Source organism: Hyunsoonleella sp. 2307UL5-6, assembly GCF_047345485.1.
In the GTDB taxonomy this organism is placed as follows: Bacteria; Bacteroidota; Bacteroidia; order Flavobacteriales; family Flavobacteriaceae; genus Jejuia.
The window spans coordinates 328,241-413,085 of sequence record NZ_JBLFEN010000001.1; the positions used below are offsets into that span (position 1 = coordinate 328,241).

General features: G+C 32.0%; 67 protein-coding genes, 3 tRNA genes, 1 other RNA gene and 2 pseudogenes. 47 read left to right on the forward strand and 26 right to left on the reverse strand.

The genetic code is table 11. The annotated features are described in order from the left end of the window. Together ACKGJY_RS01445 and ACKGJY_RS01450 are read left to right on the forward strand one after the other, a co-directional pair. Positions 1-188 (forward strand): annotated as a pseudogene (locus ACKGJY_RS01445) (hypothetical protein); the annotation flags it as partial. An 86-nt stretch (positions 189-274) separates the two neighbouring features. Continuing rightward, positions 275-338: transfer RNA gene (locus ACKGJY_RS01450), tRNA-Leu, on the forward strand. Positions 339-466: 128 nt separating this feature from the next. Here ACKGJY_RS01450 and ACKGJY_RS01455 read toward each other — a convergent pair. The 5 genes from ACKGJY_RS01455 to ACKGJY_RS01475 all read right to left on the reverse strand — a co-directional run bounded on the left by ACKGJY_RS01455 (position 467) and on the right by ACKGJY_RS01475 (position 4,397). Beyond that, on the reverse strand, positions 467-823 hold the full coding sequence (locus ACKGJY_RS01455; protein WP_413972065.1) for a hypothetical protein: 357 nt from the start codon (positions 821-823) through the stop codon (positions 467-469). Continuing rightward, positions 820-1,998: a THUMP-like domain-containing protein gene (locus ACKGJY_RS01460; protein WP_413972066.1), complete on the reverse strand. Its 1,179-nt coding sequence runs from the start codon at positions 1,996-1,998 to the stop codon at positions 820-822. Before ACKGJY_RS01460 ends, ACKGJY_RS01455 begins: the two co-directional genes overlap by 4 nt. A 7-nt stretch (positions 1,999-2,005) precedes the next feature. Next, entirely contained in the window at positions 2,006-3,094 is a 1,089-nt protein-coding gene (locus tag ACKGJY_RS01465) for an AI-2E family transporter (protein WP_413972067.1), read from the reverse strand. A gap of 19 nt (positions 3,095-3,113) precedes the next feature. Continuing rightward, positions 3,114-3,614, reverse strand: a complete 501-nt coding sequence (locus ACKGJY_RS01470) for a TrmH family RNA methyltransferase (protein ID WP_413972068.1) — start codon at positions 3,612-3,614, stop codon at positions 3,114-3,116. Between the two features lie 186 nt (positions 3,615-3,800). After that, the gene (locus ACKGJY_RS01475; protein WP_413972069.1) at positions 3,801-4,397 is read right to left on the reverse strand and encodes a DUF4159 domain-containing protein; all 597 of its coding nucleotides are present in this window, start codon (positions 4,395-4,397) and stop codon (positions 3,801-3,803) included. Positions 4,398-4,494: 97 nt separating this feature from the next. Between ACKGJY_RS01475 and ACKGJY_RS01480 the strand changes: the two genes are divergently transcribed. Continuing rightward, on the forward strand, positions 4,495-5,223 hold the full coding sequence (locus ACKGJY_RS01480; RefSeq protein WP_413972070.1) for a DUF1223 domain-containing protein: 729 nt from the start codon (positions 4,495-4,497) through the stop codon (positions 5,221-5,223). Here ACKGJY_RS01480 and ACKGJY_RS01485 read toward each other — a convergent pair. From ACKGJY_RS01485 to tsaD, 3 genes are all read right to left on the reverse strand, one after another. Beyond that, positions 5,218-5,925: a 16S rRNA (uracil(1498)-N(3))-methyltransferase gene (locus tag ACKGJY_RS01485; RefSeq protein ID WP_413972071.1), complete on the reverse strand. Its 708-nt coding sequence runs from the start codon at positions 5,923-5,925 to the stop codon at positions 5,218-5,220. The two genes, ACKGJY_RS01480 and ACKGJY_RS01485, sit on opposite strands and share 6 nt — an antisense overlap. Positions 5,926-5,927: 2 nt before the next feature. After that, positions 5,928-6,620 carry a peptidylprolyl isomerase gene (locus tag ACKGJY_RS01490; RefSeq protein WP_413972072.1) on the reverse strand — a complete coding sequence of 231 codons (693 nt, stop codon included), beginning with the start codon at positions 6,618-6,620 and terminating at the stop codon, positions 5,928-5,930. Between the two features lie 143 nt (positions 6,621-6,763). Beyond that, entirely contained in the window at positions 6,764-7,786 is a 1,023-nt protein-coding gene (gene tsaD, locus ACKGJY_RS01495) for a tRNA (adenosine(37)-N6)-threonylcarbamoyltransferase complex transferase subunit TsaD (RefSeq protein WP_413972073.1), read from the reverse strand. A 200-nt stretch (positions 7,787-7,986) separates the two neighbouring features. On the opposite strand from tsaD, the gene ACKGJY_RS01500 reads away from it, so the two are divergent. From ACKGJY_RS01500 to ACKGJY_RS01520, 5 genes are all read left to right on the forward strand, one after another. Beyond that, entirely contained in the window at positions 7,987-12,390 is a 4,404-nt protein-coding gene (locus ACKGJY_RS01500) for a translocation/assembly module TamB domain-containing protein (protein ID WP_413972074.1), read from the forward strand. Positions 12,391-12,535: 145 nt separating this feature from the next. Then, positions 12,536-13,522 carry a 6-phosphofructokinase gene (gene pfkA, locus ACKGJY_RS01505; RefSeq protein WP_413972075.1) on the forward strand — a complete coding sequence of 329 codons (987 nt, stop codon included), beginning with the start codon at positions 12,536-12,538 and terminating at the stop codon, positions 13,520-13,522. A gap of 19 nt (positions 13,523-13,541) precedes the next feature. Beyond that, positions 13,542-14,543: a type I glyceraldehyde-3-phosphate dehydrogenase gene (gap, locus tag ACKGJY_RS01510; RefSeq protein WP_413972076.1), complete on the forward strand. Its 1,002-nt coding sequence runs from the start codon at positions 13,542-13,544 to the stop codon at positions 14,541-14,543. Positions 14,544-14,604: 61 nt separating this feature from the next. Then, positions 14,605-15,465: an N-acetylglucosamine kinase gene (locus ACKGJY_RS01515; protein WP_413972077.1), complete on the forward strand. Its 861-nt coding sequence runs from the start codon at positions 14,605-14,607 to the stop codon at positions 15,463-15,465. A gap of 27 nt (positions 15,466-15,492) precedes the next feature. Next, positions 15,493-16,713, forward strand: a complete 1,221-nt coding sequence (locus tag ACKGJY_RS01520; protein ID WP_413972078.1) for an ATP-binding cassette domain-containing protein — start codon at positions 15,493-15,495, stop codon at positions 16,711-16,713. Between the two features lie 9 nt (positions 16,714-16,722). Here the strand turns inward: ACKGJY_RS01520 and ACKGJY_RS01525 are convergent, their stop codons facing one another. Next, positions 16,723-17,763: a GMP reductase gene (locus ACKGJY_RS01525; protein ID WP_413972079.1), complete on the reverse strand. Its 1,041-nt coding sequence runs from the start codon at positions 17,761-17,763 to the stop codon at positions 16,723-16,725. A gap of 120 nt (positions 17,764-17,883) precedes the next feature. On the opposite strand from ACKGJY_RS01525, the gene ACKGJY_RS01530 reads away from it, so the two are divergent. Beyond that, on the forward strand, positions 17,884-19,317 hold the full coding sequence (locus ACKGJY_RS01530) for a response regulator (RefSeq protein WP_413972080.1): 1,434 nt from the start codon (positions 17,884-17,886) through the stop codon (positions 19,315-19,317). A 3-nt stretch (positions 19,318-19,320) separates the two neighbouring features. Here ACKGJY_RS01530 and ACKGJY_RS01535 read toward each other — a convergent pair whose 3' ends face one another. Continuing rightward, complete coding sequence (locus tag ACKGJY_RS01535; RefSeq protein ID WP_413972081.1) at positions 19,321-19,701, reverse strand: Rid family detoxifying hydrolase; 381 nt, start codon at positions 19,699-19,701, stop codon at positions 19,321-19,323. A gap of 36 nt (positions 19,702-19,737) precedes the next feature. Beyond that, on the reverse strand, positions 19,738-22,536 hold the full coding sequence (locus ACKGJY_RS01540) for a putative LPS assembly protein LptD (RefSeq protein WP_413972082.1): 2,799 nt from the start codon (positions 22,534-22,536) through the stop codon (positions 19,738-19,740). A gap of 160 nt (positions 22,537-22,696) precedes the next feature. Here ACKGJY_RS01540 and ACKGJY_RS01545 point away from each other — a divergent pair, with 160 nt between their 5' ends. From ACKGJY_RS01545 to ACKGJY_RS01565, 5 genes are all read left to right on the forward strand, one after another. Then, positions 22,697-23,785 carry an N-acetylmuramoyl-L-alanine amidase family protein gene (locus tag ACKGJY_RS01545; RefSeq protein ID WP_413972083.1) on the forward strand — a complete coding sequence of 363 codons (1,089 nt, stop codon included), beginning with the start codon at positions 22,697-22,699 and terminating at the stop codon, positions 23,783-23,785. 49 nt (positions 23,786-23,834) lie between these two features. Next, positions 23,835-24,791: an MlaD family protein gene (locus ACKGJY_RS01550; protein ID WP_413972084.1), complete on the forward strand. Its 957-nt coding sequence runs from the start codon at positions 23,835-23,837 to the stop codon at positions 24,789-24,791. A 14-nt stretch (positions 24,792-24,805) separates the two neighbouring features. Next, the gene (locus ACKGJY_RS01555) at positions 24,806-26,119 is read left to right on the forward strand and encodes a 4Fe-4S dicluster domain-containing protein (RefSeq protein WP_413972085.1); all 1,314 of its coding nucleotides are present in this window, start codon (positions 24,806-24,808) and stop codon (positions 26,117-26,119) included. Positions 26,120-26,294: 175 nt separating this feature from the next. Then, positions 26,295-27,086: a (Fe-S)-binding protein gene (locus tag ACKGJY_RS01560; protein WP_413972086.1), complete on the forward strand. Its 792-nt coding sequence runs from the start codon at positions 26,295-26,297 to the stop codon at positions 27,084-27,086. Positions 27,087-27,159: 73 nt separating this feature from the next. Beyond that, positions 27,160-27,642, forward strand: a complete 483-nt coding sequence (locus ACKGJY_RS01565; protein ID WP_413972087.1) for an ABC transporter ATPase — start codon at positions 27,160-27,162, stop codon at positions 27,640-27,642. Positions 27,643-27,644: 2 nt separating this feature from the next. Here the strand turns inward: ACKGJY_RS01565 and ACKGJY_RS01570 are convergent, their stop codons facing one another. Next, positions 27,645-28,394, reverse strand: a complete 750-nt coding sequence (locus tag ACKGJY_RS01570) for an NlpC/P60 family protein (protein ID WP_413972088.1) — start codon at positions 28,392-28,394, stop codon at positions 27,645-27,647. An 82-nt stretch (positions 28,395-28,476) separates the two neighbouring features. Beyond that, positions 28,477-29,652 (reverse strand): acetyl-CoA C-acyltransferase, encoded by a 1,176-nt coding sequence (locus ACKGJY_RS01575; protein WP_413972089.1) that lies wholly within the window; start codon positions 29,650-29,652, stop codon positions 28,477-28,479. Between the two features lie 130 nt (positions 29,653-29,782). Between ACKGJY_RS01575 and ACKGJY_RS01580 the strand changes: the two genes are divergently transcribed. The 6 genes from ACKGJY_RS01580 (at position 29,783) to ACKGJY_RS01605 (ending at position 35,836) form a co-directional block, all read left to right on the forward strand. After that, positions 29,783-31,831: an HD family phosphohydrolase gene (locus ACKGJY_RS01580; RefSeq protein ID WP_413972091.1), complete on the forward strand. Its 2,049-nt coding sequence runs from the start codon at positions 29,783-29,785 to the stop codon at positions 31,829-31,831. Between the two features lie 93 nt (positions 31,832-31,924). Next, positions 31,925-32,011, forward strand: a tRNA-Ser gene (locus tag ACKGJY_RS01585). A gap of 14 nt (positions 32,012-32,025) precedes the next feature. Then, positions 32,026-32,100: transfer RNA gene (locus ACKGJY_RS01590), tRNA-Pro, on the forward strand. 468 nt (positions 32,101-32,568) lie between these two features. Beyond that, positions 32,569-33,561, forward strand: coding sequence for a GntR family transcriptional regulator (locus ACKGJY_RS01595; protein WP_413972092.1), 993 nt, complete (start codon positions 32,569-32,571; stop codon positions 33,559-33,561). A 74-nt stretch (positions 33,562-33,635) separates the two neighbouring features. Continuing rightward, positions 33,636-34,784: a galactokinase gene (gene galK, locus ACKGJY_RS01600; protein WP_413972093.1), complete on the forward strand. Its 1,149-nt coding sequence runs from the start codon at positions 33,636-33,638 to the stop codon at positions 34,782-34,784. A 23-nt stretch (positions 34,785-34,807) separates the two neighbouring features. Then, positions 34,808-35,836, forward strand: a complete 1,029-nt coding sequence (locus ACKGJY_RS01605; protein WP_413972094.1) for a UDP-glucose--hexose-1-phosphate uridylyltransferase — start codon at positions 34,808-34,810, stop codon at positions 35,834-35,836. Between the two features lie 101 nt (positions 35,837-35,937). Here ACKGJY_RS01605 and ACKGJY_RS01610 read toward each other — a convergent pair whose 3' ends face one another. From ACKGJY_RS01610 to ACKGJY_RS01620, 3 genes are all read right to left on the reverse strand, one after another. Next, positions 35,938-36,273, reverse strand: coding sequence for a CCC motif membrane protein (locus tag ACKGJY_RS01610; RefSeq protein ID WP_413972095.1), 336 nt, complete (start codon positions 36,271-36,273; stop codon positions 35,938-35,940). Positions 36,274-36,284: 11 nt separating this feature from the next. Beyond that, a complete protein-coding gene (locus ACKGJY_RS01615; RefSeq protein ID WP_413972457.1) occupies positions 36,285-36,548 on the reverse strand; it encodes a DUF2752 domain-containing protein in 264 nt (87 codons plus the stop codon). Positions 36,549-36,645: 97 nt separating this feature from the next. Continuing rightward, positions 36,646-38,559, reverse strand: a complete 1,914-nt coding sequence (locus ACKGJY_RS01620; protein WP_413972096.1) for a T9SS type A sorting domain-containing protein — start codon at positions 38,557-38,559, stop codon at positions 36,646-36,648. Between the two features lie 211 nt (positions 38,560-38,770). Here ACKGJY_RS01620 and ACKGJY_RS01625 point away from each other — a divergent pair, with 211 nt between their 5' ends. Together ACKGJY_RS01625 and ACKGJY_RS01630 are read left to right on the forward strand one after the other, a co-directional pair. Continuing rightward, positions 38,771-38,953 carry a hypothetical protein gene (locus ACKGJY_RS01625; protein WP_413972097.1) on the forward strand — a complete coding sequence of 61 codons (183 nt, stop codon included), beginning with the start codon at positions 38,771-38,773 and terminating at the stop codon, positions 38,951-38,953. Beyond that, positions 38,946-39,500, forward strand: coding sequence for a Smr/MutS family protein (locus ACKGJY_RS01630; RefSeq protein ID WP_413972098.1), 555 nt, complete (start codon positions 38,946-38,948; stop codon positions 39,498-39,500). Before ACKGJY_RS01625 ends, ACKGJY_RS01630 begins: the two co-directional genes overlap by 8 nt. On the opposite strand, the gene ACKGJY_RS01635 is transcribed toward ACKGJY_RS01630, so the two are convergent. Further along, positions 39,497-40,438 (reverse strand): hypothetical protein, encoded by a 942-nt coding sequence (locus ACKGJY_RS01635; RefSeq protein ID WP_413972099.1) that lies wholly within the window; start codon positions 40,436-40,438, stop codon positions 39,497-39,499. The two genes, ACKGJY_RS01630 and ACKGJY_RS01635, sit on opposite strands and share 4 nt — an antisense overlap. A gap of 98 nt (positions 40,439-40,536) precedes the next feature. On the opposite strand from ACKGJY_RS01635, the gene ACKGJY_RS01640 reads away from it, so the two are divergent. After that, complete coding sequence (locus ACKGJY_RS01640) at positions 40,537-41,676, forward strand: cysteine desulfurase family protein (protein WP_413972100.1); 1,140 nt, start codon at positions 40,537-40,539, stop codon at positions 41,674-41,676. A gap of 9 nt (positions 41,677-41,685) precedes the next feature. Here ACKGJY_RS01640 and ACKGJY_RS01645 read toward each other — a convergent pair whose 3' ends face one another. Continuing rightward, positions 41,686-44,148: a carboxypeptidase-like regulatory domain-containing protein gene (locus tag ACKGJY_RS01645; RefSeq protein ID WP_413972101.1), complete on the reverse strand. Its 2,463-nt coding sequence runs from the start codon at positions 44,146-44,148 to the stop codon at positions 41,686-41,688. A 12-nt stretch (positions 44,149-44,160) separates the two neighbouring features. Next, entirely contained in the window at positions 44,161-45,846 is a 1,686-nt protein-coding gene (locus tag ACKGJY_RS01650; RefSeq protein WP_413972102.1) for a M23 family metallopeptidase, read from the reverse strand. Positions 45,847-46,155: 309 nt separating this feature from the next. On the opposite strand from ACKGJY_RS01650, the gene ACKGJY_RS01655 reads away from it, so the two are divergent. The 4 genes from ACKGJY_RS01655 to rny all read left to right on the forward strand — a co-directional run bounded on the left by ACKGJY_RS01655 (position 46,156) and on the right by rny (position 48,565). Further along, positions 46,156-46,446: a hypothetical protein gene (locus tag ACKGJY_RS01655; RefSeq protein ID WP_413972103.1), complete on the forward strand. Its 291-nt coding sequence runs from the start codon at positions 46,156-46,158 to the stop codon at positions 46,444-46,446. A 15-nt stretch (positions 46,447-46,461) separates the two neighbouring features. Beyond that, positions 46,462-46,755, forward strand: coding sequence for a cell division protein ZapA (locus ACKGJY_RS01660; protein ID WP_413972104.1), 294 nt, complete (start codon positions 46,462-46,464; stop codon positions 46,753-46,755). Positions 46,756-46,810: 55 nt separating this feature from the next. After that, positions 46,811-46,931: non-coding RNA, 6S RNA (gene ssrS / locus ACKGJY_RS01665), on the forward strand. A gap of 59 nt (positions 46,932-46,990) precedes the next feature. Then, positions 46,991-48,565 (forward strand): ribonuclease Y, encoded by a 1,575-nt coding sequence (gene rny, locus ACKGJY_RS01670; RefSeq protein ID WP_413972105.1) that lies wholly within the window; start codon positions 46,991-46,993, stop codon positions 48,563-48,565. 84 nt (positions 48,566-48,649) lie between these two features. Here rny and xerD read toward each other — a convergent pair whose 3' ends face one another. Beyond that, positions 48,650-49,546 (reverse strand): site-specific tyrosine recombinase XerD, encoded by an 897-nt coding sequence (gene xerD, locus ACKGJY_RS01675; protein ID WP_413972106.1) that lies wholly within the window; start codon positions 49,544-49,546, stop codon positions 48,650-48,652. A gap of 165 nt (positions 49,547-49,711) precedes the next feature. Between xerD and ACKGJY_RS01680 the strand changes: the two are divergent. The 5 genes and pseudogenes from ACKGJY_RS01680 (at position 49,712) to ACKGJY_RS01700 (ending at position 52,292) form a co-directional block, all read left to right on the forward strand. Next, a pseudogene (locus ACKGJY_RS01680) lies at positions 49,712-50,212 on the forward strand (porin family protein). Between the two features lie 238 nt (positions 50,213-50,450). After that, positions 50,451-50,678 (forward strand): hypothetical protein, encoded by a 228-nt coding sequence (locus tag ACKGJY_RS01685; RefSeq protein ID WP_413972107.1) that lies wholly within the window; start codon positions 50,451-50,453, stop codon positions 50,676-50,678. 78 nt (positions 50,679-50,756) lie between these two features. Beyond that, positions 50,757-51,176: a type II 3-dehydroquinate dehydratase gene (gene aroQ / locus ACKGJY_RS01690; RefSeq protein ID WP_413972108.1), complete on the forward strand. Its 420-nt coding sequence runs from the start codon at positions 50,757-50,759 to the stop codon at positions 51,174-51,176. A 12-nt stretch (positions 51,177-51,188) separates the two neighbouring features. Then, a complete protein-coding gene (locus ACKGJY_RS01695) occupies positions 51,189-51,674 on the forward strand; it encodes a hypothetical protein (RefSeq protein ID WP_413972109.1) in 486 nt (161 codons plus the stop codon). Between the two features lie 135 nt (positions 51,675-51,809). Then, complete coding sequence (locus tag ACKGJY_RS01700) at positions 51,810-52,292, forward strand: hypothetical protein (protein WP_413972110.1); 483 nt, start codon at positions 51,810-51,812, stop codon at positions 52,290-52,292. Positions 52,293-52,427: 135 nt separating this feature from the next. On the opposite strand, the gene lpdA is transcribed toward ACKGJY_RS01700, so the two are convergent. Beyond that, positions 52,428-53,804, reverse strand: coding sequence for a dihydrolipoyl dehydrogenase (gene lpdA / locus ACKGJY_RS01705; protein WP_413972111.1), 1,377 nt, complete (start codon positions 53,802-53,804; stop codon positions 52,428-52,430). A 104-nt stretch (positions 53,805-53,908) separates the two neighbouring features. On the opposite strand from lpdA, the gene ACKGJY_RS01710 reads away from it, so the two are divergent. Then, positions 53,909-55,192, forward strand: a complete 1,284-nt coding sequence (locus ACKGJY_RS01710; RefSeq protein ID WP_413972112.1) for an NAD(P)/FAD-dependent oxidoreductase — start codon at positions 53,909-53,911, stop codon at positions 55,190-55,192. A 224-nt stretch (positions 55,193-55,416) separates the two neighbouring features. On the opposite strand, the gene ACKGJY_RS01715 is transcribed toward ACKGJY_RS01710, so the two are convergent. Together ACKGJY_RS01715 and msrB are read right to left on the reverse strand one after the other, a co-directional pair. Continuing rightward, positions 55,417-55,968 carry a DinB family protein gene (locus ACKGJY_RS01715; RefSeq protein WP_413972113.1) on the reverse strand — a complete coding sequence of 184 codons (552 nt, stop codon included), beginning with the start codon at positions 55,966-55,968 and terminating at the stop codon, positions 55,417-55,419. A 16-nt stretch (positions 55,969-55,984) separates the two neighbouring features. Next, positions 55,985-56,470, reverse strand: coding sequence for a peptide-methionine (R)-S-oxide reductase MsrB (gene msrB, locus ACKGJY_RS01720; RefSeq protein WP_413972114.1), 486 nt, complete (start codon positions 56,468-56,470; stop codon positions 55,985-55,987). A gap of 265 nt (positions 56,471-56,735) precedes the next feature. Here msrB and ACKGJY_RS01725 point away from each other — a divergent pair, with 265 nt between their 5' ends. Both ACKGJY_RS01725 and ACKGJY_RS01730 read left to right on the forward strand, forming a co-directional pair. Then, positions 56,736-57,557 (forward strand): M48 family metallopeptidase, encoded by an 822-nt coding sequence (locus tag ACKGJY_RS01725; protein WP_413972115.1) that lies wholly within the window; start codon positions 56,736-56,738, stop codon positions 57,555-57,557. A gap of 60 nt (positions 57,558-57,617) precedes the next feature. Further along, entirely contained in the window at positions 57,618-58,997 is a 1,380-nt protein-coding gene (locus tag ACKGJY_RS01730; RefSeq protein WP_413972116.1) for an MFS transporter, read from the forward strand. A 61-nt stretch (positions 58,998-59,058) separates the two neighbouring features. Here the strand turns inward: ACKGJY_RS01730 and ACKGJY_RS01735 are convergent, their stop codons facing one another. After that, positions 59,059-61,611, reverse strand: a complete 2,553-nt coding sequence (locus tag ACKGJY_RS01735) for an ATP-dependent Clp protease ATP-binding subunit (protein ID WP_413972117.1) — start codon at positions 61,609-61,611, stop codon at positions 59,059-59,061. 261 nt (positions 61,612-61,872) lie between these two features. Between ACKGJY_RS01735 and gyrA the strand changes: the two genes are divergently transcribed. Continuing rightward, positions 61,873-64,413 carry a DNA gyrase subunit A gene (gene gyrA / locus ACKGJY_RS01740; protein WP_413972118.1) on the forward strand — a complete coding sequence of 847 codons (2,541 nt, stop codon included), beginning with the start codon at positions 61,873-61,875 and terminating at the stop codon, positions 64,411-64,413. 17 nt (positions 64,414-64,430) lie between these two features. After that, the gene (locus ACKGJY_RS01745; protein ID WP_413972119.1) at positions 64,431-65,678 is read left to right on the forward strand and encodes a tetratricopeptide repeat protein; all 1,248 of its coding nucleotides are present in this window, start codon (positions 64,431-64,433) and stop codon (positions 65,676-65,678) included. Positions 65,679-65,745: 67 nt separating this feature from the next. Here ACKGJY_RS01745 and rocD read toward each other — a convergent pair whose 3' ends face one another. Then, the gene (rocD, locus tag ACKGJY_RS01750; protein ID WP_413972120.1) at positions 65,746-67,026 is read right to left on the reverse strand and encodes an ornithine--oxo-acid transaminase; all 1,281 of its coding nucleotides are present in this window, start codon (positions 67,024-67,026) and stop codon (positions 65,746-65,748) included. A gap of 269 nt (positions 67,027-67,295) precedes the next feature. Between rocD and ACKGJY_RS01755 the strand changes: the two genes are divergently transcribed. The 4 genes from ACKGJY_RS01755 to ACKGJY_RS01770 all read left to right on the forward strand — a co-directional run bounded on the left by ACKGJY_RS01755 (position 67,296) and on the right by ACKGJY_RS01770 (position 71,322). After that, a complete protein-coding gene (locus ACKGJY_RS01755) occupies positions 67,296-68,465 on the forward strand; it encodes a mechanosensitive ion channel (RefSeq protein WP_413972121.1) in 1,170 nt (389 codons plus the stop codon). A gap of 156 nt (positions 68,466-68,621) precedes the next feature. Further along, on the forward strand, positions 68,622-70,037 hold the full coding sequence (gene rlmD / locus ACKGJY_RS01760; RefSeq protein WP_413972122.1) for a 23S rRNA (uracil(1939)-C(5))-methyltransferase RlmD: 1,416 nt from the start codon (positions 68,622-68,624) through the stop codon (positions 70,035-70,037). A 12-nt stretch (positions 70,038-70,049) separates the two neighbouring features. After that, the gene (locus ACKGJY_RS01765; RefSeq protein ID WP_413972123.1) at positions 70,050-70,607 is read left to right on the forward strand and encodes a DUF6452 family protein; all 558 of its coding nucleotides are present in this window, start codon (positions 70,050-70,052) and stop codon (positions 70,605-70,607) included. Further along, the gene (locus ACKGJY_RS01770) at positions 70,573-71,322 is read left to right on the forward strand and encodes a DUF6048 family protein (RefSeq protein ID WP_413972124.1); all 750 of its coding nucleotides are present in this window, start codon (positions 70,573-70,575) and stop codon (positions 71,320-71,322) included. Before ACKGJY_RS01765 ends, ACKGJY_RS01770 begins: the two co-directional genes overlap by 35 nt. Before the next feature lie 81 nt (positions 71,323-71,403). Here ACKGJY_RS01770 and ACKGJY_RS01775 read toward each other — a convergent pair whose 3' ends face one another. Continuing rightward, positions 71,404-72,561, reverse strand: coding sequence for a THUMP domain-containing class I SAM-dependent RNA methyltransferase (locus ACKGJY_RS01775; RefSeq protein WP_413972125.1), 1,158 nt, complete (start codon positions 72,559-72,561; stop codon positions 71,404-71,406). A gap of 247 nt (positions 72,562-72,808) precedes the next feature. Between ACKGJY_RS01775 and ACKGJY_RS01780 the strand changes: the two genes are divergently transcribed. From ACKGJY_RS01780 to ACKGJY_RS01805, 6 genes are all read left to right on the forward strand, one after another. Further along, positions 72,809-73,540, forward strand: coding sequence for an SAM-dependent methyltransferase (locus ACKGJY_RS01780; protein WP_413972126.1), 732 nt, complete (start codon positions 72,809-72,811; stop codon positions 73,538-73,540). 15 nt (positions 73,541-73,555) lie between these two features. Next, a complete protein-coding gene (locus tag ACKGJY_RS01785; RefSeq protein ID WP_413972127.1) occupies positions 73,556-74,230 on the forward strand; it encodes a ZIP family metal transporter in 675 nt (224 codons plus the stop codon). Between the two features lie 179 nt (positions 74,231-74,409). Continuing rightward, entirely contained in the window at positions 74,410-74,838 is a 429-nt protein-coding gene (locus ACKGJY_RS01790) for a DUF4268 domain-containing protein (protein ID WP_413972128.1), read from the forward strand. 135 nt (positions 74,839-74,973) lie between these two features. Beyond that, the gene (gene ccsA / locus ACKGJY_RS01795) at positions 74,974-78,261 is read left to right on the forward strand and encodes a cytochrome c biogenesis protein CcsA (RefSeq protein WP_413972129.1); all 3,288 of its coding nucleotides are present in this window, start codon (positions 74,974-74,976) and stop codon (positions 78,259-78,261) included. A 69-nt stretch (positions 78,262-78,330) separates the two neighbouring features. Then, positions 78,331-78,774: a large conductance mechanosensitive channel protein MscL gene (mscL, locus tag ACKGJY_RS01800; protein ID WP_413972130.1), complete on the forward strand. Its 444-nt coding sequence runs from the start codon at positions 78,331-78,333 to the stop codon at positions 78,772-78,774. Between the two features lie 161 nt (positions 78,775-78,935). Further along, positions 78,936-84,845, forward strand: a 5,910-nt coding sequence (locus ACKGJY_RS01805; protein ID WP_413972131.1) for a BspA family leucine-rich repeat surface protein, incomplete at its 3' end; no start/stop codon positions are given.

Genomic DNA, 84,845 nt, shown 5'->3' on the forward strand with positions numbered 1-84,845 from the left:
AGCTTCACTGTAAAGTGGAGCTTTTTTGTTTTAAGATGAATCATTACACATACATATTATATTCAAACGCTTTAAATCGCTATTATGTTGGTTTTACAAGCGGTACGTTGCAGGAAAGATTACATAAGCAAATACAAACCACAAAGGCTATACAGGGAAAACAAATGATTGGGTTGTGGTGTATTTAGAATCTTATGAAACAAGAACTGCTGCTTATGCTAGAGAACGTGAAATAAAGAAAAAAAAGTCAAGGATTTACATTGAAAAACTAATCCGTTCAGCTGGTTAGGACATTCCGCTTAAAAGCGGAACGGTCGAAGGTTCGAATCCTTCAGGGCTCACAAAAAGCTTCACTAGAAATAGTGAGGCTTTTTTGTTTTATTTGTTATCTATTAGAAGCTTAATTTGTGAATATATGATTATACGTTTTATCAATTAGGATAGTGTACGCATACACGTGTAATTTTTAGTTAATATCCGAACTATTAATGTCCACTCTAAAACATTGCTCTTTACCGAGATAATTAGGGTCTCCATGTTTTTCAGACCAAAACCCATCCAGTACATCTTTAGAAATACATTTGTAAACTACAACGCCTTTAAATGTTTTATTATCGTTCTTGTAGTTAAAGTTTATTACAAGAATGTTATCTTTAAAAAAACCATAGCCAAATTGCTCTTGAGTGTTATTAATTACCCATTTAGCTCTAATCCTATTGTTTTCGTCAAGTTCTAAATGCAACGTACCTTTATAGGTGTTTAATTCAGCATTTTGATTATGTCCTGTTACCGTATATGTTCCTACTAATTCTTCAATAATCATACTTTCTCAGTGATTATAATAATTTTGGTTTCATTTGCATCTGTAGTGAAAAACAAATAGAGATCTCCACCGTCTTTAATTTTGGTTTTCTTTCTAAGTTTTGCTACAGTTTCAGGAAAATTTCTAGTAGTAATGTTGGCTTTAGTAATATGCAGTTTCTTTAAAGCCTGCTTACTGTAAATTATAACATTTTGAATTTTAAGTACTCTCCCAGGAAAAGTAAGTAAGGTTTCACTTGTATATAAATGCGAATGTTTATGAAGTTTAAAAACAGATAGTTGATGAGCAACCTGATTAAAGCCACCCGCCTTTAAAATAGCTGCATTGGGTTCGTATAAATACTGTAATGGTTTATTATAACGTGCATTTTGCAGTTTTTCATCATTAAAATTAAACTCAAAATAATGATTAGTTTTTGGTTTAATATTTATTGTTTTTATAGAAATTTCATCATTGTACCCTTTTTTTAAAACCCACAACAACTCTTTTACCTCATTATTTACTGCTATAACATGAATAGATTTTACATGTTTTAACTCATTAATACCCACGGAAATATCTAATAATGGTGATATTTTTATTAAAATATTATTGGAACGTTTAAATAATAACTCCAAATGTGCTGGCACATTGGGCATACAATCATTGAGAAAGAATACTTTGCCTTTACTATCATGCCGTCTTGATGGATCAATATAAATCCAATCAAAATACTCAGAATTATCTTTTAAATAAGCAATACCGTTGGTAGATATAGTTTCAATATTTGAAACATTAAACTGCTTAAAATTATGATTTACAATATGGGATAGTTTTTGATTAATTTCACAATGCTTTACAATGTTAAATTGTTTAGAAAAGTAAAAGCAATCTATACCAAAACCACCTGTAAGATCAATGATATTATGTCCTTTAATTAAACCAGACTTATATTTTGCAGTAACCTCAGAGGACGTTTGTTCAATATTAAGCTTATTAGGGTAATAGATGTTTTTAGTATTAAACCATAAAGGTAGTTTACTTTTAGCACGTTTTTTAGCCTCAATTTGCGCTATTATTTCAGAAGTTTTAACATCATAAAAATTGGTGCCTTTAAGAAGTAAACTAGAAATATCTGAATTTAAATTTAAATCTATAAAATCTTGAATTTCAATATTTAAAATACGTTTATTCAAATAAAGACTATAAGTTTTTTGTTAGCTTTTTTACAATTTTATTTTCTGATAAAAAAGCTTTTAAAATAACTTTAATTGCAGTGTAAGCTGGTACAGCAATAATTAAACCGATGACACCAAATAATATACCAGTGATAAGAATAACTAAGAAAATTTCTAAAGGATGAGATTTCACACTTTTTGAAAAAATGACGGGTTGACTTCCAAAGTTATCTACCAATTGCCCAATTATAAATACAAGTAAAACCCAAAACGTTTTTGGTAAAATTACGTCGCTAAAACTTTCACCTAAATTACTAGTCATAGTTAAGGTTAACATTAATACAACTCCAATTACTGGACCTACATAAGGAATTAAATTTAGCAACGCACATAAAAATGCTATTACAACTGCGTTTTCTACACCAATTATCAATAAACCTATCATGTAAATAATAAATAGAATAAGTATTTGGAAAATAAGACCAACAAAATAGCGAGATAGTAAATCTTTAATTTTGGTAGAAGAGGTTTTCCAGCGCGATTCTTTTCCAACAGGAATAAAGGTAAGTATACCATTTTCAAACAATCTACTATCTTTTAAAAAGAAAAATGAAATAAATAACACTGAAAATAAGCCAATACTAAAACTGCCTAAACCACTTAAAATTGAATTTAGAAAATCTGGAATTAACGCAAAATCTATTTTAGAAAGTAAGTTAGAGTCTTTTAGAGATTCTTCTACATCAATTTTATGTAAATCAAAATAGGTTAAAATTTCTATATACAAATTTTCAATACTACCTTGTAATTCGTCTATATTTAACAACGATAAATTCTGACCTTGTTCAATTATTAAAGGAATAAAAAGACCAACCAAACCAAAAAATATACCTAGCAGTACTACCATTGTTACCACAACTGCTATGGTATTTTTAAATTTTAATTTTCGTTCTAAAAATAAAACTATTGGCCTACCAATTAAAGATATTACAGCAGCTATAGAAATATAACCAATTACTGATCTAATTTCATATAGAAAATAGAGTAGTAGTGCAACACCACATACAATGGCTATTGCTCTTAAAATTCCGTTAGCTATGGTGTTTGATTTCATGTTGTAAATATATAAAGTTTTACAACAATTGTTTAGTAATTTCGTAAAGTGCAATGTTTGTGGCTTGTACTACATTCATACTGCTATTTTGTCCAAACATTTCAATATGAATTATAGCATCTGCTATTTGAAGTATGGATTGTGTTACTCCAAAATTTTCATCACCAATAATAAGTGCTATTGGTTTATTATTTAAAAATTTATGGTGACTGATTGATTTACTTTTTGATGTGATTTCTAACGCAATAATTTCAAAATTGTCTTTTTTTAATTGTGTTACAGCCGCTAAAGCAGAGGACTCTGTTTTGTAATGCACTATTTTTTCAGTAGCTCTAGATGTTTTTTTCATCTTTCTACCTAATGGAATATTTTCTCCACATAGGATAAGTTGTTCTACACCAAAAGCATCACATATTCTAAACAAACTACCAATATTTGGTGCATTGGTAACATTATCACAAACTAACACAATAGGAAATGTTTGTTTTTTAAAAGAGGTATTGTAATGAGTGAGTTGCATTAACGAGAAATAGTAACAGATTTATGTATATCAAGTAAAAAATATATAAATATCATAAGACCTAAAATATAAATAATAACTTTTACAATTACTTTAAGTAATTTTTTGGGAGAATAATCATAGTGTGTATCAACTTCAAAAAAGAATTCAATAAATATGATTAAGACATCTTTCACCTAAATATTATTAATTCTCAAATGCATACTTAACAATATTTGCACCCATTTTAAGTGCTTTTTGGCGTACATCTTCAGGATCATTATGTACTTCGGGATCTTCCCATCCATCACCTAAATCACTTTCAAAGGTAAATAATAACACCAATCGGTCTTTATCAAAAATACCTAAAGCTTGTGGGCGCTTTCCATCATGCTCATGTATTTTAGGTAATCCATTGGGAAATTTATATGCAATATTAAATATTGGGTGTTTAGATGGTATCTCTACCAATTCTGTATTTGGAAATACTTTTTTTAATTCTTTTTTTAAAAAAGGTGCCATTCCATAATTATCATCAATATGTAGAAAACCTCCAGAAATCAAATAATTACGAAGATTTTCTGCATCATCTTCACTAAAAAATACGTTACCATGACCCGTCATATGTAGCAAAGGATATTGAAAAATATCAGAACTACCAGTTTCAACAGTTTGTGGTTCAGTAGAAATTTTAGTTTTTATGTTTTGGTTACAGAATGTAATTAAATTAGATAATGCTGTAGGATTGCTATACCAATCGCCACCGCCTTTGTATTTTAAAACAGCAATATCTTGTGATAACATATTAGTTGTTAAAAACATGCTAAAAAACACGGATATTGTAAGATTTTGAATGAATTGACTACTAAAAATCATAGTTTCAAAAATATAAAGAATTATTATGCAAAAGTTATTTTTAGGATTATTTATACTATTAACTTCATTATATATTTCAAAACCTGCTATAGATAATCCACCTTTAGTGGTATTAGAATTATTTACCTCGCAAGGTTGCTCCAGTTGCCCGCCAGCAGATGTTTTATTAGAGCGTGTAGAAGCAGAGTATGCAGATAAAGTGATAACATTATCATATCATGTTGATTACTGGAACTATATAGGCTGGAAAGATCCTTTTAGCAGTTCGGTATTTAGTGATAAGCAGCGTACTTATGGTAATAAATTTTTGAGCAACTCCATTTATACACCCCAAGTTGTTGTTAATGGTAAAACTCATTTTGTAGGCTCTGATACTAATGATATGCGCAGTAATCTTAACACCTACATAAAGGAGTTGCCTACAAATACAGTTAATTTATCTAATATAAAAAAAGAAATAAATACGTTAACACTAAATTATGCTGTAAATGGTGAAACAACTAACAAAAAATTAAGATTAATAATAGCCATTAAAGAGCGCACCACAAAAGTAAATCGAGGAGAAAATAGAAGTAGGACTTTAAAAAACACAAATATTGTAGTTAAAGAAAAGTTGATAGCATTAGATTCTAAAACCGGTACAGCAAATTTAGATATCCCAAATATTATTGAAAGTAATGACGAACTATTGGTTGTGGCCTTGGTAGTATCTAAAAACTTAGATATTACTGGTGGTACTCAAATAGCTTTATAACTCATTAACAAAAGCTACAGAATGACACGCCACAATTGCAGCAGTTTCAGTTCGCAATCTGGTATCACCTAAAGCTACTGGCTGGTATTCTTTTTTTAAAGCTAACTCAATTTCGTTTTTACTAAAATCACCTTCTGGTCCTATAAGTATAGTCGTATTCAATTTTGGTGCTAATTTGCTTTTTAAGGATGCTTTTTTTGAGTTTTCACAGTGTGCTATAAAAAGTTGTCCCTCAATGTTTTGTGCCATAAAATCTTTAAAGGTAATGGCATCATTTAATTTTGGTAAGTAACAATTTAAGGATTGTTTCATGGCAGATTGTAAAATACGCTCAAACCGTTCAAGTTTCACAACTTTACGCTCGCTGTGTTCGCAAATAATAGGCGTTATGGTATCTACACCTATTTCGGTAGCTTTTTCTAAAAACCATTCGTAGCGGTCGTTCATTTTAGTAGGCGCAACAGCTAAATGTAAGTTATAAAAACGCTTTGATTGTTTTTCTTTTGAAACAACTTTAGCGGTACATTTATTATTCGAAATAAATTCTATTTTGGCAGTAAATAACCAGCCCTTGCCATTTGTTATATAAAGTATATCGCCGATAGATTTTCGCAATACCTTAATAATATGCCTACTTTCTTCTTTAGAAAAAGTAAATACATCAGCGTTTTCTGTAATGTCAATACTGTAAAATAGTTGCATTATTATATGGGTTCTACAATTTTTAGAACTTTAATCTCAGTAATATCTTTTGGTGCAAAGGTTTTTAATACTAAATAATACGAGTTTGTAGAGTTAATATCAACATTATAGATGGTATCTAAAGTATGATTGTCTTTAATTAAGGTACTTTCAAATTCTGAGTTTACATCATCTGTAGTAAACCAACCTGTATCGCCACCTTTATTTGCATTATTATCCATGGAATATTGGTTAGCAAGTGCATTAAACGGAATACCATTATTATACTTCTTAATTAGCGTTTCTCGTAATGTATTGATACTTTCTAAACTATATTCATTACCGTCTAAAAAGATATAAGAAACCCTATGGTACGTATTTTTTGTTTTTTCTAAAATTTTATATAGTATTTTTTCTGATGCAGCCTTTTCAGATTTTACCTGTCCTTTTTCTAATTTAAAAAGGGTTTTTGCAAGTTGTGTTTTGTGTTTTGCTTCATTAAAGGTGAATATTTTACTATTAAACGCATATTTGTCTTTTACAAATTGTTTTGCTTGCTCATGTGTTTCAATACTCGAAAGTGTTGCTTCTGTGCTAGTTTGAGCATTCATCACTAATAGAGATGCAGAAAAAATGAAAGTAAGTAGGTATTGTTTCATGGTATTATATTTAAAGTTTTTCAAATTTAAATTTTTAACCACGTTGTAAGTTTTCATACTTAAGAAGTTTTTAAGAATTTATTGTTTACAACTTTAAAATCCCCAATAATTTGGAGATAATAATTTAACTTAATTTTTATATTAGATTAGGGATTTCTTTAATAAAAAAAAGAGGTGCTAATCGTGTTATGCAACAAATTCTAAATCTTCAATCTTGCTGAAGCCATAATATCTTGTGCTGCAAAATCTCCCTCTAAAAACTTTAAATATCCAACAACAGCAATCATAGCAGCATTATCTGTAGTGTATTCAAATTTAGGCACATAGGTTGTCCAGCCAAATTTTTGCTCTCCAGCTTTTAATGCGTTTCTAATACCAGAATTTGCAGAAACACCACCGCCAATAGCAATATGTGTAATGCCTGTTGTTGCTGTAGCTTTTTTTAGTTTATCAATTAAAATACCAATAATTGTGTATTGAATAGAAGCACAAATATCGTTAAGGTTTTCTTCAATAAAATTAGGGTTTGCTTTAGTTTGTTTTTGTATAAAGTAAAGTATAGCGGTTTTTAAACCAGAAAAGCTAAAGTTTAATCCATCAACTTTTGGCTTAGTAAAAGCGAATGCCTTTGGATTACCTAACTGTGCACGTTTATCAATTTCTGGTCCTGCTGGATAGCCTAAGCCTAAAATCTTTCCGCTTTTGTCATAAGCCTCACCAACAGCATCATCTATGGTTTCACCAATTACAGTTATGTCAAAATAATTTTTAACATGTACTATTTGGGTGTGGCCACCAGAAATAGTCATGGCTAAAAATGGAAATGGCGGTGATGCAAAATCGGCTTCTTCTATAAAATGTGCTAATATGTGTGCTTGCATATGGTTAACATCAATTAGAGGGATGTTTAAACCATAGGCTAACGATTTTGCAAAAGATGTGCCTACTAGTAAACTTCCCATTAACCCAGGGCCTCTTGTAAATGCAATAGCGCTAAGTTGGTTTTTTGTAATTCCAGCTTTTTGTAGCGCTTGGTCAACAACAGGAACAATATTTTGTTGGTGCGCTCTAGAGGCTAATTCTGGTACTACACCACCATAATCCTCATGTATTTTTTGACTAGCAACAACATTGCTTAAAACCTTACCATTATGCATAACAGCAGCAGATGTATCATCACAAGACGACTCAATACCAAGAATATAAATATTTTGTTTAGCCATTACTAAATATTAGGCACAATAATTGTTAATTTTGGAAACAAGATAAATAACCAATTTTTGTTATAATTTTACAACTACAAAATTAGGTATTATTTCAGTATTATTATCCTAAGTGTTGTGTTAAGTTATTAATTGTTTAATTAATTTGAAGTATTAAAAAAGCACTCAAAATATTATATAAAGTTTTAGCAATAATACTATTGTTATTTATCATTTTGGTACTTGTGCTTTCTATTCCTGCAGTACAAACACGTTTGGGTAAATATGCCACCAATCGCCTAAATAAAGCGTTTAAAACTAATATTAATATAGAGAAAGTAGGGTTACAGTTTAATGGTGATGTTGAACTAAAAAATATATATGTTGAAGATTATAAACAAGATACACTAATAAATATACGAGAACTCAATACCTCAATTTTAAGTTTTTCAAATATTATAAACAGTCAACTTATCTTTGGAGATATCGATGTTAAAGATTTGGTTTTTAATATCAAAACCTACAAAAATCAATCAAACACTAATCTTGATGTCTTTGTTAAAAAGTTTGAAAGTGATAATCCTAGAAAAAGCGGCACTAATTTTTTGTTATCATCTAGTGATGTTTCTATTTATAACAGCACGTTTAGATTATTAGATGAAAATAGAGAAACCACTAAAATTTTAGAGTTTGAAGACTTAAATATAAACGCTACAAAATTTTTAATTGATGGAAGCGATGTTAGTGCGCGCATAAATACATTATCGTTTAGAGATACCAGAGGCGTAGTCGTTAAAAATTTAATGACCAATTTTAAGTATACCCTGTCGCAAATGACGTTTGATAATTTGGAGGTAAAAACTGATAATTCGACACTAAATGGCGACTTAAAATTTTTGTATAAGAGAGAAGACTTTAAGTATTTTACTAACAAAGTAATAGTAGAAGCTTCATTTAACGAATCTACTATTTTAATGGATGAATTAAATACATTTTACAATGAATTTGGGCAAAATCAGCAAACTAATTTTAGTGTAGATATCTCAGGTACGCTTAATAATTTACAAACTAAAAATTTAAAATTAAGCACAAGTAGCAACACCAAAGTATATGGGGATATTATATTTAAAAATCTATTTAGTAAAGCGTCAAACGATTTTTTAATGGATGGTAAATTCACCAATCTTACATCTACTTATAAAGATTTAAAAGCTTTGTTACCAAACGTTTTAGGGGCTGCAATACCTTCATCTTTTGATAATTTGGGTGAATTTACAATTACTGGAATATCAAAAGTTACAGCATCTGAAGTTGATGCCAATTTACAAATGAATACAGAATTGGGGTTTGTAAATTCTGATTTACACATTACTAAAATTAATGACATTGATAATGCTACATATAATGGTAGAATAGTTTTAGATACTTTTAATTTAGGAAGCTTTATTAATGATGCTAAAGTTGGCAAGGTATCATTGGATATGAAAGTAAATGGCAAGGGCTTTTTAGCAGAAACTATTGATACTGAAGTAAAAGGTGATGTTTATCAATTAAATTACAATAATTATAATTATACTAAAACTCAGGTTTCAGGAAAAATTAAAAACAAAATTTTTGATGGTATTTTATTAGTAAACGACACTAATTTAAAACTAAAATTTAACGGATTAATTGATTATTCTGAAACTGTAAATAAATACGATTTTGAAGCCGAAGTAGACTATGCCGATTTAAACAAACTCAATTTTGTAAAAAAAGATAGTATTTCTATTTTTAAGAGTACTGTTAATATGAATATGAATAGCAGTAGTCTTGATGATGCATACGGTAAAATTACATTTAGAAACACATCCTACAAAAACCAAAATGATACTTATAAGTTTGATAGTTTTAAAATTGAATCTCGTTTTCAAGAAAAAACACGCTATATAAACATTGATTCGCCAGATATTATAAAAGGCGGTATAAGTGGAGAGTTTTCAGTTAAAGATATCGTTAAGCTACTAGAAAACTCAGTTGGTAATATTTATACAAATTACAAACCTCATGAAGTTGCTAATAACCAGCGTATAAATTTTAATTTTAGTATTTACAATAAAATAATTGAGGTTGTTTACCCAGAAGTTGAGCTAGGAAAAAACACGTTTATTCGTGGCAGTATTCAAAGTGATGCTGATAAATTTAGGCTAACATTTAAATCACCACAAATAAAATTATTAAATAATTTTGCAAAAGACATAGAGCTTCAGGTTGATAATAGCAATCCGCTTTTTAATACATACATAGAGGTTGATAGTATCAATACAAATTTTTATAATGCTTCAAAATTCAGCCTTATTAATGCTACAGTTAATGATACGCTTTTTATGCGCTCTGAATTTACTGGAGGAAAGCGTAATAATGATAAATTTAATTTAAGTTTTTATCACACGATAAACGAAAAAAATAATTCTGTTATAGGCTTTAAAACCTCTGATGTAGTTATTAAAAATTACAAGTGGCTTATTAATTCTGCAAACGACAGATTTAATAAAATTTCATTTAATAAAGATTTCTCCTCCGTAGATATAAATCAATTTAATATTAATCATGGTACAGAAAGAGTAACATTATCTGGTTTTATAAAAGATTCTACAGAAAAAGATTTAAAATTAAAGTTTAAAGATATTCGACTATCAAAAATAACCCCAGATATAGATAGCCTTAAACTTAACGGAATAGTAAATGGTAAGTTGGATATACTCCAAAAAAATGGCGCTTATCTACCAAATTCTACAGTAATTGTAGAAAATCTTAAAGTAAATAATTTTCCGTTAGGAGATTTTAATGCCCAAATTATTGGCAATAGAGATTTATCTAAATACAATGTAGATGTAAGTATTATAGATGAAGTAAAGAGTACGTTTTCGGCAATGGGCGATATAGATGTTCGCAGAAATAGATCAAAAATAGATGTTGATTTAGAATTTGATAGATTTAATTTAAGCCCTTTAAATCCATTACTATCTGGTGTTTTATCAAATATTAGAGGGCTAGCTACAGGGAATGCTAAAATAATTGGAGATTTAAAAAAACCAGATATAATTGGCGAATTGGACGTAGATAAAGGAGGCTTTACAATACCGTATTTAAATGTAGATTATCAATTAAACGAAAACGCCAAAGTTGGTTTAAACAATCAAAGCTTTTTATTTAACGAGATACAACTTAAAGACACGAAATATAATTCTAGAGCGCAATTAAATGGTAAGCTAAGTCATATTAATCTGTCTAACTGGAGGCTAGATTTGGGTTTATCTACAAATAGGTTTTTAGTTTTAGATACAAAAGAAACCGAAGAATCTCTATATTATGGTACAGGTTTTATTGGTGGTAATGCTAATATTTATGGGCCAACAGAGGCTTTGGTGATACGTGTGGTAGGCGAAACAAAAAAAGGAACCGTATTTAAAATACCGCTAAGTGATACAGAATCGTTTGGTGATAATTCATTTATACACTTTATTACACCGCAACAAAAAGAAGCGAGAGAAAAAGGAGAAGCATTCGTTTTAAATGATGTTCAAGGATTAGAATTGGATTTTGATTTAGATGTTACCCAAGACGCAGAATTAGAAATTATAATAAATAAAGAAACTGGGCATGCCTTAAAAGGTAGGGGTGTTGGTGGCTTACTAGTAGAAATAAACACAAACGGTAAATTTGATATGTGGGGCGATTTCTCCGTATTTGAAGGGGTTTATAATTTTGCTTACGGTGGCTTGGTACAAAAACAGTTTATTGTGCAACCAGGTGGAACTGTAGCTTGGGAAGGCGATCCGCTTAAAGCACAAATTAACATGTTAGCTACTTATAAAACACAAACTAACCCATCTCCGCTTTTAGATAATCCCATAAACAGAAGTATTCCTGTGGAGTTAAATATTGCTTTAAATGGCGATTTAGAACGACCAGATCCTAGTTTTGATTTTGAATTTCCAAATGCAAATTCAACTATTAAATCTGAGCTACAATATAGGCTCGATTCTGATTCTGAAAAACAAAATCAAGCCCTTTATTTCTTAGCCACAGGAGGTTCATTTCAAAATAGAGGCTCTGGAGAGCTTAACGTGTCAGGTACTATTGCAGAACGTTTAAATGGTATTGTAAATGGTATTTTTACTAGTGAAGATGGTAAAATTAATTTTGGATTTAATTATGAAGCCGGCCAAAACCGACCAGATTATCAAACAGATGATAGGGTAGTGGCTACATTTCAAACTCAAATTAATGATAAAGTATTTTTTAATGGTAGCGTTGGTGTTCCCGTAGGTGGCGCTGGAGAAACACAAACTGTTATTGCGGGAGATTTAGAAATTAACTTTTTATTAAATGATGATGGTACACTATCAGCCAAAGTATTTAACAGAGAAAATAACATACAAAGTTTTGGACAAAATATTGGGTATACTCAAGGTGTAGGTTTATCATATAATGTAGATTTTGATACCTTTAAAGAGTTAATACGTAACTTATTTAAAAAGAAACCGCAATCAGATAAAACTTCGGCAACTGATGCACAAAATAACGAAGCTAGTGCGCTTCCTAATTTTATTACGGTAAAATCCTCTAAAAAAGGAGATTAATAGAATATATCTTCATAAATTTTGATAATAATTCAAGCTTTTTTGCTTACTAAAACGTTATAGTTTTATTAAAGCATTAAAATATGATATATGTTACATAAATATGGTTTTTGTTTAGTAATTTTACCATATAATAAAGGATTTAATGTCAAAAGAAATAAAGAAAATAGGTGTTTTTACTTCTGGAGGAGATTCTCCAGGGATGAATGCCGCAGTTCGCTCAGTAGTGAGGGTTTGTGCATATCATAATATAGAATGTATTGGTATATACAGAGGTTATGAAGGTATGATGACTGGAGATTTTGAAGTTATGGGCCCTAGAAGTGTAAAAGGTATCATTAACAAAGGTGGTACTATATTAAAATCTGCACGCTCTAAAGAATTTAGAACTAAAGAAGGTAGACAAAAGGCTTATGACCAATTAATAAAAGCTGAGATTGATGCTTTAGTTGCTATTGGTGGTGATGGTACTTTTACAGGAGCCATGATTTTTAATGAAGAATTTGATTTTCCAGTAATGGGTATTCCTGGAACTATAGATAACGATATTTTTGGAACCTCTCATACCTTAGGCTTTGATACAGCACAAAATACAGTAGTTGAAGCTATTGATAAAATTAGAGATACCGCAAGTTCTCATAACAGATTGTTTTTTATCGAAGTTATGGGTAGAGACGTTGGGCATATTGCACTAAATGTTGGTATTGCTGGTGGGGCCGAAGAGATTTTAATTCCTGAGGAAGATTTAGGATTAGATCGTTTGGTGGAATCTTTAAATAAAAGTAGGAAATCAGGAAAATCATCAAGTATAGTAATAGTTGCTGAAGGTGATAAAATAGGGAAAAATATTTTTCAGCTTAAAGAATATGTAGACGAAAACATGGAAGGCTACGATGTTAGAGTTTCTGTTTTAGGCCATATGCAACGAGGCGGTTCGCCATCATGTTTTGATAGAGTACTTGCCAGTAGAATGGGTGTAAAAGCTGTGGAATCTTTAATGGAAGGTAAAACCAACTATATGGTAGGTTTAATGAATAATGTTATGGAATTAACACCTTTAGACAACGCTATTAAAGGAAAATCAAAAATAAATTTAGAATTACTTCGTGTATCAGATATCATGAGCACATAAACATTAATACATAATTAACATGTCAAAATTAAAAATTGGAATTAACGGATTTGGTAGAATAGGTAGAATTGCTTTTAGAGTAGCAGCTTCTAGACCAGATATTGAAATAGTTGGAATAAATGATTTATTAGATGTTGAGCATTTAGCTTACTTATTAAAATACGATTCTGTTCATGGAAGATTCGACGGTACAGTTGATACCAAAAATGGTAATTTAGTAGTAAATGGTAATGAAATTAGAATTACTGCTGAGCGTAATCCAGAAGATTTAAAATGGGATGCCGTTGGTGCTGAGGTTGTATTAGAATGTACTGGAATTTTCATTACATTAGATAAAGCACAAGCACACATTAAAGCAGGTGCTAAAAAGGTTGCAATTTCTGCACCTTCTGCAGATGCACCAATGTTTGTAATGGGTGTAAACCACACTAAAATTACAGCAAACGATACTATCGTTTCTAATGCTTCTTGTACTACTAACTGTTTAGCGCCACTAGCTAAAGTTATAAATGATAAATTCGGTATTGCAGAAGGTTTAATGACAACTGTACACGCAGCTACTTCTACGCAATTAACTGTAGATGGACCATCTAGAAAGAATTATAGATTAGGGCGTTCTGCGGTTTCTAATATTATCCCTTCATCAACTGGAGCTGCAAAAGCAGTAGGTAAAGTAATTCCTGAATTAAACGGTAAGCTTACAGGTATGGCATTTAGAGTACCTACTCCAGATGTTTCTGTCGTAGATTTAACATGTCGTTTAGAAAACCCAGCGTCTTTTGATGATGTTAAAGCAGCTCTTAAAGAAGCTTCTGAAAACGAATTGAAAGGTGTTTTAGGATATACTGAAGAAGGTGTTGTTTCTCAAGATTTTGTATCTGAGCCAAGAACAAGTGTTTTTGATGCTGGAGCAAGTATTGGTTTAAATGACGGATTTATTAAACTAATTTCTTGGTATGATAATGAGTTTGGTTATTCTACTAAACTTATTGATTTAGCACAACATATTGGTTCAATCTAATAAAAATAATAACTATAAAACTCCGCAAGTATACTTGCGGAGTTTTTTTATCTTTTAACTTATGATTTTAATTGTTGATAGTGGCTCTACAAAGTCCGATTGGTTAGCTGTAGATAATAATGGCAATAAATTAATGCCTAAGGTGCGAACAAAAGGACTTAATCCTGCTATATTAAGTGAGAAAAAGCTATATAAGACAATTAAAAAGAGTGATGAGCTTATCTCTAATAGTGAAAAAGTAACACATGTGTTTTTTTACGGTGCTGGGTGTGGTACAGAAAATCCAAGAGCATTGTTAACTGGAGTTTTAAAAGATATATTCCCCAATGCTGAAGTATCAGTAAACGAAGATACCTTGGCGGCAGTTTATGCTACAATTAGTCACCCAAAAGAAGCTGCTGTGGTATGTATTATGGGTACAGGCTCTAATTGTAGCTACTATGATGGGGAAATATTACACCAACGTGTAGATTCTTTGGGTTATATCCTTATGGATGACGCATCTGGTAATTATTATGGTAAAGAATTGATTAAAGATTTTTATTACGGTCATATGCCCGAAAATATTAAAATTGCATTTGGTGCGAAATATAATATGGAATCTGATTTTATAAAATATAATCTTTACAAGCAACCAAGTCCTAATGCTTATCTAGCTAATTTTGCGGAATTTATGTTTCTTCAAAAAGATTCAGATTATATCGTAGAACTTATTAAAAATGGGATAAGACAGTTTGCGAAAAATATGATTTTTCAATACGGTGAAGAGTTAAAAACTGTACCTGTGCATTTTGCAGGTTCTATTGCATATTTTTCTAGAAAAGAAATTGAAGAAGTAGGCGAAGAAATGGGCTTTAAAGTTGGTAATTTTGAACGTAGACCTATTGATGGTTTAGTACCGTTTCACACAAAAAACTTATAAATAATTGTTTAGGTAATAGCGTAGAATATGAATACACATCTTGTAATTTATATTTCTAATACAGAACCTAAAAAACAGCTTATTACTACAATTACAACCGGAAAGTTATTTCCAGAATTAGCATCTCTAAAAGGTGCTATTTTTTCTGATATTACTATTAATACATTTATTGAAAAAGAAATACAACATCAACAGTATGATGTTAAAACTTCAACTAAAAACAGTTTACAAAATTCTTCTGAAGGCGAAAGAAAGCGAGCCTTATTAAACCATATATTAACAGGGAAAATTCCCGATTATTTAATTTTAGACAATCCTTTTGACTGCTTAGATATAGATACACAATCTAAAATAAATCAGTTGATAACTGATATATCCTTTAAAACACGAATCATTCAAATCGCAACACGAAAACGTGATTTCTTGCCATTCATTAATACTATTTATACTATTGAAAACGATAGTTTAACTCCATATACTAAAAATGAACAAGAGAGCTCTAATTATTTCGTTAAAGCACTGCCAAAACCGTATAAAATAGAGTATGATGGGTTTAAAACTTTAATCTCATTGCGTAATCTTAATCTTAGTTATAATGAAACTCCTATTCTAAATAATGTATCTTGGGATATTAAGCCAAATGAGTTTTGGCAACTTATAGGGCCAAACGGATCGGGAAAAAGCACCATACTGTCTTTGATATCAGGAGATAACCCAAAAGGATTTATGCAAAACATGACGTTATTTGATATGAAAAAGGGTAGTGGTGAAAGTGTTTGGGATATAAAAAAGCATATTGGGTTTTACTCATCAGAAATGTTACGCGGTTTTAAAAGAAAAGATTCTATAGAAAGTATGATAGTTTCTGGTTTTTTAGATTCTATAGGACTGTATAAGTATCCAACCGAGGTACAACTAAAAATTGCCAGAGAATGGATAGCTCTTTTAAATATGACAGCCTTAAAAGACAAAAGTTTTCATTACTTGTCTAATGGTCATAAACGACTAGTATTGATCGCAAGAGCTATGGTTAAACATCCACCGCTTCTTATCTTAGATGAGCCAACAAATGGACTAGACGACCAAGATGCCAAAATATTTTCAGAATTAATTAATAAAATTGCTAAAGAAAGTAGCACATCAATAATTTACGTGTCTCATAGAAAGGAAGATTATATCACACCAGATTTTATTTACCAACTTATTCCCAGTTCGACAGGTTCTAAAGGTGAAATTTTAAAAAATTAAATAAAATATTTACGTACTATAAACTGTATTTTCTTGTTCAGCAACTCTAATAAATGTTGTACGCTTTGTTAATTCTTTTAATCTAGATGCGCCTACATAAGTACACGTACTGCGTAAACCACCCAAAATATCTTTTATAGTATCTTCTACAGACCCACGATAAGGTACTTTAACTGTTTTACCCTCACTAGCTCTATAATCTGCAACACCGCCAGAGTGTTTATCCATAGCAGTAGAAGAGCTCATACCATAAAATTTTTTATATGTTTTTCCATTTTTTTCAATAGTTTCTCCACCACTTTCATCATGGCCAGCAAACATACCACCAAGCATTACAAAATCTGCACCCGCACCAAATGCTTTAGCAACATCTCCTGGAGTGGTACAACCGCCATCACTTATAATTTGCCCACCTAAACCATGCGCAGCATCTGCGCACTCAATTATTGCCGAAAGTTGTGGATAACCCACCCCAGTTTTTACGCGTGTAGTACAAACCGAACCCGGACCGATACCAACTTTAACGATATCTGCGCCAGAGAGTAATAATTCTTCAACCATTTCTCCAGTAACGACATTACCTGCTATAATTACTTTTTCGGGATACCTTTCTCTAGTTTGCTTTACAAAATCAGCAAAATATTCAGAATACCCATTAGCAACATCAATACATATAAATTGTAGTTTAGGATTTGTCTCAATAGTGTTTGCCAATCGTATAGCATCTTGCGCTCCAATACCAGTACTTATTGCGATATGATTTTCAATGTTATGTTGAGAACTACTCAAGAATTCAGACCACTCTGTAATTGTATAATGTTTATGAATCGTTGTAAAAAGATTTTCTTTTGCAAGTGTATTAGCCATCTCAAAAGTACCAACAGTGTCCATATTAGCGGCAATAATTGGAACGCCAGACCATGTATAAGGACTATGCAAAAACTTAAAAGTACGTTGCAAACTCACTTCTTTTCTACTTTTTAAGGTTGATCGCTTAGGACGTATCATCACATCTTTAAACCCTAACTTAATATCATATTCAATACGCATTCGTTATTATTTTAGTTTCATTCAAAATTAAAGTTTTAATTCCTGTAATCGAAATTATTTTTAATATGAACCAATAGTTGATATTCTTTCGTATATTTATTTTTAATCTAATTTCTAGTTATGACTTTCCCCCCTAAATCTAAAACTGGCTTTAAACTATGGGTTTTTGGTGCCTTTTTTGGGATATTCCTTCTAGGAGTTTTATTTATCATTGGTAAATATATACCAAATAATCCCGATTTTTTCTCTATTTATTCTCTGCTCATATTTATCCTATTAGTTGTTGTTACTATAGCATTGTTTTATGTTATTAAATTTCAGATTAACAATCATATCATAGAATCTTATCTTAATGACAAGATTAAAACGCTAGAATACGAATTAGAAAAATCTAAAGAATCTTCAGATTACAAATCTATATATCTAGAAAATATTAGTCACGAAATACGTATTCCTTTAAGTACAATTTTAGGAATGATTAGAATGTTGAAGAGTACTGAACTTGACATAGATCAAACAGCACAAATAGAAATTGCAGAATACTCCTCAGAGCATCTTCTTCAACTTATAAATATGATTTTAGACAATTCTAAAGGAGTTGAAACAGATTTAGAATTAGAGCATATACCGATAAATTTAGGTGTAGACTTTAATAAGTTATTTAAAATATTTGAATATCAAGCTTGGGAAAAAGGTTTAGAGTTTGAGTATGAGTTCTCAACTAACAAGAAAAACGATTTTTTAGTATTAGGTGATTTGGCAAAAATCCAACAAGTCCTCATTAATTTAATAAACAATGCTATTAAGTTTACTAATAATGGTAAAATAAAAGTTACTATAGATCATACTGTTACGTATGATAATCTTCAAGTTATTTCGTTTTACATCAAAGATTCTGGAATAGGCATGAGTAAATATGATCTTGAACATGCCTTTAGTACGCTAAATGAAAGACATGAAAACGATTTGAAACATTATGGCGGTTTCGGGATAGGACTTTCAGTCACAAAAAGACTAATAGAACTTATGGGCGGTAAACTAAAGTTTGAGAGTAAACAAAACGAAGGCTCAACATTTTATTTTAGTTTACAATTACAAAAAACATTAAATGTAATTGACGAACCACCAAAAGAAAAACCAATTTTACTAAATAAATTTGATTACAGATTTAATATACTTGTGGCCGAAGATAATATCATGAATCAAAAAGTTATCAAATTTTTATTAGAACAACACGGTGCTCAGTGTACATTTGTTACTAATGGTTTAGATGCTGTAAACCTGTATAAAGTTATAAATTATGATATGATTTTTATGGATATATACATGCCTAAAATTAATGGATACGAGGCTACTAAAATCATAAAAAATTCTGATAAATTTGCAAATAACAATATTCCTATAATAGCTATTTCTGCTAGTGCATTTGAAGAAGACATCACTAAAGCTATGGATGCTGGTGTAGATGAATTTTTAGCAAAACCTATAGACAATAAAAAGTTAACAGCAATATTAAAAAAGTTTGCTCCAAAAAGCGAGGGACAAGTTTTGTAAAGATTATTTAGCGGCTATCATACTAATTTCAACATTTACATTTTTTGGTAATTTTGACACTTGTACAGTTTCTCTTGCTGGCGCAGTTTCGTCACCAAAATAACTGCCATAAACTTTATTGATCGCAACGAAATTATCCATATCAATAATAAATATTGAAGATTTCACAACATCTGTAAACGAATAATTTGCTGCATCTAAAACAGCTTTTAAATTTTCCATTACTTGCTTAGTTTCTGATATAATGTCATCTAAAACTAATGTATTAGTTTCTGGATTAATTGCAATTTGTCCAGACAAGTATAAAGTACCCTTACATAAAACAGCTTGATTATATGGTCCTAACGGATTAGGTGCGCTATTGGTATTAATTATAGTTTTCATTATACAATAGTTAAAACATTACACAAAAATGCTAAGTTATAGAGTTTGATCTGGCTGCCTTCGTTGCTCATATTTTAAATCTTTAAGTATACTTGATTTTATACCTATAAAGAAATTCCATGAACTCCTAGAGCTAAATGGCACCCAGCTAAAATTCATTCTCCAACTTAATAAATCGCGTTCAAAACGTAATTGAGTAAAGGTAAATCCGTTATTTCTAAAATCATATCCAGAAGAGCCACCAACAGACCATTTAGGCGACAACTCAATATCTCCAGAAAACATTAAAGAATGAGACGATATTTCACTATTACGCCTTTGATTAGAATAATTTACGGCGTACGCTAATCTTAAGCTCCAAGGCACCTTAAAATTATAAAACTTATTGTCTTTATCCTCATTATCTTCATCTTTATCAGCATCAAACCGTTTACTAGTATAGTCTTCAGAACGTCCAAATAAATCATCTGCACGACCTCCGTTTCTTAAATTCTCTTCTGTACTCGCATCTCTTTCATTATCTTTTTTCTTGTTGTCTCCAGATCCTCCAGAAAGGGAATAACTCATATTAACATTAGCACTTGTTAACCTAAAAAGGCTCCCGTTATTATCTATATTAAACCTGTCTATTCTTCTATTATTATTATCAAGTGCATAAGGGTCTAATGTTGCGCTAAAATTCACACTCAATTTATTATCAAAAAACTGCGTTCCACCGTTCATCCTAACGGGACTCCATTGTAAAGAGTCTCCTGCAAAATTATAAGCCGTTGAGAAATTTAAATTATTAAGCAATTTTATTTTTTTCGGATCAGTTTTAGTGCTGTCCTTATCTCTTACCTTTGCTTCAAAATTATTTGAAAGCGATATTCCCATGGAACTAGAAAAATTATTGCTAGGTACTCCGAATAAACTCTGCTCAAATCGGGTAAACTCTTCAATTTCCCTTTCGTTAGTAGTTGTACCGTTAGCATCAATTATAAAATCACCATCATAAGTGTCGTAAAATTTATCAAAAGCAGGATTTATGTTATAGCTTATAGAAGGACGCATAACGTGCCTAATTGCCTTTATTCTTTTATCTTCACCTTTTTTCTCAAAATTAAACATACCGTAAATTGTGGTACCAATACTAGTACTAAAATTATAGGTTCTATAAGAATCAAAGCCCTTTATAGTATCTGTTATAATTTCTCTATTTTCAATATCAAAACGCCTATCAATAGTATTAAACGTCCACACTTCGTTAAAATTACTACTCGCACTAACACTAAAATGTTTAAATAATTTAAAGTTAGTGCTTAACGGTATAGAATGTTGAAAACCTGCTTTAGCATCATCAAACATTTCTTTAGTAAAGAATAAAGAATCGGTTGTTTGAATTCTATTCTCGCCTCGAACATTATATTGAAAGTTAATATTTTGAATAATACCCTTTTTTGTACCTGCTTTTGGAGCAAAAGGAAAAATACGCCCCATATTTCCTTGAAAGGTAGGAAGCGTCATATTAATTTGTTGTGTTTGGGTGTTTTGAGAATGTGTTGCAGTAACACTAAAATCTACTTGCGGTTCACCTTGAAATGTTTTAGAATAAGACACAGATGATGCTAATGTATTATTTAAAAAAGCTCCTGTTGTAGCTTGATTTAACGATGCTCTAAAAAAGGTACTACTTCCTAAATTTACCGAAGCTGAAAAACGTGAGTTTGGATTAGCCTTAGCATCTTGACTATGAGACCATCTAATATTATATACTGTGGTTTGCGCAAAATCTGGAAAACCACGCTCACTAGTTAACAGGTTTTCATATCTAAAGCCAAAATTACCTCTAAATTTGTATTTTAAAGCATAAGTGCTTTCTGCTCTCACACCATAGCTACCGTTGGTGTAATAATCTCCCATAAGCGCCAAATCAACATGCGGACTAATAGCAAAATAATAACCGCCATTTTGTAAAAAATAACCCCGCTCATTTTGTTCGCCAAAAGTAGGTATTAGTACTCCAGATGCAGCATTGTTTTCTGGTCGCTGTGGAAAAAAACTAAAAGGCATCCATATAGGAGTTGGCACATCATAAAAATACATTTGTGCAGGCCCTGTAACAATCTTCTTTTTAGGAACAATTTTGGCGCGTTTAAGTAAAATGTAATATTCTGGATCTTCTAAATTCTCAGCTGTAGTATATTTAGCATTTTTAATAAAGTAAACAGAATCATTTTCTTTTTTTGTGATTTTAGCAATAACAGTACCTTCACCTTGTTCTGTTACGCTGTTATAAATTAAAGCTTTTTGAGATTGTGTATTAAATAAAATAGAATCTGGCTTTACAATATTCCCACCTTGATCAAAAACAGGAGCTTGTGTATAAGTTCCTGAAGAGTCTATTATACCTCTTGCATAAACCTCATTTTTTTTATAATCTATAGTAATATCTCCAGCCTTTATATTTAAATCACCATAAGTAATTTCGGCTTCATTATAAAGGTATAGCTTTTGTTTTCGTTGGTTTAATGATGTATAGTCTCTAGCCTTATAATCCACAATATTTTCTAAAAAAGCCTTCTTTTTAGGTTTTATAGAATCTACTACAACAGTATCCTTGGCTATTTCAGGAAGTTCTAGTTTTAAATTGCCATCATTACTTTTAACAACTGTATCCTCCTTTTTTTCGGGTTTAGCCTCAATTTGCGCTCCCTTTTTTGGAATATCCTGTGCAAAGCTAAAAGTGTTAATAAACACTGTAAAACTCAATGCTAAAAGTATTTTAAATTGGTTTGTACGCAATGCTTTTAAATGTATTTTTGTAAAAGTATGGCTCGGTTTTTGAAATGTCAAAACTACATATATTTTTTTGGCTTTAATTTATATTTCTTTAGAAAAATTTTCATTAGAAATAAACCGATTTAATTAACCGTTTTAACCATGTGCAAGGTATCAAAAACCAAGCCTTTTTAGGTGAAATTAAATTATAGATTTAAAATTTAACAATTACCTCATGAAAACGAACAAAATTTTAGGTTTCGTATATTTTATTATAGTATTAACATATGTACCATATAGTAATGCTCAAGTAAAGGATAAATTTGTGGTGGTTTTAGATGCTGGTCATGGCGGCAAAGACCCAGGTAACCTAGGGAATGGTTACAAAGAAAAAGATATTGCATTAAAAGTAGTTTTAGAAGTTGGTAATCAACTAAAAAAAAATCCAGATATAAAAGTAGTATACACTAGAAAAAAGGACGAGTTTATTGATTTATTTGTAAGAGGAAAAATAGCTAATAGAGCAAAAGCAGACCTATTTGTATCTGTGCATTGCGATTCTCACACAACCCAAGCCTATGGCGCAGGCACATTTGTACTAGGTTTACATAGAAACAAAACAAACTTTGAAGTTGCTAAAAAGGAAAACTCTGTAATTTTTATGGAGGATGACTACAAAAAAAATTACGCTGGCTTTAATCCTAACGCACCAGAAGACGCCATTTCAATTATATTAGGTTTAGAAGAGTATTTAGACCAAAGTATCTATTTGGCTAGTTTAATTCAAGATAATTTTGTGAACCTTAAACGTAAAAACAGAAAAGTAAAACAAGCTGGTTTTATAGTGTTACACCAAACAGTTATGCCCAGTGTTTTGGTAGAACTAGGGTTTCTCACAAATAACAAAGAAGGGAAATACTTAAACTCTAAAAAAGGACAGTTACAAATGTCTCATTCTATTACTGATGCTATTCTAAAATATAAAAAATCAATCGATTTAAATATAGTAAACGATGTTAAATCTCCTATCATAATAGATGATAAAGCACTTGAATTTGAAGGAGTTCTTTTTAAAGTCCAAATTGCTGCTAGCTCTAGAAAGTTAGAACCAAAGCCATATAATTTTAAAGGTTTATCAAATATATCTAGAACCCATCAAGGTAATATTTATAAATATTATCATGGCAATACATCAGATTATAATAAAGCAAAAGCTTTAGTAAAAAATGCTAAAGCCAAAGGCTATACAACTAGTTTTTTAGTAGCTTTTAAAAATGGTGATAAAATTCCGTTAGCAGATGTGTTAAAAACAAATTCGAATTAGTAAGTTCCTATCTAAATTTATTTTAACTTTGTTGTAAAAGATAGACAATTTGAAGATTTCAAGAGAAGTAAAAGTTGGTGCGTTAGTCATTTCAGGTATCGTACTTTTTATCTACGGCTTTAATTATTTAAAAGGTAAAGACCTTTTAAATTCATCCGACACATTTTATACTGAGTATCAAAACGTTGAAGGCTTAGTACCATCAACACCAGTTACTATTAACGGACTAAGTGTCGGTAAAGTAACCGAAATTGATTTTAAAGGTGATGGTTCTGGAAAATTAGCCATAACGTTGATGGTGAATAGTGATTTTGAGTTTTCTAAAAATAGTAGAGCAGAATTATACGAAACGGGATTAATAGGTGGTAAGGCTATAGCTATCATTCCTGCATTTGATAACGCAGAAAACGCAAAAGATGGTGATAAATTATCAGGAACAGTAAAAGCTGGATTAACAGATTTGGTAAACCAACGTTTAACACCATTACAAGAAAAAATTGAAGTAATGATGGTAGATGCAGATTCTCTTCTATCAAACGTTAATGAAGTTCTCGATGTAGAAACCAAAGTAAGCTTAAGGTCTAGTATTTCTGGGTTAAATGACATTATTCAAAATTTTAAAAAAACATCTAATTCGCTCAATGGTTTGGTAGCCAGTAATGAAGAAAAATTAAGTAATACTTTAGAAAACGTAGATAAAATATCTGCAAATTTATCTAAAACTACCGACCAACTAGCAGAAGCAGATTTATCGCAAACCATTAAAAGTTTAGAAACCACAATTCAAAATTTTAATACCATAAGCGCCAAAATAGAAAACGGTGAAGGTTCTATTGGAAAATTACTTAAAGACGAAGGGTTGTATAATAATTTAGAAGGTGCAAGTTTACAATTAGAGCAGTTGTTGGAAGATATGAAACTAAACCCCAAACGTTACGTACACTTTTCATTATTCGGAAAAAAGGCAAAGCGTTACGATGCAGAGGGTAACGAAATTAAAGACTAAAACTAAACTTAACTATGAATTATTTGCCAAATATTGCGTTTGCCATAGCTTTAATTTTAGGTGTAGGCTATTTTACAAAAAACATAAAAAAGCTAGTTCGCAACATCAAATTAGGAAACGATGTTGATGCCAGTGATAATAAATCAGAGCGTTGGAAAAACGTTGTAAACATTGCCCTAGGCCAAAGTAAAATGGTACGCAGACCCATTTCGGGGCTTTTACATGTTGTAGTTTACGTTGGCTTTATCATTATAAATATTGAAGTTTTAGAGATAATTATAGACGGTATTTTTGGCACACATCGTATAGGTTTAAGTGTATTATCAACTTCAGTTTACGGGTTTTTAATTGGCACATTCGAGATTTTAGCTTGTTTAGTATTATTAACAGTAATTATTTTTTGGATAAGACGAAACGTTTTAAAGCTAGCGCGCTTCATGAAAAGCGAAATGGAAGGATGGCCTAAAACAGATGGTAATTTAATTCTATATTTCGAGGTCGTATTAATGACGCTCTTTTTAGTCATGAACGCTACAGATGTGACTTTTCAAGACTTAAACTCAGGAAATGTAGTAAGTCAATACATAGCGCCATGGTTTTCTGGCTTATCAGAATCTACGTTACATAGTGTAGAGAGAACCGCATGGTGGTTACATATTTTAGGCATATTAGTGTTTCTTAATTACCTATATTTCTCAAAACATTTACACATACTATTGGCGTTTCCAAACGTATTTTATGGTAGCGTTACACCTAAAGGACAGGTTAATAATTTAGAAGCTGTAACCAAAGAGGTAAAACTTATGATGGATCCAGATGCAGATCCTTTCGCTGCTCCAGCAGAAGAAGCCGATGATGAAGTTCCAGCAAAATTTGGTGCCAGCGATGTGCAAGATTTAAATAGAATTCAACTTCTAAATGCCTATACCTGTACAGAGTGTGGACGTTGTACATCGGCATGTCCTGCTAATTTAACAGGTAAAAAATTATCGCCTAGAAAAATTATGATGGACACTAGAGATAGACTAGAAGAAGTTGGTAAAAATATAGACGCTAATAACGGCGAATTTAAAGACGATGGCAAACAATTATTAGGCGATTACATTACCACCGAAGAACTTTGGGCCTGCACCACATGTAATGCCTGTGTAGAAGAATGTCCCGTTAGTATCAACCCATTATCTATAATTCTAGACATGCGGCGCTATCTCGTTATGGAGCAAAGCGCAGCACCAACAGAATTAAATAATATGATGTCTAATATAGAAAATAACGGTGCACCTTGGCCATACAATCAAATGGACAGGTTAAACTGGAAAGATGATTAATAATTAGGGCGTTACCCACAAGGGGTCGGGCTTTCGGCAGTCGCTTTTTTGTGTTGCATAGGTGCAACAACACAAAAAGAGCTTCAACAAATGCCTCAATCCCTAACGCAGCTATCGTCTAAAAACATAAAAAATCAACTATAGTATTATACTGTAATCATTAAAAGCATACACTATGAGCCAAACACTCAAAGTAAAAACAATGGCCGAATTTATGGCAGAAGGCAAACAACCAGAAATACTTTTCTGGGTAGGTTCCGCTGGTAGTTATGACGATCGCGCAAAAAAAATAACCAAAGCTTTTGTAAAAATTCTAAATGCTGCAGATGTAGATTTTGCGGTGCTAGGACAAGAAGAAAGTAGTACAGGCGATATTGCAAAACGCGCTGGAAACGAATTTCTATTTCAAATGCAAGCAGTAATGAATATAGAGTTGCTTAATGGTTACAACATAAAAAAAATAGTAACCTGCGATCCACATTCATATAACTGTATAAAAAACGAATACCCAAGTTTGGGTGGTACTTACGAGGTGCATCACCACACGCAATATATTAAAACGTTAATCGCATCTGGCCGGTTAAAAGTTACAGGTGATACCTATAAAGGGAAACGTATTACTTTTCACGATCCCTGTTATTTAGGAAGAGCCAATAATGAGTACAACGCACCTAGAGACGTATTGCAACATACCAAAGCAGATTTGGTAGAGATGAAACGCTATAAAAGTACAGCTTTATGTTGTGGTGCAGGAGGCGCTCAAATGTTTAAAGAACCAGAAAAAGGTGATAAAGATATTAACATATTAAGAACAGAAGATGCGCTAGAAACAAAACCCAATATTATTGCAACTGGTTGCCCATATTGTAATACCATGATGACAGATGGTATTAAGGCTAAAGAAAAGGAAGCAGAAATTCAGGTCTTGGATATAGCAGAATTAATTGCCAATACCGAAAACTTATAATCTTTTGCAACGCTAAAGTATAGCATTACGTTTATAAATATTTAATTTTAATACAAATTAGTAAAACCATATAATGTTAGTAGATTTTAATACACTACCAGAATCATCACGGGTTTGGATATACCAAGCTAATCGCTCTTTTACACCAGAAGAAATTAATGAAATAGAAAACAAATTAAATGTTTTTATTCAAAACTGGACAGCTCATGGTAGTGATTTACAGGCAGGACATCTAATTAAATATAAGCGATTTATCATTATAGGCTTAAATCAAAACTTAAATACTGCAACTGGATGCTCTATTGATGCATCAGTACATTTTGTACAACAATTAGAAAAAGAATATAATGTAGATTTAATGGATAAAATGAATGTGTCTTACAAGCAAGGTGAATTTATTGCCTACAAGCCATTAGTAGATTTTAAGAAGATGGCTAAACAACATGCCGTATCAAAAAACACTATTGTCTTTAATAATTTGGTAACAAATATTGCAGAATTTAATGAGAATTGGGAAGTACCTGCTAGCGAGAGTTGGCATGCTAGATTTTTATAACTCTAAATAACCTTTTTAATCACACGCAGTTTATGTGTGTGTATTTTTCTATCTACATTATAAATACCAGAATGGTCTAATCTATCAATTCTTACTTTACCATGAGCATGGATAATATAGTTATCCTTCATAATAATACCAACATGGATAATAGCGCCATCTGCGTTATCAAAAAATGCTAAATCACCAGGTTCACTTTCTTCTATAAAACTTAAAGCCTCACCTTGAGTAGCTTGCTGAGACGCATCACGTAGTAATTTATAGCCATTTAGTTTATAAACCATTTGTGTAAACCCAGAACAATCAATCCCAAAAGGTGTTTTACCACCCCATAAATACGGACTATTTAGATATAAAAAAGCAGTTTCAACTATGTTTTGTTTGTTAAGCTTATCTTGAGTAAAATTACCATCAAACTTGTGTTTTAAAAGCGATAATCCGTTTAACGTAGCACCTAATTGGATAGGGTAGAGCTGGTCATGTTCGTCCTGTATAAACTCAACCAAATCTGTAGTTAATTTAGGGTTTTCGGTATTAAGTGTAATGTAAGTGTCGGCATCAATTTCAAGATACTGTTTGTTATCTATCCAGCCCTCATATGTGTCAAATGCTAGCCTTATTTTACTCCAATGTTTACGCTTTTCAATCACCTTAAACCATTCACCATACAATACTTGCGATACCAACTCGCTTTTATCAGAGGCTTCAAATCGTAAAGGCACGATGCTTAAGTTACAAATACCGTATTGCATTAAAAACTAGGGTCTTAAATATTGGGGTTATTATTTAAAGTATAAATTATTGGATATTGAGAATACATAAAGAAATTATAAATCAACGCTCTATAACCATTGCAGAAGCACCACCACCGCCATTACAAATAGCTGCGGCACCAATTTTAGCATTATTTTGCTCTAAAACGTTTAGTAAAGTAATTAAAATTCTAACTCCAGAACACCCTAAAGGATGCCCTAAAGATACCGCACCACCATTTACATTTACGTTTTTATCATTAAGTTTTAAAATTTTCATATTTGCTAAGGCTACTACCGAAAAGGCTTCATTAAATTCAAAAAAATCGACATCGTCTTGAGAAATTCCAGCCTTAGCTAGTGCTTTTGGTAATGCTTTAGCCGGTGCTGTGGTAAACCATTCTGGTTCATGTGCAGCATCGGCGTAACCTTTTATAGTTGCTAAACTATTTAAACCAAGCGCTTCAGCTTTTGCTTTACTCATTAAAACAACAGCACCGGCACCATCATTAATAGTAGATGCGTTTGCTGCAGTTACAGTACCATCTTTAGTAAATGCAGGTCGTAAACTAGGTATTTTATCGAGTTTAACTTTAGTAAACTCTTCATCTGTATCAACAATTATTGGTTCACCACGGCGTTGAGGCACTTCAACAGGTATAACCTCATTTTTAAATTTACCAGCATCCCAAGCTGCAGCAGATCTTTTGTAAGATTGAATTGCATATGCATCCTGTGCTTCTCGAGAAAACTCATATTCTAACGCACAAGCATCCGCACAAACGCCCATAGCATTTTTATCATAAGCGTCAACTAATCCATCGCTTTGCAAACCATCAATTAAAGTGCCAGTACCAAATTTAGTACCAGTTCTCGCATATAAATAATGCGGAATTAAACTCATGTTTTCCATACCACCAGCAACTATAATTTCTGCATCACCTAAACGAATGGCTTGTACCGCATTCATTATAGCTTTCATACCAGAAGCACAAACTTTATTTACAGTTGTGCAAGGTACTGTATTGGGAATTCCAGCACCAAGAGCAGCTTGTCTAGCTGGTGCTTGACCATTACCTGCTTGCACTACGTTCCCCATAAAAACCTCGTCAACTAACTCTGGCTTTAAATTAATCTTATCTAATGCACCTTTTATGGCAACCGAACCTAATTTAGTAGCTGGTACAGTTGATAATGCACCTAAAAAACTACCTATAGGCGTTCTTACAGCAGACACAATAACAACTTCTGAATTCATATTTAAAATTTAAAATTAACTAAAGCTAAAATAATGATTTTTTAATAGATAGTATAAGGTTTAATTGGATTATAAGATTCCATAAAACCCCTAATAATTTATTACATTTGGATAATATTACCCACTTTACATGAAAGATTTTATAAATAAGCTATACAGAAATCATGCTTTGATTTACAAAGCTTTATTATTTGTATGCACCACATTTTTAATTGTGTATTTGTTTCCTAAGAGTGGGAAATTTAAATATAGTTTTGAAAGAGGTAAACCGTGGCAGTCTGAAAATTTATATGCGCCCTTTAATTTTGCTATTAAAAAGGCAGAAGATGAGCTTAATAAAGAAAAATCTAAAATACAAAATGAGGCACATTTATACTTTGATGCAGACGAAACTACAGCTTTAAACACGCTTAATGCCTACGAAAACAAATTTTATGAAACATTTCCAGATTCACTTTCGCAAACTACTTTAAACGCGCTAAAAAACTCAGGTAAAATAACTCTTGAAGAGTTATATAGTAATGGAATACTCTCTGATAACTATACGTTTGGAAATGATAGAATTGTTGAAATACTGAGTGGAAATATTAAAAAAAGCAATACGGTATATGGTAACTTGATTACCCAAAACCAAGTTAAAAGATTTATAGAAAAACGACTAAACAAACAAGGGTTAAGCAAGTATATACCAAAATTTACGTCGCTTTTTTTTGATATCATCGAGCCAAATCTCACTTTTAACAAATCTTTTACTGAAAAGGCATTACAAGACGAACTCAACAAAATATCTTACACCAGAGGAAGTGTAGAGCGTGGTACGTTATTAATTTCTAAAGGAGAGGTCGTTGAGGGCGATAAATTTCAAAAATTAAAATCGTTACAATCCGAATATGAGTCTCAAGTTTGGAATGAAGCTAATTATAATTGGATACTATTTGCATACACATTGTTAGTAGCTTTAGCGCTATTGATGCTTTTATTATTTCTTAGAAAATACAGAGTAGAAGTTTTTGAAAACAATACTAAAGTTACGTTTATTTTCTTCAATATATTATTAATGGTATTTATTACAACATTAATAGTAAACTATAACTCTGAGTATATATATGTGGTTCCGCTTTGTGTGCTTCCGCTAGTATTAAAAGCATTTTTCGATGCAAGATTAGGCATGTTTACACATGTAATAACTGTGTTGCTATTGGGCTCTATTGTACCTAATAGTTACGAGTATATGTTTTTACAAATTTTAGCTGGAATTGTAACAATTTTAACCGTTTCTGAGCTATATAAGCGTGCTAATTTGTTTATTTCTGTAGGCCAAATTACACTAATATATATAATAGCGTATTTTGCATTTTTTGTGATTCATGAAGGCAGTATAGACACCATAGATTGGAATACATTTTTACTTTTTATACTATGTGGGCTTGCTACACTTTTTGTGCAACCACTTATTTATGCTTACGAGAAGTTATTTGGATTGGTTTCAGATGTGTCGCTATTAGAACTTTCAGACACTAACACTAAGCTTTTAAAAGAACTATCAGATGTATCTCCCGGAACGTTTCATCACTCTTTAAATGTAGCAAACCTTGCAGAAGCTTCAGCTAATGAAATTGGAGCTAATGCAATGCTAGTTAGGGTAGGAGCCTTATATCATGATATTGGAAAAATGGTAATGCCAAACTACTTTACAGAAAATCAATCTACAGGTATCAATCCGCATGATGAATTATCATCACTAGAAAGTGCAAGAATTATAACAGACCATGTTATAAATGGTATAGAAATAGCTAAGAAAAACAACCTTCCAGATAGAGTTATAGATTTTATTAGAACCCACCACGGTACTAGCATGGTGTATTATTTTTATATGAAAGAAAAAAAGGTAAACGAAACTGTTAATCCTGATTTATTTAGATATCCAGGACCTAAGCCCTTTAGTAAAGAAACAGCTATTTTAATGATGTGCGATAGTGTTGAAGCAGCTTCTAAAAGCTTAAAAGACCCTACGTCTACAAAAATTGACGCCTTTGTAGAAAACATCATTAATAAGCAAATAGATGAAGAGCAATTTTTAAACGCTAACATTACATTTAAAGAAATACAAGCCATTAAAAAAGTGCTAAAACGCAAGCTTGCAAATATTTACCATTTACGCATAGAGTATCCTGAATAATTTTTCTAAAAATTTAATTAAATAGTTGCGTTCTTACAATGTTTAATATACATTTGCATCCGCAATTTACGTTGCATAAGTTCATAATAAACAGGAGAGGTGCCAGAGCGGTCGATTGGGGCTCCCTGCTAAGGAGTTGTACCTTTACGGGTACCGGGGGTTCGAATCCCTTCCTCTCCGCTTTTATGAATCTTCGGGGTGTAGCGTAGCCCGGTTATCGCGCCACGTTTGGGACGTGGAGGCCGCAGGTTCGAATCCTGCCACCCCGACAACTTACGACACAATAAGTTATCCAAAAACACTGTTAATCATGAGATTATCAGTGTTTTTTTTATCTCTTATACTCTACATAATTCAACAAAGTGCCCCTTTTATAATTTTATTTTTTGAGGCATACTTCTTATATCTTTTTAAGCGTTATAAAATACTATCGCAATCTTATAATAGCTGTATTAATTATTAGTACTATAATTTTTACAAGAAAGAAAACTATGAATGTTTTAATAGAACTAATCAAATTTATTCTACATGAATTTCTGTACACCAACACTATATCACAAATACACCATATAAATTTACATTATTAGAACTATGAGCAACACTAATGCTACTGGTTTAAAATGAGACGTTTTAAACGCTAAGCCTTATAAAAAGCCGATGAAACTAGTATAAAAACATACTAGTAGGGTCTAGTAGGTTTTTACGTTTTTTTCTATATATTTGTATAGTTATTGATTATGATAAAAATTGAGAAAAAAATAGGAATACCTATATATAAGCAAATTATTAATTCAGTTGAAGAACTAATACTATCTGGTGTTTTAAAAAAAGGAGAGCAAATACCTTCAATTAATAAAATTAAAAACAATCATAAACTTTCTAGAGATACCGTTTTAATGGCTTTTAGTGAATTAAAAAATAGAGGTATTATAGAATCTGTGGTTGGTAAAGGTTATTATGTAGCTAGTGAAGATATTAATATTACAAAAAAAATATTTTTACTATTTGACGAACTTAACGCTTTTAAGGAGGATTTATATAATTCTTTTTTAGAACATATGGGAGAGAATGTTAAAGTTGATATCTATTTTCATCATTTTAACAAAAATATTTTTACCCAATTGATTAATGACAATCTAGGTTCGTATAATTATTTTGTAATAATGCCTGCTAATTTAGATAACACAAGTAACGATATACAAAAACTACCTAGTGATAAGGTTTATATTCTAGATCAACTCCATGAAAATTTGCACAGTTATTCGGCTGTATATCAAAATTTCTATAAAGCTATTTACAATAACCTTGAAAAGGCTCTTAATTTAATTAACAACTATTCTAAAATAGTTTTAATTTACCCTAAAGACAAGCAACCACTTGGTATTCACAATGGTTTTACTTCTTTCTGCGAAACATACAATATTCCTTTTGAAGTTATTAATTCTTTTGAAGATAAAGCTCTAATAAAAAGAGAGTTATATCTTATTCTTGAAGATAAAACATTACTAAAAGTTATTAAGAGCATGAAACAAGAGCAACTAACATTAAAAGATGATATTGGAATTATTTCATACAATGACACCCTGCTTAAAGAAATAGTAGAAGGCGGGATAACAACAATTTCTACAGATTTTAAATCTATGGGGAAACGTTTAGCTAAAATGATATTAAATAATGAAACTACACAGGTTGAAAACCCAAATAGTTTAATATTACGAAACTCATTATAGCACACATTTATTTATTATTCAAACTTTAAATATATGACGATATACTTAGAGTTTAAAAAAATTTACAACTAGATATGAGCGACAAATTAATTAATGATGTAAAAGAGGTTTTTATTAACAATTATAAAACCAAACCACTACTTATTTTTTCTCCTGGGAGAATAAATATTATTGGAGAACATACAGATTATAATGATGGTTATGTGTTTCCTGCCGCAGTAGATAAAGGTATTGCTGCTGCGATACAAAAAACAGACGCGAACATATCCTCTGCCTTTGCTTTAGATATGGATAGCAAACTAGAATTTGATTTAGATGGCTTAAAGCCATCTACAGAAGGTAGTTGGGAAAACTATATACTTGGTGTTGTAGCCGAAATTCAAAATCAAAACAATGTAATTGGAAATTTTAATATTGTTTTTAAAGGAAATATACCAAGTGGTGCAGGTATGTCTTCTTCTGCAGCTTTAGAAAATAGTGTGGTTTTTGGTTTAAATGAACTTTTTAATTTAGGACTTACAAAACACGAAATGATACTAATATCACAAAAAGCAGAACACAATTACGTTGGTGTTAAATGTGGTATTATGGATCAGTATGCTAGTATGTTTGGAATTGAAAATAATGCACTTCATTTAGATTGTAGATCTATCTCATCTAAACCCTACGAAATTAACTTTGAAAATCACCAGCTTATGCTTATTAATACCAATGTTAAGCATAGTTTGTCTGATAGTGCGTATAATGATAGACGCTCAGTCTGCGAAAATATTTCAGAATTACTTGGTGTTAAAGCACTACGAGACGCTACCGAAAAGAACTTAGAAACCTTAGTAGATAAAGTAACACCTGCCAATTATCAAAAGGCACTATATGTTATTCAAGAAAACAAAAGAACTTTAGATGCCATCGATGCTATCCAAAAAAATGATTTAAAGGCACTCGGTAAATTAATTTATCAATCTCATGAAGGACTTTCTACTCAGTATAAAGTGAGTTGTGATGAACTGGATTTTCTTGTAGCACAAGCAAGAAATAATGACTTTGTTTTAGGTGCAAGATTGATGGGTGGTGGTTTTGGTGGTTGTACCATAAATTTAATACAAAAAGATAAAGCTAAAGCATTTGCAAAAACCGTATCTCTCGCATACAAAACTAAGTTTGATAAAGACTGTTCAGTATATTTTATTAAACTTTCTGGAGGTACACATTTAGTAAAATAGATAACTACAACTAAATAATTAATATGGAATATACAAATTTACAAGATTATTCACATAAACGTTTAAATATTCTTACTGGAGAATGGGTGCTAGTATCACCACATAGAGCAAAAAGACCATGGCAAGGAAAAAAAGAAATTATTTCTAATGAAAAAAGACCTTCTTATGATGAAACCTGTTATTTGTGCGCTGGTAATACTAGAATTAATGGCGAAATAAACCCTAAATATAAAGATGTTTTTGTATTTACTAATGATTTTGCAGCACTACAGGCATCATCACCAAATTTTTCTGTAAACGATGGTTTATTAAAAGCCGAAAGTGAAAAAGGCATTTGTAAAGTTATCTGTTTTAGTCCAGATCATTCTAAGAGTTTAGCTGATATGGATATAACCGATATAGAGAAAGTTGTTAAGACATGGCAAAAAGAATATACAGAATTAGGGAAAAACGAAATGATTAACTATGTGCAAATTTTTGAAAATAAAGGCGCAGTAATGGGGTGTAGTAATCCGCATCCGCATGGACAAATTTGGAGTCAAAGTACTCTGCCAACAGAGGTTAATAAAAAAAATCAACATCAATATAGTTATTTCGATAGAACTAATAGTAGCCTATTAGGAGATTATTTAGAGCAAGAATTAAAACTGAAAGAACGAATTATATATGAAAATGAAAGTTTTGTAGTTCTTGTACCTTTTTGGGCTGTTTGGCCTTTTGAAACTATGATTGTGCCTAAAACGCATTATACAAATATTACAGAAATCTCTAATCGAGAATGTGTGATGTTTTCGGATGCAATATCTAAAATTACAAAAGCTTACGATAAATTATTTGATTGTTCCTTCCCTTATTCAAGTGGTATACATCAAGCACCAACTGATGGTAATGATAATAAACATTGGCATTGGCATATGAGTTTTTACCCACCATTACTTAGAAGCGCATCAGTTAAAAAATTTATGGTTGGTTATGAAATGTTTGGCTCTCCACAACGTGATATTACTGCTGAACAGGCTACAACTCGATTAAAAGATTTAATTATATGTTAAATTGTTTTAATAACTATTTGTAACTAAAGCTATATAATAATTTGTCATAAAAAAGCCTTGAAACTATTAAATTTCAAGGCTTTTATTTAAAATAAAAACTTTTAATTACCTATACCTAACTGCTCTAGCATTTCTTGCTGAGACTCCTGGTAAGCTTCCCAACCTCCAGCAGATATTATTTGGAATATAGATGCGCCTAATGCTAAAACAGCTAAAACCAAACCAATTATAGCAATTATTTTAGCAGTTTTTACTTGGCTAAAATTATTATAAAGCTCAGGGTTTTCTTTATAAAGATTCGTGTCTTTATTTACTAAAAATAAAGCAATTCCAGAAAATAATAAACCGCCAATACCCATACTACAGCAACATGCTATATAAGATATAATACCAAGAATTAAAGCGATGGTTGCATTAGGTAATTTTTTTTGTTCCATAATTTGTGTGTTTAAATTAAATTTTTGAAAGCAAAGCTTCCTATGATTATGGCAACATTAATTATTGCCAAGGTTATAATTATTTTATTAGAAAATTTAAATGGTTTAAAAGTATTTATGCCTACAACTAAAAATAATAAAATGAGTGTGTATATAGCAGGATACATCTTAAAAGCAGCAACAAAGTCTCCTTGTAGTAGTAATGAGAAACTTCGCTGTAAGCCACAACCCATACATTCTGCCCCAAATAGTTTTTTATTTAAACAGGGTAACATGTATTTTTCTAATTCACTTATTAATAACACTTAAATACTATTTTGTGTTAAATATAATAAAAATGATGAGAAGTTGATGTGGGTAAAAATTTAGAAATTAGAAATTTAAATTACCAGAGATCATGATTTTTTTGTTAAGCACCTGACTATCTGACAATTTTAGCGTAATCAAATACACTCCAGAACTTAATTGTCTAGTACTAATTGTAGTTTTTCTTTTGGAAGATGGTGTGTTTTGTTTTAAAATCTCTTTTCCAGAAATGTCGTAAATGGTTATCTGTTGTATGTCATAACGTTTAGGATTAATAATTTCTAAATGAGATTTTTTAGTGTTTTCAAATATTTTGAAATTTGATATATCATTTGCATTTATATGTAATGTATTCTCTTTACTAAAAGTAATTTCGAATTCTTCGTTGTAAATACCTTCATCTAAAATTATACTAAATGCATTGTTTTTAATATCAGTATACGTATCATTTAGCTTGTTATGAAGGTAAATAGTTATATTCTCAGGTACATTAATTAAGTTATGAATTTTTATATCAAAAGATGTATTATCTCTATTGGCTCTTAAACCTATAGGGATTTTTACGGATTGGTCATATCTTATAGATTTAATCACCAACGGTATATTTTCTGAAAGTATATATGCATCACTTCCCAAAATAAAATCTCCGTATTTGCCATCAAAATTATTATTATACAATGAGTTGTCTGGAGTGCCCTGTCTAAATGCAATAAGATTTTCTCTATAAAACGTATTATTAATTTTTGTGTGAATTCTAATTTCTGGAACAATGGTTGGATTACATACTATTGATTTATAGTCGATACTGTTATGAGATTGAGGTATAATAATGTTTTCAACTATTTTCGTTTTATCTGAATTATTTTTAGCAAAAACAGAACCGTTAATATTCGCGGGGTCTTCTGGAAAATAAACCCTCATAGCGTTAGTAAAAAAAGCCTGATTTCCTGGTGGAGAAGGAGCATCTCCAGGATTTATTTTACTACTAATCATAAAACCTTGCCCAACAGCAGCAAATCGCCTTTGATTATTTGGGCCGTAATCTACACCATTTCCTAAATTTAAACCATTACTACCTCCTAAATCATCATAAGTACTAAAAGTAGCTCTAACGTAGTTTCCATTATCTGTGTCATCTGATAAGTCTCCTGCAGTGTAAACCCCATAACCACCTTGATAATCACGCAAGTTGTGAGAACCAACGGTTTGTTGTTCCCAAAAATAAATTTCACCATTAATGTAAGACACTAATGGGTCTCCTGAGCCACCATCTGCTACACTTGTATTAGCTTTAATAAATTCCTTTAAATCTAAAGCTGAGGGATAAGGATTTCCTGTAAGGGTCTCAACTTGATTTGAAGATCCAGAATTTGGATCAGAATCTATACCGCTAAAAAAACAATCAACTGCTATATCTCCATTATTTGGTCTGCCTCTAAAATCTAAAGTATTATTAATATTGGGGCTTCCTTTTAGTGTAAAACCGTATCCAGTAGATATATTACCTGTATTTAATTCCAGATTCCAATCTGCATAACCACCACCAGAGATAAAGGTGAAAATCCAATAAGATGCTAATTGTGTAGCTGTTCCATCATACGAATTATTTATAAAACCATATGGCGTAGATGTTACATTGGTTAAATCTACTTCGTCGTCAGGGTCGTGTATATTGGTACCGTCAAAATCAACATTAGTGTTAAATGAAGTGTTACTTACACCAACTGGCGAACACCAAAAGTTATACTCATATATTCCTGTAGTTTGATTTTGGTAAATGGAAAGCTCTCCTAAATCAGAGTTTTTTGTGTTTGTGTTTTGCATAAGTTGCGCATCGCCTCGCATATAAATATTTGAGGTAGCAGTTTCCAATCTAATATCATCGTTAACAAATATCACTACATCTCTAGCATATAGATAGGAATTATCATCTACATATAAGTCTTGAGAATATAGATTACAAGTTCCCACGAACATCATAGCTATTGCTATAATTTTTTTAAAACTGTTATTTTGGTAATGCAGGATCACAATGTATTTCAGAGATGGGTGGTGTAAAAATACAAAAAAATATTAATACAACTGATATTTATGTATTTTATCGATTATTTAGGATTCGAAATCAAAATACAATATGATAATATATTCTTGTATTTACTTAAATTTGCTGAATAACATATATTCATGATTTATGAAATATTTTAACTACTTACTGATTATTATTGGAGCTATTATAGCGATGTATGCTAAAGGTGGCGAGCAACAAAATCAATATATATTAATTGTAGGGATAGTTATTTTAATGATTGGTATTTATAGGATAGCAAAAACTATCCCAAGCAGAACTAAAAGTGAAGACGATACTAATGTTTAAAATAGGAGATAGGGTTTTAGTTTTAGATGAAGACTTATCTGGAGAGATAAAAAGTATAAATAATAGTACTATTACTTTAGAGACCGAGGATGGTTTTTTATTGTCCTTTGATAAAAGTGAGCTTATCTTACAACACAACTCAAATACAATTATTGACAATAATATTAGTGTTACTAAAATTAATACCGTAATTGCTGAGAAAGAAACTCAGAAACGGAGACCCTCTAAAAAAGTTAAACCTAAGGAGCGTGCGCAGGCAGCTATGGAGGTAGATTTGCACATTCATCACTTAGTAAAATCTTCTAGAGGAATGACTAATTTTGATATGCTAAATGTGCAATTACAAACAGCAAAACATAAATTAGACTTTGCTATTAATAAGCGTATACCACGTATTGTGTTTATACATGGAGTTGGTGAGGGTGTTTTAAAACAAGAGCTCGAAACTTTATTTAGACGCTATGATAATTTAAAATATTATGATGCCAATTATAGTAAATATGGTTTAGGAGCCACAGAGGTTTATATTTACCAGAATGCTAATTAAGGGAATACTGGTGTAATTTGTGTAGACGTATTTAGTGAATCCGCAACTACTTGGTTATCGCCCGCTACTAGCTCTCCAAAATTAAATTCTTCTTGCGATAAAAAACTTAAACCTATACCTGATACAACCAGTCTTATTGTAAATTCTCGTGAAATATTATGCTCACGATATTGCGTAGCGGGAACAGCAGTAGTTACACTACTATTTAAAAAATCAGGACCAGCGTTACTATTAGTAATATCATCAAGTGGATTTTGGTTTTGAGTGTCTCCTTCCTCATCTCTAGTAAGTATAGTATCATCATCATCATCATCATCAAGGTAATCTGGAGTACCGTCTTCATCAGTATCTTGCGCATCAGATATATCACCATTATTGTCAGGATCTGGGTTTTCGTTTCTAGTTAATACATTATCACCATCATCATCTTCATCAATAAAATCTGGTATACCATCACCATCTGTATCTTGAGCATCTTCAAAATCGCCATCGCCATTTGGGTCAGGGTTTTCTAATTCCGCAGGTATCCCATCATTATCATCTTCAACAAAAACACGAGTTATAGTAGCCGTGGTAGAATCGTCACTTTCATCTAATTCAATGTTCAAATTAGCAGGTGGAATAGTGCTACAAAACGCATCATCAGGGATATCTTCTCGGTTATATGTTCTATATGTAAATGTAACATTGGGTACTGCAATTACTATAGAATCATTATCCATATCTTCTTCAAATATGTCTGCTACAGTAAAGTTGGATATAAGTACAGAAACAGTTTCTGAGGGGTCTTCTTTTGTTTTAAATAATAATAAATCGTCATCTCCACACGCTTCAAAAGTATCATCAAAATCAAATTCAAAATCAATAACATCACCATCACTACATGAAAAAAGGACAATAAACAACACAGATAATAACAGAGAAAACCAATTTTTCATAATATAATATTTTAAACAAAAATAATAGAATTGATGCTATAACGTAGTTATTTATTAATAATTTTATTTGGAGTATTTTTGTAATAAATTTAATAAGAATGCAAGAGGTTTATTTTGATAATGCAGCCACAACACAATTACGAAAAGATATAGTTGTGGCGATGACTGATGTTTTAGAAAAAAATTATGGAAATGCCTCTTCTTCATATAATTTAGGAAGATTATCTAAATCTTTAATTGAGAATTCTAGAAAGCAAATAGCTCAACTTTTAAATGCTACAGCAAGCGAAATTGTTTTTACCTCTGGCGGTACAGAAGCAGATAATTTAGTATTACGTAGCGCTGTTAGAGACTTAGGTGTAACGCATATTATTTCAACAAGAATAGAACACCACGCTGTATTACATACCATAACTGAACTACAAAAAGAATATGATATTAAAGTCAGTTTTTTAAAACTAGACACCAACGGAAATATAGATATTAATGAATTAGAGTTTATTTTAAAAAATACTACAAACGCACTAGTGAGTTTAATGTATGTAAATAATGAAATAGGTAATATATTAGACATAAAGGCAGTAGCAGATTTATGTAAAACTCATAGAGCTTTGTTTCACTCAGACGCAGTTCAGGCTATTGGGCATTACAGTATAGATGTACAGGATATTACAGTGGATTTTTTAGCGGCTAGTGCACATAAATTCCATGGCCCAAAAGGCATAGGGTTTGCATTTATAAGAAAAAATAGTGGCATAAAACCGATGATTGTTGGAGGCGAGCAGGAGCGAGGTTTAAGAGCAGGAACCGAAAGCATACATAACATTATTGGTTTAGAAAAAGCGCTGGTAATGGCTTATGAGAATTTAATAATAGAATCTAAATACATTACAGAATTAAAACGCTATTTTATAGATAAGCTGAAATATGAAATTCCCAATGTAATATTCAACGGGCTTTCGCAAGACTTAAGCAATAGTACTTATACACTTATTAATGTGCAGCTTCCTGTTCCTGCTAGTAAATCTGCTATGTTTTTATTTCAATTAGATTTAAAGGGTATAGCGTGCTCCAAAGGTAGTGCTTGCCAAAGTGGCAGTAATCAAAAGTCTCATGTACTTTCTGAGATTTTAAATGATGATGCATTAGAGAAACCATCTATTCGTTTTTCATTTAGTAAATTCAATACTAAAACAGAGATAGATTATGTGGTTGATATTTTAAAGAATTTAATCTAATTTTTTTAATTAAAACTTCATTGTAGTTCTAACATTAAAAACTCTAGGCGTTAAAAAGTTAGGAATAGCAAATTGACGTTTACTAGCTACATCTCTAACCCAAGTATTAGTAATAGCGTTTTGTACATCAAAAATATTAAAGATTTCAAATCCGAATGATAGTTCTTTAAACGGCTTTTTCCAACCGTTTTTAAATTGCTTCTTCTGGTCAACCAAAACAAACTGAAATCCTACATCTGCACGCTTATAATCGGGTAGTCGTAATTGAAAATCATAAGGATCAGCATAACTAGGGGAGCCACCAGGCAATCCTGTATTGTATACCAAATTTAAATACACTCTCATATTTGGTATATTAGGAACATAATCCTGAAATAACGCTGCAAATTTTAAACGTTGGTCTGTTGGTCTAGAAATATAACCTCTATTATCAATATTTTCTTCTGTTTTTAAATATCCAAAACTGAACCATGATTCTGTACCAGGAACAAACTCGCCATTTAAGCGCATATCTAATCCATAAGCATAAGCTGTAGCGTTATTTCTTGCACGGTATCTTATACGAACGTTTTCTAAGGTATATGGATTAACATCAGTTAAATTTTTATAGTATACTTCTGAGGTTAGTTTAAAAGGTCTGTCCCACATTTTAAAACTGTAATCGTTACCCAAAACCATATGTACAGATTTTTGTGCTTTTACATTTGGTTGCACTACACCCATAGAATCGCGCAACTCCCGATAAAATGGTGGTTGATAATACACCCCTGCAGCAGCTCTAAACAGCATGTCTTTTTTCCAATTTGGCTTTATAGTAAATTGACCTCTAGGACTAAAAACCGTTTGGTTTGAAGACGCAATACCATCACCTTTAACACTCCAATTATGTACACGTACACCTGCATTATACCAAACATCACTGTCACCCAAAGTTGCTCTTTTGCTCCATTGCGCATAAGCCTGCAAACGATTAATTTGGGTGTTATTTGTTGCTCTAATATTTGTAAATGGTATAAGCGGGCCTTCAAAAGGTATATAAGGCTGCTCGTTACGAGGTATTGTTCTTGGAGGACGTATAGAAAACCCAGCGGAATCTATAACTTCCCACTCTACAACACGGTCTCTTATATCTTCATGTGTATATTTTAAAGACCACTCTATACGATTATCATCAATTCTTAAATCACCTTTAGTTTGAATGGTAGATATTAAGGCATCCAAATCGTTTCTACCATGATTTAGCTGGCTGCCAATACCTTCAGTAAATTCTACTTCACCTAAATTTTCATCACCAATATTACTATTTACTTCACCTAAATTATATTGCGCTAAAATATCAAAATACTCTTCTTCTGTAGTATGGTATGTAGATGCTGTAAGGTTTAATGTTAAATTATCATTAGCAAAATAAGTGCCTTGTAGTGCTCCAAAATAGGTTTGATATTCTGTTTTTTCTTGCCCTTCATAAAATACAACTAGTGCCACGGGGTCGGCTAACGTGCCAAAATTAGTTTGTCGTGTTAGCGGCTCATAATCATAACTATTTAAAGAGGCGTTCCCTAAAAAGCTTAAATGGAATTTATTGGTAAATTTATAAGTGAAGTACCCTTGTAAATCAGCAAACACAGGGCGAAAATTGGTTTGTGTTTGTTTTGCATCTACAAATAAATTGTTATTGCGATACCTTGCCCCAACAATACTAGTAAATTTTGAATCTTTACTAACGTTTTCAACAGAAACTGCAGCTCCTAATAAACTTAAATCTGCATTAACCTCAAATTTATAAGGTGTTTTATATGTGATATCAAGTACAGAAGATAATTTGTCTCCATATTTAGCTTGAAAACCACCTGCAGAAAAATCTACATTTTGCACTAAATCGCTATTTACAAAACTTAAACCTTCTTGTTGTCCAGATCTCACTAAAAAAGGACGATACACTTCTATACCGTTTATATATACTAGGTTTTCATCATAGTTTCCACCTCTAACAGAGTATTGCGTACTTAGTTCATTATTATTACTCACACCAGGTAATGTTAATAATATGTTTTCTACACCTGCATTAGCCCCAGGGATTTTCCTGATAGTTTCAGGATTTAAAGAAATTATACCTTCAACCTCTTTTCGTCTATCACCAGAAATAACAACAGTAGCTATTTGCTCTATAGATTCACTCAAAACAGGGTTAAACTCTTTAATTACACCATTTTTCAAATTAAAAGTAACTACTAGTTTTTTATGTGATATATGTGTGAATTCTAATGATATATCTTTGTTAGAAGGGATGTTAATTGAGTAAAATCCGTTGTCATTAGTCACAGTGCCTATAGATCCAGATTTAACTGAAACATTAGAAATAGGTAAATTATTCTCATTTAGAATAACACCTTTAACAGTGGCTTCTTGAGCGAAACTTATTAAAAACGAAAAAAATAAAAGTAGTGTAGATAATCTATAACTTGTTTTCAAGAGTAGCTTAATTTATTTTCTATAGAATGTAGTTTCAAAAGTAGAACTATTTCCAACATTATCGGTAACAATCACCTTCAAATTATTTTTTGTATCCTTTATTATACCATCATTAAAATCATGAGTAAGCGTTTTTGTTTTATAATCATACGCCATTAAAATCCATTTTCCATTAACGGTGGCTCTATAGTTAGAAATCCCAGAAATATTATCATTAATTTTAAGTTTTAAATATCTGTATTTGCTTAACCATTGCCCTTTTTTAAAATTTACGGGTAAAATGCTGGGTTTTTCATTGTCAATAGTTAGTGCATATATCCCCAATCGTTTAGTATAAGCGGTTAATGTATCGCTTTCTCTTTTGGTAAACGTATAATATGGCGTTTTGTTATACCCAGATAGTCTTGCTATAAATAATTTATTTTTATCTTCAGTAGTATATTTACTCACATCGTATGCAATTTTTATATTCTTTTTTAGAGGAATAATATCCTTGTGAAGTGTTAAGGTGTCTCCATTAACTTTAAAATCCATATAAAAATCTTCATAAAATGTATCAGGAAAGATAGTAGCGCTGACACTTTTTTCTTTTAAAATAGTACTTTTATTCGCATGAATATAATAAGGAGTTTTTGTTTTAGGTTTTAATTCAGCGCTTTTACTTTTCTCTCCTTTAACTGAAATTGTTACCCAAGAGGTGTTGTTTTTAAAATCGCTCACTTTAATTTTATATACTAAATATGTACTATCCTCAACGGTAAGAATCCCTTTTTTATAAACCTCTTTATAAATACTTAATGGATTATTAACTCTAAAAAGTTTTTGAACACGTTGTCTATTGGTTTTAAACTGCTTATAGTCTATTAATTGATTAATATGTTTAGTCTCATCAAAAGAAAATCTTTTAAAATCTAATTCAAAATTTTTACTACCATTTACAAACGTTTGAATGTTATAAACACCGTTTTTATTGGCTGCTAAATCTTGTCTATCCCAAGTTGTTATTCCAAAACCAATGTTCCCGTAAGCTTTTAAGTTTTTAACCACATAATCACCATTTTTTAATGGAATAAGTTTTAGGTTTTGTTTTTGGTTAGTATTATTTACTAAAGCATTTTCATCTAAAGGATAAGCATAAATAGATGTTATAGTTGGTAGTTTAGCATCCTTTATGTCAATGCCAAAAAGCATGGGATTAATTGGTCGTTCCGCATTATCACGAATTTCAAAGTGTAAATGTGGCCCGCCGGAACCTCCTGAGTTACCACTGTAAGCTACCAAATTACCTTTTACAACTAGTAATTCGCTTGGTTTAGGAAATGTTTCTACTTCGTAAGATTCTTTATTGTATTGCAGGTCTTTAATATAGTTTTCTATTTCTGGAGCAAACCTATTAAGGTGTGCATAAACAGTTGTGTAGCCGTTAGGATGCGTGATATAAAGTGCTTTACCATAGCCAAAATGAGACACTTTTATTCTGCTTACATAACCGTCTGCTGCGGCATTTACTTTAAGTCCAGTACGTTGTTGGGTTTTTATATCCATACCAGAGTGGAAGTGGTTAGAGCGAAGCTCTGCAAACGTACCAGATAAAACTAGTGGTATATCTAATGGACTAGAAAAATAGTCTTGAGGATAGATGTTTTGAGAATTAACTGATAAAGAGCATAGTAGTAGAAGGGCAAAAATAAATCTCATAAAAGTGTATTGGGCTAAAATATTAATTTGATAGCAATTGGCAAAGTATAAACCAAAAATCGCGCCATTGAAATTTTAAGTGGCTTAAACCAAAACCAATCCATTATTATTTAGCATGCTACTAAGCATTGGTGTATTGAAAAAAATAAAGCGAAAAACCCAACCAATCAAGGTAATCTATCTGCAATACCAAATGTAAGCAAGCTACATAAAAAAAGATGATACTATTGATTTGTAAAAATCACGAAAAACTATTGCAATTTAACTTTAGGTATGTTAACTTTGTTTATTAAGTATTGATTTTTGTAAATGAGTAATATTGAAGACATTGTCGATTCTTTAGAACATAAAATTAGTAAGGTGTTACTTAAAGTAGACCATTTAGAACAAGCTAATTTGAAATTGACTGAAGATTTAGCCATAGCTAGACAAAAAAATCAAACCCAAACTGAGTTAAATATGGATTGGGAAGAAAAATATAAGGCTCTAAAAATTGCAAATTCAATGCTTGGTAGTGACGATAATAAAAAAGAAACTAAGCTTAAAATAAACGCTTTAATTAGAGATATAGATCATTGTATAACACAATTATCTGATTAAAGCAATATAAAATCAATGTCTGAAAAGCTTAAAATAAAGCTATCTATAGGTAACAGGGTATACCCGTTAACTATTGACGCCACCCAAGAAGAAGGTTTGCGTAAAGCTGCTAAGAATATTGAGACAATGATTAAACAATTTGAGCAAAGTTATTCCGTTAGAGATAAACAAGATGTATTGGCTATGTGTGCATTACAATTTGCATCTCAAGTGGAACAAAAAACAATAGATAAAGAAGTGCGTAATGAGGTTGTTGAAGAAAAGCTAGAAGCTATCAACAAAATGTTAGAAGCTCATTTAAGCGCTTAATGTTCTTTAAAATAAAGTAGAAAGTTACTACCTACATCGGTTATTTTTTTGATAAACTCAACGTTAATTCTTTAAAAAGGGTGAGTTGAAGTTGTAAAAGCATGCTGCTAATGCGAAAGCATTTGGGCAGACCCTTGATCAGCTTGTTAGCCCTAAACTTGTTTTTTAAGGAGTTTATACAAAACACTATACTGATGTAGGTTTTTTTATATATGAAAATCAACTAAATTAAAACATGGAGAACTCAATTATATTGATAATAGGTGGTGTTATTGTAGGGCTAATAATAGGATTTATTATAGCTAAGGCAATGGAGAAAAACAATGCTTCTAAACTTATACAGAATGCTAAAAAAAATGCAGCCTCTGTATTAAAAGAAGCAAAAATTGAAGGTGAAGCATTAAAAAAAGATAAAATACTACAGGCTAAAGAAAAGTTTATTGAACTAAAAGCTGAGCATGAAAAAGTCATTTTATCCCGTGATAAAAAAATGGCTGAAGCTGAGAAACGCACACGTGATAAAGAGTCTCAAGTATCTCATGAGGTATCAAGAAATAAAAAGTTAAATAGTGACATAGAACACAAAATTAAGGATTACAACCACAGGTTAGAGGTTCTTGAAAAAAAACAATCTGCACTGGATAAACTTCACAAAAGCCAAGTACAGCAACTAGAGGTTATTTCTAGTTTATCTGCAGAGGAGGCTAAGGAGCAACTTGTTGAATCGCTTAAAGGCGAAGCAAAAAATGATGCCATGGCCTATATACAAGGCGCTTTGGAAGAAGCAAAAATGACTGCGGAGCAAGATGCCAAAAAAGTTATCATAAACACCATACAGCGTATTGGTACAGAAGAAGCCGTTGATAACTGTGTGTCTGTTTTTAATATTGAATCTGATGACGTTAAAGGTCGTATCATAGGTAGAGAAGGTAGAAATATTAGAGCTATAGAAGCTGCCACTGGTGTTGAAATTATTGTTGATGACACCCCAGAAGCTATTATCTTATCTTGTTTTGATTCTGTAAGACGTGAGATAGCAAGGTTATCGCTCCATAAGTTAGTAACTGATGGTAGAATTCACCCAGCACGTGTTGAAGAAATTGTTAGAAAAACAAAGAAGCAAATTGAACAAGAAATTATTGAAGTTGGTAAACGCACAGTGATTGATTTAGGAATACATAACTTACATCCTGAATTAATTAAAACTGTTGGTAGAATGAAGTACCGTTCTTCTTATGGACAAAATTTATTACAGCATTCAAGAGAAGTTGCTAAACTATGTGGTGTTATGGCTGCAGAGTTAGGACTTAATCCTAAATTAGCTAAACGTGCAGGTTTACTTCATGATATTGGTAAAGTGCCAGATGCTGAAACTGATATGGAAACACCACACGCTATTTTAGGAATGCAGTGGGCAGAAAAATATGGAGAGAAAGGTGATGTATGTAATGCCATTGGAGCGCACCACGATGAAATAGAAATGAAATCGCTATTAGCGCCAATAATACAAGTTTGTGATGCTATTTCTGGTGCAAGACCAGGAGCGCGTCGTCAAGTTTTAGATAGTTATATCCAAAGATTAAAAGATCTTGAAGAAATTGCGTTTGGGTTTAGCGGTGTTAAGAAAGCGTATGCTATACAAGCAGGTAGAGAGTTGCGTGTTATTGTTGAAAGTGAAAAGGTGAATGATGAGAAGTCTGCCGAATTATCATTTAATATTTCGCAAAAAATACAAACTGATATGACGTATCCTGGTCAGGTTAAGGTAACCGTAATTAGAGAAACTAGAGCAGTAAATATTGCGAAGTAACAAATTCCTTCTAAAAAAGGAATCTCAGTAATACATAAAAATCCAGTTAGTTTTCTAGCTGGATTTTTTTATCTCTAATAACTACTATTTTCTAGGATGATACTTCTCTACAACCTCAGTTAAGTGGCTTTTATCTAAATGTACGTAAATCTCAGTTGTAGTGATACTTTCATGACCCAACATTAATTGTATAGCTCTTAAATCTGCATTATTTTTAAGTAAGTGCGTAGCAAAAGAATGACGAAAGGTATGGGGCGATACATTTTTTTTAAGTCCAATTTTTTCAACCAACTGTTTTATAATAGTAAATACCATAGCACGGGTTAATTGTTTACCACGTCTATTTAAAAACAAAGTGTCTTCAAAACCTGCTTGTATGTTAAGATGGTTTCTAACTTCTTTTCTGTAGATAGAAATATATTTAATAGTTGAAGCAACAATAGGTACAAAACGTTGTTTATCACCTTTACCTGTAACTTTTATAAAACCTTCCTCAAAAAATAAATCTGATAGTTTTAACTGCACCAATTCGCTAACTCGTAAACCACAACCGTATAACGTTTCTAACATTGCTCTGTTACGTTCTCCTTGTGGTTTACTTAAATCTATAGCTTCAATAATAGCATCTATTTCTTCTTCAGAAAGTGTATCAGGTAATTTTCTACCAATTTTTGGAGATTCTATAAGTTCTAAAGGATTATCTGTTCTATAGTCTTCAAATATTAAATAACTAAAGAAACTCTTTAATCCAGATATTAATCTAGATTGCGATCGTGCGTTCAGTGATTTAGCAGATTCATATATAAACTGCTGTATTATATCAGATGAAATTGCAATTGGAGAAATAGAAATACCATTCGCTTCTAAATACGAAACTAGCCGCTCTATATCTAAACCATAACTATCTATTGAGTTTTGAGATAACCCGCGTTCTATTTTTAGATATAGTCGGTAATCTCTAATAAGGTGATTCCATTTCATATAGAATAAAAATAGTAAAATATTATAAAATCAATTTTTTATAAATGATTTCACTCCTAATAAAAATAGATTTACATATCAAAACAATCGCCATTTAATTAAAAAAACTATGTTTATGCAATAATAAATCATAAACTCTATTTTATCATGAAAAAAAATTATTTATTGACTTTTGTATTCTGTTTTTCTATTAGTTCTATTTTTAGTCAATCAGATGAAGGTGATTTTACTCTGTCTCCTCAAGTTGGCTTAAATTTATCTAATTATACAAGTTCAGAAACTTTAAACAACAGTATCAGAACAGCTTTTAATACAGGTATAATAGCTGAATATTATTTTAATTATCGGTGGAGTTTAAGAAGTGGTTTATTATATGATTCTAAGTGAACTAAGATAGAAGAATCTGGAAATGAATTTATTGATAAGCTAAATTATATAGCTTTACCAATACATGCTAATTGGCATTTTGGACGAAACAGAAATTGGTTTTTAAATTTTGGACCAACTTTAGGTTTTTTAATAAGCGCAAAAGCTGATGTGCCCGAAGGAGAAATAGATATAAAAGATGAATTAGATAGCTCTTTTGATATTGGATTGAGTATTGGTATTGGATACAAATTTGATATATCTGATATTACACAATTATACTTTCATTATCAAGTTTAAATGGTTTTATTAGTATAATCGATGGCGATATCGGATTAATGAATGCAACCTCTGCGGTTAATATTGGTGTTATATTTACCCCTTAAATTCCAATCTCTTTCAACATTACCTTATGAAGGATAATAATTTAAAATTAGTCTACATATTTCATTTGTATGATTTGTAAACGTATTACATGTATTGTTTATTTTTTTCTTACATTTGATGTATGATAAATCAATAAACTAAATACACCATTATGAGAAAATTTAGAAATTCAATTTTAGTAATTATGGCTTCTTTAATGTTGTCGAGTTGCGCAACTGTTTTCGGAGGAAGAGTAACTCAACATCAAAAAACAAAACCTGCTCCTGGAGAAGCTCAAAGAGAGATAAGAGTAGTAGCATTAATTGCCGATATTATTTTATTTTGGCCTGGAGCTGTTGTTGACTTCGCTACTGGGGCAATTTATAAACCGAAAAAGTAATCATAGGTTTATTTTTACGATCAACCGAAGCACTCATGCTTCGGTTTTTTTATACAATAACTTTTGTATTTTTATCTCATGAAAAAACTAATTATCATAAACGGGCCAAATCTTAATTTATTAGGTAAACGTGAGCCTGAAATTTACGGAAGCCAAACGTTTACTGAATATCTAAGTGAAATCAAAAAAAAATATATGAGTCTACAGATAGATTACTTTCAATCAAATATTGAAGGGGAACTAATCGATAAACTTCATGAAGTAGGTTTTAATTATGATGGTATTATCTTAAACGCTGCTGCATATACGCATACATCTGTAGGTATGGGTGATGCTATAAAAGGCATAGAAACTCCTGTTGTAGAAGTTCATATTTCAAACACTTTTGGCAGAGAAGCGTTTAGGCATCAATCTTATATTTCACCAAATGCTAAAGGGGTTATTCTTGGGTTTGGTTTACAGAGTTACGAGTTGGCTATACAAAGTTTTTTAGATTAATTTAAAAGTAAAATGAAAACCATAGTTTCACTATTTGTTGTAATTATACTATTTATGTCTGATGTAGTCTCAGCACAATCTGAAACTAACTTTGGGATAAAAGGCGGACTTAATCTTACATTTTTTAAAGTAACACAAAATAATTTTGGTACTAATCCAGAAACAGAAGCTAGTTTTTATGGAGGTATATTTGCTGATTTTAGTGTTGATGAAGATTTTTCTATTCAACCAGAAATTTTATATATAGTGCTTAATGACTTTAATTTCATTAATGCACCTATTTACGCAAAATACAAAGTGGGTAATAACATTAATTTATTAGTTGGTCCTAGTATTAATTATTTCTTTGATTTTTTCACCAATAAATTAAAAATTAGAGGCGATATAGCTACTGCGTATCAACTCAATCAAATTTTAGATATTCATATAAAATATACCATCGGATTTCAAGAAATAACACCCAATGGTCTTTTTATTGGTATGGGTTTTAAGCTTTAGTACACTCTTTTTTTCTTCTTTTTATATAAGTTAATATTTCAAAAACATTAACACCTCGTTATACGTTATTTAAGATAGTATTATCATTCACCATCATTTTTTTGAATTATCTTTAAACTACTAAAATCAATCAAAATGAAGATCAGAATAATTATAATGTGTTTCGCATTATTTAATTGTACTTATTTGCTTTCCCAAGAATCTCGTCAACCACAATCTTATACACTATACGACGATATTACAACACCTTATGAGGTACCTAAAAATTATGCAAAATACTTTTCTGAATATAAAATTAACGAAAATTTATTTTTTAGAATAGAAAATCATCGTACTACATTCAATACTTTAACAAGTGAAACAAATTTATTTGAATATCCATTCTTTGTAAAATACTATGCTACTAAAAGACTTAGTTTTCTTGTAGGGCCGAAACTTGATGTACTTGAAGTAGACGGAACAATACAGAATATTTCAACCTCGTTTAGTTCAGGGTTTTTATATAAAGTGAATGACAACGTATCTTTTGATGGGGTATTTAATGCGCCAATAAATGGTAAAAACTTAAACTCAGCATTTGGAACGTCATACAGATTGGGTACCAAAGTTAAGTTTTAAAACTACCTCTCATTAGATTTTTGGTTATAAATAAAAAATGCGATTCATTTTCAGAATCGCATTTTTTTATATTTATGACAATAAACCTCCATCTGAGTAAATTCCCTTCTTTTTGGGGAGACTAGGAGAAGCCTCTTATATATGAATTACTTCATCATAAGCTGCAGCAACTGCTTCCATAACCGCTTCACTCATAGTTGGATGCGGATGGATTGCTTTTAATACTTCATGCCCTGTGGTTTCAAGTTTTCTACCTAAAACAGCTTCGGCAATCATATCAGTTACACCAGCACCAACCATATGGCAACCTAACCATTCGCCATATTTAGCATCAAAAATAACTTTTACAAAACCTTCCTTATTTCCACCAGCGCTAGCTTTACCTGATGCTGAAAATGGAAATTTACCGACTTTAATATCTAAGCCTTTTTCTTTAGCTTGTTTTTCAGTTAAACCAACACTAGCAATTTCAGGAGAACAATAGGTACATCCTGGTATATTTCCGTAATTTATAGGCTCTACGTGATGGCCAGCTAATTTTTCAACACATAATATGCCTTCTGCAGAAGCAACATGCGCTAATGCTTGTCCTGGCGTAACATCACCAATAGCAAAGTATCCAGGAATATTAGTTTGGTAAAAATCGTTTACCAATATTTTGTCTCTATCTACAACAATCCCAACATCTTCTAAACCAATATTCTCAATATTAGTTTTAATACCCACTGCAGATAAAATAATATCAGCTTCTAAAACCTCTTCACCTTTTTTTGTTTTTACTGTAGCTTTAACACCTTTACCAGAAGTATCAACAGAAGTTACTTCAGCAGATGTCATAATTTTAATACCACTCTTTTTAAAAGAACGCTCTAATTGTTTAGAAACATCTTCATCTTCAACAGGTACTATATTTGGTAAATATTCAACTACAGTAACTTCAGTTCCCATAGAGTTATAAAAATATGCAAACTCTACACCAATAGCTCCAGAACCAACCACAATCATTTTTTTTGGTTGTTTATCCAAAGTCATCGCTTTTCTATAACCAATTACTTTTTCGCCATCTTGCGGTAAACTTGGTAGTTCGCGAGAGCGAGCACCAGTGGCAATAATAATATTGTCTGCACTGTATTCTGTTCCATCAACATCAACTTTCTTTCCAGGTTTTAACTTACCAAAACCATCAATTACGTCAATTTTATTCTTTTTCATTAAAAACTGAACGCCTTTACTCATACCATCAGCAACACCACGGCTTCGTTTTACTACAGCATCAAAATCATGCGCAGCATCTTTGACTTTTAAACCATAATCTTCTGCATGTTTAAGATATTCAAATACTTGAGCAGACTTTAATAATGCTTTTGTAGGAATACAACCCCAGTTAAGGCAAACGCCTCCAAGGTTTTCCTTTTCAATAATAGCGGTTTTAAAACCTAATTGTGATGCTCTAATAGCAGTAACATAACCACCAGGACCACTTCCAAGAACTATAATATCGTATTTACTCATGTGTCTAATTTTAGGGTGCAAATTTACAAAATCAACTTTTAATAACGAATTTACAGCCTTACTAATTTATAACTTTTGCTACCTTTGTGTGGAATTTTTACTATATGAACATACCTAAAACAAGTTTTCCAAGAGTAATAATTATCGGTGGTGGTTTTGCTGGTATAGCCTTAGCAAGAAAATTATCAAAGCAAGAGGTTCAGGTAGTTCTATTAGATAAGCATAACTATCACACATTTCAACCGCTTTTGTATCAAGTATCTACAGGAGGGTTAGAGCCTGATTCTATAGCATATCCTATTCGAAAAATACTGAAGGATTTTCCTAATTTCTTTTTTAGACTAGCATCTGTTAATGAAATTGACACTAATAATAACAAAGTAAAAACTAATATAGGCGATTTAAAATTTGATTATTTGGTAGTAGCCACCGGTTCTACAACAAATTTTTTTGGTAATTCTGAAATTGAAAAACATAGTATGGTAATGAAAACCATACCGCAATCTTTAAACCTTAGGAGCTTAATTTTAGAAAATTTTGAAGATGCATTGTTAACCTCAGATCTTAACGAGCGTAACGCACTCATGAATTTTGTGATAGTAGGAGGAGGGCCAACAGGTGTAGAGCTTGCCGGTGCTTTAGCCGAAATAAAAAAAGGGATTCTGCCAAAAGACTATCCAGATTTAGATACACGATCAGCACAAATACACATTGTACAATCTGGCGATTGTATATTAAAAGGTATGAGTGCACAAGCATCACAAAAAGCAGAAGACTTTTTAGAAAAATTAGGAGTACATATTTGGAAAAATGTGCGGGTTATTAATTACGATGGCAAAACTGTAACCACAAATACAGATTTGTCTTTTCAATCAGCCACTGTAGTTTGGGCAGCAGGCGTTAAAGGCGCCACTATAAAAGGTTTAGATGCCGAAAAATTTGTAACAAGACGTAACAGGGTAGAAGTAAACCAATATAATCAAGTAAAGGGCTTTGAACATATTTTTGCTATTGGCGACATTGCCAGTATGGTAACAGAAATGCATCCTCATGGTTTCCCTATGATGGCACAACCCGCAATACAACAAGGGGACCAACTTGGTGATAATTTACTAAGAATTATCGAAAACAAACCTCTAAAACCTTTCTATTATAGTGATAAAGGCGCTATGGCAACCATTGGCCGAAACAAAGCCGTAGTAGACTTAAAAAAATGGAAATTTCAAGGCATTTTTGCATGGTATGTGTGGATGTTTGTTCATCTATTTTTCCTCATAGGTTTTAGAAACCGCATGGTAGTTTTTATAAACTGGGTGTACAACTATGTGCGTTTTGATAGAGAGGCGCGCTTAATTATTCGTCCGTTTAAAAGCAATCACAAAGTTTAAAATCTTTTAGGCGAGTTGCCGAAAAGGCAAACGGGCTTTCACTACTCAATCCCTCCTTCGTCGGGGATTTCAAACATGCCGTTCAATCCCTCTCGCGGGGCAAATCTGCCAACTCAGTTTTTAAAACTTTGCGTCTTAGCGACTTCGCGAGAGAAATATCTCAAAATTGAATTTGCCTAAACACTGCAAACTGCGACTGCGATTGAGACTGCGACTGAAAACTATTAAAGATCATCCGTAAAATGTCTTCTGCTTTTTTCTTTGCTAAACTTGTCGGTATTGTATTTTGAAGAATCGCCTTTTGGAATAGATAAGGATTTCCAATTTTTACCTTTCAACAATTTTCCTAAAAACACTATCTGTCCAACATGGTATGAATAATGTGCCAATTGCCTATTTATAGCCTCAGTAACCGTGTGTCCTTGATTTCTTATATAAATAATTTTCTCTAAATCATTTTCTTTAAGTGGAGTAACGGCATCAAATAAACACTGCCAACCTTCATTCCAATTATCAATCAAGTCATCTTTTGAGGTATAACTATCTATGAATTCTTGGTCGCGATGTCGCCATTCTTTTTCACCATCCTCAGTTAAAAAGTTAGTCCATCTACTTAACATGTTGCCAACCAAGTGCTTCACAATAATTGAAATGGAATTAGAATCTTCAGCAAATTCCTTTTGTAACTCTTCAAAAGTTAAATCCTTAAGCGTTTTGTGGCCTAGAGATTTATAATATTCAAATTGTTTAATTGTGCTGGTTAAGTAACTCTTCATACTCTAAAAGTACAAATTATTCTTTTGGAACAAATTTTAAAGCTACTCCATTAATGCAATGTCTTTTTCCGGTTGTTGCTCTTGGACCATCGCTAAAAACATGACCTAAATGCCCACCACAGGTTGCACAATGCTCTTCAGTTCTGGCGTAACCTAAATCGTAATCTGTAGAAAATGCTACATTACCTGTAATTTCTTTATCAAAACTTGGCCACCCTGTACCAGAATCAAATTTATGTTTACTTTCAAATAAAGGAGTATTACAGCCTTTACAATGGTAAACACCTTCTTCATAATTTTTATTTAATATGCTAGTAAAAGAACGTTCAGTACCTGCTTTCCTCAATACATAATACTCCATATCAGTTAACTGTTCTTTCCATGCATCATCGGTTTTGGTTACTTTGTAAACTTTATGCTCATCTAAATTTGCTTGTTTTTGAGCATTAGAGTTACAATTAAAAAGTAACAAAAAAATAAGTAGTGTTAAAAATTTATTCATAATAATTAGTCTATATAATCTATTAAATAGTGATATTCAAAATATTTTATTAATGTAAAACTTACAGTATTGGTCGACAACTATTGTTTTTAATAACAAAGAAAGTTGTTTTATATGCGTTAAATTATTCACAGAAAACATCAATAGTTATGTTGGTATTGTATTAAATTTGAAATGTATTATATTAGGTGACAATTATAAATAAATTGTGTCTAATTAATATAACTATTGATTTTATATTTTTAACTCTAAATTTAATAATATTATGAAACGATATAAAATGTTTTTAGGATTTGGTATTGCATTACTCATGGTAGCCTGTGCAACAAATCCATTTACAGGTAAAAAAACCATAGCTTTAGTACCAAATTCTCAACTTTTTCCAACGGCATTTGCGCAGTACGATCAATTTCTTAATGAGAACAATGTTATTACAGGCACTAAAGATGCAGAAATGATTAAGCGTGTAGGACAAAAAATAGCTGTAGCCGCAGAACGTTATTTAAATGCAAACGGGCATCAGGGTTATTTAAAAGATTACAAGTGGGAATATAACTTGGTAAACGATAATACCGTAAACGCGTGGTGTATGCCAGGAGGTAAAATTGTGTTTTATACTGGTATTTTGCCGATAGCTCAAAATGAAGCTGGTGTTGCAGCTATTATGGGGCATGAAGTAGCACATGCATTAGCAAACCATGGACAACAACGTATGAGTGCAGGTATGTTACAACAGTTTGGTGCAGTTGCTGGAAATATCGCTATTAAAGATGATCAAACTAGAGCTATTTTTAATCAAGCCTACGGTGTTGGCTCTCAGGTTGGTATTATGTTACCGTTTAGCAGAAGTCATGAAACAGAATCTGATTTAATAGGTACATACCTAATGGCTATTGCAGGTTATGAGCCTGCTGAAGCTGCTGAATTATGGAAACGTATGAAATCTAACAGTGGAGGACAGGCACCACCAGAGTTTATGAGTACACATCCATCAAACGATACAAGAATTGCTAATTTAACAAAATGGGCGCCTCAGGCTAGAGCAGAAGCAAAAAAATATGGTGTAACAACCTTTAGAAATAAATAACATGTAGAATAAAATATTTGTTTATTTTAGAAGCTGCTCCACAAAAGAGCAGCTTTTTTTATGAAGAAACAATTACAAAAGGGGAGTAAAAAACTCTTAAACGCCTGGGCTTTTTATGATTGGGCAAATTCTGTTTATGCGCTAACCATTGCATCTTCAATTTTCCCATTGTTTTACGCTAATCTATTTGATACGAAAGAGCAATTGGTAGCTGCTTTTGGTTTTGAAATGAAACAAACGGTTTTAATTTCTATAGTTACCGCATTTACATTTCTAATAGTGGCAATATTATCACCTATACTTTCAGGGATTGCCGATTACGTTGGTAACAAAAAAAGTTTTATGAAGTTTTTTTGTTACTTAGGTTCTATTGGCTGTATTGGTTTATATTTTTTTAGTATTGAATTTATTCACATTGGAATATTATTCTATTTTATGGGCTTATTAGGCTATTGGGGTAGTTTAGTATTTTACAATTCGTACCTGCCAGATATTGCTTATCCAGAACAACAAGATAACATAAGTGCCAAAGGCTTCTCTTGGGGTTACATTGGCAGTGTTCTTTTACTAGTTTTAAATTTAGCAATGGTTATGTTTCCTAGTTTTTTTGGTTTTGATATTAGTATTTTAGAAGAGATTAGCCTTGACGGTACTGAAGCAGAAATTGCTGTAGCCACAGAGCAAGCAAAAAATTTAGCATCATTTAAAGCTATGAAGATCTCTTTTATAACAGTTGGTTTGTGGTGGGCACTTTTTAGTCAATATACATTTTATCATTTACCAAAAGGTACTTCTAAAGGTAAAAAAGTAACCAAAGCTATTGTTTTTAATGGTTTTAGAGAGTTACGCTCTGTTTGGAATGATTTAAAAAGTAATTTAAGACTAAAACGGTATTTAACTGCCTTTTTTGTGTTTAGTATGGCGGTGCAAACGATAATGCTTATGGCTGTGTATTTTGGGGAAAAAGAGATACTTTGGACTAGTGATGACCAGAAAACCACAGGCTTAATAGGAAGTATATTAATAATTCAATTAGTAGCAGTTTTAGGAGCATTTCTTACCTCAAAAATGTCTGAGAAATATGGGAATATTAAAGCCTTAATTATAATTAACTTTATATGGATGGGACTATGTTTTTACGCTTACTTTATGAAAACACCTGTACAGTTTTACATTGCAGCAACCTTAGTTGGTTTTGTTATGGGTGGTGTGCAATCTCTTGGCAGATCTACATATTCTAAGTTTTTACCAGAAACTGAGGACACTACATCTTATTTTAGTTTTTATGATGTTGCAGAAAAAATAGGTATTGTTATTGGTATGTCCATTTTTGCAATAGTCGATCAAAGTAGATCTATGAGAGATGCTATATTATTTTTATTTGTTTTCTTTTTGATTGGAATTATTTTATTGTTTAGAGTTCCAGAAAATCAATCATAAAAAAAAAGTCCTTTCAATAATAATTATTGAAAGGACTTAAAATAAATTAAAAAGTACCACTTTAAGACTCCGTAGGCTTTTCAGCCTTTTCAATAGCAATACTTAACTCATCTGTTTTCTCATCTAAATCGATAATTATTTTATCGCCGTCTTGTAAGTTTGAGGCAACAATTTCTTCTGCTAAAGCATCTTCAATATATTTTTGAATAGCGCGTTTTAGTGGTCTTGCTCCATATTGCTTATCAAAACCTTTATCTGCAATATAACCTTTAGCAGTATCGGTTAAATCTAATTCGTAACCAAGACTCTTAATTCTAGCAAGTAGTTTTTCTAACTCAATATCGATAATTAAATTAATATCCTCTTTTTCAAGCGCATTAAACACCACTACATCATCAATTCTATTTAAAAATTCTGGAGCAAATGATTTTTTAAGTGCATTTTCAATCACCTTAACCGCATTTGCATCTTCTTGGGCTTTTTGTGATGCTGTACCAAAGCCAATACCTGTACCAAAATCTTTCAACTTTCTAGCACCAATATTAGACGTCATTATGATTATAGTATTTCTAAAATCAATTTTCCTACCTAAACTATCTGTTAAATGTCCATCATCTAAAACTTGAAGTAGCATGTTGAATACATCTGGATGAGCTTTTTCAATTTCATCTAAAAGAATAACAGCATACGGCTTACGACGTACTTTTTCGGTTAATTGACCACCTTCTTCATAGCCAACATATCCTGGAGGCGCTCCAACTAAGCGAGATATAGCAAACTTTTCCATGTATTCACTCATATCAATTCTAATTAAAGAATCTTCGCTATCAAATAATTGGCGTGATAACACTTTAGCTAATTGGGTTTTACCAACACCAGTTTGCCCTAAGAAAATAAATGAACCAATAGGCTTGTTAGGATCTTTTAATCCAGCACGATTACGCTGAATAGCTTTAACAACTTTAGCAACAGCTTGGTCTTGTCCAATAACTTTTCCCTTAATTAATTCTGGTAATTCTGCCAGTTTATTAATCTCGGTTTGTGCAATTCTATTTACAGGAATACCTGTCATCATAGAAACCACATCTGCCACATTTTCTTCTGTTACAACTTCGCGATTAAGTTTTGTCTCTTCTTCCCATTTTTCTTGCGCAATGGCTAAATCTTTCTCTAAGCGTTTTTCATCATCTCGTAATTTAGCAGCTTCCTCATATTTTTGCTTTTTAACAACAGAGTTTTTAGTTTCTCTAACTTGTTCTAATTGTTTTTCTAGTTCTAATATTTGCTGTGGCACATCAATATTAGTAATATGTACGCGAGAGCCTGCTTCATCAAGAGCATCAATTGCTTTGTCTGGAAGAAACCTATCCGTCATATATCTATTGGTTAACTTAACACATGCTACAATAGCCTCATCTGTAAAGTCTACATTATGATGTTCTTCATACTTACCTTTAATATTATTTAATATTTCGATAGTTTCCTCAACAGTTGTTGGTTGTACTATAACTTTTTGAAAACGCCTTTCTAGCGCACCATCTTTCTCAATATATTGTCTGTATTCATCAAGTGTTGTTGCACCAATACATTGAATTTCACCTCTTGCCAAGGCTGGTTTAAACATATTAGAAGCATCTAGACTTCCTGTAGCGCCACCAGCACCAACTATGGTATGAATTTCATCTATAAAAAGAATAACATCATCATTCTTTTCAAGCTCATTCATTACGGCTTTCATGCGCTCTTCAAACTGTCCGCGATATTTAGTACCAGCCACTAAGCTTGCTAAATCTAAAGTAACAACTCTCTTATTAAAGAGAATACGGGAAACTTTTCGTTTTACTATTCTTAGTGCTAAACCTTCTGCAATGGCAGATTTACCAACACCAGGTTCTCCAATTAAAAGCGGATTATTTTTCTTTCTTCTACTTAAAATTTGTGAAACACGTTGTATTTCAGCTTCTCTACCAACAACAGGGTCTAGCTTTCCTTCTTCGGCAAAAGCCGTTAAATCACGTCCAAAATTATCTAAAACAGGGGTTTTAGACTTCTTATTAGACTTTCCTGAAGGAGAATTAAAAATATTATCTTTTTGAGCGTCTTCACCTAAATTAGAATCATCATCCTGAAATGATTCTGCTTTTGGTTCTATGTAATCATCATTATCGTTTGTAATCATCTGTTTAAATTGTTCTTTAACATTATCGTAGTCTACTTTTAGCTTATTTAAAAGCTTGGTGGTGGGGTCATTTTCGTTTCTAAGAATACACAAAAGCAAATGTGCCGTATTTATAGATGTACTTTGAAACAATTTAGCTTCTAAAAACGTTGTTTTCAAAGCACGTTCTGCTTGTCGCGTTAAGTGTAAGTTTTTCTTTTGATTAGAAGCAATATTTATATTTGGGTTTGCGGGACTTAAAATCTCCACTTTACGTCTTAAATGATTTAAATCTACATTTAAAGCGTTTAAAATATCTATAGCTTTGCCATTACCATCACGTAACAGTCCCAGCATTAAATGCTCTGTACCAATAAAATCGTGACCTAAGCGAAGCGCTTCTTCTTTGCTGTACGCAATTACATCTTTTACCCTTGGGGAAAAATTATCATCCATATCTAAATTCCTTTCTGCTTTAAAAATACTAAAATACTTTAACTAAAGGCAAAAATCGTACCCGAAAATATAGTAGTCGTGCTAATTGACGAAAAATTAATCAAAAAATCAAAAAATACGTGTTTATAGTTATTAACGAATAATAGGTCTAAAATTGTTAATAAAAAGTAGTGAAATGGAATGATAACGCGCCTATTCTCACTGATGAAATTAGTATATTAGCATGTTTTGAAAAAATCATAAAACTAAATTAAATTATATATGGCAGAAGGAGAAAAACTGATACCTATTAATATTGAGGATGAGATGAAATCTGCGTACATTGATTATTCAATGTCGGTCATTGTGTCACGTGCATTACCAGATGTGCGAGATGGATTAAAACCAGTACACAGGCGTGTGCTTTATGGTATGCACGAACTAGGTGTTAGAGCAAATTCAGCTCATAAAAAATCTGCAAGAATAGTAGGTGAGGTTTTAGGTAAATATCACCCTCATGGTGACACATCAGTTTATGATGCTATGGTGCGTATGGCTCAAGAGTGGAGTTTACGTTATATGTTAGTAGATGGTCAAGGTAACTTTGGTTCTGTAGATGGTGATAGTCCTGCAGCAATGCGTTATACAGAAGCTAGGATGCAAAAGATATCTGAAGAAATGTTAGCAGATATCGATAAAGAGACTGTAGATCATAAATTGAATTTTGATGATACCTTAAAAGAGCCAACAGTATTACCAACTAGAATACCTGGTTTGTTAGTAAACGGCGCCTCTGGTATTGCTGTAGGTATGGCAACAAATATGCCGCCACACAATTTAACTGAGGTAGTAAACGGCACCATTGCGTATATAGAAAATTCTGATATTGAGATTGAAGAGTTGATGACGCATGTAAAAGCACCTGATTTTCCTACTGGTGGTATCATTTATGGGTACGATGGTGTTAAAGACGCCTTTCTTACAGGTAGAGGTAGAATTGTAATGCGTGCAAAAGCTAACATTGAAGAGGTTAATGGGCGCGAGTGTATTATTGTAGACGAGATACCTTATCAAGTTAATAAAGCAGATATGATTAAGAAAACTGCTGATTTGGTTAATGACAAAAAACTAGAAGGTATTTCTACAATTAGAGATGAATCTGATAGAAATGGAATGCGTATTGTTTATGTTTTAAAACGCGATGCTATTCCAAATATAGTATTAAACAAATTATATAAGTACACACAGCTACAGTCCTCATTTAGTGTAAATAACATTGCGTTAGTTAACGGAAGACCACAACTTTTAAACTTAAAAGAATTAATACATTATTTTGTTGAGCATAGGCATGAAGTTGTTGTAAGACGTACTACCTATGAATTGAGGAAAGCTGAGGAACGTGCTCATATTTTAGAAGGTTTAATAATTGCATCTGATAATATAGATGAAGTGATTAAAATTATACGTGCATCTTCAAATGCAGATGAAGCGCGAAATAATTTAATTGAACGTTTTAAACTTTCTGAAATTCAAGCAAGAGCTATTGTAGAAATGCGCTTGCGTCAATTAACAGGGTTAGAGCAAGATAAATTACGCACTGAATATGACGAGATTATAAAAACTATCGCTGATTTAAAAGATATACTTGATAATAAGGAGCGTAGAATGAATATCATAAAAGATGAATTAGCAGTAATTCGTGACAAATATGGTGACGAACGTCGTTCTGTTATAGAATATGCAGGTGGAGACCTAAGCATTGAAGATATGATACCTAATAAAAAGGTAGTTATAACTATATCTCACGCAGGATACATTAAACGTACATTACTTACAGAATACAAAACTCAAAATAGAGGTGGTGTTGGTCAAAAAGCATCCACAACGCGAAATGAAGATTTCTTAGAACATTTGTTTGTTGGAACTAATCATCAATACATGTTGTTTTTTACCCAAAAAGGAAAGTGTTTCTGGATGCGTGTATATGAAATTCCTGAAGGTGCAAAAACATCCAAAGGTAGAGCTATACAAAATCTTATAAATATTGAACAAGACGATAAGGTAATGGCCTTTATTTGTACTCAAGATTTAAAAGATGAAGACTATATTAATAGCCACTATGTAATTATGGCTACTAAAAAAGGGCAAGTTAAAAAAACATCCCTAGAGCAGTACTCTCGTCCTCGAACTAATGGTATTAACGCTATTACTATTAAAGAAGATGATGAATTGCTAGAAGCTAAATTAACTACAGGTGAAAGTCAAGTAATGTTGGCGCTTAAATCTGGTAAAGCTATACGTTTTGAAGAAGCAAAAACACGTCCTATGGGTAGAAATGCTTCTGGAGTTCGCGGTATTAGACTTACTAATGAGAAAACAGATGAAGTTATTGGTATGATAGCTGTAGATGACATGGAAAGTAATATTCTAGTTGTTTCAGAAAATGGTTATGGTAAACGTTCTAGTTTGGATGATTACAGAATTACCAATAGAGGAGGGAAAGGTGTAAAAACTATTTCTATTACCGATAAAACAGGTAATTTAGTTTCTATCAAAAACGTAACTGATGGTGATGACCTTATGATTATTAATAAATCTGGAATAGCTATTAGAATGGCAGTTAAAGATTTACGAGTAATGGGACGCGCCACACAAGGAGTAAAACTTATTAATCTTAAAGGTAAAGATTCTATTGCAGCAGTAGCAAAAGTGATGCATGATGAGGATAATGTGGAAGATGTAGAAGGTATTGAAAACAGCAACGCTGTAAATGATGGCACAACTGTTGATAATAAAGAAATAGATAACAACAATAATGAATAACACTAATTAAATTAACAATGAAAAAACAATTAATTATAGCTTTAGCAATTTCTATAAGTGCATTTTCTTTTGCTCAAAAGAAAGAGCTTAAAGCTGTCGAAAAAGCTATTAAAAGCAATAATTTTGCTGAAGCTAAAACTGCACTGGCTATTGTTGAACCTATGTTAGGTTCATTAGATGAAAAATTATTAAGTAAATATAATTACTTAAAAGGCGTTGCTCTATATGCTAACGGTGCTGGGAGTAATGCAGATATTGATACTGCAATTGAATTTTTAAATAAAGCCAAAAGCGGATACAAAGTAGAGGTTGGCCAGATTAAAAATGATATGGTTAATAAAATTTTGGATAAAGGTAATAAAGCCTATGAAGCCAAAAAATTTGGTGCTGCTTCTGAGTATTTTGAAAAACTATATAATTTAAGAAAACAAGATACTGTTTATTTATACTACGCAGCTGCTTCTGCAGTAAGTGCTCCAGATTATGACAAGGCTATTGTATTGTATGAGAAATTGAAAGACTTAAATTACAGTGGTATAGAAGAGAAACTATATGCCGTAAATGTAAAAACTAATCAAAAGGAAGAGTTTCCAAATGAAGTTTTACGAAAAGCTTCTGTTGGTGCAAAAACTCATAATAACCCTACCAACGAGAAAACCGAATCTAAAAAAGGGGAGATTATAAAAAATGTAGCATTAATTTATATTTCGCAAGGAAATAACGACAAAGCTATTGATGCCATAAAAGATGCTAGAGCTGAAGATCCTGATGATGTATCATTGATTTTATCTGAAGCTAATATTTATTATAAATTAGGAGATAAAGATAAATTTAAAGAATTGTTGGAATTAGCAACAAAAAAAGATCCAGAAAATGTTGAATTACAATATAATTTAGGTGTAATTTCAGCTGAATCAGGCAATACCAACGAAGCCATGAGCTATTATAAAAAAGCTTTAGAACTAAATCCTAATTATATTAACGCTTACATAAATAGTGCTGCTTTAGTTTTAGGAAAAGAAGAGCCTATTATTGATGAAATGAATAGTTTAGGAAGCTCTGCTGCTGATAATAGACGTTATGACGTACTACGCGAACAACGTCAAAATATATATAAAGAAGCAGTACCTTTTTTAACTAAAGCATTAGAAATAAATCCGCAAAGTATAAATGCTGCAAAAACTTTGATGAATATTTACAGTGTTCTTGGAGAAACTGATAAATTTAAAGCTATGAAAGCTAAAGTTGCAGAAATTGGGGGATAGTATTAGTATTTCTTATAAAAACAAAAAAAACCAGAACATGTAGTTCTGGTTTTTTTTGTTTAAAAAATTAATTTTCAAAAGCTTTTAAGGTCTTTATAATAATTGATACACAATCCAACAACTGAATTTTTGTCATTACCAAAGGAGGCGCAAAACGAATAATGTTACCATGTGTTGGTTTTGCCAATAACCCATTGTCCCGCAATGCTAAACATACTTCCCAAGCTGTATTACTGTTTTCATCATCATTAATTACAATAGCATTTAGTAAACCTTTGCCTCTAACTACATTTACAATAGTGCTTGTTTTTGCATATTCGTGTAACTCTGCCCTAAATAATTCACCTAATTCAAACGCGTTATTAGCTAAATTTTCTTCTTTCACAACTTCTAGAGCAGCTATGGCAACAGCAGCTGCTATAGGATTACCACCAAACGTACTACCATGATTCCCTGGTTTTATAACATGCATTATATCATCATTAGCTAGTACAGCACTTACAGGGTAAACACCACCACTTAAGGCTTTACCTAAAATTAATATATCTGGTTTTACATCGGGGGTTTTACTACAATTTTTGTTATTACAAGAACAATTTCCGCAGGTAGCTAGTAAACGTCCTGTTCGGGCAATGCCTGTTTGTACTTCATCTGCGATAAATAAAACATTATAGGCATTACATAAAGCCTTGGCAGCAATTAAATACCCTTCACTTGGTACATAAACGCCCGCTTCACCTTGAATGGGTTCAACCAAAAAACCAGCAACGTTTGGATTGCTTTTTAAAACATCTTCCAATGCTTGTAAATTATCATATTCAATCTTAACAAATCCTTTTGTATAAGGACCAAAATTTTCACGAGCTACAGGATCGTTAGAAAAAGATATAATAGTAGTTGTTCGTCCGTGAAAATTATTTTCACAAACTATAATTTCAGCCTCATTTTCATTAACACCTTTAATTTCATAAGCCCATTTACGTGCTAATTTTAAAGCTGTTTCTACAGCTTCAGCACCAGTATTCATTGGTAAAAGCTTATCAAATCCAAAGAGTTCGGTTGCATATTTTTCATACTTACCTAGCATATCGTTGTAAAACGCTCTGGAAGTCAATGTTAATGTTTTAGCTTGCTTCACCATAGCATTTATAATTTTGGGGTGACAATGCCCTTGGTTTACCGCAGAATATGCAGATAGAAAATCATAATACCGTTTCCCTTCAGCATCCCAAACATAAACGCCTTCACCGCGGCTTAACACTACGGGTAAGGGGTGGTAATTGTGGGCACCGTACTTGTTTTCCAAAGCTATTGCAGCTTCTGATGTTAATTGGTTTAAAATAGCCATTTCAAAAAAAATTAAAATATTTTTAATCCATCTAATGCATGCTCATAAAGAACAATGATTTAAATGATTAACCTCGATTAACGAGCAAAATAACCATTCCTTCTGTACCTTTATTTTTCCGTAGCGTCCGAAAAAGCAGCGTGGGAGAGAAATCATCCCTGAATAATCTGCAAATTAATAATTTAAAAACAAAAAAATAAATCAAAAATGTGTCTTTTCATACTCATACTGTGTCTAATTCATATTAGTTAACCATAAAAAATATAATAATGGACTATTTATCGAAACTATTAGACAATTTAATACCATCTATAGGTGGTAAACTTTCAAGTGCAATTGCTGCTTTATTAATTTTAATCATTGGCTGGTTTATAGCTGGTTTTGTAAAACGAATGATTGCGCGACTCATCAGAAAAACTGGTGTAGACAAAAAACTCAACAATCCTAAAATAAATTTACCAAAGTTTATTAGTAAACTTGTTTACTTTTTAATTATGATTTTTGTTTTCATGCTAGCCTTAGAAAAACTTGGCATGAGTGATGTTTTAGACCCTTTAAAGAATATGCTTAACAGCTTTACTGGATTTTTACCAAATATTATTGGTGCTGGTTTAGTGTGTTATATTGGGTATATGCTTGCTACAATTGTATCAGAGTTGGTAGAGCTTTCTGGAGATTCAATCCAAAAACTTGTACCAAAACTAAAGTTACCAGAAAATCTCGATTTAATAAAAATTATTAAAAAAATAGTTTTTATTTTTATTTTTATACCTCTATTAATTTCTGCTTTTAATATATTAAATATGGATGCGATTTCTGTTCCTGCTACTGATATGTTAAAAGACTTTTTTGCAGCAATACCTAGAGTAATTGTAGCTGCACTAATATTAGTATTATTTGCTGTTGGTGGTCGTTTTTTAAGTGGATTAGCAAAAGATTTAATGTATAGCATGAACTTAAATAGTGTGTTTAATAAAATTGGACTTACCGCTATTACTGGAAATTCAAACTTAGTATCCATTATTGGTAATTTAATTTACTTTTTCATTATTTTATTTGGTTTAACAACTGCAATAGAAAAATTAGAGTTTTCACTTCTTTCAGAAATTCTATATACTGTAACTAGCTATTCTGGAAAAATACTATTCGGTTTAGTAATATTAATGATTGGTAATTGGATATCTACAATAGCAGCAAATAGTTTTGCGAAAAAGGAATCTAATGTATTTATCGCCTCAATAATTAGAATTGCTATAATTGCTATTTTCTTAGCTATAGGCTTAAGAACTATGGGTATAGCAGATGATATTATTAACTTAGCCTTTGGTATTTCTTTAGGAACTGTAGCGTTAACCATTATTTTATCTTTCGGATTGGGAGGTAGAGAAGCTGCAGGAAAACAAATGGAAAAAATTCTAGATAAGTTTAATAAAAAGTAATTTAGAAATAAATATATTAAGAAAAACTGCTTGATCACTCAAGCAGTTTTTTTGTTTTTATGTTATAGGGATTAGCTTATATCTTACGTCAAAAATTTTAATAAATATAATTTGAATTAAAACTTATTTATTTACCGCTATTCTTATTTTTGCAGTATGTCGAGAAGAAGAAATTCAAAAAGAAAAATATTTGAACACTTAGAAGTTATAGATGCAGGTGCTAAGGGCAAAACCGTTGCTAAAGCACCCGATGGTAAAATAGTGTTTTTACCTAATGCTGTACCCGGTGATGTTGTAGATGTGCAAACCTTTAAGAAGCGAAAAGCATATTACGAAGGTAACGCTATAAAATTTCATAAACGCTCTGATAAACGAGTAAATCCCCAGTGCGATTATTTTGGAACTTGTGGCGGTTGCAAGTGGCAAGATATGGGGTATGAGCATCAATTATTTTACAAGCAGAAAGAAGTTGTGAATAACCTAACTAGAATAGGGCATATTGATTTACCCGAAGTTACTCCAATTTTAGGCGCTAAAAATCAATATTTTTATAGGAATAAAATGGAATTTTCGTTTAGCGATAGCCGTTGGTTAACGCAAGATGAAATAAAATCTGATGATGATTTAGGTGATAGAAATGCACTTGGATTTCATATTCCAGGAATGTGGGATAAGATTTTAGATATCGATAAATGTCATTTACAAAGAGAGCCATCAAATGCTATTAGAAATGCTGTAAAACAATTTGCTGTAGAAAATGGTTTAGAGTTTTTTAACACCAGAAATCAAACAGGTCTTCTAAGAACTATGATGATTCGTACATCTAGTACTGGGGATGTTATGGTGCTTGTTCAGTTTTTTAAAGAAGACACTAAAAAACGAGAATTACTTTTAGATTTTATTACTGAAAAATTTCCCGAAATCACATCTTTACAATATGTAATTAACGGAAAAGGAAATGATACTATTTATGATCAAAAAGTGATTTTGTATAAAGGGCAAGATCATATTTTTGAAGATATGGAAGGTTTAAAATTCAAAATTAATGCAAAATCCTTTTATCAAACAAATTCTGAGCAAGCATATGAGTTGTATAAGATAACCAGAGATTTTGCTGGTTTAAAAGGTGATGAGTTGGTTTATGATTTATATACAGGAACAGGAACAATAGCACAATTTGTTGCAAAACAGGCTAAAAAAGTTATAGGTGTAGAATCTGTACCAGACGCTATTACTGCAGCTAAAGAAAATGCACAATTAAATAACATTAATAACGTTGAATTCTTTGTTGGAGATATGAAACAGGTATTTAATGATGATTTTATCTTACAACATGGGCAACCTGATGTTGTAATTACCGATCCGCCAAGAGATGGCATGCATAAAGATGTTGTAGCACAATTGCTTAATATAGCAGCGAAAAAAATAGTATATGTAAGTTGTAATAGTGCCACACAAGCACGAGATTTAGCCTTATTAGATGATATGTATAGCGTTACAAAAGTACAACCAGTAGATATGTTTCCACAAACGTTTCATGTAGAGAATGTTGTTTTATTAGAAAAAAGATAATTAGTTGATGTAATGAAAAAAGTAGGTACACTTATTTTAATGCTTGTATTGGTAGGCAACTACAGTTGCGAACGCGACGATTTGTGTCCCGCCTCTACACAAACTACAGCAAGATTGGTTATAGAGGCTTTTGATGTATCTATACCTGATGATAGTAAAAATATTTTTGGATTACGTATTGAAGGTATTGGGAATGATGGTGAAGGTATAGGCGTTTTAGAAGATTTTAACGTAATTAGTGCAAGTACTTTGATACTACCACTTAGAACGGATGCAGACGAGACAAAGTACAAATTACATAGAGATTTCTCAATAAATAATAATGGAACCCCAGATGACACTAGTGATGATTTTACAGAGGGGAATGAAGATATTATTACTATAACATATATTAGAGATGATGTATTTGTATCCAGAGCCTGTGGTTTTAAAACAGTTTTTAATAATGTACAAATTACCATTGATGCAGAAGATTTAGATGATGATGAATGGATACGATCTATACAAACTGAAAATGATAACCAAATTATAGAAAATGAAGCAGAAGCACATTTTATATTATTGCACTAGTATAGTGCTGCTTATTTTAGTGTGTTCAGGTACTGTACAAGCACAAAATAAAAGTACACCTAAAACTCGGAAGGATTCTACAGTCGTAAAAATAAAATATGGATTACGTGTTGGTGTTGATACAGGGAAACTCATACGCTCGTTTTTAGATGATGGTTATACTGGTTTAGAATTAGTAGCAGATTATCGTATTACCAAAAAACTATACGTTGCAGGCGAATTAGGTAATGAAGAACGCATTATAACTACTGATTTTTTAAATACTACAACCCAAGGCAGCTATATAAAAGCAGGTATAGATTACAATTTATATCAAAATTGGTTAGACATGGATAATATGGTGTTTTTTGGCTCCCGTATAGGGTTTAGCTCGTTTAACCATACCATCAATGAATATCAAATATATGCCACAGATCAATATTGGGCACCACAAAATACAGTTGCCGATGGTCTAGAAATAGATGGCTTAACAGCTATTTGGGTAGAAATGATTATGGGATTAAAAGCAGAATTATTTACAAATCTTTATTTTGGATTAAATCTACAGCTTAAGGTGTTGGCTACTGAAACTAAGCCTGATAATTTTAAAAACATATATATACCAGGATTTAATAAAACCTATGATAGTACCAGTATTGGTGTAGGTTATGGGTATACACTATCTTATAGAATACCGCTTTATAAAAAGGAAAAGGTTATTGCGCCTGTGCAGTAGTTTTTATATTTTTAAGTTATTAATAGTTACAATGATACTATTATTCTAAACTATATTAACACCTGTATGTTTAAGTATTTGTTACTTCATATACTTACCCTTCTTACTGCCTTCGTACATAACATATTTTACTAAGCGCGACTCCAGTTTAGCATTAAATAGGTGTATTTTTCTTGAGGGGCGCAGGCCTACATGTTTTAATGCATCTAGGTTTGAGGTAATAAACCAAGCATCGGTACCTGGATAATTTTGTTTTAGAGTATCACCAATATCTGCATAAAATTTTTCCATGTCAATATCTAAACGCTCACCGTAGGGCGGATTAAATACCATGTGTAATTTTTGTTGTCCGCCTTTTTGAGTTTTAAAAAAATCTTCGTGTTTTACAGTAATAAAATCATCTAATTGCGCATTCTCAACATTTTGTTGTGCTTTTCTAACAGCACTAGGTGCTTTATCGTATGCTATAATTTGATGGTGGAAATCGCGTGTTTTTTTAAGAAGCGATTCTTCAATTTTTTCAAAAAGCTCTACATCCCAATCTTGCCAACGCTCAAAAGCAAATTCTTTACGCATTAGGTTTGGTGGTATATTACAGGCTATCATTGCAGCTTCAATAGGGATAGTGCCCGAGCCACACATGGGATCCATAAAATCTGACTGACCATCCCAACCCGATAGCATAATTAGGCCAGCAGCCAAAACCTCGTTTATTGGTGCAATGTTAGTAGCCATTTTGTAGCCACGTTTATGTAGCGATTCTCCTGAGGAATCTAAAGATACGGTACATGCTGTTCTATCTATACGTACATTAATTTTTAAATCAGGAAATTTTAAATCTACATTAGGCCTTTGACCTGTTTTATCTCGAAAACGATCTACAATGGCATCTTTTGTTTTTTGTGCGATAAAAAGCGAGTGGGTAAATAAATCGGAATGTATGGTAGCATCAACCGCTAATGAGCCTGAGGGCTTTAGGTAGTCTTCCCATGGCATATTGTTTATTTTGTTATACAAATCTTTTTCATCCTTTACACGAAACGTTTGTATAGGTTTTAAAATTTTTATAGCGGTACGCAGTGCTAAATTGGCTTTATACATAAAGCCTTGATCTCCTACAAACTCTACAACACGTACGCCTTTTTTAACGTGTAATGCACCTAGTTGTATTAATTCATTTTCTAACAATTCTTCAAAACCATAAAGGGTTTTGGCTACCATATTGAAATTTTCGGCCATAATCTTCGTCCAAATCTTTATAAATGTTCTTTTTATATTCCTTTTTAAGAGGTTGTAATTTCTTTTTAAGAAATTACGGGTGTGGCAAATAGATTGCAAAAATAGTGTAATTTTGCGGCAAATAAATGACATTAGTAGATAATGGGTTAGGGATTGCAGTGGAAAGCCCACAGCGAGGTACGAGCGAGGACTTGCAACGTAAAGCCCGACCCCGCCATTAAAGCGGGGTAACCCCATAAAATAAAAAATGATAGACAATACAACAAAATGGTTTGCTTCGTGGTTTGATACGCGATTTTACCATATTTTATATAGGGATAGAGATGATACCGAGGCGCAGGTATTTATGGATAATTTAACGCAGTATTTAAATTTACCAGAAGGTGGCGCTATATTAGATTTAGCATGTGGTAAGGGCAGACACTCACGATATTTAAACAAAATTGGGTTTAATGTTACCGGAATTGATTTAAGCGAAAACAGCATTGCATTTGCAAAACAGTTTGAAAACCATAGGTTACAATTTGAAGTGCATAACATGTGCAAACCTTACCCGAAACAGTTTGATGCTGTATTTAATTTGTTTACTAGTTTTGGGTATTTTGATAGGGATGAGGATAATTTAAATACCATTAAAGCAATTAAAGCAAACTTAAATACCACTGGTTTTGGTGTGATTGATTTTATGAATACTGAGTTTGTTATTGATAATTTAGTACCAGAAAACAGTAAAACTGTGGATGGAATTACCTTTAATTTAAAACGATTTGTGAAGGATGGTTACATTGTAAAAACTATTAATTTTGATGCAGATGGCGAAACATATAATTTTGAAGAACGCGTTAGAGCATTTTCTTTAGCCGATTTTGAAACGTTATTTGCTGAGGCTGGTGTGCATTTATTAGATGTGTTTGGCGATTATAAACTGCGTAAGTTTAACCCAAAAACATCGAAACGTTTAGTGATGATTTTTAAGTGATATATATATTTTTAAATGAATAAATATCTTTTTCCTGTTTACGCTGTTATTATTGGGTTAGTTATTGCTAAACTTACCAAAAATAAAAACACATGGAATACAAAGTTACTGTTATCTTTTAGTGGTGCTTTTTTATTAGCGTTAACACTTTTTGAGTTGTTACCCGAAGTTTATGACCATTTAGATACTAAACGTACTGGCTTATTTATAATGTGTGGTATTTTGTTACAGATTATTTTAGAATTGTTTTCTAAAGGTGCAGAACATGGGCATGTACATATTAATAAAGATTCTACCGTTTTTCCATGGTTATTGTTTGTAAGTTTATGCATTCATAGTTTTTTAGAAGGTTTCCCAATTCATGAACATAACGATATGTTGTATGGTGTTTTAGTACACAAAGTACCTATTGCTGCTTTAATATGTATGTTTTTATTTAAATCGAAATTTAGTACAGTGCAAATCGTTTTATTTTTGTTTGTATTTACAATAATGACGCCTTTAGGTACTTTAATATCTAATACAACTGAGATTAGTGAACAGCTAACTCATACTATAAACGCTGTGGTTATTGGTATATTTTTTCATATTTCTACAACTATTTTGTTTGAAAGCGGAGAAGGGCATAAGTTTAACTTAAGTAAGTTTATTGCTATAATTTTAGGTGTTGGGATAGCTTATGTAATTTAAAAAAAGCTTTTTCGTTAATACTTTAAATAAGAAAGAGTAAAATTTATTGTGTTAAAAACAATTCTGCATCAAGCATAAACACGCAAATAAAGTTTGATTATTTTCAATAACATTATTTATAAATAGATTATAGAATTTGAGTGTTTCTCATAATTTGGGAAATATAAAGATGAGGCATTATGTTTAGCAAAGAAGAATCGCGTTTATTAAGACAAGAGTTTTGGACAAGCTTTGGGAAATCTTTTCCAAGAAAATGGATTTTGTATGATACAAAGTTGAAAGGTTTAAATTTTAAATTTCATTTTGATACAAAAAAAGCATTAATAGCTTTAGACTTAGAGGATGATTTAGAGCACCGCATTAAATATTGGGAAAAACTTGAAGCCTTAAAATCGATTCTAAAAGATGAGTATTTGCCTGATGCGGTATTTGAAGAAGAATTTTTTTTAGAAAACCACAAAGAGATTTCTAGAATTTATGTGCCCTTAGAGCAAAAAGTTTCTATTCATAACAAAAACACGTGGCGAGAGGTTATGACGTTTTTTAATGAAAAAATGAGTGTGTTTGAGGCATTTTTTGAAACCTACAAAGAGGTTATTGAAGGTTAAATATAATAGGTGATATTTAAGGGTAATCTAGAATTTGTATAAACAATTAAAAATCAATTTAAACACCTGTTAAAATAGAGCTTTAAATTCACATTTATCCGTATTTTTGCACTAGCAAAAAAAGTGCAAATTGTTATGCTTGATAAACTCGCTAAAATTCTTTTTTCTACACGACTTACCGCTGTTTTATTCATCGCTTTTGCTGCTGCTATGGCAGCAGGAACATTTATGGATGCAGGACAAGATACATCGCCAACACCATATACCAGAACTTTAATTTACAACGCATGGTGGTTTGAGGCCATCATGGGGATGTTTATTATAAACTTTGTAGGAAATATTTTTAGGTTTAGGCTTTATAAAAAAGAAAAGTGGGCCACATTTATATTACACATTTCCTTTATTTTAATATTATTAGGTGCTTTTATCACAAGATATATTGGTTATGAAGGGATGATGGCAATTAGAGAAGGTGCTACCGAAAACGAGTTTTTGTCTCGTAAAACATACATTAAAGCTAGAATTTTTGGCGATTATAAAGTGAATGGTGTTAACCAAATGCGTGTAATAGAAGAAGAAGTAGATTTTTCGACCAGACTAGATAACGATTTTACTATTGAAACAGATTATGGCGGACAACCCGTAACCATTTCTCTTGAAAAATTTATAGGCGGTGCCGAAGAAGATATTATTCCTGACGAAAACGGAGAGTCGTATTTAAAATTAGTTGAAGCAGGTACCAATGGTCCGCACAATCACTTTTTAAAAGTAGGTCAAGTAGCAAGTATTCATAATATATTATTTGCGTTAAACAAACCTACCGATGGTGCTATAAATATCACGTTTAAAGGTGACTCCTTAACTATTAAATCTCCATTTGAGGGTGAATATATGACGATGGCGTCACGTACTCAAGGTAAACTGATTAAAGACAGTTTACAGCCTTTATATTTACGGTCGCGTTATGTTATTGGCAACATGCAATTGGTATTTCCAAAACCTGTGGTTAAAGGTGTGTTTGATATTGTTCAAAAATCTAAAATCTTAAAAAATGATGCTGACGGATTAGTTTTAAAAGTAACTACCAATGGAGAAACACAGCAAGTTGGGGTTTTAGGCGGAAAAGGTACCGATAGAAATTTTAAAGAAATTAAAGTTGGTGGTTTAGATATAGCGCTAAAATATGGCTCTAAAATATTAGAACTTCCGTTTGCTTTAAAGTTGAATGATTTTGAAGCAGAAAAATATCCAGGTTCTGAGGTAAATTCAGCTTTTTCAAGTGAGGTTACTGTTATTGACGAACAAGTAGATAACTATGATTATAAGATATTTATGAATAATATTTTAGACCACGGCGGTTATCGGTTTTTTCAAGCAAGCTATGATCCTGATGAAAAAGGCACTATTCTCTCTGTGAATCATGATTATTGGGGTACGCTTATTACTTACATTGGTTATATTATGTTATATTTTGGTTTAATGGCTATTATGTTTAGTAAAGGCTCTCGTTTTAGCGATTTAAAAACGTTTTTAGAAAAAGTAAAAGACAAAAAGGCTAAATTAATTTCAATATTACTAATTTGTTTTAGTTTAACTGGCTTTTCACAACAAGAACAACATTCTGCAAACGACGGGCACAATCACGAGCAAGATTTTGAAAAACCAACCAAAAGACAAATAGATTCTGTTTTAAAAGCAAACATAACACCCAAGGCTCATGCAGATATTTTTGGTAATATGGTAATACAAGATATTAGCGGCCGCATGATGCCTATTAATACTTATGCATCAGAATTTTTAAGAAAACTCAGTAAAAGTGATACTTATGAAGGCTTTGATGAAAACCAAGTGTTTTTATCTATACAAGAGAGTCCGCGTTTGTGGTATAACGTACCCGTTATTTATTTACGCCCAATGGAAACAGATTCTTTAAGAAACATTATAGGAGTTCCTAAAGAAGGTAAACATTTTGCATTAGTCGATTTTTTAAATGAAGATGGCTCTTATAAATTAGCACCATATTTAAATGATGCTTACAATACTACAATTCCCAATGGATATCAAAAGAAACTAAAAGAAACGCACGAGCGCGTATCGCTCTTATCTAATACAATAGAAGGATCGTCTCTAAAAATTTTCCCTATTCCTGGTGATGATAATAATAAGTGGATTTCTAATTATGAATACCGTTTAGATCCAACAATAATTAAAGATTCATTGTATAATAACTTTGTAAAAAACGGTTTTCCAACTTATTTATTCACATTAAATAAAGCAAAACAATCTGGAGATTTTTCTGAAGCTAACAAATTACTAGAAGCTTTTAAGAGAACACAACAACGCTACGGCGCAGAAGTAATGCTAAGCGATAAAAAAATAAAAACAGAAGTATTGTATAATGAATATGATATTTTTAAAAAGCTATACAAGTGGTTTATGTATGCAGGTAGTTTGATGTTTGTGTTTTTAATTATTCAAATATTTAATACCAAAAATAAAGCTATAAATAGTTCAGTAAATATATTTAAATTAATTATTGTTGGTCTATTTTTATTACACACAGCTGGTTTAATTGTACGTTGGTATATTTCTGGACACGCACCTTGGAGTGATGCTTACGAGTCTATGATATATGTAGCTTGGTCTACGATGTTGTTTGGATTGATTACTGGAATTAGTAAGCAAAAAAACAAACAGAATAAGCGGGTTTTGGGATTGAAACTCACGCCATTAATTCCAACACCATCAATGTTCCAGATTAAGTCTTCAAACTTGACTATTGCATCAGCAGCATTCGTAACCTCAATGATTTTAATGATTGCGCATTGGAATTGGATGGACCCTGCAATTGCAAACCTACAACCCGTATTAAATAGTTACTGGTTAATGATACATGTTGCTGTAATAGTAGGAAGTTACGGCCCTTTTGCCATAGGCATGATTTTAGGTATAGTATCACTAATTTTAATGGGTTTTACCACAACAAAAAACAAAAAAATTATGGGGCTTAATATACAAGAGCTAACCATAATAAACGAAATGGCTTTAACTGTAGGTTTGGTGATGCTTACTATAGGAAACTTTTTAGGCGGTATGTGGGCTAACGAAAGTTGGGGACGCTACTGGGGTTGGGATCCTAAAGAAACATGGGCGCTAATAAGTATTATGGTATATGCCTTTGTATTGCATATGCGTTTGGTTCCTGGACTACGAGGTAGATGGTTTTTTAACTTAATGTCTATAATAGCATTTGCCAGTATTTTAATGACATATTTTGGTGTTAATTTCTACTTAGCAGGACTACATTCTTATGCTAGTGGCGATCAAATTATAAGTTTAAAATTTATTGGTATAGCATGCGTTTGTATTGCTATTCTTGGTTTTTTTGGATATCGTGGCTACACAAAATATTATAAGAAATAGTAATTATATCATTTGAGTTAAGATTCTACTTTTTATGATATAATTTTAGGTCTTTAAACAATAAAAACTATGAAACTATTTAATGAATTCAAAGAGTTTGCCGTAAAAGGTAATATGATGGATATGGCCATAGGTATAATCATTGGTGCTGCCTTTAATAAAGTTATTGATGTATTAGTAAAAAAGGTAATGTTACCGCCATTATCTCTATTAACTGATGGTGTTAACTTCCAGAATAAAAAAATTATACTTAAAGAAGCAGTATCAAATATTGATGGTGTAGTTATTACAGAAGAAGTTGCTATTGGTTATGGTGCTTTAGGTGAGGCTTTTATAGACTTTACAATTATAGGTTTTACGGTATTTATAGTCGTTAAATTTATGAATCAACTTAAAAAGAAAGCGCAAGACACAAAAGATGTTACAGTTGCAACACCAAAAGATATTGAATTATTAGATAAGCTAACGCAGCTCATGGAAGAGCAAAATGCGCTTTTAAAATCTAATAAATAATATGGTTAAAATAATGTTCATAAAATTCTAAATTATTGATTAAAACTGTTATTCATTCAAAAGTCTTTAGTATTTTTCGTTTTATACAATCAAATAACTTAATTTTTTTGTAATCGACAAAATGCTTAATATTGCTGATGAAATGTCAAAATCAGCTCCAGATGATAAAAAAATCACTTCTTTTTTTATGCTTATCTTTTTACATAAATGTTTTTTCAGCAGATATATACGTAGACCAATCTGCTGCTGTAGGGGGCGATGGTTCTAGTTGGGCAACGGCATTTCAAGATATACAAAGTGCTGTTGATGCGGCATCTGCTAACGATATTATTCTAATTGCAGCAGGAATTTACCAACCAGTAGACGAAATTGATATCAGCATACCACTGACGATAAGAGGTGGATATCCACAAGGTGGCGGTGCTCAAGATATAAATGCAAATATAACTCAGATTCAAGGTGATGTATTATCTGGAGTTTTTGATGTTGCTATTGATTCTGAAACCCTGTTTCAAGGTTTCAGATTATCAAACTTTAGAACAGGAATTACTACAGACTCCAGTATAACAGTAGATCAAGTTGAATTTTTTGGTTCAATAACTAATGATATCAGAGTTGAGGATTCTATATCAGCTTTAGCAGTTACAAATTGTCTGTTTTCTAATAGTTCTGGAACAAGTATTTCTGCAACATTAGATATTGTCAATTCAATAACAATATCTAATTCTATTTTTGAAAATAGCTCAGGTAGGGCTTTATCAGCAGATGATGAGGTTTTAAATATATCCATGGTTAACTGCTCAATTTTAAATTCTACATCTGATGGTACATCTATTACTTTAAGGGGTCCAAATGCAAACATTATTAATCTTAATGCTGAAAATAACAATCAACCAACAGGCTCTATTTTAAGTTATAATAACGACAATGGCACGCTGTTTATAAAGGATTCTAACTTCTCTAATAATACCGGTCAGAATGCAGTTAATCTATCAGTTTTAGGTGGTAGTGTTGTGATAGAAAACACTAATATTTCTGATAATACAGCAACTGGCTCCTTTCCGTATGGGGTTATAGATGCCAGAAACGCCAACGTTACTGCTAGAAATTCTAAGTTCAACGATAACTTTGTTCAAGGCTCTCAAGCACGTATTTTCGGGGTTAGAGATTTTGGCTCAGACATAAGTCTTGTCCTTGACAACTGTGAATTTCGTAATAATGATGCTGTAGGCTCTATAGAAAATCTTTTAAGAATTCAAAACATTGTCGATCTAACTATAATGAATTGTACTTTTGATAATAACGTTTTAGAAAGTCCAATAACAATCCAAGACCATGCAACGATTTCTAATAATGTTTTTGAAAATCATGTACTATCAGATTTTATTTTCGAACTAAGAGGCCAAGTGCCGCAATCAAGTGTAACATTTGAAGGCAATAGATTTTCCGCAAATACTTTCGGTCGGTTTTCTATTTCGAGTTTTTCAAATTTAGAATCAAGTAATAATTCCTATACCGAAGAAACTGTTAGTGTTTTCTTTAATATTACAAATTCAAAGTTTACAAATGAAAATTACCGTGGTAATTCTTCTGGAAGAATATTTTTCTCACTTCTTAATACTAATGCCACAATAGAAAACTCAGTTTTCATATCCGAACTTAACAGTGGTTCCCACAGGCTTAATACTTCTTCCCGCGATGTATCTTTAAATATCGTTAATAGTACATTTTCAGCATCTAATTTTAATGATGTAAATATAAACGTAAATTTTAATGACGATTTACCTTCAACCCTGCGCAATTCGGTATTGTGGTCCGGGAGCAATTTAGCTCAAAGTGCGCTTACAGGGTCAACATCTAATTTAGTAATTCAGCATTCCTTAGTAAAAGGAGAAGACTTCGCAGGTGTTGGTAATTTAAATGGTACTGTTGTTGAAAATACACCCATTTTTGTAAATCCTAATGCATTTGATTTTAGAATGCAAGACTGTTCACCTACCATAAATGAAGGTCGTAATAGCTATAGTAATGTCTCAACTGATTTACTAAATAATCCAAGAATTTTTGAAACCTCAATAGATATGGGGGCTTATGAATTACAAGAACCTGCCAGAGCAACTTGTTCTGTACCTGAAAGGCCGTTATGTACAACTTTGATACTTCCCGCTGATGGAGATACTGACGTACCAACAGACACTAATTTAAGATGGACGGCAGATCCTGATGCCACAGGTTATATTTTACGAGTTGGAACAACACTCGGTAGTTTCGATTTAGTTAATGAAACTTTAACAGGAAGTGTTACAAGCTATAATTTACCTAGTGATTTGCCAGATAGTGCTGAAATATTTGTTAGGATTATACCCTTTAATGGTATTGGTAATGCAGTAGGTTGTGTTAGTGAAAGTTTTTTTACGGAAACTGTGCCTAGTAGTTGCACAGCTCTAACTGCACCTTTAAACAATACTACTAACGTGCCTGTAGACACTAATTTAAATTGGAATGCCATACCAGATGCCACAGGTTATATCCTTAGGGTAGGAACAGCCTTAGGTAGTTTCGACCTATTAAATATTACATTAGAAAATAGAACAACTTACGATTTACCAAACGACTTACCTTTTAACTCAGAAATTTTTGTTAGGATTATCCCTTTTAACGAATTTGGTAATGCTATTGGTTGTGTAAGCGAAAGCTTTACTACCGAAACACTAGTAACAGAACCAAATTGCACTACAATTTCAATGCCTTTGAATGGTGATACAGATGTACCTATAACCTCTGATTTAAGTTGGAATTCAGTGGTTGGAGCTGATGGTTACCGTGTAACTATAGGAACCACATCTGGTGGTACTGATATTTTTGATAATATCAATTTAGGTATCAATACATCCGTTAGTTTACCTGATTTTACAGAAAATACCGAAATTTTTGTCAGCATAGTGCCATATAATTCAGAGGGTAGTGCCATTGGATGTGCTGAGGAAAGTTTTACAACGGAAACGTTAGTAAATACAAATGCTTTTATAACCACTTGGAAAACAGATAATGCTGGTGTATCAAACAACGACCAAATAACCATTCCAACTTTTGGTGGTGGCTACAATTATACTGTAGATTGGGGAGATGGCACAACTACAACAGGAGAAACAGGTGATGCAACACACACTTATGCAACTGTTGGCACTTATACCGTTTCTATTACTGGCGATTTCCCTAGAATACGTTTTAATAACGGATTTGATAAAGATAAGATTCTAACCATAGAACAATGGGGTAATAATCCTTGGACAACCATGGAAAATGCGTTTTATGGTTGCACTAACTTAAATATAACTAATCCTACTATTGATGAACCTAACTTAACTAATTTAACTGAGCTTGATCGCATGTTTGAAGACTGTACCAGTTTTAATGGTGATGTTACCAATTGGGATGTCAGTAATGTTGAAAGTTTAAGAAGTGTATTTAGAGGCGCTACTATTTTTAATCAAAATATTGGAAATTGGGATGTTAGTAATGTTCAATTTTTATCTAGAACATTTGCGAATGCATTGGCTTTTAATCAAGATATATCATCATGGAATGTGAGTAATGTAACTAATATGCTACTTACATTTTATAACGCTGAAAGTTTCAATCAACCTATACAATCTTGGGATGTTTCTAATGTTACAAGTTTTGCAAGAATTTTTGAAGAAACAGATGTATTTAATCAACCCATTGGCGTATGGGATACGTCGAGTGCTACGATTATATCTGGTATGTTTAACGACGCAGTGGCTTTTAATCAGGATATAAGTAATTGGGATGTGTCGAATGCAATGTTATTTAGAAATACGTTTGAAGGTGCTATTCTGTTCAATCAAGATATAAGTTCTTGGGACACTTCTAGCGCTACTGATATGTTGTTTATGTTTAAAGATGCAACAGCTTTTAATCAAGATATTAGTAGTTGGGATGTTAGTCAAGTATTTAGAATGTTCGCCATGTTTGAAAATGCTACAGCATTCGATCAAGATTTAAGTGCATGGAATGTACGAAGTCTTACTACTGCAGAACGTATGTTTGATGGTGTAACACTTTCTACAGCAAATTACGATGCACTTTTAATAGGTTGGAACACACAAAACCTACAACCAAATGTTATTTTTAGTGGAGGAAATAGTCAGTACTGTTTAGCAGAACCAGATCGTACTAATATAATTAATTCAGATTTATGGACTATCACTGACGGTGGAAGTGTAAGTAGTAATAATGCTACATTCGATACATTGGCAGACCTTACAGTCCCTAACACGTATAATTTACCACCAATTTCAGGAACGAACCTTACCGGCAACGAACGTTATTATACCGAACCTAATGGAAATGGTATCGAATATAATGCTGGAGAAAGTATTCAATTTGCAGATTTTCCTTCGTATCCAATAACGCTTTATATTTTTGATACTACAGCAACATGTAATAGTTCAGAAACTTCTTTCGAACTCACGATTACTGAATCTACTGTTCCAGATTGTACAAATATTACAACACCTTTGGATGGAAGTGCAAACGTTTCAATAGCAACTGATTTAACTTGGGCAGCCATTACCAATGCAGATGGATATTTTGTAACTATTGGCACAACTTCAGGAGGCAACGATATTTTAGATAATGAAGATGTTGCAGGAACTACATTCGATTTACCAGGAGATTTACCAGAGAATACGGAAATCTTCGTTACCATCATTCCATATAATGGCGTAGGTAATGCCACGGGATGTGTTGAAGAAAATTTCACTACTGAAACCCTGGCAACAACCCCAGACTGTACAGAGCTTACTTCACCACTTAATGGAGAAACAGGTGTTTCATTAGAAACAGATATAAATTGGTTAGCATCAGCTACAGCTGAAGGCTATTTTTTATCTATTGGAACGACTTCTGGTGGAACAGATATTCTAAATAATGAAGATGTTGGTAATACAACAAACTTCGTACCTCTTAATGATCTTCCAGAATCTTCTGAAATCTTTGTGAGTATAATTCCTTATAATGCTCAAGGAAATGCATCAGGTTGTAGTGAAGAAAGTTTTACCACAGAATTTTTAGCAAGCATTCCGAATTGTACAGCTTTAACCACACCACTGAGCGGAAGTACAAATGTTTCCATACTGACAGATTTAACTTGGGCAGCCATTGCCAATGCAGATGGTTATTTGGTCACTGTTGGAACAACTTCTGGAGGCAATGATATTTTAGATAATGAAAATGTCACTGGAACAACATTTGATTTACCAACGGACTTACCTGAAAACACAGAAATATTTGTTATTATAATTCCATATAATGGTGAAGGTAATGCAATAGGCTGTACCGAAGAAAGTTTCACGACAGAAACCTTGGCAACCATTCCAAATTGTACAGCATTAACATCACCACTGAACGGAAGTACAGATGTTTCCATTGCATCGGATTTAACTTGGACGGCCCTAACCAATGCAGATGGTTATTTTGTAACCGTAGGCACAACATCAGGAGGCAACGATATTGTAGATAATGAAAATGTCACTGGAACAACATTTGATTTACCAACGGACTTACCAGAGAATACGGAAATCTTCGTTACCATAATTCCTTCTAATGGCGCAGGTAATGCCACGGGATGTGTTGAAGAAAGTTTCACTACTGAAACCTTGGCAACAACTCCAGACTGTACAGAGCTTACTTCACCACTTAATGGAGAAACAGGTGTTTCATTAGAAACAGATATAAATTGGTTAGCATCAGCTACAGCTGAAGGCTATTTTTTATCTATTGGAACGACTCCAGGAGGAACAGATATTCTAAATAATGAAGATGTTGGTAATACAACAAACTTCGTACCTCTTAATGATCTTCCAGAATCTACTGAAATCTTTGTGAGTATAATTCCTTATAATGCTCAAGGAAATGCATCAGGTTGTACCGAAGAAAGTTTCACGACAGAAACCTTGGCAACCATTCCAAATTGTACAGCATTAACATCACCACTGAACGGAAGTACAGATGTTTCCATTGCATCGGATTTAACTTGGACGGCCCTA

What these genes read in the sequence shown, in the direction of transcription:
- ACKGJY_RS01725 (WP_413972115.1), top strand. Translation starts at nt 56,736, where the DNA reads ATGAAACGATATAAAATGTTTTTAGGATTTGGTATTGCATTACTCATG.
- tsaD (WP_413972073.1), bottom strand. Translation starts at nt 7,786, where the DNA reads ATGGCTAAACAAAATATTTATATTCTTGGTATTGAGTCGTCTTGTGAT.
- ACKGJY_RS01625 (WP_413972097.1), top strand. Translation starts at nt 38,771, where the DNA reads ATGAAATATTTTAACTACTTACTGATTATTATTGGAGCTATTATAGCG.
- ACKGJY_RS01695 (WP_413972109.1), top strand. Translation starts at nt 51,189, where the DNA reads ATGAAAACCATAGTTTCACTATTTGTTGTAATTATACTATTTATGTCT.
- ACKGJY_RS01560 (WP_413972086.1), top strand. Translation starts at nt 26,295, where the DNA reads ATGAGCCAAACACTCAAAGTAAAAACAATGGCCGAATTTATGGCAGAA.
- ACKGJY_RS01475 (WP_413972069.1), bottom strand. Translation starts at nt 4,397, where the DNA reads ATGTTATCACAAGATATTGCTGTTTTAAAATACAAAGGCGGTGGCGAT.
- ACKGJY_RS01490 (WP_413972072.1), bottom strand. Translation starts at nt 6,620, where the DNA reads ATGAAAACTTACAACGTGGTTAAAAATTTAAATTTGAAAAACTTTAAA.
- ACKGJY_RS01580 (WP_413972091.1), top strand. Translation starts at nt 29,783, where the DNA reads ATGAAAGATTTTATAAATAAGCTATACAGAAATCATGCTTTGATTTAC.
- ACKGJY_RS01470 (WP_413972068.1), bottom strand. Translation starts at nt 3,614, where the DNA reads ATGCAACTCACTCATTACAATACCTCTTTTAAAAAACAAACATTTCCT.
- galK (WP_413972093.1), top strand. Translation starts at nt 33,636, where the DNA reads ATGAGCGACAAATTAATTAATGATGTAAAAGAGGTTTTTATTAACAAT.
- ACKGJY_RS01555 (WP_413972085.1), top strand. Translation starts at nt 24,806, where the DNA reads ATGAATTATTTGCCAAATATTGCGTTTGCCATAGCTTTAATTTTAGGT.
- ACKGJY_RS01565 (WP_413972087.1), top strand. Translation starts at nt 27,160, where the DNA reads ATGTTAGTAGATTTTAATACACTACCAGAATCATCACGGGTTTGGATA.
- mscL (WP_413972130.1), top strand. Translation starts at nt 78,331, where the DNA reads ATGAAACTATTTAATGAATTCAAAGAGTTTGCCGTAAAAGGTAATATG.
- gyrA (WP_413972118.1), top strand. Translation starts at nt 61,873, where the DNA reads ATGGCAGAAGGAGAAAAACTGATACCTATTAATATTGAGGATGAGATG.
- ACKGJY_RS01610 (WP_413972095.1), bottom strand. Translation starts at nt 36,273, where the DNA reads ATGGAACAAAAAAAATTACCTAATGCAACCATCGCTTTAATTCTTGGT.
- ACKGJY_RS01520 (WP_413972078.1), top strand. Translation starts at nt 15,493, where the DNA reads ATGAATACACATCTTGTAATTTATATTTCTAATACAGAACCTAAAAAA.
- ACKGJY_RS01535 (WP_413972081.1), bottom strand. Translation starts at nt 19,701, where the DNA reads ATGAAAACTATAATTAATACCAATAGCGCACCTAATCCGTTAGGACCA.
- ACKGJY_RS01530 (WP_413972080.1), top strand. Translation starts at nt 17,884, where the DNA reads ATGACTTTCCCCCCTAAATCTAAAACTGGCTTTAAACTATGGGTTTTT.
- rlmD (WP_413972122.1), top strand. Translation starts at nt 68,622, where the DNA reads ATGTCGAGAAGAAGAAATTCAAAAAGAAAAATATTTGAACACTTAGAA.
- pfkA (WP_413972075.1), top strand. Translation starts at nt 12,536, where the DNA reads ATGTCAAAAGAAATAAAGAAAATAGGTGTTTTTACTTCTGGAGGAGAT.
- ACKGJY_RS01755 (WP_413972121.1), top strand. Translation starts at nt 67,296, where the DNA reads ATGGACTATTTATCGAAACTATTAGACAATTTAATACCATCTATAGGT.
- ACKGJY_RS01605 (WP_413972094.1), top strand. Translation starts at nt 34,808, where the DNA reads ATGGAATATACAAATTTACAAGATTATTCACATAAACGTTTAAATATT.
- ACKGJY_RS01745 (WP_413972119.1), top strand. Translation starts at nt 64,431, where the DNA reads ATGAAAAAACAATTAATTATAGCTTTAGCAATTTCTATAAGTGCATTT.
- rny (WP_413972105.1), top strand. Translation starts at nt 46,991, where the DNA reads ATGGAGAACTCAATTATATTGATAATAGGTGGTGTTATTGTAGGGCTA.
- ACKGJY_RS01780 (WP_413972126.1), top strand. Translation starts at nt 72,809, where the DNA reads ATGATAGACAATACAACAAAATGGTTTGCTTCGTGGTTTGATACGCGA.
- ACKGJY_RS01640 (WP_413972100.1), top strand. Translation starts at nt 40,537, where the DNA reads ATGCAAGAGGTTTATTTTGATAATGCAGCCACAACACAATTACGAAAA.
- ACKGJY_RS01650 (WP_413972102.1), bottom strand. Translation starts at nt 45,846, where the DNA reads ATGAGATTTATTTTTGCCCTTCTACTACTATGCTCTTTATCAGTTAAT.
- ACKGJY_RS01595 (WP_413972092.1), top strand. Translation starts at nt 32,569, where the DNA reads ATGATAAAAATTGAGAAAAAAATAGGAATACCTATATATAAGCAAATT.
- ACKGJY_RS01620 (WP_413972096.1), bottom strand. Translation starts at nt 38,559, where the DNA reads ATGATGTTCGTGGGAACTTGTAATCTATATTCTCAAGACTTATATGTA.
- rocD (WP_413972120.1), bottom strand. Translation starts at nt 67,026, where the DNA reads ATGGCTATTTTAAACCAATTAACATCAGAAGCTGCAATAGCTTTGGAA.
- ACKGJY_RS01730 (WP_413972116.1), top strand. Translation starts at nt 57,618, where the DNA reads ATGAAGAAACAATTACAAAAGGGGAGTAAAAAACTCTTAAACGCCTGG.
- ACKGJY_RS01630 (WP_413972098.1), top strand. Translation starts at nt 38,946, where the DNA reads ATGTTTAAAATAGGAGATAGGGTTTTAGTTTTAGATGAAGACTTATCT.
- ACKGJY_RS01715 (WP_413972113.1), bottom strand. Translation starts at nt 55,968, where the DNA reads ATGAAGAGTTACTTAACCAGCACAATTAAACAATTTGAATATTATAAA.
- ACKGJY_RS01685 (WP_413972107.1), top strand. Translation starts at nt 50,451, where the DNA reads ATGAGAAAATTTAGAAATTCAATTTTAGTAATTATGGCTTCTTTAATG.
- ACKGJY_RS01525 (WP_413972079.1), bottom strand. Translation starts at nt 17,763, where the DNA reads ATGCGTATTGAATATGATATTAAGTTAGGGTTTAAAGATGTGATGATA.
- ACKGJY_RS01775 (WP_413972125.1), bottom strand. Translation starts at nt 72,561, where the DNA reads ATGGCCGAAAATTTCAATATGGTAGCCAAAACCCTTTATGGTTTTGAA.
- ccsA (WP_413972129.1), top strand. Translation starts at nt 74,974, where the DNA reads ATGCTTGATAAACTCGCTAAAATTCTTTTTTCTACACGACTTACCGCT.
- ACKGJY_RS01465 (WP_413972067.1), bottom strand. Translation starts at nt 3,094, where the DNA reads ATGAAATCAAACACCATAGCTAACGGAATTTTAAGAGCAATAGCCATT.
- ACKGJY_RS01785 (WP_413972127.1), top strand. Translation starts at nt 73,556, where the DNA reads ATGAATAAATATCTTTTTCCTGTTTACGCTGTTATTATTGGGTTAGTT.
- ACKGJY_RS01660 (WP_413972104.1), top strand. Translation starts at nt 46,462, where the DNA reads ATGTCTGAAAAGCTTAAAATAAAGCTATCTATAGGTAACAGGGTATAC.
- ACKGJY_RS01735 (WP_413972117.1), bottom strand. Translation starts at nt 61,611, where the DNA reads ATGGATGATAATTTTTCCCCAAGGGTAAAAGATGTAATTGCGTACAGC.
- ACKGJY_RS01515 (WP_413972077.1), top strand. Translation starts at nt 14,605, where the DNA reads ATGATTTTAATTGTTGATAGTGGCTCTACAAAGTCCGATTGGTTAGCT.
- ACKGJY_RS01575 (WP_413972089.1), bottom strand. Translation starts at nt 29,652, where the DNA reads ATGAATTCAGAAGTTGTTATTGTGTCTGCTGTAAGAACGCCTATAGGT.
- ACKGJY_RS01790 (WP_413972128.1), top strand. Translation starts at nt 74,410, where the DNA reads ATGTTTAGCAAAGAAGAATCGCGTTTATTAAGACAAGAGTTTTGGACA.
- xerD (WP_413972106.1), bottom strand. Translation starts at nt 49,546, where the DNA reads ATGAAATGGAATCACCTTATTAGAGATTACCGACTATATCTAAAAATA.
- ACKGJY_RS01455 (WP_413972065.1), bottom strand. Translation starts at nt 823, where the DNA reads ATGATTATTGAAGAATTAGTAGGAACATATACGGTAACAGGACATAAT.
- ACKGJY_RS01485 (WP_413972071.1), bottom strand. Translation starts at nt 5,925, where the DNA reads ATGCAACTATTTTACAGTATTGACATTACAGAAAACGCTGATGTATTT.
- ACKGJY_RS01570 (WP_413972088.1), bottom strand. Translation starts at nt 28,394, where the DNA reads ATGCAATACGGTATTTGTAACTTAAGCATCGTGCCTTTACGATTTGAA.
- gap (WP_413972076.1), top strand. Translation starts at nt 13,542, where the DNA reads ATGTCAAAATTAAAAATTGGAATTAACGGATTTGGTAGAATAGGTAGA.
- ACKGJY_RS01635 (WP_413972099.1), bottom strand. Translation starts at nt 40,438, where the DNA reads ATGAAAAATTGGTTTTCTCTGTTATTATCTGTGTTGTTTATTGTCCTT.
- ACKGJY_RS01770 (WP_413972124.1), top strand. Translation starts at nt 70,573, where the DNA reads ATGAAGCAGAAGCACATTTTATATTATTGCACTAGTATAGTGCTGCTT.
- ACKGJY_RS01700 (WP_413972110.1), top strand. Translation starts at nt 51,810, where the DNA reads ATGAAGATCAGAATAATTATAATGTGTTTCGCATTATTTAATTGTACT.
- ACKGJY_RS01615 (WP_413972457.1), bottom strand. Translation starts at nt 36,548, where the DNA reads ATGTTACCCTGTTTAAATAAAAAACTATTTGGGGCAGAATGTATGGGT.
- aroQ (WP_413972108.1), top strand. Translation starts at nt 50,757, where the DNA reads ATGAAAAAACTAATTATCATAAACGGGCCAAATCTTAATTTATTAGGT.
- ACKGJY_RS01655 (WP_413972103.1), top strand. Translation starts at nt 46,156, where the DNA reads ATGAGTAATATTGAAGACATTGTCGATTCTTTAGAACATAAAATTAGT.
- ACKGJY_RS01765 (WP_413972123.1), top strand. Translation starts at nt 70,050, where the DNA reads ATGAAAAAAGTAGGTACACTTATTTTAATGCTTGTATTGGTAGGCAAC.
- msrB (WP_413972114.1), bottom strand. Translation starts at nt 56,470, where the DNA reads ATGAATAAATTTTTAACACTACTTATTTTTTTGTTACTTTTTAATTGT.
- lpdA (WP_413972111.1), bottom strand. Translation starts at nt 53,804, where the DNA reads ATGAGTAAATACGATATTATAGTTCTTGGAAGTGGTCCTGGTGGTTAT.
- ACKGJY_RS01480 (WP_413972070.1), top strand. Translation starts at nt 4,495, where the DNA reads ATGCAAAAGTTATTTTTAGGATTATTTATACTATTAACTTCATTATAT.
- ACKGJY_RS01545 (WP_413972083.1), top strand. Translation starts at nt 22,697, where the DNA reads ATGAAAACGAACAAAATTTTAGGTTTCGTATATTTTATTATAGTATTA.
- ACKGJY_RS01710 (WP_413972112.1), top strand. Translation starts at nt 53,909, where the DNA reads ATGAACATACCTAAAACAAGTTTTCCAAGAGTAATAATTATCGGTGGT.